Annotated in this window: 83 protein-coding genes and 1 tRNA gene; 35 read left to right on the top strand and 49 right to left on the bottom strand. The window is 62.9% G+C overall.

Translation table 11 applies throughout. From position 1 onward, the window contains the following. Positions 1-399: 399 nt before the first annotated feature. From guaA to guaB, 3 genes are all read right to left on the bottom strand, one after another. Positions 400-1,983, bottom strand: a complete 1,584-nt coding sequence (gene guaA, locus NCT03_RS06450; RefSeq protein ID WP_244827784.1) for a glutamine-hydrolyzing GMP synthase — start codon at positions 1,981-1,983, stop codon at positions 400-402. Between the two features lie 159 nt (positions 1,984-2,142). Then, a complete protein-coding gene (locus tag NCT03_RS06445) occupies positions 2,143-2,931 on the bottom strand; it encodes a hypothetical protein (RefSeq protein ID WP_250492281.1) in 789 nt (262 codons plus the stop codon). A 27-nt stretch (positions 2,932-2,958) separates the two neighbouring features. Continuing rightward, the gene (gene guaB, locus NCT03_RS06440; RefSeq protein WP_244827782.1) at positions 2,959-4,419 is read right to left on the bottom strand and encodes an IMP dehydrogenase; all 1,461 of its coding nucleotides are present in this window, start codon (positions 4,417-4,419) and stop codon (positions 2,959-2,961) included. A gap of 210 nt (positions 4,420-4,629) precedes the next feature. Between guaB and NCT03_RS06435 the strand changes: the two genes are divergently transcribed. Further along, positions 4,630-5,604, top strand: a complete 975-nt coding sequence (locus NCT03_RS06435) for a DMT family transporter (protein WP_250492280.1) — start codon at positions 4,630-4,632, stop codon at positions 5,602-5,604. A 10-nt stretch (positions 5,605-5,614) separates the two neighbouring features. Here the strand turns inward: NCT03_RS06435 and NCT03_RS06430 are convergent, their stop codons facing one another. Both NCT03_RS06430 and NCT03_RS06425 read right to left on the bottom strand, forming a co-directional pair. Next, positions 5,615-5,944 carry an RnfH family protein gene (locus NCT03_RS06430; RefSeq protein WP_250492279.1) on the bottom strand — a complete coding sequence of 110 codons (330 nt, stop codon included), beginning with the start codon at positions 5,942-5,944 and terminating at the stop codon, positions 5,615-5,617. Then, complete coding sequence (locus tag NCT03_RS06425; RefSeq protein WP_250492278.1) at positions 5,941-6,378, bottom strand: type II toxin-antitoxin system RatA family toxin; 438 nt, start codon at positions 6,376-6,378, stop codon at positions 5,941-5,943. The genes NCT03_RS06430 and NCT03_RS06425 overlap by 4 nt, the downstream gene beginning before the upstream one ends. A gap of 115 nt (positions 6,379-6,493) precedes the next feature. Here NCT03_RS06425 and smpB point away from each other — a divergent pair, with 115 nt between their 5' ends. Next, complete coding sequence (gene smpB / locus NCT03_RS06420) at positions 6,494-6,943, top strand: SsrA-binding protein SmpB (protein ID WP_250464509.1); 450 nt, start codon at positions 6,494-6,496, stop codon at positions 6,941-6,943. 42 nt (positions 6,944-6,985) lie between these two features. Here the strand turns inward: smpB and NCT03_RS06415 are convergent, their stop codons facing one another. The 3 genes from NCT03_RS06415 to ppsA all read right to left on the bottom strand — a co-directional run bounded on the left by NCT03_RS06415 (position 6,986) and on the right by ppsA (position 10,906). Continuing rightward, a complete protein-coding gene (locus NCT03_RS06415) occupies positions 6,986-7,915 on the bottom strand; it encodes an SPFH domain-containing protein (protein WP_244827777.1) in 930 nt (309 codons plus the stop codon). 47 nt (positions 7,916-7,962) lie between these two features. Next, positions 7,963-8,394 carry an NfeD family protein gene (locus NCT03_RS06410; protein WP_244827776.1) on the bottom strand — a complete coding sequence of 144 codons (432 nt, stop codon included), beginning with the start codon at positions 8,392-8,394 and terminating at the stop codon, positions 7,963-7,965. A 94-nt stretch (positions 8,395-8,488) separates the two neighbouring features. Then, positions 8,489-10,906 carry a phosphoenolpyruvate synthase gene (gene ppsA / locus NCT03_RS06405; protein ID WP_244827775.1) on the bottom strand — a complete coding sequence of 806 codons (2,418 nt, stop codon included), beginning with the start codon at positions 10,904-10,906 and terminating at the stop codon, positions 8,489-8,491. Between the two features lie 431 nt (positions 10,907-11,337). Between ppsA and ppsR the strand changes: the two genes are divergently transcribed. Continuing rightward, complete coding sequence (ppsR, locus tag NCT03_RS06400) at positions 11,338-12,156, top strand: posphoenolpyruvate synthetase regulatory kinase/phosphorylase PpsR (RefSeq protein WP_244827774.1); 819 nt, start codon at positions 11,338-11,340, stop codon at positions 12,154-12,156. Here the strand turns inward: ppsR and NCT03_RS06395 are convergent, their stop codons facing one another. The 16 genes from NCT03_RS06395 to rpsB all read right to left on the bottom strand — a co-directional run bounded on the left by NCT03_RS06395 (position 12,157) and on the right by rpsB (position 28,342). Further along, positions 12,157-12,936, bottom strand: coding sequence for a TrmH family RNA methyltransferase (locus NCT03_RS06395; protein ID WP_244827773.1), 780 nt, complete (start codon positions 12,934-12,936; stop codon positions 12,157-12,159). Between the two features lie 3 nt (positions 12,937-12,939). Continuing rightward, positions 12,940-13,656 (bottom strand): ribonuclease HII, encoded by a 717-nt coding sequence (rnhB, locus tag NCT03_RS06390; RefSeq protein WP_244827772.1) that lies wholly within the window; start codon positions 13,654-13,656, stop codon positions 12,940-12,942. Continuing rightward, positions 13,656-14,822 (bottom strand): lipid-A-disaccharide synthase, encoded by a 1,167-nt coding sequence (gene lpxB, locus NCT03_RS06385; protein ID WP_250492277.1) that lies wholly within the window; start codon positions 14,820-14,822, stop codon positions 13,656-13,658. Before lpxB ends, rnhB begins: the two co-directional genes overlap by 1 nt. Positions 14,823-14,831: 9 nt before the next feature. Beyond that, positions 14,832-15,620, bottom strand: a complete 789-nt coding sequence (gene lpxA / locus NCT03_RS06380) for an acyl-ACP--UDP-N-acetylglucosamine O-acyltransferase (protein WP_244827770.1) — start codon at positions 15,618-15,620, stop codon at positions 14,832-14,834. Positions 15,621-15,675: 55 nt separating this feature from the next. After that, positions 15,676-16,134, bottom strand: coding sequence for a 3-hydroxyacyl-ACP dehydratase FabZ (gene fabZ, locus NCT03_RS06375; protein WP_244827769.1), 459 nt, complete (start codon positions 16,132-16,134; stop codon positions 15,676-15,678). Positions 16,135-16,518: 384 nt separating this feature from the next. Beyond that, on the bottom strand, positions 16,519-17,610 hold the full coding sequence (gene lpxD, locus NCT03_RS06370) for a UDP-3-O-(3-hydroxymyristoyl)glucosamine N-acyltransferase (RefSeq protein ID WP_244828014.1): 1,092 nt from the start codon (positions 17,608-17,610) through the stop codon (positions 16,519-16,521). A 30-nt stretch (positions 17,611-17,640) separates the two neighbouring features. Beyond that, positions 17,641-18,180 carry an OmpH/Skp family outer membrane protein gene (locus NCT03_RS06365; protein ID WP_244827768.1) on the bottom strand — a complete coding sequence of 180 codons (540 nt, stop codon included), beginning with the start codon at positions 18,178-18,180 and terminating at the stop codon, positions 17,641-17,643. Between the two features lie 84 nt (positions 18,181-18,264). Beyond that, the gene (gene bamA, locus NCT03_RS06360) at positions 18,265-20,577 is read right to left on the bottom strand and encodes an outer membrane protein assembly factor BamA (protein WP_244827767.1); all 2,313 of its coding nucleotides are present in this window, start codon (positions 20,575-20,577) and stop codon (positions 18,265-18,267) included. Between the two features lie 77 nt (positions 20,578-20,654). Then, entirely contained in the window at positions 20,655-22,028 is a 1,374-nt protein-coding gene (rseP, locus tag NCT03_RS06355; RefSeq protein ID WP_250492276.1) for an RIP metalloprotease RseP, read from the bottom strand. Positions 22,029-22,035: 7 nt separating this feature from the next. After that, positions 22,036-23,253 carry a 1-deoxy-D-xylulose-5-phosphate reductoisomerase gene (locus NCT03_RS06350; protein ID WP_250492275.1) on the bottom strand — a complete coding sequence of 406 codons (1,218 nt, stop codon included), beginning with the start codon at positions 23,251-23,253 and terminating at the stop codon, positions 22,036-22,038. 10 nt (positions 23,254-23,263) lie between these two features. After that, the gene (locus NCT03_RS06345) at positions 23,264-24,076 is read right to left on the bottom strand and encodes a phosphatidate cytidylyltransferase (RefSeq protein WP_250492274.1); all 813 of its coding nucleotides are present in this window, start codon (positions 24,074-24,076) and stop codon (positions 23,264-23,266) included. Next, positions 24,070-24,852 (bottom strand): polyprenyl diphosphate synthase, encoded by a 783-nt coding sequence (uppS, locus tag NCT03_RS06340; RefSeq protein WP_244827763.1) that lies wholly within the window; start codon positions 24,850-24,852, stop codon positions 24,070-24,072. Before uppS ends, NCT03_RS06345 begins: the two co-directional genes overlap by 7 nt. A gap of 82 nt (positions 24,853-24,934) precedes the next feature. Then, positions 24,935-25,495, bottom strand: a complete 561-nt coding sequence (frr, locus tag NCT03_RS06335) for a ribosome recycling factor (protein ID WP_244827762.1) — start codon at positions 25,493-25,495, stop codon at positions 24,935-24,937. A 136-nt stretch (positions 25,496-25,631) separates the two neighbouring features. Further along, positions 25,632-26,345, bottom strand: coding sequence for a UMP kinase (gene pyrH, locus NCT03_RS06330; RefSeq protein WP_244827761.1), 714 nt, complete (start codon positions 26,343-26,345; stop codon positions 25,632-25,634). Positions 26,346-26,547: 202 nt separating this feature from the next. Then, entirely contained in the window at positions 26,548-27,429 is an 882-nt protein-coding gene (tsf, locus tag NCT03_RS06325) for a translation elongation factor Ts (RefSeq protein WP_250492283.1), read from the bottom strand. Positions 27,430-27,589: 160 nt separating this feature from the next. Further along, complete coding sequence (gene rpsB / locus NCT03_RS06320; RefSeq protein WP_250492273.1) at positions 27,590-28,342, bottom strand: 30S ribosomal protein S2; 753 nt, start codon at positions 28,340-28,342, stop codon at positions 27,590-27,592. 385 nt (positions 28,343-28,727) lie between these two features. Between rpsB and map the strand changes: the two genes are divergently transcribed. The 4 genes from map (at position 28,728) to NCT03_RS06300 (ending at position 34,889) form a co-directional block, all read left to right on the top strand. After that, a complete protein-coding gene (gene map, locus NCT03_RS06315) occupies positions 28,728-29,540 on the top strand; it encodes a type I methionyl aminopeptidase (protein ID WP_244827759.1) in 813 nt (270 codons plus the stop codon). A 61-nt stretch (positions 29,541-29,601) separates the two neighbouring features. Beyond that, positions 29,602-32,190 (top strand): [protein-PII] uridylyltransferase, encoded by a 2,589-nt coding sequence (locus NCT03_RS06310; protein WP_244827758.1) that lies wholly within the window; start codon positions 29,602-29,604, stop codon positions 32,188-32,190. A gap of 6 nt (positions 32,191-32,196) precedes the next feature. Beyond that, positions 32,197-34,377 (top strand): pseudouridine synthase, encoded by a 2,181-nt coding sequence (locus NCT03_RS06305; RefSeq protein WP_250492272.1) that lies wholly within the window; start codon positions 32,197-32,199, stop codon positions 34,375-34,377. 275 nt (positions 34,378-34,652) lie between these two features. Continuing rightward, positions 34,653-34,889, top strand: a complete 237-nt coding sequence (locus tag NCT03_RS06300; RefSeq protein WP_244827756.1) for a hypothetical protein — start codon at positions 34,653-34,655, stop codon at positions 34,887-34,889. Between the two features lie 73 nt (positions 34,890-34,962). Here NCT03_RS06300 and def read toward each other — a convergent pair whose 3' ends face one another. The 5 genes from def to NCT03_RS06275 form a co-directional block, all read right to left on the bottom strand. Then, positions 34,963-35,496 carry a peptide deformylase gene (gene def / locus NCT03_RS06295; protein ID WP_244827755.1) on the bottom strand — a complete coding sequence of 178 codons (534 nt, stop codon included), beginning with the start codon at positions 35,494-35,496 and terminating at the stop codon, positions 34,963-34,965. Then, positions 35,493-37,571, bottom strand: a complete 2,079-nt coding sequence (gene ligA / locus NCT03_RS06290) for an NAD-dependent DNA ligase LigA (RefSeq protein ID WP_250492271.1) — start codon at positions 37,569-37,571, stop codon at positions 35,493-35,495. Before ligA ends, def begins: the two co-directional genes overlap by 4 nt. A gap of 204 nt (positions 37,572-37,775) precedes the next feature. Continuing rightward, the gene (locus NCT03_RS06285) at positions 37,776-39,020 is read right to left on the bottom strand and encodes a cell division protein ZipA C-terminal FtsZ-binding domain-containing protein (RefSeq protein WP_244827753.1); all 1,245 of its coding nucleotides are present in this window, start codon (positions 39,018-39,020) and stop codon (positions 37,776-37,778) included. A gap of 173 nt (positions 39,021-39,193) precedes the next feature. Next, positions 39,194-42,709 (bottom strand): chromosome segregation protein SMC, encoded by a 3,516-nt coding sequence (smc, locus tag NCT03_RS06280; RefSeq protein ID WP_250492270.1) that lies wholly within the window; start codon positions 42,707-42,709, stop codon positions 39,194-39,196. A 135-nt stretch (positions 42,710-42,844) separates the two neighbouring features. Further along, positions 42,845-43,804, bottom strand: a complete 960-nt coding sequence (locus NCT03_RS06275; RefSeq protein ID WP_250492269.1) for a DMT family transporter — start codon at positions 43,802-43,804, stop codon at positions 42,845-42,847. Between the two features lie 279 nt (positions 43,805-44,083). Here NCT03_RS06275 and dapC point away from each other — a divergent pair, with 279 nt between their 5' ends. The 6 genes from dapC to cls all read left to right on the top strand — a co-directional run bounded on the left by dapC (position 44,084) and on the right by cls (position 50,386). Further along, positions 44,084-45,334 (top strand): succinyldiaminopimelate transaminase, encoded by a 1,251-nt coding sequence (gene dapC / locus NCT03_RS06270; protein ID WP_250492268.1) that lies wholly within the window; start codon positions 44,084-44,086, stop codon positions 45,332-45,334. A 43-nt stretch (positions 45,335-45,377) separates the two neighbouring features. Continuing rightward, on the top strand, positions 45,378-46,205 hold the full coding sequence (gene dapD / locus NCT03_RS06265) for a 2,3,4,5-tetrahydropyridine-2,6-dicarboxylate N-succinyltransferase (protein ID WP_250492267.1): 828 nt from the start codon (positions 45,378-45,380) through the stop codon (positions 46,203-46,205). A 2-nt stretch (positions 46,206-46,207) separates the two neighbouring features. Continuing rightward, positions 46,208-46,567: an ArsC family reductase gene (locus NCT03_RS06260; RefSeq protein WP_404989191.1), complete on the top strand. Its 360-nt coding sequence runs from the start codon at positions 46,208-46,210 to the stop codon at positions 46,565-46,567. 95 nt (positions 46,568-46,662) lie between these two features. Next, complete coding sequence (gene dapE, locus NCT03_RS06255) at positions 46,663-47,802, top strand: succinyl-diaminopimelate desuccinylase (RefSeq protein ID WP_250492266.1); 1,140 nt, start codon at positions 46,663-46,665, stop codon at positions 47,800-47,802. A gap of 31 nt (positions 47,803-47,833) precedes the next feature. Further along, positions 47,834-48,721, top strand: a complete 888-nt coding sequence (gene prmB, locus NCT03_RS06250) for a 50S ribosomal protein L3 N(5)-glutamine methyltransferase (protein WP_250492265.1) — start codon at positions 47,834-47,836, stop codon at positions 48,719-48,721. A gap of 150 nt (positions 48,722-48,871) precedes the next feature. After that, a complete protein-coding gene (gene cls, locus NCT03_RS06245; protein WP_250492264.1) occupies positions 48,872-50,386 on the top strand; it encodes a cardiolipin synthase in 1,515 nt (504 codons plus the stop codon). A gap of 4 nt (positions 50,387-50,390) precedes the next feature. Here the strand turns inward: cls and NCT03_RS06240 are convergent, their stop codons facing one another. Beyond that, positions 50,391-50,882: a glutathione peroxidase gene (locus NCT03_RS06240; RefSeq protein ID WP_244827745.1), complete on the bottom strand. Its 492-nt coding sequence runs from the start codon at positions 50,880-50,882 to the stop codon at positions 50,391-50,393. Positions 50,883-51,026: 144 nt separating this feature from the next. Between NCT03_RS06240 and NCT03_RS06235 the strand changes: the two genes are divergently transcribed. Further along, entirely contained in the window at positions 51,027-52,967 is a 1,941-nt protein-coding gene (locus NCT03_RS06235) for an ATP-binding cassette domain-containing protein (protein ID WP_250492263.1), read from the top strand. Positions 52,968-53,120: 153 nt separating this feature from the next. Here the strand turns inward: NCT03_RS06235 and NCT03_RS06230 are convergent, their stop codons facing one another. From NCT03_RS06230 to alr, 3 genes are all read right to left on the bottom strand, one after another. After that, entirely contained in the window at positions 53,121-53,384 is a 264-nt protein-coding gene (locus NCT03_RS06230; protein WP_244827743.1) for a DUF2866 domain-containing protein, read from the bottom strand. A gap of 170 nt (positions 53,385-53,554) precedes the next feature. Further along, entirely contained in the window at positions 53,555-54,943 is a 1,389-nt protein-coding gene (gene radA / locus NCT03_RS06225) for a DNA repair protein RadA (RefSeq protein WP_244827742.1), read from the bottom strand. 42 nt (positions 54,944-54,985) lie between these two features. After that, positions 54,986-56,056 carry an alanine racemase gene (alr, locus tag NCT03_RS06220; protein WP_250492262.1) on the bottom strand — a complete coding sequence of 357 codons (1,071 nt, stop codon included), beginning with the start codon at positions 56,054-56,056 and terminating at the stop codon, positions 54,986-54,988. Positions 56,057-56,350: 294 nt separating this feature from the next. On the opposite strand from alr, the gene lplT reads away from it, so the two are divergent. Genes lplT through thiD form a run of 4 tightly spaced genes read left to right on the top strand, consistent with a single transcriptional unit; the run spans position 56,351 to position 60,005 of the window. Beyond that, entirely contained in the window at positions 56,351-57,658 is a 1,308-nt protein-coding gene (gene lplT / locus NCT03_RS06215; RefSeq protein ID WP_244827740.1) for a lysophospholipid transporter LplT, read from the top strand. A 49-nt stretch (positions 57,659-57,707) separates the two neighbouring features. Continuing rightward, positions 57,708-58,523: a hydroxyethylthiazole kinase gene (gene thiM / locus NCT03_RS06210; RefSeq protein WP_250492261.1), complete on the top strand. Its 816-nt coding sequence runs from the start codon at positions 57,708-57,710 to the stop codon at positions 58,521-58,523. A gap of 11 nt (positions 58,524-58,534) precedes the next feature. Then, a complete protein-coding gene (thiE, locus tag NCT03_RS06205; protein WP_250492260.1) occupies positions 58,535-59,176 on the top strand; it encodes a thiamine phosphate synthase in 642 nt (213 codons plus the stop codon). A 16-nt stretch (positions 59,177-59,192) separates the two neighbouring features. Next, positions 59,193-60,005, top strand: coding sequence for a bifunctional hydroxymethylpyrimidine kinase/phosphomethylpyrimidine kinase (gene thiD, locus NCT03_RS06200; RefSeq protein WP_250492259.1), 813 nt, complete (start codon positions 59,193-59,195; stop codon positions 60,003-60,005). A gap of 23 nt (positions 60,006-60,028) precedes the next feature. On the opposite strand, the gene NCT03_RS06195 is transcribed toward thiD, so the two are convergent. Genes NCT03_RS06195 through tsaB form a run of 4 tightly spaced genes read right to left on the bottom strand, consistent with a single transcriptional unit; the run spans position 60,029 to position 63,654 of the window. After that, positions 60,029-61,249: a DUF1853 family protein gene (locus NCT03_RS06195; RefSeq protein WP_250492258.1), complete on the bottom strand. Its 1,221-nt coding sequence runs from the start codon at positions 61,247-61,249 to the stop codon at positions 60,029-60,031. Continuing rightward, on the bottom strand, positions 61,249-62,391 hold the full coding sequence (locus NCT03_RS06190) for a uracil-DNA glycosylase (RefSeq protein WP_250492257.1): 1,143 nt from the start codon (positions 62,389-62,391) through the stop codon (positions 61,249-61,251). The genes NCT03_RS06195 and NCT03_RS06190 overlap by 1 nt, the downstream gene beginning before the upstream one ends. Continuing rightward, a complete protein-coding gene (gene rimI / locus NCT03_RS06185; RefSeq protein ID WP_250492256.1) occupies positions 62,378-62,872 on the bottom strand; it encodes a ribosomal protein S18-alanine N-acetyltransferase in 495 nt (164 codons plus the stop codon). The genes NCT03_RS06190 and rimI overlap by 14 nt, the downstream gene beginning before the upstream one ends. Further along, positions 62,869-63,654: a tRNA (adenosine(37)-N6)-threonylcarbamoyltransferase complex dimerization subunit type 1 TsaB gene (gene tsaB / locus NCT03_RS06180; RefSeq protein ID WP_250492255.1), complete on the bottom strand. Its 786-nt coding sequence runs from the start codon at positions 63,652-63,654 to the stop codon at positions 62,869-62,871. The genes rimI and tsaB overlap by 4 nt, the downstream gene beginning before the upstream one ends. Before the next feature lie 175 nt (positions 63,655-63,829). Between tsaB and NCT03_RS06175 the strand changes: the two genes are divergently transcribed. The 3 genes from NCT03_RS06175 to aceA all read left to right on the top strand — a co-directional run bounded on the left by NCT03_RS06175 (position 63,830) and on the right by aceA (position 67,905). Beyond that, positions 63,830-64,099 carry an acyl-CoA-binding protein gene (locus tag NCT03_RS06175; protein WP_250492254.1) on the top strand — a complete coding sequence of 90 codons (270 nt, stop codon included), beginning with the start codon at positions 63,830-63,832 and terminating at the stop codon, positions 64,097-64,099. 467 nt (positions 64,100-64,566) lie between these two features. Continuing rightward, positions 64,567-66,213 (top strand): DEAD/DEAH box helicase, encoded by a 1,647-nt coding sequence (locus tag NCT03_RS06170; protein ID WP_244827731.1) that lies wholly within the window; start codon positions 64,567-64,569, stop codon positions 66,211-66,213. A 384-nt stretch (positions 66,214-66,597) separates the two neighbouring features. Continuing rightward, on the top strand, positions 66,598-67,905 hold the full coding sequence (gene aceA, locus NCT03_RS06165; RefSeq protein WP_244827730.1) for an isocitrate lyase: 1,308 nt from the start codon (positions 66,598-66,600) through the stop codon (positions 67,903-67,905). An 85-nt stretch (positions 67,906-67,990) separates the two neighbouring features. Here aceA and NCT03_RS06160 read toward each other — a convergent pair whose 3' ends face one another. Together NCT03_RS06160 and NCT03_RS06155 are read right to left on the bottom strand one after the other, a co-directional pair. Next, positions 67,991-68,425 carry a universal stress protein gene (locus NCT03_RS06160; RefSeq protein ID WP_244827729.1) on the bottom strand — a complete coding sequence of 145 codons (435 nt, stop codon included), beginning with the start codon at positions 68,423-68,425 and terminating at the stop codon, positions 67,991-67,993. Positions 68,426-68,492: 67 nt separating this feature from the next. After that, positions 68,493-69,395 (bottom strand): LysR family transcriptional regulator, encoded by a 903-nt coding sequence (locus NCT03_RS06155; protein WP_244827728.1) that lies wholly within the window; start codon positions 69,393-69,395, stop codon positions 68,493-68,495. A 138-nt stretch (positions 69,396-69,533) separates the two neighbouring features. Between NCT03_RS06155 and NCT03_RS06150 the strand changes: the two genes are divergently transcribed. From NCT03_RS06150 to NCT03_RS06140, 3 genes are all read left to right on the top strand, one after another. After that, entirely contained in the window at positions 69,534-70,301 is a 768-nt protein-coding gene (locus tag NCT03_RS06150) for a haloacid dehalogenase type II (protein WP_250492253.1), read from the top strand. A 55-nt stretch (positions 70,302-70,356) separates the two neighbouring features. Continuing rightward, positions 70,357-71,973, top strand: a complete 1,617-nt coding sequence (gene aceB / locus NCT03_RS06145; protein ID WP_250464451.1) for a malate synthase A — start codon at positions 70,357-70,359, stop codon at positions 71,971-71,973. 167 nt (positions 71,974-72,140) lie between these two features. Continuing rightward, positions 72,141-72,401 (top strand): DNA-binding protein, encoded by a 261-nt coding sequence (locus tag NCT03_RS06140; protein ID WP_244828011.1) that lies wholly within the window; start codon positions 72,141-72,143, stop codon positions 72,399-72,401. A gap of 39 nt (positions 72,402-72,440) precedes the next feature. On the opposite strand, the gene NCT03_RS06135 is transcribed toward NCT03_RS06140, so the two are convergent. Next, positions 72,441-72,731 (bottom strand): putative quinol monooxygenase, encoded by a 291-nt coding sequence (locus tag NCT03_RS06135; RefSeq protein WP_244827725.1) that lies wholly within the window; start codon positions 72,729-72,731, stop codon positions 72,441-72,443. 457 nt (positions 72,732-73,188) lie between these two features. Beyond that, complete coding sequence (gene bamC, locus NCT03_RS06130; protein ID WP_250492252.1) at positions 73,189-74,382, bottom strand: NlpB/DapX family lipoprotein; 1,194 nt, start codon at positions 74,380-74,382, stop codon at positions 73,189-73,191. A 456-nt stretch (positions 74,383-74,838) separates the two neighbouring features. Here bamC and NCT03_RS06125 point away from each other — a divergent pair, with 456 nt between their 5' ends. Together NCT03_RS06125 and NCT03_RS06120 are read left to right on the top strand one after the other, a co-directional pair. Further along, entirely contained in the window at positions 74,839-75,312 is a 474-nt protein-coding gene (locus NCT03_RS06125) for a DUF2844 domain-containing protein (protein ID WP_250492251.1), read from the top strand. 14 nt (positions 75,313-75,326) lie between these two features. Then, the gene (locus NCT03_RS06120) at positions 75,327-76,628 is read left to right on the top strand and encodes a DUF3443 domain-containing protein (RefSeq protein ID WP_250492250.1); all 1,302 of its coding nucleotides are present in this window, start codon (positions 75,327-75,329) and stop codon (positions 76,626-76,628) included. Positions 76,629-76,692: 64 nt separating this feature from the next. On the opposite strand, the gene pcaC is transcribed toward NCT03_RS06120, so the two are convergent. The 6 genes from pcaC to NCT03_RS06090 are packed head-to-tail and all read right to left on the bottom strand — an operon-like array spanning position 76,693 to position 81,870. Continuing rightward, complete coding sequence (gene pcaC / locus NCT03_RS06115) at positions 76,693-77,079, bottom strand: 4-carboxymuconolactone decarboxylase (protein WP_250492248.1); 387 nt, start codon at positions 77,077-77,079, stop codon at positions 76,693-76,695. After that, a complete protein-coding gene (gene pcaD / locus NCT03_RS06110) occupies positions 77,076-77,870 on the bottom strand; it encodes a 3-oxoadipate enol-lactonase (RefSeq protein WP_250492246.1) in 795 nt (264 codons plus the stop codon). Before pcaD ends, pcaC begins: the two co-directional genes overlap by 4 nt. Before the next feature lie 27 nt (positions 77,871-77,897). Then, a complete protein-coding gene (locus NCT03_RS06105) occupies positions 77,898-79,256 on the bottom strand; it encodes a 3-carboxy-cis,cis-muconate cycloisomerase (protein WP_250492245.1) in 1,359 nt (452 codons plus the stop codon). A 4-nt stretch (positions 79,257-79,260) separates the two neighbouring features. Next, a complete protein-coding gene (gene pcaF / locus NCT03_RS06100) occupies positions 79,261-80,463 on the bottom strand; it encodes a 3-oxoadipyl-CoA thiolase (protein ID WP_250492243.1) in 1,203 nt (400 codons plus the stop codon). A 33-nt stretch (positions 80,464-80,496) separates the two neighbouring features. Further along, positions 80,497-81,153, bottom strand: coding sequence for a 3-oxoacid CoA-transferase subunit B (locus NCT03_RS06095; protein ID WP_250492241.1), 657 nt, complete (start codon positions 81,151-81,153; stop codon positions 80,497-80,499). A gap of 12 nt (positions 81,154-81,165) precedes the next feature. Continuing rightward, a complete protein-coding gene (locus tag NCT03_RS06090; protein WP_244827716.1) occupies positions 81,166-81,870 on the bottom strand; it encodes a 3-oxoacid CoA-transferase subunit A in 705 nt (234 codons plus the stop codon). A 220-nt stretch (positions 81,871-82,090) separates the two neighbouring features. Between NCT03_RS06090 and NCT03_RS06085 the strand changes: the two genes are divergently transcribed. The 5 genes from NCT03_RS06085 (at position 82,091) to NCT03_RS06065 (ending at position 85,690) form a co-directional block, all read left to right on the top strand. Next, on the top strand, positions 82,091-82,903 hold the full coding sequence (locus tag NCT03_RS06085; protein ID WP_250492240.1) for an IclR family transcriptional regulator: 813 nt from the start codon (positions 82,091-82,093) through the stop codon (positions 82,901-82,903). A 75-nt stretch (positions 82,904-82,978) separates the two neighbouring features. Beyond that, positions 82,979-83,902 carry a LysR family transcriptional regulator gene (locus tag NCT03_RS06080; RefSeq protein WP_250492238.1) on the top strand — a complete coding sequence of 308 codons (924 nt, stop codon included), beginning with the start codon at positions 82,979-82,981 and terminating at the stop codon, positions 83,900-83,902. 125 nt (positions 83,903-84,027) lie between these two features. Next, positions 84,028-84,924, top strand: a complete 897-nt coding sequence (locus tag NCT03_RS06075) for a LysR family transcriptional regulator (protein ID WP_250492237.1) — start codon at positions 84,028-84,030, stop codon at positions 84,922-84,924. Between the two features lie 183 nt (positions 84,925-85,107). After that, positions 85,108-85,524: a hypothetical protein gene (locus NCT03_RS06070; protein WP_244827712.1), complete on the top strand. Its 417-nt coding sequence runs from the start codon at positions 85,108-85,110 to the stop codon at positions 85,522-85,524. Between the two features lie 89 nt (positions 85,525-85,613). Next, a tRNA-Pro gene (locus tag NCT03_RS06065) sits at positions 85,614-85,690 on the top strand. Between the two features lie 425 nt (positions 85,691-86,115). Here NCT03_RS06065 and NCT03_RS06060 read toward each other — a convergent pair. Beyond that, on the bottom strand, positions 86,116-86,568 hold the full coding sequence (locus tag NCT03_RS06060) for a winged helix-turn-helix transcriptional regulator (RefSeq protein ID WP_250492236.1): 453 nt from the start codon (positions 86,566-86,568) through the stop codon (positions 86,116-86,118). 124 nt (positions 86,569-86,692) lie between these two features. Between NCT03_RS06060 and NCT03_RS06055 the strand changes: the two genes are divergently transcribed. Together NCT03_RS06055 and NCT03_RS06050 are read left to right on the top strand one after the other, a co-directional pair. Further along, positions 86,693-87,328 (top strand): NADPH-dependent F420 reductase, encoded by a 636-nt coding sequence (locus NCT03_RS06055; RefSeq protein ID WP_250492235.1) that lies wholly within the window; start codon positions 86,693-86,695, stop codon positions 87,326-87,328. Positions 87,329-87,380: 52 nt separating this feature from the next. Continuing rightward, on the top strand, positions 87,381-88,319 hold the full coding sequence (locus NCT03_RS06050) for an SDR family oxidoreductase (protein WP_250492234.1): 939 nt from the start codon (positions 87,381-87,383) through the stop codon (positions 88,317-88,319). Between the two features lie 59 nt (positions 88,320-88,378). Here the strand turns inward: NCT03_RS06050 and NCT03_RS06045 are convergent, their stop codons facing one another. Continuing rightward, positions 88,379-88,747 carry a winged helix-turn-helix transcriptional regulator gene (locus NCT03_RS06045; RefSeq protein ID WP_250464428.1) on the bottom strand — a complete coding sequence of 123 codons (369 nt, stop codon included), beginning with the start codon at positions 88,745-88,747 and terminating at the stop codon, positions 88,379-88,381. Positions 88,748-88,855: 108 nt separating this feature from the next. On the opposite strand from NCT03_RS06045, the gene NCT03_RS06040 reads away from it, so the two are divergent. Both NCT03_RS06040 and NCT03_RS06035 read left to right on the top strand, forming a co-directional pair. After that, positions 88,856-89,590, top strand: a complete 735-nt coding sequence (locus NCT03_RS06040) for an SDR family NAD(P)-dependent oxidoreductase (protein ID WP_250492282.1) — start codon at positions 88,856-88,858, stop codon at positions 89,588-89,590. 199 nt (positions 89,591-89,789) lie between these two features. Then, on the top strand, positions 89,790-90,185 hold the full coding sequence (locus NCT03_RS06035) for a nuclear transport factor 2 family protein (RefSeq protein WP_250492233.1): 396 nt from the start codon (positions 89,790-89,792) through the stop codon (positions 90,183-90,185). The last annotated feature ends 760 nt before the right edge of the window (positions 90,186-90,945 follow it).

Raw genomic sequence — 90,945 nt, 5'->3', positions numbered from 1 at the left:
CTGGCAAAGTCAGTACGCACGGCGTTCGACTGGTCGTCCGCGATGAACCAGTTTGCCATCCTGTTTGGAGAGCGTTTTACCAACGCACGCGGGTGACTCCGCTAACCGCCTCGCACACAAAAATGCGGACAGGTTCACGATGGTAGCTGGCTTGGGGCGGAGACCTTCGTTTCTTTCGACAAAAAAGCGGTATCACTGCTGACGAAGCAAGGGCAAGCTGCACGCCTGCTCTAGCGGTGGCACTCCAGCATAGAGCTCAAGGCAGCGACGGGCTTGTCAACCCGTCCCCTCCCAAAAGCTTTGATCCCGCGCCACCCAAGATTGTTCAGCTGTCAGGGCATCGTCCGCCGGTTCGTAAAGGGTTAATTACCCGGCGATGGCCCATAAAGACACGTCGATTCACTCCCACTCGATCGTCGCTGGCGGCTTCCCCGAGATGTCATAAACCACCCGGTTAATCCCCCGCACTTCATTAATGATCCGATTGGACACATGCCCAAGCAACTCATGCGGCAGATGCGCCCAATGCGCAGTCATGAAGTCCAGCGTCTGCACGGCGCGCAGGGCAACGACATACTCATAAGTCCGCCCGTCGCCCATGACACCAACGCTCTTCACCGGCAAGAACACCGCGAACGCCTGGCTCGTGAGGTCATACCACGACTTGCCCGTTTCCTTGTCGATGGTATTGCGCAACGTTTCGATAAAGATCGCGTCCGCCTGACGCAAAAGGTCAGCGAACTCGCGCTTTACTTCGCCGAGAATACGCACGCCAAGTCCCGGTCCCGGGAACGGATGGCGGTACACCATCGCGTGCGGCAAACCAAGCTTCACGCCCAACTCGCGCACTTCGTCCTTGAACAGCTCGCGCAACGGTTCGAGCAGCTTCAGGTTCAGCGTCTCCGGCAAGCCGCCGACGTTGTGATGGCTCTTGATCGTATGCGCGCCCTTCTTGCCCTTGCCCGCCGATTCGATCACGTCCGGATAAATGGTGCCCTGCGCGAGCCACTTGGCATCCGTGAGCTTCTGGGATTCCGCATCGAACACTTCGACGAACTCGGCGCCGATGATCTTGCGCTTCGCCTCCGGGTCCGTGACGCCCGCGAGCTTCGCGAGAAACTCCGCGCTCGCATCGACGTGGATCACCTTCACCCCTAGGTGATCGGCGAACGTGGACATCACCTGCTCGGCTTCGTTCTGACGCAAGAGGCCGTGATCGACGAACACGCAAGTCAGCTGATCGCCGATCGCGCGATGCAACAGCGCCGCCGCCACCGACGAATCCACGCCGCCCGACAAGCCCAGAATGACATGCTCGCCGCCAACCTGCTCGCGAATCTTCGCGACCGCTTCGTCGATGTAATGGCCCATCTCCCAGTCCGCTTTCGCGCCGCACAGTCCAAGCACGAAGCGATCGAGCATCGCGCGGCCTTGCACGGTGTGCGTGACTTCGGGATGCCATTGCACGCCGTAAAAGCGGCGGTCGTCGTCGGCCATCGCGGCGATCGGACACGCAGGCGTCGAGGCCATGAGTTTGAAGCCGGCCGGCAAGTCGGCGACCTTGTCGCCGTGACTCATCCACACCTTCAGCATCGCCTCGCCCTCGGCGCTCTTGAAGTCTTCGATGCCTTCAAGAAAGCCCGTGTGGTTGAGCGCAGCCACTTCCGCATAGCCGAATTCGCGCACGCTGCCGAGTTCGACCTTGCCGCCAAGCTGATCGGCCATCGTCTGCATGCCGTAGCAGATGCCGAGCACCGGCACGCCGAGATCGAACACAACCTGCGGCGCGCGCGGCGAGCCCGCCTCGGTGACCGAGTTCGGGCCGCCCGACAGGATGATGCCCTTCGGCGCGAACTCGCGGATGAAGGTTTCATCGACGTCGTACGGATGGATTTCCGAGTAGACGTGCGATTCGCGGATGCGCCGCGCGATCAGTTGCGTGACTTGGGAGCCGAAATCGAGGATCAGGATTTTGTCGTGCATGGCTGCGGCCAAAGGCTAAGTGAACGAATGGGTCTTGTGCCGGCTGCGCGCGAATCTCGCGCGAAGTCCGGCTGCCAATAAATCGACGGTCGGCGCAAAGGCCGACCGTGCTTGTCTTACTGCGGTACTGCCCGACGATGATCTGCCGTCTGCACGCCATCAGAGCGGCGTCTGGCGAACATCGGCACCGGTCAGCGGATCGACGCGTCTGCCCGTGACCGGATCGATATCGCCGCTAATTACAGGCTCGATGCGCTTGCCCGTCACCGGATCGATTTCGCGGCCACCGACGGGGTCGAACGTGCGGCCCGTGACCGGATCGACCGCGCCGCCGTCCATACGCGTGCGAGACAGCGGCGTCGCGGTATCAAGCGGACGCCTGGACGAATCGACCGTGCGGCCTGAAACTGGATCGATGGCCGTGGCTTCGGGCGCGCGCGCCAACGGACGTGTCGCGGTGTCCAACGGTATGCCTTGCTCGCGCTTGTCCGCCGCCTTCTGTTCTGCCCGCGTGGCCGAAGCCTTGCCTGCCGCCGCCAGACGCTCACGCCGCCGCACGGCCGACGACAAACGCACGCTGCCAAGACCTAGCACCATGAGCACGATGCCAACGAGCGTTGCGCTCACCTGCCCGAAGCCGGCCACTTCCGGCGTGCGCAACCCAAGCAGCCAGACCAGCACGATCACGCCGGAAAGCCACTCCACATGGCCCGAAACTCTTGCAGCCCGCGCCGTCAACGCGCCGTCGATAGCCGCGTGCAGTGAAAGCCACGCCAGTCCGAGCAACGCCACGCCGAGCAATTGCCCGGCGAAGGCGGGCTGAACGAGGATGGGGTCGAGTTGCAGCGCGGCGTACAGGCCGGTCCACGGCGTCAGCAGGAACAATACGCCGAACGCCAGAAAGATCAGCGCATTGACGATCAGCACGGCCCGCAGCAACGGTTTCATGATCGATCCCCGGGTTAGTCAATATGTTCAGTCGACGTGGTAATTCGGCGCTTCCTTCGTGATCTGCACGTCGTGCACGTGCGACTCGCGCATGCCGGCCGCCGTGATCTGCACGAACTCAGCCTTGTCGTGCAACTCGGCAATGGTGCTGCAGCCGCAATAACCCATGCTCGCGCGCACGCCGCCGATGACCTGGAACAGGATGGCGTTGACCGAGCCCTTGTAGGCCACGCGGCCTTCGATGCCTTCCGGCACGAGCTTGTCGATGTTCGCCGAGTTGTCCTGGAAGTAGCGGTCCGCCGCGCCGTCCTTCATCGCGCCGACCGAACCCATGCCGCGATACGCCTTGTACTGGCGGCCCTGGAACAGGAACACGTCGCCGGGCGACTCTTCCGTGCCCGCGAGCATGCTGCCCATCATGACGACGTTCGCGCCGGCCGCAAGCGCCTTCGCGACATCGCCCGAGAAGCGCGCGCCGCCGTCCGCGATCACCGGCACGCCGCTGCCGCGCAATCCTTCCGAGACGTTCGCGATTGCCGTGATCTGCGGCACGCCCACGCCCGCGACGATCCGCGTCGTGCAGATGGAGCCCGGACCGATACCGACCTTCACCGCGTCCGCGCCGTATTCGACGAGCGCCTTGGCGGCAGCCGCCGTAGCGATGTTGCCGCCGATCACCTGCACCTTCGGGTAGTTCTGTTTCACCCAGCGCACGCGTTCGAGCACGCCCTGGCTGTGGCCGTGCGCGGTATCGACGACGATCACGTCCACGCCTGCCGCCGCGAGCAGCTCGACGCGCTCTTCGTTGTCCGCGCCCACGCCCACTGCCGCGCCCACCCGCAGCTTGCCGTCTTCGTCTTTACACGCGTCCGGATTCTCGGTCTGCTTCGTGATGTCTTTCACGGTCATCAGGCCGCGCAGTTCGAACGCGTCATTGACCACGAGCACGCGTTCCAGGCGATGGCTATGCATCAGCGCCTTGGCTTGCGCGAGCGGCGTGCCTTCCTTGACCGTCACGAGGCGCTCGCGCGGCGTCATGATGTTGCGCACGGGCTCTTCCATGCGCTCTTCGAAGCGCAGGTCGCGGTTGGTGACGATGCCGATGAGCTTCGCGCCTTCCACGACAGGAAAGCCCGAAATGCCATGCTGCTGCGTAAGCGCGATGACGTCGCGTACGCGCATTTCCGGCGGCACGGTGATCGGGTCGCGCACCACACCCGACTCGAAGCGCTTGACCTTGGCGACTTCGCGCGCTTGCTCTTTGGCAGTGAGATTCTTGTGAACGATGCCGATGCCGCCCATCTGCGCCATGGCGATGGCGAGCCGGCCTTCGGTGACCGTGTCCATGGCGGCGGACACGAGGGGCATATTCAGGGAGATGTTGCGAGTCAGCTGGGATTTCAGACTGGTATCGCGCGGAAGTACGCTGGAGAACGCAGGCACGAGGAGCACGTCATCGAACGTGAGTGCTTTCTGGATCAGACGCATGGCAAATCCTATGGGCGCAAAAGCAGATTATACCGATAGTTCCTCGGGTTTTCACTGCTCGAACAGCGGCTTAGCCCAAGCGCACGCAAGTTATGGGCCGGGCGTGCGGGCGTTCTGACCGCTCCTGGCATATGCAGAATTAGACAAGACGTGGCTGGCGCGCGCCTTTACCCTCGCCTACATCGAATGGACGTGGGTCAGGGAGTCGGAATGCAGCGCGGTGTGATGTACGGAATGTCGGCCGGAGCAATCTGGGGTTTCATTTTTCTGGCGCCGCGGCTGTTGCCCGATTTCTCGCCGCTTGCTTTGAGCGTCGGACGGTATCTGATGTATGGCGCCGTGTCGCTCGCGGTGGCGCTGCCTATCGCGCGGCGGTTGATGACCAAGCTCACGCGCGCCGATCTCCTCGCGCTCGTAAAACTGGCGCTCGTCGGCAACCTTCTTTACTACATGCTGCTTGCAAGCGCGGTGCAACTAGTCGGCGTCGCGCCGACATCGCTGATCGTCGGCATCTTGCCCGTCACCGTCACGCTCGCGGGGCGGCGCGATGATGGCGCGGTGGAATTGCGGCGCCTCGCCGGGCCGTTGTCGATGATCCTGGCGGGCATCGCGTGCATCAATCTGGATGTGTTTCGCGACATCTTTTTGCAGCATGGCAGCGTCGAGACGAGCAGCGTGCCGACACGTCTTGCCGGCCTCGCATGCGCGCTCGGGGCGCTCGCCGCGTGGACCTGGTATGCGGTCGTCAACGCGCGCTACGTGCAGGCGAACCATCGTTTCGACGGCAACGAATGGTCGGTGCTGTGGGGAATCGTGACGGGCGTGCTGGGCGCAATCCTCGGCGCGATCATGTGGATGTTGCCCGCAGGCAGCGTGCAGGCCGCCGTGTCGCCCGAACGCTGGCAGTTGTTCTGGCTCGTGAGTTTTGCCCTGGCGGCGGGCGGTTCGTGGGTCGGCAACATCTTGTGGAACGCGGCGTCCAAGCGCTTGCCGCTGACGCTGTCCGGTCAGCTGATTGCGTTCGAAACGCTCTTCGCGCTGCTCTATGCCTTTGTCTACGACGGCCGCTGGCCGCGCGTGCCGGAACTCTGCGCCATCGCTTTGCTGACTGCGGGCGTGAGTTGGTCGGTGCGTCAGCACAGCGTCGTGACGCCTCGCGTCAGCAAGGAAGCGCCTGCGCATTGAAAGGCGCCGGCTAACGCGAATCCTTCGACTGCCACTTGCGGCCTTCGATCGAACCAGCCTTGCGTGTCTTCGCCACCCGGCGCAAACGCGCGGTTTTCGGGTCGACCTTGAGCGGCCGATAAATCTCCACGCGATCGAAGTCCGACAACGCCGTATCGAGCGGCTGGGTTTTGCCGAACACGCCGACCTTTTGTGTCGACAAATCGATTTCCGGATGCTGCTTCAAGACCCCGCTCACTTCAATGGCCTCTCGCACCGTCGCACCTTCGCGCAGATCGAGATGCGCGAGAAAGCTCGCGCCATCGGCAAGACCGTAACAAACGTCGATACGAAGGCTCATTTCTTGCCGTACCGTTGATCCGCGCGCTTCACGAAGGAATCGACGAAGGTGTTGGCAATATGGCTGAACACCGGCCCGATCAGCTTCTCCAGAATGAGGTTCGAGAACTCGTAGTGGAGCGCGAACTCGATCTTGCAGGCGTCCGCGCGCAGGGGCGTGAAGCGCCAATAGCCCGTGAACTTCTTGAAAGGGCCGCTTAAGAACACCATATCGATGCTGGTCGGACGTTTTTGCACGTTGCGCGTGGCAAAGTGCTGCTTGATGCCCTTGAAGCTGATGTCGATCTTCGCTTCCATGCCGTTCTCGTCCTGCCGCCCGATCTCCACGCCGCCGCACCACGGCAGAAACTTGGGGTAGTCGGCGACATCGGTGACGAGGTCGAACATTTCTTCCGCTGAATGGCGGATCAATACTGTTTTTTGGACGTCTGCCATAAAGGGCGCGGCGGGTGGCTTGATTGGGCGGCAACTGCGCTGGACGCATGGGATCGTCCCACAGACGGCGCGCTGCTAAAATTGTGATTTTAAACGAGTTGGGCACTTTCCATTCATGAGCATCATCGACAACAGAAAAGCCTTCTTCGATTACTTCATCGAGGAACGCTTCGAGGCGGGTCTCGTGCTCGAAGGCTGGGAAGTCAAGGCGCTGCGCGCGGGCCGCGGGCAGATCAAGGAAGGCTACGTCGTCATCAAGCAAGGCGAGCTGTACCTGATTGGCACGCATATCAGCCCGCTGCCCGAAGCCTCGACGCATATCAACCCGGACCCGGTGCGCACGCGCAAGCTGCTTTTGCATCGCGATCAGATCGACAAGCTCATCGGCAAGGTCGAGCAGCGTGGGCATACGCTCGTGCCGCTCAACTTCCACTACAAGGAAGGCCGCGTGAAGTGCGAGATCGGGCTTGCCAAGGGCAAGAAGCTGCATGACAAGCGCGAGACGGAGAAGAAGCGCGATTGGGACCGCGAACGCGCGCGTCTCATGCGAACGGCCGCGCGTTGATTCCGCATGCAAAAAGGGGCGCCCGAAAGCGCCCCTTCTGCTTTAGCTCTTCCTGATGATGCCGCCCCCGCCCTCGCCTTTCACGATAGCGAGCGCCGATGCGATCATCGAGCCCATGTCGGACATGTTGCCCGGCACGATGAGCGTGTTGCCCGCCTTCGCGATATTGCCGAACGCGCCGACATACTGCTCGGCGACCTTGAGGTTCACCGCTTCCATGCCGCCCGCCGTCTGAATCGCCGCGCCGATCTTCTCGATGGCTTGCGCGTTCGCCTCGGCCACCGCGAGAATGGCCGCTGCCTCGCCCTGCGCCTGATTGATCGCCGCCTGACGCTCGCCCTCGGACTTCTGAATCGCCGCCTCGCGCGCGCCGGAAGCAATGTTGATCTGCTCCTGCTTGCGCCCTTCGGATGCCGCGATCAACGCCCGCTTCTCGCGCTCGGCGGTGATCTGCGCCTGCATCGCGTGAAGGATGTCCTTCGGCGGCGTCAGATCCTTGATCTCGTAGCGCAGCACCTTCACGCCCCAGTTCGACGCGGCTTCGTCCAGCGAAGCGACGATGTTCTGGTTGATGTAATCGCGCTCCTCGAAGGTCTTGTCCAGTTCCAGCTTGCCGATGACCGAACGCAACGTCGTCTGCGATAGCTGCGTGATGGCAAAAACGAAGTTGCTCGATCCATACGACGCCTTCATGGCATCCGTGACCTGAAAGTACAGCACGCCATCCACCTGCAATTGGGTGTTGTCGCGCGTGATGCAGACCTGGCTCGGCACTTCGAGCGGAATCTCCTTGAGCACGTGCTTGTACGCAATGCGGTCGATGAACGGCAGCACGATGTTCAGGCCCGGCGTCAACGTCGCGTGATAGCGGCCGAGACGTTCCAGCACCCATGCGTGCTGCTGCGGAACGATCTTGACCGTGTTCACCACAATCACGATTGCGATGACGAGCAAGACTAGCGCGAAAATCATTTTCTACTCCTTGGGTTCTTGTTGATCGAGTTTCGACCGGTTTGCGCTCAGGAGCCTTTTGCGGCAACGACGAGCCGGCTGCCGTCGAGCGCGGTGATGCGATACCAGCGCGCCGTTTCCGACTCGCCCGGCGCCAGCACGATGTCCCACTGCGCGCCGCGATACATCGCCCGCGCGCGGCCATCGCGCCATTCGTCGACCTCGAGCGTCGCGCCGATGTCGAGATTCACCGCCGCATCGCGCGTGGCGTCGCGCCGCTTCCAGTTGCCGAAGCGCGAACGCCGCAACACGGCGACCGCGACCAGCGCGACGACCGCCGCCACGCCGAACTGCACGTGCGGCAACGCGCCCATTGCATGCGCAATACCGCCCGCGATCAACCCGAGCGCGATCATCAACAGATAGAACGTGCCGGTAAACAACTCCGTTACGATCAACGCACCGGCTGCGATCCACCAGATCAGTCCATTCGTCGCCATGCTCGTCTCCAAACGAAAACACCCCGGAAAGGTCCGGGGTGTTTTTTATAGCATGATGCGCCTCTCCGTCAGCACACGGAAAGGCACGGCTTACTTATTTTGACAAAGTAGTCGCCAATTGCTGCCAGGTGTCAATGATGGTGTCCGGGTTCAGCGACATGGATTCGATGCCCTGCTTTGCCAGCCATTCAGCGAGGTCCGGGTGATCCGACGGGCCCTGGCCGCAAATGCCAACGTACTTGTTGAGCCGCAGACACGTCTCGATTGCGCGCTTCAGCATGAACTTCACGGCTTCGTCGCGTTCGTCGAAGTCGGCGGCGAGCAGTTCCATGCCGGAGTCGCGGTCGAGGCCGAGCGTAAGCTGCGTCAAGTCGTTCGAACCGATGGAGAAGCCGTCGAAGAACTGCAGGAATTCTTCGGCGAGAATCGCGTTGGACGGCACTTCGCACATCATCACGAGCTTGAGGCCGTTCACGCCGCGCTTGAGCCCGAACTTGTCGAGCAGACCGACCACGCGCTCCGCCTGCTTTAGCGTGCGCACGAACGGCACCATGATCTCGACGTTGTCGAGTCCCATGTCTTCACGCACCTTCTTCAGCGCGATGCATTCCATATGGAACGCTTCGGCGAAGTCGTCCGAGATATAGCGCGATGCGCCGCGGAAACCGAGCATCGGATTTTCTTCGTCCGGCTCGTAGCGCGAACCGCCGATCAGCTTCTTGTACTCGTTCGACTTGAAGTCGGACAGACGCACGATGACGGGCTTCGGATAGAACGCCGCCGCGATCGTGGCGATGCCTTCGGTCAGCTTGTCGACGTAGAACGCACGCGGCGACGCATGACCGCGCGCAACGCTTTCGACGGCCTTCTTCAAATCGGCGTCGATGTTCGGGTACTCGAGAATAGCCCGCGGGTGCACGCCGATATTGTTGTTGATGATGAATTCGAGCCGCGCCAGGCCCACACCCGCGTTCGGCAACTGCGAGAAGTCGAACGCAAGTTGCGGATTGCCGACGTTCATCATGATCTTGACCGGAATCTTCGGCAGTTCACCGCGCTGCACTTCGGTCACTTCGGTTTCGAGCAGGCCGTCGTAGATCTTGCCTTCGTCGCCTTCCGCGCACGATACCGTGACGAGCGCGCCGTCCTTCAGCAAGTCCGTTGCGTCGCCGCAGCCAACCACTGCCGGCACGCCCAATTCACGCGCGATGATCGCCGCGTGGCACGTGCGCCCGCCGCGATTCGTCACGATGGCCGATGCGCGCTTCATCACCGGTTCCCAGTTCGGGTCGGTCATGTCGGCGACGAGCACGTCGCCCGGCTGCACACGTTCCATTTCCGAAGGATCGTGAATCACGCGCACCGGACCCGCGCCGATCTTCTGGCCGATTGCGCGGCCCGTGGTCAGCACGTTCGACTGGCCCTTCAGCTTGAAACGCATCTCGGCCTTGCCCGCGGCCTGGCTCTTCACCGTTTCCGGACGCGCCTGAAGAATGAAAATCTTGCCGTCGCGACCGTCGCGGCCCCACTCGATGTCCATCGGACGCTGATAGTGCTTCTCGATGATCACCGCGTACTTCGCGAGCTCGATCACGTCTTCATCGGAAATGGAGAAGCGGTTGCGCTGCTCGTGCGGCACGTCCACCGTCTTCACGCGGCCCGCTTCGCCGGCCTTCGTGAACTCCATCTTGATGAGCTTCGAGCCGATGGAACGGCGGATGATCGGATACTTGTTCTGCGCGAGCGTGGTCTTGAAGACGTGGAACTCGTCCGGATTCACCGCGCCCTGCACCACCGTTTCGCCGAGACCGTAGCTCGACGTGATGAACACGGTTTCCTTGAAGCCCGATTCCGTGTCGATGGTGAACATGACGCCCGCTGCGCCCACGTCCGAACGGACCATGCGCTGCACGCCCGCCGACAACGCGACTTCGGCGTGGGTGAAGCCCTTGTGGACGCGATAAGAAATGGCGCGGTCGTTGTACAGCGACGCGAACACGTGCTTCATGCGGTCGAGCACGTCTTCGATGCCGACGACGTTCAGATAGCTCTCCTGCTGACCCGCGAACGATGCGTCGGGCAAATCTTCAGCGGTCGCCGAGGAACGCACGGCGAACGAAAGCTCTTCGGGCGAGCTGTTCTGAAGCACGTCGAACCCACGACGGATTTCGTCTTCGAGACGCGGCTGCATGGGCGCGTCGACGATCCACTGGCGGATTTCCTTGCCGGCTTCGGCGAGCGACTTCACGTCGTCGACGTCGAGCGTCTCCAGACGCTTCGCAATGCGCTCGGTCAGATTGTTGTGATGCAGGAAATCGCGAAACGCGAGTGCAGTTGTGGCAAAGCCCGTGGGCACGCGAACGCCGGCTTCGGAAAGCTGGCTGATCATCTCGCCGAGCGACGCATTCTTGCCACCGACGATTTCCACGTCGGTCATTCGCAACTGCTCGAATGGAACTACATACGCCTGATCCTTTGCGACATCGTTCGCAACATTAACTGCGTTAGTCATACAAGCCCCTAAGGTGGATGAAATTCACGATCGCACGAGTGGGCTCATATGCGGCGGCGCTCATTGGAAGCGCGAGACGCATCTCGTACAACCTGTTTGATAAGCCATCGCGGTATGGATAGGGACGTCTGAAACTGCTCGGATTCATGCTTCTTTGAAGCAAAAATAAGCGAAGCAACCTCGTTTTGACGAAAATCCCAATCAATCCATACGCAATTGCTTATCGAACAGGTTGCCGCTATTCTACCGTGCCATTTCTCAATTTTGTCCCGGCATAATCAGCAAATAGACGGCAAAATCGAGGTCTTTGACGCCCGATGGTTCGGCGGCGCACACCCCGAATCCAGTTACCTTAACACAGGCCTTTTCCGCTCCCGTGCTCGCGCGTTACCTTCGAGCACGTGCCTTCCAACTCGTTCCCCATATCGCCGATGCCGCCATCCGTATTCATCGTTTCCGACGGTACAGGAATCACCGCCGAGACGTTCGCGCATTCGATCCTCGCCCAGTTCGACCAGAAATTCCGGCTGGTGCGCGTGCCGTTCGTCGACTCGATCGACAAGGCGCATGCGACCGTCGAGAAGATCAACGAAGTGGTGTCACTGGACGGACGGCGGCCCATCGTCTTCACGACGCTCGTCGACAGCGCGTCGAACGAGATCGTCAAGGGCTGCAATGCGCTCGTGCTCGATATGTTCCAGACCTTCATCGAGCCGCTCGAACACGAACTGGAAATCAAGTCGACGCATGCCATGGGCCGCGTCCACCAGAACGCGGACACCGAGGAATACAAGAACCGCATCGAGGCCATCAACTTCTCGCTCGCGCACGACGACGGTCAATCCAACCGCAATCTCACGGAAGCGGACGTGATTCTCGTGGGCGTCTCGCGCAGCGGCAAGACGCCGACGAGCCTCTATCTGGCAATGCAATACGGGGTGAAGGCGGCGAACTACCCGCTGATTCCGGAAGATTTCGAGCGCGGCAAACTGCCGACGCCCTTGCTGGAACATCGCGAGAAGATGTTCGGTCTTTCCATCGACCCGCAGCGGCTCTCGGAGATTCGCAACGAGCGCCGGCCGGGCAGCAAGTACGCGGCGCTCGAAAACTGCCGTTACGAGATCAACGAAGCCGAATCGATGATGAAGCGCGAAGGCGTGAAATGGCTTTCGTCGACGCACAAGTCGATCGAGGAAATCGCCACCACGATTCTGCAGGAGATCAAGCCGGAGCGGCCGTCGTACTACTGATCAGCGCCGCTGCTGGCGGCATTGTTCGAAAAGACAAATTGCCGCCGCAGCCGCCACGTTCAGCGATTCCATGCCGCCCGGCTGTGGAATCGTCACGCGATGCGTGACTGCATCGCGCCAGACCTGCGACACGCCCGCGCCTTCGTTGCCGAAGACCCATGCGAGCGGGCCCGCGAGATCGCAATCGTAAAGCGCGACCGCGCCATGTGAGTCGGTGATGGTCACGGGCGCATCCAGGCGCGCAATCAGGTTTGCCGGTTCGACATCCTCGAAGATATCGAGCAGAAAGTGTGCGCCCATGCCCGAGCGCAAGACCTTCGACGACCACGCGTAAGCCGTTCCCGGCGCGCAGAAAACGCGCGTGATACCCGCCGCCGCCGCGCTGCGCAAAATGGAACCGACGTTGCCCGCGTCCTGAATGCCGTCGAGAATCACGCAGGTTGCCTCGACGCGGTCGGGCAGCGCGGCATCGATCTTCTCAACGAGCAACAACATGCCAACGCCGTGCACGACGCTCGACAACTGGCCGAAGAGCGCATCCGGCAGCACGATCACACGTTTTTCCTCGATGCGCGCGACGATCTCCCGCGCTTCGGCATGGGAGAGCGCGCCTTCGGTCACGACGCAGGTTTCCGGCTGGCCGGCGGCGTCGAGATAGGCTGAAGCGAGGTGGAGCCCTTCGAGGAGCGCGTGAGCGCTGCGGCGCTGCTGCGCGGTCGAACCGGCGAGCGCCTTTAGACGCTTGTAGAGCGGGTTGTCCCGCGAGGTGATCGATTTCAAGATTCAGAACGCGCGTGCATCGGGGTCGTCGTTGATGGTCGCGGCGGCTTGCAGCACCTCGGGCGCGATGGCCGGCAGCATCGAGCCGAAACGGATATGCGCCTCGCGCACCGGCGCGAACGAACGCCGATGATGCTCGCACGGCCCATGCTCATGAAGCGCTTTCAGATGTTGCGGCGTGCCGTAGCCCGCGTGTGCATTGAATCCGTAGACAGGATGAACGTCGTGCAATTCCAGCAGCATGCGGTCGCGCGTGACCTTGGCCAGAATCGATGCCGCCGAAATCTGCTTGATGAGCGCGTCGCCGCCAATCACGGCTTCCGAGCGGATCGACAGCGTCGGGCAGCGGTTGCCGTCCACTTTCACGAGCGTCGGCGCAACCGCAAGCCCTTCGACCGCGCGCTTCATGGCGAGCATGGAAGCATGCAGGATGTTGATGGTGTCGATTTCCTCGACGCTCGCCGACGCGATGCAAAAAGCAAGCGCGCGATCGACGATCTTCTCGTAAAGCTCCTCGCGGCGTTTCGCGCTCAAGGCCTTCGAATCGTCGAGACCGTTGATGCGCGGCTTCGCGGGATCGAAGATCACCGCGGCGGCCACGACCGGCCCCGCCAGCGGACCGCGCCCTGCTTCATCCACGCCACAGACGATGTCGAACGGCGAACTGAAGTCCAGCCCGCTTTGGAGTGTCGCCCGCACCGCCTTTGTCTCACGCGCCATTATCCGGCTCTCCGCGTTTGCAGCACTCGCGCGACCGCGTCGGCCGCCTTCTGCGACGTGTTCTGACGCAGCGCGATATGCATGTCCGTGAAAATCTCCGTCAGGGTACGGCGGTTCGCTTCGTCGTTCAACTGTTTGAGCGTGGCGTCGGCGAGCGCTTCGGGCGTGGCGAAGTGCTGCAGGATCTCCGGCACCACGAAGCGACCCGCGAGAATGTTCGGCAAGCCGACATAGGGCAGATAGCCCTGACGCTTCATGATCTGGCCCGTGAGCCAGGGCACCTTGTAGGAGATGACCATCGGCTTCTTGAGCAGCGCGGCTTCAAGCGTGACCGTGCCGCTTTTCACGAGGATGGCGTCCGCGGCGGTCATGGCGGTCTGCGCGCGGCCGTCGGTAATCGTCAGCGAGAGATTCGGATGCGCATCGACGAGCGGCTGCAGAAGCTCGCGCAACGCGGGGTTCGCGGCCGGCATCAGAAAGCGCACGCCAGGCTCGCGCAACTGCATGAGTTCCATGGCGTCGAAAAAGGTCGGGCCGATCAGCGCGATCTCCGAGCGGCGGCTGCCCGGCAGCACGGCAATCACCGGACCGCCTTGTGCGATACCGAGTTCGCGTCGCGCGCCAGCGACATCCGGTTCGAGCGGGATTTCATCGGCGAGCGGATGGCCGACATAGCTCGCCGCCACGCCCGCCTTTTCCATCAACGCGATTTCGAACGGAAACACGCACAGCATGTGATCGACCGCTTTCACGATCTTCTTGATGCGGCCACCGCGCCACGCCCAGATCGACGGGCAGACGAAGTGCACCGTCGGAATGCCCGCTGCGCGCAATGGCTCTTCGAGACCGAAATTGAAATCGGGCGCGTCGACGCCGATGAACACCGACGGCGGCTCCGCGAGCAGTTGCCGCTTCAGTTCGTTGCGAATGCCGAGAATTTCGGGAATATGGCGCAGCGCTTCGACATAGCCGCGCACGGACAGCTTGTCCATGGGCCAGTGGGCTTCGAAGCCCGCCGCGGCCATGCGCGGACCGCCGATGCCGCTGTAACGCGTATCGGCAGGCAACCTTTCTTGCAGACCTTGAAGCAGCGACGCCGCGAGCAGGTCGCCGGAAGGCTCGCCCGCGACCATCGCAATGCGTGGCGAGTGGGTGATTGGCGTCATCGGGCGCGCTTAGCGGATGATGCCGCGCTGCGACGTCGCGATGAAATCGGAGAACGCCTTGACCGGAGCATCGCCCTCGCCGCCTGCCTTGCCCAGATCCTTCAGTTGCAATTTCGCTTCTTCGAGTGACAAACCGCTCTTGTAGACGATGCGATACGCCTGGCGCAACGCCGAAATGGCGTCGGGCGTGAAGCCGCGCCGGCGCAACCCTTCGACATTGATACCGTGCGGCTCGGCCTTGTTGCCCGCCGCGATGACGAACGGCGGCACGTCCTGCACGAGCGCGGAAGCCCCGCCCAGCATGGAATGCGCGCCGATACGCACGAACTGATGCACGCCCGACATGCCGCCGACGATAGCGTGATCGCCGACCGTCACATGGCCCGCCAGTTGCGCGTTGCTCGACATGATGATGTTGTTGCCGAGCCGGCAATCATGGCCGACGTGCACGTAAGCCATGATCCAGCAATCGTCGCCGATGGACGTCTCGCCCTGATCCTGCGCCGTGCCGGTATGCAGCGTGGTGAATTCGCGGATGGTGTTGCGGTCGCCGATCACGAGACGCGTGGGCTCGTCGCGGTATTTCATGTCCTGCGGGCGCCCGCCGATCGACGCGTAGTGGCCGATGCGGTTGTCGCGGCCGATGCTCGTGTGCCCTTCGAGCACGCTGTGCGAACCGACCGTCGTGCCCGCGCCGATCACGACGTGGGGGCCGACGATCGCGTACGGTCCGATTTCGACGGTATCGTCGAGTCGAGCGCCCGGCTCGATGATCGCGGTAGGGTGAATCTTGCTCATGCGCTTATCGCCTCAAGCTGTTCGTGCTGCCTGTGTCTTGACGGTGAACGCGGCCTCAGGCGGCCGTGTTCTTCACGGTACACATGAGCTCGGCCTCGGCAGCGGTCACGCCGTCAACTTCGGCGCGCGCCTTGAACTTCCAGATGCCTCGCATGTACCGCTCGAAGTTGACGTTGAGGATCAGTTGATCGCCCGGTTCCACCACGCGCTTGAAGCGCGCGCCGTCGATACCCACGAAGTAATACAGCGTGGTCGACGGATCGTGCGGTTCCTCGGCGAAAGTCAGGAGCGCCGCGGTCTGCGCGAGCGCTTCGAGAATCAGCACGCCGGGCATGACGGGCCGCGTCGGGAAGTGACCCTGAAAATACGGCTCGTTGATCGTCACGTTCTTCAGCGCTTTGATGCTCTTGTGCGGCTCGAGTTCGAGTACGCGATCCACGAGCAGGATCGGATACCGATGCGGCAGCAGCGTGAGGATCTTGTGAATATCGAGGTTGATTTTTTCTGTGCTCATGGTCGTTCTGCTCGCGCGCGTGTTGTGCGCGGAAATTGACTGCGGACGCGTTGAACGAATCTTGCGCCCGCCGGAAATGCCTTTGTGTTTATCTTCGATGCGGCTTGCTGCGTGTTTTGTTGCTGCCTCGATGATGGGATGGACCGTCGACGCTTCTGAAACCGTTGAACCCGGCCCGCTTACTGCGCGTTTCGTTTATGCGCCGGCGATGATACGAACCCTCGACGCTTTTACACTGCTTGACTCGGCCTGCTTACGGCACGTTTCGACGCTGCCTCGGTGAGAATACCAACCCCTTGCGCTACTGAAATTGCTGACGTCGCCGGCTTACTGCCCGTATCAAGATTGACCGCCAGTGCTTTGAACCAGCGGATCTTGGCTTGCTTACTCCGCGCCGCCCGCGTCGCCCTTACCTGCTTTCTCGCCCAACGCCGTTTCGAGCGCCTTGATGCGATCACGCAGCTTGTCCAGATTGCGCACCAGCGCCGCGCTCTTGTTCCAGTCGGCATGATTCACCGCCGGGAAAGCGCTCGTGTACATGCCAGGCTTCGTCAGCGACTTGGAGACGCCCGACTGCGCCGTGACGATCACGTAGTCCGCCAATGTGACGTGGCCTGCGATGCCCACTGCGCCGCCGATCATGCAATGCCGCCCGATATTCGTGCTGCCCGCGATACCCGCACAACCGGCGATAACCGTGTACGCGCCGATGCGGCAGTTGTGCCCGATCTGCACGAGATTGTCGATCTTCACGCTTTCTTCGATGACGGTATCCGCCATGGCGCCGCGATCGATCGTGGTGTTCGCGCCAATTTCCACGTCCTCGCCGATGTCCACCGCGCCCACCTGCGGAATCTTCACCCAGGTGCCCGTGCGAGCATCGCCTTCGCCCACGAAATCCGGCGCGAAGCCGAAGCCATCCGCGCCAATGACCGCGCCGGCGTGCACGATCACGCGCGCGCCCAGTTTGCAGCCGTGATACACGGTGACGTTCGGATACAGATGCACGTCGTCGCCCAACTTCACGCCGCGTCCGATGACCACGCCGGCATCCAGTTTCACGCGCTCACCGACGACCGCGCCCGCTTCCACCGTCACATGAGGCCCGATCACCGCGCTCGCCGCGACGTGCGCAGCCGGATCGACATACGCGCTCGGATGCACGCCGGGCTTCGAGACGGGCGTTGCAAGATCGATAAACGCCTGTGCGACGCGAGCGAAATAAGCGTAAGGGTTCGCCGTGACGATGAAATTCGTGCCCGCGCGATTGCCCACCTTCTCCAGATCGGCGGGCGAGATCAACACCGCGCCGGCGCGCGTCGTCTCGACTTGCGCCAGATACTTCTGGTTGGCGAGAAACGCGAGTTGCGCGGGGCCGGCTTTGTCGAGCGGCGCAAGCGCCTCGACCTTTTGCGTGCCCGCGCCGACTATCTCGCCACCAAAGCGGCTGACCAGTTCGTCGAGCGTGATCGCCATGCCTGATGCCATGCGTTCAGTTACTCCATGTCAGTTCGAGCTTGCGCCACTCGCGCCGCTCGCACCATTTTGCGTGCTCGCAGCCAGCGCCTTCAGCACCTGATCCGTGATATCGATGCGCGGGCTCACATACACCGCTTCCTGCACGATCAGATCGTAATGCTGCTGTTCCGCGATCTGCTTGATGACCTTGTTCGCGCGATCCAGCACCGCCGCGAGTTCTTCGTTACGACGCTGATTCAGGTCTTCGCGAAACTCGCGCTGCTTGCGCTGGAAGTCGGCGTCGAGCTGCGCCAGATCGCGTTGGCGCGCGGCGCGGTCGGTTGGCGCGAGCGAGGCGCCATTCTTGTCCATGTTGTCGGACATGGCCTTCATGCGCTGCGCCATGTCCTGCAGCGCCTTGTCGCGCTTGGAGAACTCCTGCTCGAGTTTCGACTGCGCAGCCTTCGCCGCCGCCGACTCGCGCAGGATGCGGTCGGAGTTGACCGCGGCGATGCGCGCTTCCTGAGCGCTCGCGCTCGCAGCCGCACCCAGGCCGAGAACCATCGACAACGCAAGCGCCAGCGCCATATGTTTCGAAAGCTTACCGGTTCGCAAAGTGTTCCTCACGTTACGTCGAAATGAATGAAGCCTCTGTTCTCGTCGCGACGCAGCTTAGAACGCCGTGCCGATCTGGAACTGGAACTTCTGATACTGGTCGCCTTCATGTTTCTGCAGCGGGAAGCCCAGGCTCAGCTTGAGCGGGCCGATTGGCGAGATCCATGCAAGACCGACACCATAGCCATACCGCAAGCCGTTCGCGCCGGCGCTCGTGCCGCCCTGATTCGGGTCGCCCCAGACGTTGCCGGCGTCGAGGAAGGTGAAGACGCGCAGCGTGCGGTCATAACCCGTTCCCGGCAGCGGGAACGTGAGTTCGATATTACCCACCGCCATGCGCGAACCGCCGATCGGGTCGCCCGTTTTCGCGTCACGCGGACCCAGCGAGCTCGGCGAGTAACCGCGCACCGAGCCGATACCGCCTGCGTAGTAGTTCTTGAAGATCGGGTACGTCTGGCCGTCGAGGCCCTTGCCGTAACCGCCTTGCAGATTGAAGCCGAGCACGAAGCCGCGCGCGAACGAGTAGTAATATTGGAACTGAGCGTCGAACTTGGCGTAGGTCGTGTTGCCGATAGGCGTGCCGTATTCCGCGTTCGATTGCAGGTAGTAACCGCGGCTCGGCACGAGCGCGCTGTCGCGATTGTCGCGCGACCAGCCAACCGTCAGCGGATAGTTGTTCACCACGCGACCGAATTCGTTCACGTAGTTGATGTACGACTGCGGCGTGGCCGAGTCGACGTCCATGGTGTTCTGCTCGGCGCCGACGCCGAAGAAGACCGTGTCCTGCTCGGAGAACGGAATGCCGAACTTGGTGTCCGCGCCCATCGTCACGATCTTGAAGCTCGAATCAGTCGAGTAGTAGAGCGGCTGATACGTGCGGTAGTAGGCGTCCGTGATCCGCTTGATACCGTCGATGGTGAAGTACGGATCGACCTGCGTGACCGTCAAGGTACGGTAGGTCTTTGCGGTGTTCACGTTCACCGAGAGACTCGTGCCGGAGCCGAACACGTTGTCCTGCGAGACGCCCGCCGAGAGCACCACCTTGTCCGTCGACGAGAAACCCGCACCCAGCGTGATGGCGCCGGTCGGCTTTTCCGCGACCTTCACGTCCACGTCTACCTGGTCGTTGGTGCCTTCCACCGGCGTGGTGGTGACATCGACATCCGTGAAGTAACCGAGACGGTTGATGCGGTCTTTCGAGAGCGCGAGGCGGCTCGAATCGAACCACGAGCTTTCCAGTTGACGCATTTCGCGACGCACGACTTCGTCCCGCGTACGCGTGTTGCCGTCGATATTCACGCGGCGCACATACACGCGGCGGCTCGGATCGACTTGCAGCGTGAGCGCCACCGTGTGATGCGCCTGATCGATTTCCGGCTGCGCGTTGACCTGTGCGAACGCGTAGCCGTATTCACCGAGCTTGTCGACGACGGCCTTGGTCGAGGACTGCAGCTTCTCGGCCGAAAAGAGTTCGCCCGGTTTGATCTTGATGAGCTTGCTCAACTCGGCGTCGCGACTCAGCAGATTGCCCGACAGCTTGACGCTGCTGACCTTGTACGGCTCGCCTTCATGCAAGGCGACGGTCAGGTACATGTCCTTCTTGTCCGGCGAGATCGACACCTGCGTGGAGTCGATGCTGAACTCGAGGTAACCGTGATTCAGATAGTACGAGCGGACATTTTCGAGGTCGCCCGTGAGCTTTTCTTTCGCGTAGAGATCGCTCTTCGTGTACCAGGAGAACCAGTTCGGCGTGGAGAGCTGCATTTCGCCGAGCAGCGTGCTCGAACTCACGGCCTTGTTGCCGACGAAGTTGATCTGGCGAATCTTCGCGCTCGGACCTTCGGCCACCGAGAACAGAATGGTGACGCGATTACGGTCGACCGGCGTGACGGTGGTGGTGACTTCGGCCGCGTAGTAGCCGCGCGTCAGGTACTGACGTTTCAGTTCCTGTTCGGCCTTGTCGAGCAGCGCCTTGTCGTAGGAGCGGCCTTGCGACAAGCCGACCGAGCGCAGCGCCTTGGTGATGGTGTCCTTGTCGAACTCGTGCAGACCCGCGAAATCGATGCTCGAAATGGCCGGCCGTTCTTGCACCTGCACGACCACGACATTGCCTTCAGTTGCGATTTGAACGTCGTTGAAGAAGCCCGTTGCATAGAGGGCGCGAATCGCTTCGGAGGCCTTGTCGTCGGTGAACGTGTCGCCTTGCTTGATCGGCAGATAGGCGAACACGGAACCCGGTTCGATGCGCTGAAGACCTTCGATCCGAATATCCTGCACGACGAACGGCGTAACGGCGTGTGCCGTGATACCCGTTGCGGCAAGCGCCGCGGCTACAGCCGTCTTAGGAACAAAGCGATGAGGTTTGAACAACGTGCTTCCCCAGTATTTAAAGCTGCATTCATTCCGGCGGTCGCTCGAACAACGCCGCCAGAGATTGTCAAAGTGGATCAGAAACGGATCAGGCGAGCCAGGTCGTTGAACAACGCGATCATCGACAAAGCGACGATGCACACCAGCCCCGCCCGTTGCAGAACCAGCTGCCAGCGATCGGACACCGCCTTGCCGGTAACGGCTTCAACCAAATAATATAACAGATGCCCACCGTCCAAAACCGGAATCGGTAACAAGTTCAACACACCGAGGCTGATACTCACGAGCGCGAGAAAGGAAACGAAAGCCGCCAGACCCAAACGCGCGCTCTTTCCTGCATAGTCCGCAATGGTGACCGGTCCCGAAAGGTTCTTGAGCGATGCCTCGCCGGTGATCATCCGCCCGAACATGCGCAGCGAATACATGCTGATGTCCCACGTGCGATTCACGCCGAGACGCAGACTTTCCACCGGTCCGTAACGCACGTCGACGCTAGGCAACTGATTGGCGAGCGCAGCACCTATACGGCCGATATCCTTGCCGCTCGACGCATCGTGCTTGACGTCGGGCGTCACCTGCACCGTCTGCTGCTTGCCCGCACGCTCGATCGTGAGCGTGACCGCTTTCGCGCCGTGCGCCTTCACGTAGTCGATGAAGCTCGTCGCGTTATCGACGTTATGGCCGTCTATTGCGCGCAGCTTGTCGCCCGCTTGCAGACCGCTCTTTTGCGCGGCGCTGCCCGCCTCCACACCCGCGACCGTGAGCGTGCCGCCGCCCGGCGTGAAGCCGAGCTTGTCCATGAAGTCCTGCTCGGCGTCCGCATCCGAAATGGTGCCGACACTCAGCGGAAAGTCGTACGTGCCTTCGTGCGTCTTCGCCGAAAGCACGATGCGGCGATGATCGAACGATGCATCGAGAATCTTCCAGCGCAGATCCGACCACGAGCGAATAGCGTGCGTTTCGCCGCCGTTGTCCGCGTCACGCATCGAAACGATCTTTTCGCCGCCTTCGAAACCCGCGCGCGCGGCTGCCGTGTTTGCCAGGGGCGTCGCGACGATTGCTTCGGGCTCCGACACGCCGCCCGCGAATACCGCCGCGAACAGCACGATGGCAAGAATGAAGTTCGCGACAGGCCCCGCCGCGACGATCGCAATGCGCTTCACGACCGGCTGCCGGTTGAAGGCGCGTGGCAGGTCCTCGGGCGCGATGCTCTCTTCGCTTTCGCGCTCGTCGAGCATCTTCACGTAACCGCCGAGCGGCAACGCGGCAATGGTCCACTCGACGCCGGTCTTCTTGCTGACCCAGCTCACGAGCGGCTTGCCGAAGCCCACGGAAAAACGCAGCACCTTGACGCCGCACATGCGCGCGACGCTGTAGTGACCGAATTCGTGGACGACGACAAGTACGCCAATCGCAACGACGAAGGCGACGATTTCGGTCAGAAAGTTCATGACGGCCTCAATGGGCGATGGACTCGGCGCCCGGCGCGCTGGCGGTGAGTTCCGCGACAAACCGATGCGCCAGACGGCGCGCGTTCGCATCGGCGGCGAGGACGTCGTCGAGCGATGCAGCGCTGCCGTTTGGCAAGGAGTTCAGCACGCGATCGACGACATCGCCGATCGCCATGAAACCGATGCGGCGCGCGAGGAACGCTTCCACCGCGATCTCGTTTGCGGCATTCAGCGCCGCGCTTGCCAGACCGCCCGCTTCCAGCGCGCCGATTGCGAGCGCGAGACACGGAAAGCGCGTGAAGTCCGGCTTCTCGAAACTGAGCGTGGCGATCTGTGCGAGATCGAGCGGCGCGACGCCCGAATCGACGCGATCCGGAAACGCCAGCGCATGTGCGATCGGCGTGCGCATGTCCGGGTTGCCGAGTTGCGCGAGCACGGAGCCATCTGCATAGGAGACCATGGAATGGATCACGCTTTGCGGATGAATCAGCACCTCGATGCGCGAACCGGGCAAATTGAAGAGCCAGTGAGCCTCGATGACTTCGAGGCCCTTGTTCATCATGGTCGCGGAATCGACGGAAATCTTGCGGCCCATGGCCCAGTTCGGGTGCTTGCAGGCTTCGTCCGGCGTGACGTCGATGAGCGTTGCCGGCTCGCGCGTGCGAAACGGGCCGCCCGATGCGGTCAGGATGATCTTCGATACGCCGCCGTGCAGCTTTGCCTCGCTGTCCGCGCAGGGCGGCAGGCACTGAAACACGGCGTTATGTTCGCTGTCCACCGGCAGCAGGATGGCGCCGTTGTCACGCACCGCATCCATGAAAATCTGGCCGGACATGACGAGCGCTTCCTTGTTGGCAAGCAGGATGCGCTTGCCCGCGCGCGCCGCCGCGAGCGTAGGCGCAAGGCCCGCCGCGCCGACGATGGCCGCGACCACGGTGTCGCATTGCGACGCCCGCGCCACGTCGACCAGCGCGGCTTCGCCGTGCGTCACCTCGGTTTTGCAGCCCGCGGCGTTCAGGGCGCCCGCCACGTGCGCAGCCGTTTCCGCGTCGCCGACCACGGCTACTTCGGGCGTGAAGCGCAGACACTGTTCGACGAGCTTGTCGCCGTTGCGATGCGCGGTGAGCGCGTAGACCGAGAAACGGTCCGGGTGCCGTGCCACGACGTCGAGCGTGCTATCGCCGATCGAGCCCGTGGAGCCGAGCAATGTAAGACGTTTTTGCATGAATTCTTCTCTAGCCGAGCATCAGCAATGCAATCGGCAGTACGGGCAGCAACGCGTCGATCCGGTCGAGTACGCCGCCGTGACCCGGCAGCAAACCGCTCGAATCCTTGACGCCCGCCTGGCGCTTAAGGAGCGATTCGAACAAGTCGCCGACCACGCTGAACGCAACCAGCACGGTCAGCGCGAGGAGCGCGCGCGCCCAGCCTAGATGTTCGACGAACGCGCTGAATACGGTCGGCGCCTCGAACGCGGTGGCGGCGGCAATCGTGCCGATGACCATCACCGCGACCCAGCCGCCGATCGCGCCTTCCCGGGTCTTGCCCGGACTGATGGACGGGGCCAGCTTGTGGCGGCCAAGGGCTTTGCCGGCGAAGTATGCGCCCACATCGGCCAGCCAGACTACTAGAAGAAGCGATAGCACGAAAGCCACGCCCACGGTGCGGGCCGCGACCACCGCGTGCCAGCAGGCCACGAACACGACGATTCCGGCAAAAAGCAGGAAGCCGCGCCACGCACCCGCCGAAAGCACGGGCTTGCGCAAAAGCGCATATGGCCCGGCCAACACCCAGAAAATAGCGGCCATTTCGAAGAGCGCCTTGGGCGCGACGCCGAGAAACGTGCTGAAAATGAGCGCGAGTCCCGCAATGAGCGCGTAGGCCACCGGACCCGCGCCGTTGAGCTTGAGGAGCCGTCCCCATTCCCATGCGGCGAAGACGACGACAAAACCGATCAACGCGCCGAATACGCCGATTGGCGCGAACAACGTGACCGGCACGAGGACCGCAAGCAGGACGATTGCCGTGATGACACGGGTTCTTAGCATGAAAGGGTGTCGGCCTTCTGCGATTGGTTTTCGACTTGTGCGCTGGTGCGCCCGAAGCGGCGTTCACGCTCGCCATAAGACGCGATGGCGCGATCCAGCGCTTCGGCGTCGAAATCGGGCCAGTAGGTATCGGTGAAATAGAACTCGGTGTAGGCGAGTTGCCACAGCAGAAAATTGCTGATGCGCTGCTCGCCGCCCGTACGGATGAAGAGATCCGGCTCGGGCGCGTAAGCCATGGCGAGATGCTCGGCGAAGGATTCGTCGTCCACGCGCGCCGGCACGCCCTGTTCGAGCGATTGCGCGATGAGCTTCTTCGTCGCCTGCATGATGTCCCAGCGCCCGCCGTAATTGGCGGCGATAGTCAGCGTCAAACGCGTATTGCGCGCCGTCTTGGTCTCGGCACGCTGAATGAGCGCACGGATGCGGTCGTCGAACATGGCGGTGTCGCCGACCACGCGCAGACGAATGCCGTTGGCGTGCAGCTTGCCGATCTCGCGCTCGAGCGCGGTCACGAACAGGCGCATGAGAAACGACACTTCCTCGGTCGGACGGCGCCAGTTTTCGGAACTGAACGCGAACAGCGTGACGAATTCGACGCCGCGTCGCGCGCAGCTTTCGACGGTGGCGCGCACCGCATCGACGCCGCGAGTGTGACCGGCGACGCGCGGCAGGCGCCGCTCGGTCGCCCAACGGCCGTTGCCGTCCATGATGATCGCGACGTGGCGCGGGACAGCCGCGACATCGGGCACGCGAACGGTAGAGCTGGTATAGGTCATGGCCGTTGAATCTTGAAATCGACAGAAGTGAGAGCCAGCCTCAATCTAAATGGTCGAGGCTGGCAAGACCGTATCTACGGCCTCACACCGTCATGATTTCGGCTTCTTTGGTCTGGACGAGCTTGTCGATTTCGGCGACGAACTTGTCGGTGAATTTCTGCACGTCGTCGCTTGCGCGGCGCTCGTCGTCTTCCGAAATCTCTTTGTCCTTCACGAGCTTCTTCAGTTGCTCGTTCGCGTCGCGGCGCAGGTTACGAACGGCGATCTTCGCCGATTCGCCTTCGCTCTTCACGACCTTGGTCAGCTCGCGGCGGCGCTCCTCGGTGAGCGCGGGCATTGGCACGCGGATCAAATCGCCCTGCGTTGCCGGGTTCAGACCGAGGTCCGACTCGCGGATCGCCTTTTCGACGACGCCGACCATCTTCTTTTCCCACGGCTGCACGCCGATCGTGCGGGCGTCGACGAGCGTCATGTTCGCCACTTGGGAGATGGGCACATTCGAGCCGTAGTAGTCGACCTGGATGTGATCGAGCAGACCCGTGTGGGCGCGGCCCGTGCGGATCTTCGCGAGATCGGCCTTGAACGCTTCGATCGACCGCGTCATCTTCTGGTCGACGCCTTTTTTAATGTCAGCCACACTCATTTGAACCTCCGAAACCTTGGGTTACTGGCAATCTAGGCGCCTTCGCGCGATCTTCCGGCGTGCTCCACACCGGCCGCGGCGCGGCGCCCTTTCAACGTCGCTTGAACTTCTCGTTGACCACTCTCAACGCGAGAGTTTACACGTGGACGAGCGTACCTTCGTCGTCGCCTTGCACGATGCGCTTGAGCGCGCCCGGCTTCGTGATCGAGAACACGCGGATCGGCAGCTTCTGGTCGCGGCACAGCGCAAAAGCCGTGGCGTCCATGACTTGCAAATTGCGGCCGATCGCTTCGTCGAAGCTGATCGTGCTGTAGCGCGTGGCGCTCGGATCTTTCTTCGGGTCGGCGGAGTATACGCCATCGACCTTGGTTGCTTTCAACACCACTTCGGCGCCCACTTCCGCGCCACGCAAGGCGGCAGCGGTGTCGGTCGTGAAGAACGGGTTGCCCGTGCCGGCCGCGAAGATCACGACCTTGCCTTCTTCGAGCTGGCGAATCGCGCGGGGGCGGATGTACGGCTCGACCACCTGGTCCATGCGCAGCGCGGACTGAACGCGCGCTTCGATGCCGGCGTGACGCATGGCGTCTTGCAGCGCCAGCGCGTTCATCATGGTCGCGAGCATGCCCATGTAGTCGGCCGTCGCCCGGTCCATGCCGGCCGCGCCGCCCGCCACGCCACGGAAGATGTTGCCGCCGCCAATCACGACGGCCATTTGCGTGCCCATCCGCACTACTTCAGCGACATCCGCCACCATCCTTTCGATTGTTGCGCGATTGATGCCGAAGGCATCGTCGCCCATGAGGGCTTCGCCGGAGAGTTTGAGGAGTACGCGTTTGTAGGCTGTGGGCATATGAGTTTCCGATCGCGCCGAGGAGGGTTGCAACAACGTAGAACTGTAGGGGTGAAACAATATTTACTGCAAGCGGCCGGACCGGGCGACGGGCGCGACGTATACGGGTTTTCCCGAATTCGCCGCGCCCGCGCGATGCTTGCCGCCTTACTGCCTTTCGATGCCCGGCGCCGCCATACCGCCGAGCGCCTTCACTTCAAACTCAGCCTTGCTTGGCGGCAGCAACCTGCGCAGCCACTTCCGCCGCGAAGTCGTCCTGACGCTTCTCGATGCCCTCGCCCACCACGAACAGCGCGAACTTCTGCACCGACGCGTTAGCAGCCTTCAACATCTGTTCGATCGTCTGCTTGTCGTTCTTCACGAACGACTGGTTCAGGAGCGACACTTCCTTCAGGTACTTCTGGACGCTGCCTTCGACCATCTTGGCGACCATTTCAGCCGGCTTGCCCGATTCAGCGGCCTTTTGCTCGGCGATGCTGCGTTCCTTCGCGATCAGGTCGGCCGGCACTTCGTCCGACGACAGCGAGACCGGCTTCATGGCCGCGACGTGCATGGCGACGTCCTTGCCGACTTGCTCGTCCGCGCCCGTGAACTCGACCAGAACGCCGATACGCGCACCGTGCAGATACGAGGCCAGCTTGTTCGCGGATTCAAAGCGCACGAAACGGCGAATCGACAGGTTTTCACCAATCTTGCCGACGAGCGCGAGACGCACGGCGTCGACCGTCGAGCTTTCGAGCGGCAGCGCGGAGAGCGCGGCCACGTCAGCCGGATTGTTCTTGGCCACGAGTTCGGCGATCGTCTTGGCGAAGGCCAGGAAGTCGTCGTTCTTGGCAACGAAGTCGGTCTCGCAGTTCAGTTCGACGAGCGCGCCCACGCCGCCGTCGATATACGACGTGACGATGCCTTCAGCCGTCACGCGCGATGCCGCCTTGCTCGCCTTGTTGCCGAGCTTCACGCGCAGCAGCTCTTCGGCGCGCGCCATGTCGCCGTCGGCTTCCGTCAGCGCCTTCTTGCATTCCATCATCGGCGCGTCGGTCTTCGCGCGCAGTTCTGCCACCATGCTTGCGGTAATTGCCGCCATCATTCGCTCCTTGAGTCTGTTTGATACGTCCCGCCGCTTGAATCCGCCACGGGAAAGGGTACTGGACGTGCGGGAACGCAATGCCGCGCTCCCGAGTGCCGCGGCTTAAAAAAAAGGGGCCTTTCGCAAAGCCCCCTTTTATGTCGGCCGCAGGGCTCGATTACGCCTCTGCGTTGACCTCGACGAACTCGTCGCCGTCGCCTTCACGGACAGCCTGGACCACGTCGTTCACCGCGTTCGCACGGCCTTCGAGGATCGCGTCGGCCACGCCTTCGGCGTACAGCGCGACGGCCTTGCTGGCGTCGTCGTTACCCGGAATGACGTAGTCGATGCCTTCCGGCGAGTGGTTCGTGTCGACCACGGCGATGACCGGAATACCAAGCTTCTTGGCTTCGGTCACGGCAATCTTGTGGTAGCCGACGTCGATCACGAAGATCGCGTCCGGAATGCCGCCCATGTCCTTCACGCCGCCGATCGACTTCTGCAACTTCTGCATTTCGCGTTCGAACAGAAGCGCTTCCTTCTTGCTCATGCGCTCGGTTTCACCCGCTTCGACGGATGCCTCCATGTCCTTCAGGCGCTTGATCGAAACCTTCAAGGTCTTGAAGTTGGTCAGCATGCCGCCGAGCCAGCGGGCGTTGACGAAAGGCATACCCGAGCGGGCGGCTTCCTGAGCGATGGTGTCGCGCGATTGACGCTTCGTGCCCACGAACAGGATCGTGCCGCGGTTCGCTGCCAACTGGCGCACGTACTTCAGCGCGTCGTTGTAGAGCGGCAGCGTCTTTTCGAGGTTGATGATGTGAATCTTGTTGCGATGACCGAAAATGAACGGGGCCATCTTGGGGTTCCAGAAGCGCGTTTGGTGACCGAAGTGGACACCTGCTTCCAGCATTTGACGCATCGTGACTGCCATGAAATTCTCCGCGAGGGTTGGGTCTTAAGCCGGCTGCCGCATCCCGCGCCCGGTGCTTCTAGCTAACCGGACGCCGGACACCCTGGGTGCGCCGGCTTGCGAATCGAACGATTGTCTGTAAGAGAAGCGAGACGTCCCGCCACCCTAACTTTCAACCTCTTTCCAAGCCCTACTACACCTAGATAAAAGTGTGGATAGGACTTAGCCCGTAACTATAGCATGTGAGGATTGACTAGCTCAAGCCGCTTGCAGGTGCCCGAAAGCGCTTGGGGAAGCCCGATCCATGCCCCGCATGCCTTTGATTCGGGCTGCGGCGCCCTCTCTAAGGTGCGATAATGCCGATTTCGCGGCTCACGGCCGCATACTCGCATTTCTGAGCCTAGTCATGTCCATTACGCTGAAAAACGATCACGATATCGCGCAAATGCGCGTCGCCTGCCGGCTCGCCAGCGAAGTGCTCGATTTCATCACGCCGCATATCGTTGCTGGCGTGACCACCGAAGAACTCGACCGCCTTTGCCACGAACTCATGGTGAAGGAACAGGGCACAGTGCCCGCACCGCTCAACTATCAGCCGCCGGGTTATCCGCCTTACCCGAAAGCGACCTGCATTTCCGTCAACGACGTAATCTGCCACGGCATTCCCGGCGAAAAAGTGCTCAAGAACGGCGACGCGCTCAATATTGACGTCACCGTCATTAAGAACGGCTATTTCGGCGACACGAGCCGCATGTTCATCGTCGGCGAAGGGTCCATTCTGGCGAAGCGTCTGGTGCAAACCACCTTCGATTGCATGTGGCTCGGCATCGATCAGGTGCGTCCGGGCGCGCATCTCGGCGACATCGGCGCGGCTATCCAGAAGCATGCCGAGGCGCAAGGTTACAGCGTGGTGCGCGAATATTGCGGTCACGGCATCGGCCAGGTCTTCCATGAAGAGCCGCAGGTGCTGCATTACGGGCGCGCCGGCACGGGTATCGAACTGGAAGCGGGCATGATCTTCACCGTCGAGCCGATGATCAACGCCGGTCGCCGCGAAATCCGCACGATGCCGGATCAATGGACCGTCAAGACGCGTGATCGCAGCCTTTCCGCGCAGTGGGAACATACCGTCCTCGTCACGCCGACCGGTTACGAAGTCCTGACCGTGTCCGCGGGCACGCAGGCGCCCTCGCATTTGATCGCGGCCACGGCTTCCTGAGCTCCGCCGCTCCCCGGCCGCGCTTGCGTGCGCGGCCTTCTTCCTTCCTGAATCCGAGCCCATGAGCGTCACAGTCCCTGTCGCCACGCCGTGTGAAACGCTGCGCGCTGCCTACAAGGCGGCGAAGTCGGCGCTCATCGAACGCTTTCAGACGGCTTCGAACGTCGAACCGTTGATGCACGCGCTCGGGCGCGCCACCGACGACGCGCTCAAGGGCGCCTGGGCCGCTTGCGAGATGCCGGCGGACGCGGCGCTGGTCGCGGTCGGCGGCTATGGGCGCGGCGAGCTCGCGCCGTATTCGGACGTCGATATCCTCGTGCTTCTGCCCGATGCAGGCGGCGATCAGGAAGACGTGGGCCCGCTCAACGCGCGCGTCGAGCGGTTTATCGGCATGGCGTGGGATCTCGGGCTCGATATCGGCAGCAGCGTGCGTTCGGTCGAGCAATGCATCGCGGAAGCGAGCGGCGATGTCACCGTCCTCACGTCGCTGCTGGAGGCGCGGCGCATCTTCGGCAGCGCGGAACTGTTCGAACGCTTTTCCGCGCGCTACAAGGAGACGCTCGATCCGCGCGGCTTCTTCCAGGCGAAGGTGCTGGAAATGCGTCAGCGCCATGCGAAGTTTCAGGACACGCCGTACAGCCTCGAGCCGAACATCAAGGAAAGTCCGGGCGGTCTGCGCGATCTTCAGCTCATTCTCTGGATTTCGCGCGCGGCCGGTTTCGGCAGTAGCTGGCGCGAACTCGACCTGCGCGGTCTCATTACCGACCGCGAAGCGCGCGAACTGCGCCGCAACGAAGCGTTTCTCAAGACTTTGCGTGCGCGGTTGCACGTGATTGCGAAGCGTCGCCAGGACATTCTCGTCTTCGATTTGCAGACGCCGCTCGCCGAGAGTTTCGGCTTCAAACCGACGACCGCCAAGCGCGCGAGCGAGCAGTTGATGCGCCGCTACTACTGGGCGGCAAAGGCCGTCACGCAGCTCGCGACCATTCTGATTCAGAACGTCGAGGCGCAGTTGTTCCCGTCGACGAGCGGTATCACGCGCGTCATTTCGGGGCGCTTCGTCGAGAAGCAGGGCATGCTGGAAATCGCCCGCGACGACGTCTTCGAGCGCGAACCGCACGCCATTCTCGAAGCGTTCCTGCTCTACGAGCAGACCCGCGGCATCAAGGGACTCTCGGCACGCACGCTGCGCGCGATCTACAACGCGCGCGAACTGATGGACCGCGACTGGCGGCGCGACCCGGAGAACCGGCGTCTCTTCATGGAGATTCTCAAGCAGCCCGAGGGCATCACGCACGCGCTGCGTCTCATGAACCAGACGAGCGTGCTCGGGCGTTATCTGCTGAACTTCCGGCGCATCGTCGGACAGATGCAGCATGACCTTTACCATGTCTATACGGTCGATCAGCACATCCTGATGGTGCTGCGCAACCTGCGCCGCTTTGCGATAGCGGAGCATGCGCACGAGTATCCGTTTTGCAGTCAGTTGATGGGAAATTTCGAGCGCCCGTGGGTGCTCTACGTCGCGGCGCTCTTCCACGACATCGCGAAAGGTCGCGGCGGCGATCATTCGACCCTCGGCATGGCCGATGCCCGTCGCTTCTGCCGCGAACACGACATGTGTCAGGAAGACACCGACCTCGTCGTATGGCTCGTGCAGCAGCATCTGACGATGAGCCATGTCGCGCAGAAGCAGGACACGAGCGACCCTGAAGTCATCAAGCAATTTGCCTCCGTGGTAAAGACCGAGCGGCGGCTGACCGCGCTTTATCTTCTGACCGTGGCGGACATTCGCGGCACGTCGCCCAAGGTCTGGAACAACTGGAAGGGCAAGCTTCTCGAAGACCTGTTCCGCGCGACGCTCGCCGTGCTCGGCGGCGCACAGCCGGATGCGCACTCGGAACTCAAGTCGCGTCAGGAGGCGGCGCTCGCGCTCCTGCGTCTCGAAACCGTGCCGGAGAATGCGCAGCGCGAGCTGTGGGACAAACTGGATGTCGGCTATTTCTTGCGTCACGATGCCGCGGATATTGCGTGGCAAACGCGTGTGCTGTACCGGCATGTCGAAAGCGACGCGCCGATCGTGCGCGCGCGCCCGTCGCCCATCGGCGCGGCGCTGCAGGTGCTGGTGTACGTGAAGGACCGGCCGGATCTCTTCGCCGGAATCTGCGCGTACTTCGACCGCAATGGCCTTTCCGTGCTGGATGCCCGCGTGACGACGACGCGACATGGCTACGCGCTCGATAACTTTCTCGTGGCGCATCCCGATCACGACGGGAGTTATCGCGACATCGCGAATCTCGTCGAACAACAATTGAGCACGCTTTTGGCGGACGAGCGCATTTTGCCCGAGCCGTCGAAGGGCCGCGTATCGCGGCTCGTGCGCACCTTTCCTGTCACGCCGCGTGTGGATTTGCGCCCGGACGAGCGTGGCCAGTACTACATCCTTTCCGTGTCGGCCAACGACCGGCAGGGCCTTCTTTATTCGATCGCGCGCGTTCTGGCGCAACACCGGATCGGCGTGCAGGCAGCGCGAATCAACACGCTTGGCGAACGCGTCGAGGACGTGTTTTTGCTCGACGGCAAGAGCTTGTCGAACAATCGCACCCAGATCCAGATCGAGACCGAACTGCTGCGCGCGATCGCAGCCTGAAACTTTATGCGCGTCAAACTGACAGCCAAACATCCGCGTCCGACATCGTCGACGCGGTCGCCGGTTCGCACCGGTAGTTCCACCGCCCGCAAGACCACGCGGCCTGAAACGCCGCACGAGCGGCCGTCGACACCGCGCGGTGCAGGGGGCGATTCGCGCGCGGGATTCGACAAGCGTGGCGCGGGGGATCGGTCGGAGCGTCGGCCCGGTTCTTCGGGCGGCGATGAGCGGCGCGCGTTTAAACCGCGTGGTGATGATTCGCGTCCGAGCTTTGATAAGCGTGGCGCGGGGGATCGGTCGGAACGTCGGCCCGGTTCTTCGGGCGGCGACGAGCGACGCGCGTTTAAACCGCGTGGTGATGATTCGCGTCCGAGCTTCGATAAACGCGGCGCGGGCGATCGGTCGGAGCGCCGGCCGTTTGCGCGCGATGAGCGCACGCCCGGCAGCGATGAACGACGCCCTTTCAAGCCGCGCGATGACGCGCGCCCAAGCTTCGACAAGCGCGGCCCGAGCGATCGGTCGGAGCGTCGGCCGTTTGCGCGCGATGAGCGCACGCCCGGCAGCGATGAACGACGCCCTTTCAAACCGCGCGATGATTCGCGTCCGAGCTTCGATAAGCGTGGCGCGGGCGATCGGTCGGAGCGTCGGCCGTTTGCGCGCGACGACCGTACGCCCGGTGGCGATGAACGACGCCCTTTCAAACCGCGCGATGATTCGCGTCCGAGCTTCGATAAACGCGGCGCGGGCGATCGCTCCGAACGCCGTCCGTTTGCGCGCGACGACCGCACGCCCGGCAGCGATGAACGACGCCCTTTCAAGCCGCGCGATGATTCGCGTCCTAGCTTCGATAAACGCGGCGCGAGCGATCGCTCCGTACGCCGGCCGTTTGCGCGCGACGACCGCACGCCCGGCAGCGATGAACGACGCCCTTTCAAGCCGCGCGACGATTCGCGTCCGAGCTTCGATAAGCGCGGCCCGAGCGACCGTTCCGAACGCCGTCCGTTTGCACGCGACGACCGCACGCCCGGCAGCGATGAACGCCGCCCTTTCAAGCCGCGCGATGACTCGCGTCCGAGCTTTGATAAGCGCGGCCCGAGCGATCGATCGGAGCGCCGGCCGTTTGCGCGCGACGACCGCACGCCCGGCAGCGATGAACGACGCCCTTTCAAACCGCGCGATGATTCGCGTCCGAGCTTCGATAAGCGCGGCCCGAGCGATCGGTCGGAGCGCCGGCCTTTTGCGCGCGACGACCGCACGCCCCGCAGCGATGAACGCCGCACGTTCAAACCGCGTGGCGACGATTCACGCCCAAGCTTCGACAAGCGCGGCGCGGGCGACCGTCGTCCCGCATCACGCGACGACCGCCCACTCCACGCCGAAGCCATCCCGGCATCCACCGAACCCGCCCACAAGCCCCGCGCCCACGACGACGGCCTCGTCCGCCTGTCGAAGGTGATGTCCGAACTCGGCCTCTGCTCGCGCCGCGAAGCAGACGAGTGGATCGAAAAAGGCTGGGTGCTCGTCGATGGCGAAGTCACCGATACGCTCGGCACGCGTATCCGCCCGGATCAGGAAATCGATGTCCTGCCCGCCGCGCGTTCCGCACAGTCGCTGCTCGTCACGATCTTGCTGCACAAGCCGGTCGGCTACGTATCGGGTCAGGCAGAAGACGGCTACGAGCCCGCCGTCACGCTCATCAATCCGGCCAATCACTGGCAAGACGACCGCAGCGGCATTCGTTTCGCACCGGGTCATCTGCGCACGCTCGCGCCGGCCGGCCGACTCGATATCGATTCGACCGGGCTGCTCGTACTCACGCAGGATGGCCGCATCGCGAAGCAATTGATCGGCAACCATTCCGAAGTCGACAAGGAGTACCTCGTGCGCGTGCGCTACGGCGAACACGAAGTCGATGTCGATCAGCACTTCCCGGAAGAACAACTCGCGCTGCTGCGTCACGGCCTGTCGCTCGACGACGTCCCGCTCAAGACCGCACAAGTCAGTTGGCAGAACGGCGAGCAGTTGCGCTTCGTGCTGCACGAAGGCAAAAAACGCCAGATTCGCCGGATGTGCGAACTGGTCGGACTGGAAGTCGTCGGTCTGAAACGCATCCGCATGGGCCGCGTCACGCTGGGCGCGCTGCCGCCGGGTCACTGGCGCTATCTCGGCGCCGACGAGAGCTTCTGATCGCGCGTTTTCGCTCCGGACGATCATCGTTCGGAGCGAACCACGAACGACCGTTCTCGCAATCTTCTCCGCTTCGCGGCTGCGTCGCAAAAAAGCGACGTCTCGACTTGCAACTCCTGATGGCGCCACATCGATCGCGAGTTTTTATTTTTTTGCTGATTACCGCCTAAAGAAAATAAGTCATTATTCCGTTAGGCAAGTGTGACGCAGAGACTTTTTTACCGTCCTGCAGCGCACCAAGGATTCAGCATTTAACTGATCGAAGGAGAATCGCCATGTCAGTCGAGATCATTGTCCGAGAAACGAAAAGCGGCCTCGAAATCGTCAGCGGCCGTCGACGGCTCGACGCCTTGCTCGCCCTGCGAGATGAAGTGGTCGTCATGAGCCCCGGCATCGGCGAAATCGTGGTTGCGCGCCTGCCGGACGGACGTCTGCAAGCGTCCGCGAACCCTGAACATGTCGCGCTGTTCCGCCAGCCTGCCGTTAGCGGAACGCCCAAGTCCTTCGCCTGAACAAAAGCCGCTCGCAAGGAGCGGCTTTTGATGTCTGCAAATGCGGAACGCGCCCTCGCGCGTCCGCACGTTCTCAGTCGTCGCCAACCGGATCGAGCCCAGGAAACAGCACGTCCGTGAAGCCGAACTTCGAGAAGTCGGTAATACGCATCGGATAAAGCTTGCCGATCAGATGGTCGCACTCGTGCTGCACGACGCGCGCGTGAAAACCTTCCGCCAGCCGCTCGATGGCGTTGCCGTACTGATCGAAGCCCTGGTAGCGGATCATCGAAAAGCGCTGTACCGCGCCGCGCAGGCCGGGGACGGACAGGCAGCCTTCCCAGCCCTCCTCCATGTCGTGACCGTTCGGCGTGATGATCGGGTTGATGAGCACCGTCTCCGGCACCGACGGCGCGTCGGGATAGCGCGGATTCTGTCCGAAGCCGAAGATCACCACTTGCAGATCGACGCCGATCTGCGGAGCGGCGAGGCCCGCGCCATTGGCGTCGCGCATCGTATCGAACATGTCCTGCACCAGCGTGTGCAGTTCCGGCGTGTCGAAATGCTCGACCGGCTCGGCGATACGCAACAGCCGCGGATCGCCCATCTTCAGGATTTCTCGGATCATGGGGTGACTCCTTCCAAAAGCTTCTTCATGCCGTCTTCGTCGAGAACGGGAACCCCGAGTTCCTCCGCTTTCGCAAGCTTGCTGCCTGCTTCCGCGCCCGCCACCACGTAGTCGGTCTTTTTCGATACCGAACCGGCCACTTTCGCTCCGGCCGCCTCCAGCATCTCCTTTGCATCTTCGCGCGTGAGCGTGGGCAAGGTGCCCGTCAGCACCACGGTCTTGCCCGCCAGCACGCCCAGCGGCGATTTCGGTGCGGGCGGACCTTCCGGCCACGACACCTTGACGCGCAATTGTTCGATGACGTGCTGGTTGTGCTCTTCGCTGAAGAAATTATGGATGGCTTCGGCGACGACCGGCCCGACATCGTTCACTTCCAGCAATTCCTCGACCGAAGCGGCGATGATTGGGTCGAGCGAGCCGAAATGCTTCGCCAGATCTTTTGCCGTCGACTCGCCCACGTGGCGGATGCCGAGCGCGTAAATGAAACGCGCGAGCGTCGTGTGGCGCGCCTTGTCGAGCGAATCGAGCAGGTTCTGCGCGGATTTGTCGGCGAACCGGTCGAGCGCGGCGAGCGTCGAGAAACCGAGGCTGAAGAGATCGGCGGGTGTGCGCACGAGATTCTCTTCGACCAGTTGATCGATGATCTTCTCGCCCAGGCCGTCGATGTCGAGCGCACGGCGCTGGGCGAAATGCCACAGCGCCTGCTTGCGCTGCGCCGGACAAAAAAGGCCGCCCGTGCAACGCGCAATGGCTTCGTCGGGCAGACGTTCGATCTTCGAGCCGCACACCGGGCACTCGGTCGGCATGACGAACTCGCGCGCGTCGTCCGGACGGCGGTCGAGAATCGCGCCCACCACTTCGGGAATGACGTCGCCCGCACGGCGCACGGTCACTGTGTCGCCGATACGGATGTCCTTGCGGCGCACTTCGTCTTCGTTATGCAGCGTCGCATTCGTGACGGTCGCGCCACCGACGAAGACCGGCGCCAGGCGCGCAACCGGCGTGATGGCGCCCGTGCGGCCCACCTGTACATCGATGGCTAGCAGCTGCGTGAGCGCTTCCTGCGCCGGAAACTTGTGCGCGAGCGCAAAGCGCGGCGCGCGCGAAACGAAGCCGAGCTTGTCCTGTTCGTCGCGCCGGTTGACCTTGTAGACCACGCCGTCGATGTCGTACGGCAGCTGCTCGCGCTTTTCGCCCGTCTTGCGGAAAAAGTCGAGCAGACCCTCCGCGCCGTCGACCACGCCGCGTTCCGCGTTCACCGGCAAGCCCATTTCCTTGTACCAGTCGAGCAGACCGGCGTGTGTATCCGGCATCTCCGCGCCTTCCAGCACGCCGACGCCATACGCGAAAAAGGATAGCGGCCGTTGCGCGGTCATCTTCGGATCGAGTTGACGCAAACTGCCCGCCGCGGCGTTACGCGGATTGGCGAACTCGCGCTGCTCGGCATCGCGCTGACGTGCGTTGAGCCGTTCGAAGTCGCGCTTGAACATCAGTGCTTCGCCGCGCACGTCGAGCCGCTTCGGCACGTGCTTGCCCTTGAGCGTGAGCGGAATGGAGCGAATGGTGCGCACGTTGGCCGTCACATCTTCGCCGGTCGCGCCGTCGCCGCGCGTGGACGCCTGCACGAAGCGGCCGTCCTCGTAACGCAGGGAAATGGCCAGGCCGTCGAATTTCAGTTCGCACGCATATTGCACCGGCGCGTGCGCGAGCGCGTCCGACACACGCTTGTCGAACGCGGCGATGTCTTCGTCGGCGAAACCGTTGTTGAGCGAAAGCATCGGCACGTCGTGCACCACGGGCTCGAAACCTTCCGCCGCCTTGCCGCCCACGCGTTGCGTCGGCGAATCGGGCGTGACGAGATCGGGACGGTCCGTCTCGATTCCCTGCAATTCCTTGAAGAGCGTGTCGTATTCGGCGTCGGGCAGATCCGGCTGGTCGAGCACGTAGTAGGCGTAATTCGCGCGTTCGAGTTCCGAGCGCAACCACGCCGCGCGTTCGGCTGGACGATCGGCACTGGGGACGGCTGCGCCCGACTTTCTGGCAGCGGCGGATTCGGCTTTCGTTTTAGCGGACATGCGACAAATACTTGGGAAAGTGAATTAAGTCTGCCAACGACCGTTCGATTGTCTCAGAAGATCGGTAAATCGTGGCATCGGCCAAACGGCCAGGATGTGACGAAACGTGCGATGCCGCGCGCGCAAAAGAAAGCGCCCCGGTCGGGGGCGCAATTTCGAAGCCCGCTGCACGCTAAAAGACGAGCGCGCCGTGAGACCTCGCGCTTATTGGCTGAAGAGCCGCCGCGTGGCCGGCGAGCCTGCTGGCATGCCCGCCTGCTCAAGCTTGGCGTACAGCGTCATTAACTGCTTTTCGATGTTGAGCAACGCGGATTCCGGCAACGGCCGGCGCTGATCGTCCACGACCCGCGCGCCGATACGCTCGGACAGCGACTTGGCGTAATCGCACATGAGCCTGAACGGCAGGATGTCTTCGTCCGCCACCGGCACGTCGAGCACCAGCGTGATCATCTGGCCGCCCTTGTACGTGAGGTCGTCACGCAGGAAGTTGGTATCGCCGAAAAGGAGCATGAAAACCGGGTTCTGCTTCGCATCCAGTTTCACGAAACGCGTGCCGTCGCGCGAGAGCAAAAGGCCGTCTTGCGAGGCCACCGCCTGCACGTAGTTGGCCGACCACGGCGCGCCGTCGGACAGGATATTGATGGAGAGCTGCGCGTCGCACTGGGCGGCGAAGGCGTCCAGCTCGCGCGCCATACCCACGGTTTCCATCATGTCCGGAAACTCGGGCGAACCGTCGATGGCATCGGCCAGACGCTGCACGCCGGTCACGAATTCGGAAAACTCGAGTTCGTTGAGCGGGCCACTGCGGTTTGCCAGTTGCGCGGCGGCACGCAACTCTTCATAACGCGCGCCGTTGCGCAGCAATTCCCAGGTCGAATCGCCCTCGGGCTTGCCTTCGATCGTCACGGGCTTGGTGCCCGCGCGACGCAGACGCTGCGCCAGCGGCAACACGCGGTCTCCCGCAACGGGTCCACCAAGGCGAATCGGCACGACGCAATCGATGCGGCGATCGACCAGCGCCGGCGGCGCCGACGAAATGGTGTTCGTGGCGGGCAAGGTCGGCTCGTTGCGTCCGTCTTCGTCGATGCTCGCGAGTTCCGCTTCATCGGCGGCGGTGGCTTCAGCCTGCAGATCGACGGCGGTATCAGCCGGAGCGATAGGCGCGGGCGCGACGGGCGCCGGCTCGGCCGCAAGGCTCACGCCGCCAAAACTCGGCTCGACGCGCGCTTCGCTCTCGCTCGAAACCGGCTCGCGACGCGGCTGGCGCACCGGTTCGATAAACGGTTGCTCGTCGTCCGTCTCCTGACGCGCGAGCGCGTCGGCTGCCTCGTCGGGCATCGGACGCGGCATCTTGCGGCGCACCTTGGCGCTCTGCCACGCGTTGTACACCACCACGCCGCCCACCACCACGGCTCCTGCTCCGATCAAACCGAGTGTCAACTCGTCCATGCACGCTCCATCGTTCTTTTGGGTTACGAAGCGCCGCGCGATCTGTCGCACGCATCGGACCGCGTTCCGGCATCACGCCTCGGGTCTTTTGCGCACCACTCCGCGCCTGCGCGCCTGGCCGGATCAACGTCCGGCCTGCCACTCATTCAAATCCTGGTGCTGCGTCGCGCGCTTCAGCCGTTTTGGGCGAAGCCCGCCGCCGACTCCATGTCCACCGCGACGATGCGCGATACGCCCTGCTCCTGCATCGTCACGCCGATCAGTTGCTGCGCCATTTCCATCGCGATCTTGTTGTGCGAGATGAACAGGAACTGCGTCTTGACCGACATCGCGCGCACGAGATTCGCGAAGCGTTCCGTGTTGGCGTCGTCGAGCGGCGCGTCCACTTCGTCGAGCAGACAGAACGGCGCCGGGTTCAACTGGAACATCGCAAACACGAGCGCGGTCGCGGTGAGCGCTTTCTCGCCGCCTGACAGCAAGTGAATGGTCGAATTCTTCTTGCCGGGCGGCTGCGCCATCACCTGTACGCCAGCGTCCAGGATTTCGTCGCCCGTCATGATGAGCTTGGCCTGGCCACCGCCGAACAGCCGCGGGAACAGTTCGCCGAAGTGTCGGTTCACTTCGTCGAACGTGCCTTGCAACAGCGCGCGCGTTTCCTGGTCGATTCGCTGGATTGCATCTTCCAGCGTACCGATGGCGTCGTTCAGATCCGCCGATTGCGCGTCGAGGAACTGCTTGCGCTCGGTGGCCGCGACGAGCTCTTCGAGCGCCGCCATGTTGACCGGCCCAAGCGCTGTGATCGCGTTGTTCAGACGCGTGACTTCGCCTTGCAGATACGACGGCTTCATGTCCGGCGTGAGCTTCGCCTGCAGTTCGGCTTCGTCGACGCCCGCTGCCTGCAACTGTTCGACGAACTGTTCGCCACTGATGCGCGCGGCCTGCTCCTTCAACTGCAATTCGTTGATGCGGTCGCGCAGCGGCTGCAGCGAGCGTTCGGCGAGTAGCCGCTGTTCGTCGGAGGCACGCAGACGCGCCGTCAGATCGTCCAGTTCGACGCGCGCGGCGTGCAGCGCTTCCTCGCGTGCCGCGCGGACTTCGAGCGCGTCCTGCAAGCCCGTCTGCGCCGTCTGTTCGTTGATGGTTTCGAGTTCGGCGCGCGCATCTTCGAGCGATGCCGCCACGCGTTCGCTTTGGTCGTGCGCCGTGTCGATGTTGCGCTTGTATTCCTCGATCTTCGCGGCAAGACCGCGCGCGGCGAAACCCGCGTCGCTCGCGGCGCGTTCCAGTTCGCGCAGTTCCTGACGGGCGGCCGTGAGCGTTTCGTCGAGCGCTTCGAACGCCATCTGGTTGTCTTCGAAGCGCGCCTGCAATTGCGCGAGCTCCGTGTCGTGATGTTCGAACGCCGCCTCGGATTCGGCCCGCAGCGCGCGTTGTTCCTCGATCTGCGCGACGATTTCCTCGAGTTCCTCGCCAATCTGCGTGCTGCGCTGCGTGTAGCGCTCATGCGCCTGCGCGAGCTTCAGCACATCGAGTTGCAGCGCGTGGACGCGTTGCGTCGCGCGTTCGGCGGCGGCGCGGGCATCGGCAAGAGTTTGCGAGCCTTGGGTATGCGCGGCTTCTGCGCGTACCGCGTTGGCCTTTGCTTCGTCGGCGAGCAATGCCTGCGCGCGCACTTGCCGCGTGAGATTTTCGATATCCTGCGAACGCGCGAGCATGCCCGACTGCTCGGAATCGGCGGCGTACAGCTGCACGCCGACACGCGTCACCACATGCCCTGCCTTCACGATGAACGCGCCGCCTTCCGGCAATTGCGTGCGCGCCGCGAGCGCCTGGCCGATGTCGTCGGCGATGAAGGTCGTGGCGAGCCACTCGTTCAGCACCGCGCGCAAGCCCGGGTCGTCGATGCGCACGAGCGACAGCAACGGCCGCAAGCCTTGCGGCGTGTCGAGCGGCTTGCCGGCGACGGGCGGCGAATAGAACGCGAGCTTGGCGGGCGGCGCGTCGGCGGCGAAAGCCTTGATCCAGTCCAGATTCGATACTTCGAGCGCCGCCAGACGCTCACGCAGCACCGATTCGAGCGCCGCTTCCCAGCCCGCTTCGACATGCAGCTTCTTCCAGAGGCGCGGCAGCGCGCCGAGCTCGTGCTTGTCGAGCCACGGCTGGATCTTGCCTTCGGTCTGAACGCTTTCCTGAAGCTGCCGCAAGGCAGCAAGCCGCGCTTCGAGCTGATGATTCTGCGCGCTTTCGGCCTGTACACGCTCCTGCGCCACGCGGCGCTCGGCATCCAGACGCGGCACGGTTTCCTGCGCATCGGCGAGACGCGCCTGCGCTTCGCTCTGTACTTCCTCATGCTCGGCGAGCTGCATGCGCAGTTCTTCGAGTTGCGCTTCGTCGGGTGCGTCGAGTCCTTTCGATTCGGTCCTGAGCCGCTCCTCGCGCTGCTGCAACTGCTGAAGCTGCTGATCCGCGTTGCGCTGATGCGCCGCTTCGAGCTTCAACGCCTGCTCCGCGCGCGCGATGCCAGCGCGTTCTTCGTTCAGATGCGTCTGCGCGTCGCGCCACCGGGCTTCGAGCGCCGGGAGTTCGTCATGCTTTGCGGCAGCGTTTTCCCGCGCGATGACTGCTTTCTCTTCGCCTTCCGCGAGCGCTTCCGATGCCGTCTCGATTTCGTCGCGCGCCTTTTGCGCCTGCATTTGCCATTGCTCACGCTGCGCGTTGAGCGCGGCGATCTGAGCCTGCACGCGATTGCGCGATTCGACGATGAAGCGAATCTCCGCTTCCAGCCGGCTCACTTCGCCGTTGGCTTCATAGAGCGCGCCTTGCGCGCCTTGCATGGCGTCGCTCGCGCTGTAGTGCGCGACACGCAGCGTCTCGAGTTGCGCTTCCACTTCGCGCAGACGCGCGGTCTGCGCTTCGAGTTCGATCTGCGCGTCGCGGATAGCGCGTTGCTGCCGCTCGGCTTCGTTGCCCGCTTCGTTCTTGCGCAAAAGCCACAACAGGCGCTGCTTTTCCTCGCCTTCGGCCTGCAGATCCTTGTACTTCGTCGCGACGACCGCCTGCGCTTCGAGCTTCTCGAGATTCGCGCCAAGTTCGCGGACGATGTCTTCCACGCGCGTCAGATTCTCACGTGTATCGTGCAGACGATTCTCCGTCTCGCGGCGGCGCTCCTTGTACTTCGACACGCCCGCGGCTTCTTCCAGAAACACGCGCAGTTCTTCAGGCTTGGCCTCGATGATGCGCGCGATCATGCCCTGGCCGATGATCGCGTAAGCACGCGGACCTAAGCCCGTGCCGAGGAAGATGTCCTGGATGTCGCGGCGTCGCGCGGGCAGGTTGTTGATGTAGTAGCTGGAGGTGCCGTCGCGCGTGAGCACGCGCTTGACCGCGATCTCGCCGTAAGCGCTCCATTGCCCGGCGGCACGGCCGTCGCCGTTATCGAAGATCAGTTCGACGCTTGCCCGGCTGCCCGGCTTACGCGCCGTGGAGCCGTTGAAGATGACGTCCTGCATCGATTCGCCGCGCAGTTCGGACGCGCGCGATTCGCCGAGCACCCAGCGCACGGCATCGATGATGTTTGACTTGCCGCAGCCATTCGGACCGACCACGCCGACTAACTGGCCGGGGACCTGGAAATGCGTGGGATCGACGAAGGACTTGAAGCCAGCGAGTTTGATCGAGGTCAGACGCACGGCGATTTCGCTGTTTGAGATGAATACGGAGGTGAATAGCAGACAGGCCGCACAGCGGCCCGTCGATCATGCTCGCCTTGAAGGCAGTCGAGGCCCGGGCATGAGCTTAAAGCCCTACCCGGCGAGCGGTCACCATCATACCATCGCCCGTCTCGATTTCTTTTTGCCTGCGCCTTCATCGCGCGATGTATTTTCAGCGGCTTCTTTTCGCTGCCGATGCACCCATGCCGACAGCACGCAAGCCGCCACGATGCACGCGCCGCCGGCCCACTCGCGCGGACCCGGCACTTCATGCGCGAAGAGCCACGACGACAGCGCGGTGACGACGAGTTCGAACAGCATGATGATCGACGCGCGATTGGCGGGCACGCGCGCCAGTCCGATCTGCACGATCATGTTGTTCACCGCGAGCACGACGCCGAGGCCCAGCACGATCGACGCGACCGTGCCCAATTGCGCGGCTGAAGGCGGCGCGGGCATCGGCTCGAACACGGTGACGAGCGAAGCGACGATAGCCGCGCCGCCGAAGATCACCGCCGTGCGCATCTCCGGCTTCATTGCCGGAAGCGTGCGCGTGATGCGCACCACCAGCACGTTGCTGATGGAAAAGCCCATGCCGCCCATGAGCCCCGCCCATTCCGCGAGATTGGCGGGCAACGGCAGGCCGAGTTCGGGCGACCACAGCATGGTGACCGCGCCCGCGAGCGACAGCAACGACAGCGCGGCATCCACGCAAGTCAGGCGTTCCTTCAGGATAAAGTGCGCGAAGATCGCGGTCCAGGCGGGCGTGAGATAGAACAGCAGCAGCACGCGCATCACCTGACCGTGAATAGCGCCCCAGACGAAGCCGATGCTCGTCACGCCCGCCGCGAGTCCAAGCGCGAAGAGCAGCCAATGCCACGAAAGGCTCTTGATCGAGCGATGCCGGAACAGCAGCACGAAGAGACAGGCGACCGCGCTCGTGCTTGCGCTGGCGGCGGTGCCGGAAAGGCCCATGGCGGCGAGCATGCGCATGGGATACCACACGAGGCCCCAGACCGATGCGCCGATCATGATGGCGAGCGTCGGGCCGGCGTCGTGGAAGCGGCTGCTCATCGTGTTACTCCGGCCGGCTGCGCGATTGCGCGCATCTCATCGTGATCAACCGGCTGTACCAGTGCGCCTTTCATGAGGCTCATTATTCGTTTGTCCTTTGCTGCAACGCGTCCGGCATAAGGCCGCGCGCTATAATCTCGTGCTCTTGCGTGTGCATTTCGCGTGTTCGTCGTGTCGCGACGAAGCTCTTCTTCAAGCCCGCTGCACGCATGCGTCGGATGCCGTTCGCTCATACATACGTACAGACGCTTAACCGCATAACCGCAAACCGGTCACGCCGTGAATCCACTACTCCAGAAACTTCAGTCGTATCCGTTCGAAAAGCTGCGTCTGCTTTTTCAGGGCATCGAGCCGCGCGCCGGATTCACGCCGATCAGCTTCGGTATTGGCGAGCCGAAGCATCCCACGCCCGCGCTGATACGCGACGCCGTCATCGATTCGCTCGACGGCATGGCGAGCTATCCAGCAACGCTCGGCAGCGCGCCCTTGCGCGAAGCCATCGCCAAGTGGGTGATGACGCGCTACGGTCTGCCTTCGATCAATCCCGCCACCGAAGTGCTGCCCGTTTCCGGTTCGCGCGAAGCCTTGTTCGCGCTGGCGCAGACCGTTGTCGACAGCCGCGGCGCGAGTCACGCGGCGGCGTCGGGCGAGCCGCCCATCGTACTCTGTCCGAACCCGTTCTATCAAATCTACGAAGGCGCGGCGCTGCTCGCGGGCGCCGAGCCTTACTTCGTCAATAGCGACCCGTCGCGCAACTTCGCGTGCGATTACTCGACGGTGCCCGAAGCAATCTGGGCGCGCACGCAACTGCTCTACGTGTGTTCGCCGGGCAATCCGACAGGCGCCGTGCTCACGCTCGACAACTGGCGCGAACTCTTCGCGCTGTCGGACAAGCACGGCTTCGTGATTGCCTCCGACGAGTGCTATTCGGAAATCTATTTCGACGAAGCCAATCCGCCGCTCGGCGGCCTCGAAGCCGCGCACAAGCTGAATCGCGGTTTCGAGCGTCTCGTCATGCTGTCGAGCTTGTCGAAGCGCTCAAACGTGCCCGGCATGCGCTCGGGCTTCGTCGCCGGCGACGCCGCTATCCTCAAAAGTTTCCTGCTGTATCGCACCTATCATGGCGCGGCGCTTTCGACGGTGTTTCAGAAAGCGAGCGTGGTCGCGTGGCAGGATGAAACGCACGTTCGCGACAATCGCGCGAAGTATCTGCGGAAGTTCGAAACCGTCACGCCCATGCTCGCCGAGGTGCTCGACGTGCGTCTGCCCGACGCCGCGTTCTATTTGTGGGCCAACGTCACCAAGACCGGTCTCACGGATACCGAGTTCGCCGCACGTCTGTACGCCGACTATAATGTGACGGTCCTGCCGGGGTCCTTTCTCGCCCGCACGGCGCACGGCACGAATCCGGGCGAAGGCTTCGTGCGCATCGCGCTCGTCGCCGGCGTCGAGGAATGTGTCGAAGGCGCCCGCCGCATCGTCGAATTCTGCCGCACGCTGTCGCCGGTCACGGCACCCGCCTCGCCGTGATGGGCGCGGCCAGTCCATCTCTCCATCATCCTCGATACCAACTATGTCGCAACAACTTCAGAGCATCATCGATCAAGCCTGGGAAAACCGCGCTGAACTGTCGCCCAAGGCCGCGCCCGCGGAAGTCCGCGAAGCCGTTGCCCATGCCATCGAACAACTGGACAAGGGCGCGTTGCGTGTCGCCGAAAAGCGCGACGGCGACTGGGTCGTGAATCAATGGCTGAAGAAGGCGGTGCTGCTGTCGTTCCGTCTGGAAGACAACGCGCCGATGCCCGCCGGCGGCTACTCGCAGTTCTACGACAAAGTGCCCTCGAAGTTCGCGAACTACACGCTTGAAGACTTCGCGGCAGGCGGTTTCCGCGTGGTGCCGCCGGCCATCGCGCGGCGCGGCTCGTTCATCGCGAAGAACGTAGTGCTGATGCCCTCGTACACCAACATTGGCGCTTATGTCGATGAAGGCACCATGGTCGATACCTGGGCCACCGTCGGTTCGTGCGCGCAGATCGGCAAGAACGTGCATCTGTCGGGCGGCGTGGGCATTGGCGGCGTGCTGGAGCCGTTACAGGCGAATCCGGTCATCATCGAGGACAACTGCTTCATCGGCGCGCGCTCGGAAGTGGTGGAAGGCGTGATCGTCGAGGAAAATTCGGTCATTTCCATGGGCGTGTATCTCGGCCAGAGCACCAAGATCTATGACCGCGAAACCGGTCAGGTGAGCTACGGCCGCATTCCGGCGGGCTCGGTGGTGGTTGCGGGCAACCTGCCTTCGAAGGACGGTTCGCACAGCCTGTATTGCGCGGTCATCGTCAAGAAGGTCGACGCCAAGACGCGCGCCAAGGTTGGCCTGAACGAACTGCTGCGAGGCGACTGATCGTGGCGAAGACAACGGTCGTGTACGGCATTCCCAATTGCGACACGGTGAAGAAAGCACGTGTGTGGCTAGAGGAACATGGCGTGCCGTTCGAGTTTCACGACTTCAAGAAAGCCGGCGTGTCGAACGCGCTGGTGCAGGACTGGCTGAAGGACGTGCCGCTCGACCAGCTCATCAATAAGCGCGGCACGACCTGGCGCGGGCTGTCGGACGTGCACAAGGCCGAAGCGGATACCACCGCGGGCGCCATTGCGCTCATGATCCACAAGCCGTCGATCATCAAGCGGCCGGTCGTCGTCGTGAACGGGCGCGTGAAGACGCTCGGCTTTTCGGCCGAGCAGTACGAGACGATCTTCGCATGATCGCGTGCGGTGACTTCGATCTTCCGAGTCACTGACGCGCCACGAGTGCCGGCCGCCTGCGCCGGCATTTTTTATCGCATCAACGTCAAGACACCATGTCCGGCACCTTATCCCTCACCGAAGCATTGATCGAACGCGCGTCCGTCACGCCCGACGACCAGCATTGTCAGGCGCTGATGATCGAACGCCTCGCCGCGATCGGCTTTCACTGCGAAACCATCGCCTCGGGCGGCGTCACAAACCTGTGGGCGGTCAAGCGCGGCACGGACGGATCGCAAGGCAAGCTGCTTGCCTTCGCCGGCCACACCGATGTCGTGCCCACCGGCCCGCTCGAACAATGGACCTCGCCGCCGTTCGCCCCGGCGCAGCGCGACGGCAAGCTCTACGGGCGCGGCGCGGCGGACATGAAGGCCTCGCTTGCGGCGTTCGTCGTATCGAGCGAAGAGTTCGTCGCGGCCCATCCGCTGCATCGCGGCTCGCTCGCCTTTCTCATCACGAGCGACGAAGAAGGCCCCGCCACCGACGGCACCGTGAAGGTCGTCGAAGCCTTGAAGGCGCGCGGCGAGCGACTCGATTACTGCATCGTCGGCGAGCCGACTTCGAACGCCACGCTCGGCGACATGGTCAAGAACGGCCGGCGCGGCTCGATGACGGGCAAGCTCTTCGTCAAGGGCGTGCAAGGGCATATCGCGTATCCGCATCTCGCGAAAAATCCGGTGCATGCGCTCGCACCGGCGCTTGCCGAACTCGTGGCGGAGCGCTGGGACGACGGCAACGAATACTTTCCGCCGACCACGTGGCAGGTCTCGAACCTGCATTCCGGCACGGGCGCGACCAACATCATTCCCGGCCACGCGGACCTGATGTTCAACTTCCGCTTCTCGACCGCGAGCACGGTCGAAGGTCTGCAAAGCCGCGTGCAAGCCATTCTCGACAAGCACGGCCTCGATTACGACCTGACCTGGACCGTGAGCGGCCTGCCCTTTTTGACGCCGCGCGGCGAACTCTCCGAGGCGCTCGAAAAAGCGATCCGCGACGAAACCGGCGTGGCGACGGAACTGTCGACCACGGGCGGCACGTCGGACGGGCGCTTCATCGCGCGCATCTGCAAACAGGTGATCGAATTCGGTCCGCCGAACGGCACCATCCATAAGATCGACGAACATGTCGAAGTGCGATTCATCGAGCCGCTGAAGAACATCTACCGCCGCGTGCTCGAACAACTCGTCGCTTAAAGCCTCTACCCGTCACACAAGGAGCCATTCGATGGCGCTGCCCTTCACCACCCTGCGCGACTTGCTGCGCTTTGGCGTTACGCGCTTCACAGAGGCCGGACTCTCGTTCGGCCACGGTTCGACCAACGCCTATGACGAAGCCGCGTATCTGATTCTTCATACGCTGCATCTGCCGCTCGACACGCTCGACCCGTTTCTCGACGCGCGCCTGCTCGACACCGAAATCGACGCCGTCATGAAAGTGATCGAGCGCCGCGCGAAGGAACGCGTGCCCGCCGCCTACATCACGCAGGAAGCGTGGATGCACGGACACCGTTTCTACGTCGATGAGCGCGTGATCGTGCCGCGTTCGTTCATCGGCGAATTGCTGCAGGACGGCTTGCAACCTTACGTGGCCGACCCCGACCAGGTCACGCGCGTGCTCGAACTCTGCACCGGTTCGGGCTGCCTCGCGGTGCTCGCGGCGCAGGCGTTCGAAAACGCCGATATCGATGCCGTCGACATCTCCGCCGATGCGCTCGCGGTCGCGCGCCGCAACGTCGACGACTACGAACTCGACGAACGCATCTCGCTTTACGAAGGCAACCTGTACGCGCCGCTGCCGCAAGACGCGCGCTACGAAGTGATCATCACGAACCCGCCATACGTCAACGCCACCGCCATGCAGTCGCTGCCCGAGGAATATCGCCACGAGCCGGCACTCGCGCTCGCGGGCGGCGCGGACGGCATGGACGTGGTGCGGCGTATCGTGCACGAGGCGAGCAAGTGGCTGACCGAAGACGGCGTGCTCGTCGTCGAGATCGGCAACGAACGCGCCAATGTCGAAGCGGCGCTCGGCGGTCTCGATCTGATCTGGCTCTCGACCAGCGCCGGCGACGACAACGTGTTCCTGATCCAGGCCGCCGACCTGCCGGCCTGAGCCTTCAGCGGCGTTGTTTCAACGCAAGCGCGGTCCTTTTCGGGCCGCGACTTGCGCCCAAGGTTCGGTAATATGACGCATCCTCGCGGCAGCGCATTTGCTGTCGCGCCGTGCAGGCTGCACGCGTCGTCATCGGACCAACGGCATTCCATGCAAGCAGCAGACTGGCTACACCTCGGCACGCTCGTGATAGCCGCGCATGTGCTCGGCGTGATCGCGGCGATTCACGCCATCATCAATACGCGCACCTCGCAGGGCGCGGTGGCGTGGGCGGTGTCGCTCGTGGCCATGCCTTACTTCACGCTCATTCCTTATCTGTTTCTCGGCCGTAGCAAGTTCGCGGGTTATATCGACGCGCGTCGGCTCGAAATCGAGATTCTGCGCAGCCGCTCGAAACCCGCCGAATGGGACTCGACGGATCGCAGCGACGCGCCTCAGCCGCTCCCGATTCATCGCGACGAAGCCGGCGCGCTGCTCGACGCGTCGGGCGTGCGCGGCGAGATCGCGCCGGGACCGGCGAGCTATCTCGGCAATCCGACCATTCGCACTTTGCAGCGCCTCTCGGGCATGCCGTTCCTGCGCGGCAACTCGGTGCGCGTGCTCGTCAACGGCGACGCCACGTTCTCCGCGATTCTCTCCGCCATCGAAGCGGCCGAGCACTATGTCGTCGTGCAGTTCTTCATCGTGCGCGCCGATGCGCTCGGCGAGTTGCTCAAGGAAATGCTCATCGCGCGGGCGAAAGCGGGCGTGCGCGTCTATTTTCTCTACGACAGCATCGGCAGCTTCGACTTGCCGCATCGCTACGTGAATGCGCTGCGTGCGAGCGGCGTACAGGCGCATCCGTTCGCGGCCAAGCGCAAGTTCGTGCACCGCTTCCAGATCAACTTCCGCAATCACCGGAAGATCGTGGTGGTCGACGGCAAGCGCGCGTTCGTCGGCGGACACAATGTGGGCGTCGAGTATCTCGGCGGCAATCCACGCCTCACGCCCTGGCGCGATACCCACGTCGAGGTGCGCGGCCCCGCCGTGGCGAGCATCCAGTTCGTTTTCACGGAAGATTGGTACTGGGCCACGCAACGCCTGCCCGAGCTCGGCCCCGCGCCGCATTCGGACGAAAACATGCACTGCATGGTGTTGTCGAGCGGCCCGGCCGACAAACAGGAGACCTGTTCGCTCTTCTTCGTCGAGGCGATCAACGCGGCGCGCCAACGTGTCTGGATCACCTCGCCCTATCTGATTCCCGACGAAGCCGTGTTCTCCGCGCTGCGCCTTGCCGTGATGCGTGGCGTCGATGTACGCATCCTGATTCCGAGCCGGCGCGATCATCGCGTGGTGTTCGCGGCATCGAAGCTGTATGCCTACGATCTGTTGCAGGCGGGCGTGCGCATCTTCCGCTACAAGCCGGGTTTTCTGCATCAAAAGGTCGTGCTCGTCGACGATGTCGGCGCGGCCATCGGCAGCGCCAATCTCGACAACCGCTCCTTTCGCCTCAATTTCGAGGTCATGGTGCTGACCGTCGACAACGCTTTTGCGCGTGAAGTCGAAAGCATGCTGCTCGCCGACTTCGCGCTTTCGTATGAGATCGACCGCGAGGACTATCGCGGCGCGGCGTCCTGGCGACGCATGGCCATGCACGTGGCGCGCCTCTTCTCGCCTATCCTCTAAGGCGCTACAGCAGTTTTTCGATGTCCTCGGCAATCGACTCCGGTTTCGTCAGCGACGCGTAGCGCTTCAGGATGTCGCCGTTGCGGTTCACGAGAAACTTCGTGAAGTTCCACTTGATGACCTCGGTGCCGAGCACGCCCGGTTCCTTCGATGTCAGATACTTGAAGAGCGGATGCGCATGCGGCCCCTTGACGTCGATCTTCGCGAACATCGGGAACGTGACGCCGTAGTTCTTTTCGCAGAAGCTGCCGATCTGCGTGGCATCGCCCGGTTCCTGTGCGCCGAACTGGTTGCAGGGAAAACCGAGCACTTCGAAACCGCGCGCCGCGAAGCGCTCATAGACTTCCTGCAAACCCTTGTATTGCGGCGTGAAGCCGCATTCGCTCGCGGTATTCACGATCAAAAGCACCTTGCCGCGATACTGGTCGATGCCCACCGTCTCGCCGCCCAGCGTCTCGGCCTTGAACGCGTAAATGTCGTCGCTTGCTGCACTCATGAGTTGCTCCCGCTGGAAAGATTCGAAGAAAGGCGATGCTACTACCGCGCGCCACTTACCGCCATTGGCCGAACGGACGACCCCCGGCGCTTCGTGGCCGCAGTCTAAAATAGCGGTTTCCCTCATGCCGCGCCGCCATCTCCCGTGATTCGCTTCAACCAGTTCAGCCTCTCCCGCGGCACCAAGCCGCTTTTCGAAGAGACCAGTTTCACGCTCAATCCGGGCGAGAAAGCCGGTCTCGTCGGCGCGAACGGCGCGGGCAAATCCACGCTCTTTTCCGTGTTGCGCGGCGAGTTGCACGCGGACGGCGGCGATTTCGCGCTGCCGCCTTCGTGGCGCATTGCGCATGTCGCACAGGAAACGCCCGCCGTGGAGCGCACGGCGCTCGACTACACGCTCGACGGCGACACGCGACTGCGGGCTATCGAGGCACGCATCGCGGCGGCTTCGGCGGCGCATGACGGCGCGGCCGAAGCCGAAGCCCACGCCGCTTTCGCCGATGCCGACGGCTACACCGCGCCCGCGCGCGCCGAAACGCTGTTGCTCGGCCTGGGCTTCACGCTCGCGCAGACACGCGAACCGGTGACGAGCTTCTCGGGCGGTTGGCGCATGCGCCTGAATCTGGCGCAGGCGCTGATGTGTCCGTCCGACCTCTTGCTGCTCGACGAACCCACGAATCACCTGGACCTCGATGCAATCATCTGGCTCGAAGACTGGCTCGGCCGTTATCCCGGCACGCTCGTCGTGATTTCGCACGACCGCGAATTTCTCGACGCGGTCTGCAATGTCACGCTGCATCTTGAGAATCGTCAGATCAAGCGCTACGGCGGCAACTACAGCCAGTTCGAAGTGCTGCGCGCGCAGCAGCTCGCCTTGCAGCAGAACGCCTACGAAAAGCAGCAGAGAACGGTGGCGCATCTGCAGGGTTTCATCGACCGCTTCAAGGCCAAGGCGACCAAGGCGAAGCAGGCGCAAAGCCGCGTCAAGGCGCTGGAGAAGATGGAGCTGATCGCGCCCGCGCATGCGAGCTCGCCGTTCACGTTCGAGTTCCGCGCACCCGACGCCGCGCCCAATCCGATGATGGTCATGGAAGACGTGCGCTGCGGCTATCGCACCGAGGGCATCGAGATTCCTATTGTCGAAGGCGTGACGCTGTCGATTCAAAACGGTCAGCGCATCGGCTTGCTCGGCGCGAACGGGCAGGGTAAATCGACGCTCATCAAGACGCTCGCCGGCACGCTTGCCGCGCTGTCGGGCAGCGTGCGGCAAGGCAAGGGCTTGCAGATTGGCTACTTCGCGCAGCATCAGCTCGAAACGCTGCGTCCCGACGACTCCGCCATTCAGCATCTCGCGCGGCTTGCGCCCGACACGCGCGAGCAGGAACTGCGCGACTTTCTCGGCAGCTTCAACTTTTCGGGCGAAATGGCGACCGCGAAAATCGCGCCGTTTTCCGGTGGCGAAAAGGCGCGGCTCGCGCTGGCGCTCATCATTTGGCAGAAGCCGAATCTGCTGCTGCTGGACGAGCCGACCAATCACCTCGACCTCGAAACCCGCCACGCGCTCACCATGGCGCTCGCGCAGTTCGAAGGCACGCTGATCCTCGTGTCGCACGACCGGCACTTGCTGCGCGCGACGACCGACACCTTCATGCTGGTGGCGAAGCATCGTCTAAGTCCGTTCGACGGCGATCTCGACGATTATCGCGACTGGCTGCTGCAACATGCCGCCGAAACGCGCGCGGCGGCAAAGGACGCGAATGGCGCGTCGTCCACGAACGCAGACACGCAGGACAGCGCGCAGAACCGCAAGGAACAGCGCCGTCTGGAGGCGCAGGAGCGGCAGAAGCTCGCGCATCTGAAGAAGCCGCTGCAGTCGCGCATTGCGAAGATAGAAAAGGAAATGGATGCGCTGAATGCGGAAAAAGCCACGCTCGATACGTTCGTCGCCGATCCCGCGAGTTACGAGGCCGCGATGAAAACGAAGCTAACCGACACCATTCGCCGGCAAGGCGAAGTCGGCGCGCGGCTGGAGGCGCTCGAAATGGACTGGCTGGAAGCGCATGAAGAGCTTGAGCAGATCGGGTGATGACTTTGCGGCGCGCTCATCCAGCGGCCGGACTCACGTAGCTTCGCGTGCCTGGCGCGCCGCAAGCCTTCGAACGCCACCGTGCTTCGTAGGAAGCGCGAACCCTTCACTGATCGACACGCAACACGTTCACCCACGCCGCCGCCACGAATTTCACCTTCGCGGCAAGGTCTGCCTTGGTTGCCGTTCGTCATCGACGAGCACGTGCTTGCGCCCCGTCACATGGCGGCGGATAGTCGCGACGACTTCGTCCTCGGTGGCATCGGCCGCGACGACGCGGCGCGAAATCTGCCCTTCACCGTCGATCCATTCGACGATCCGGCATCCGCCACCGAAAGGCTGCTGCAGCGGCGCGGAGACACGGCACCCGCGCAGATGAAACGCGGGCTTGGGCCGCGTTGACTTGATGTGGTTCAAAGCGTGGTCCTCTCGATCCTTGCAATCACTTCGCCTGTGTCGAGACAGCAGACGAAGCCGGCCGGTTCCGTAGCCCTGTAAGGATAAGAAGATCGCGCGCGAATCAGGTTACATATCGACGCGACATTTTTACGCCGCATTACGAAACTCTGACCAAGCGCGCCAGGAGCTCACTCCAGGTCGCGCACGCGGTCGATCGCTTCCTCGATCCGATCCACCGCGATCACGTTCAGCCCGTCGATAGGCTGCTTCGGCGCGTTGGCCTTCGGAATCAGCGCGGCCGAAAAGCCCAGCTTGGCCGCTTCCTTGAGCCGGTCTTGTCCGCGCGGCGAAGGCCGGATCTCGCCGGCGAGTCCCACTTCGCCGAACGTGATGAGGCCCTTCGGCAGCGGCTTGTTGCGCATCGACGAATGGATGGCGAGCAGCACGGCGAGGTCGGCCGCGGGTTCGGTGATCTTCACGCCGCCGACGGCGTTCAGAAACACGTCCTGATCGAAACACGCGATGCCCGCGTGCCGATGCAGCACCGCAAGCAAGAGCGCGAGCCGGTTCTGTTCGAGCCCGACCGCGAGGCGTCGCGGATTGGGCACGTGCGCGGTGTCGACGAGCGCCTGTACCTCGACGAGCAAGGGCCGCGAGCCTTCCTGCGTCACCAGGACGCACGACCCCGGCACGCTCTGCTCGTGCTGCGACAAAAAGAGCGCCGAGGGATTCGCCACGCCGCGCAAGCCGCGCTCGGTCATGGCGAACACGCCGAGTTCGTTGACCGCGCCGAAGCGGTTCTTGAAGGCGCGCACGAGCCTGAACGACGAGTGCGTATCGCCTTCGAAGTACAGCACCGTATCGACGATATGTTCCAGCACGCGCGGCCCCGCGAGGCTGCCTTCCTTGGTCACGTGGCCGACCATGATGATCGCGGTGCCGGTCTGCTTGGCGATGCGCGTCAACTGCGCTGCGCACTCGCGAACCTGCGCGACCGAGCCGGGCGCGGAGGTGAGCGCTTCGGAATAGATGGTCTGAATCGAATCGATGACCGCGACTTCCGGCCGTTGCTCGTCGATGGTCGCCTGGATTTTTTCGAGCTGGATTTCCGCGAGCAAGCCGAGGTCGCCGACGGCGCTGTCCCGCGCGCCCGTCAGGCCGAGCCGCGCCGCGCGCAACGCAATCTGCGCGCCGGATTCCTCGCCGCTCACGTAGAGCGCGCGCCGCTCGCGGGCGATTTCCGCAAGCGACTGCAAAAGCAACGTCGATTTGCCGATGCCCGGATCGCCGCCGATTAACACCACGCCGCCCGGCACGAGACCGCCGCCGAGCACCCGGTCGAACTCGCCGACGCCCGTGGTGAAACGCGGCACGTCGGAGGCCTCGATGTCGGCGAGCCGCTGCACCGGCGAACTCTTCGCGAGCGCCTGGAAGCGATGCGCCGAAGCGCCCTGCTCCACCGACTCCACGAGCGTATTCCACGCCCCGCACGCGGCACACTGGCCGGTCCATTTCGGCGCTTGTCCGCCGCATTCGCTACAGATATAGAGCGTCTTTGCTTTCGCTGCTTTTGCCACGCGCTGCCTTGCTATAAGTCCGGTTGAAGTTCGATGCCTGGGTCATTCCGCGCGCACCGGCACGCGTTGCGCGATCGCGCACATCAATTCATAGCCGATGGTGCCGCACGAAGAGGCGACATCGTCGATAGGCAGATTCGGGCCCCACAGTTCGACGCGCGAGCCGATGCCCGCATGCGGAACCGGCGTGAGATCGACCGTGAGCATGTCCATGGACACGCGGCCGACGAGTTTCGTCCTCACGCCATCGACGATAACGGGCGTGCCTTCCGGCGCCACGCGCGGATAACCGTCCGCATAACCGCACGCCACCACGCCGATGCGAATGGCCTGTCCCGCCGTGTAAGTGGAACCGTAACCGATGCTGCTGCCCGCCTCGACCGTCTGCACGGCGATCAGCTCGGACGAAAGCGTCATGGCCGGACGCAGCCCGAGATTCGCGACATCGGCCGTCACGCCCGACGGCGACGCGCCATACAAAATGATGCCGGGCCGCACCCAGTCGAAGTGCGCGGCCGGATGCCACAGGACCGCCGCCGAGTTCGACAGGCTGCGCGCCCCCGCAATGCCTTCCGCGCCGCGTTCGAACGCCGCCAGCTGATGCGCGACGCCGCGTTCGCTGTCGGCATCGGAAAAATGGGTCATGAGCGTGATCTGTCCGATGCCCTGCACCGCCCGCGCCCGCTCCCACGCGGCGCGGAACCGCTCGGGCACGTAGCCGAGCCGGTTCATGCCGCTATTCATCTTCAACTGGATATTGATCGGCTTGGACAGCCGCGCCATTTCCAGCATGCGCAATTGCTCGTCGCAATGCACGGCCGTGGTCAGGCTGTAGCGGTCGATCACGTCGATATCGGTCGGCCGGAAGAAGCCTTCGAGCAGAAGAATCGGCCCGGCCCAACCCAATTCACGCAACTTTACGGCTTCTTCGAGGTCCAGAAGCCCGAAGCCGTCCGTTGCCCGAAGTCCGGGGAACGCTCGCGCAAGTCCGTGGCCATAAGCATTGGCCTTGACGACAGCCCACATTTTGGATTTCGGCGCGTGCTTTCGTGCGACGGAGAGATTGTTGGCCAGTGCGGCGGTGTGAATGGTGGCGGAAAGGGGGCGCGGCATGAGCGTGTGTGGAATTGCGGTTCGGGCAGTCGGAAGGGCGAGCATACGCCAGCGTGGCATTGCGTGCTGCGGGTCTCAAAGACGCCTTGTGAATCAGTATCTTAAGAACAAACTCGCGGACGATCGTCTGTTTTTCGAGCGTCATCGAGATTACTGCTAGTCAGAATGCGCCTATTTTCGTGTTATAAAGCCGTGCGCACAACCCATTTCGAAAGGCATAAGCCCGATCGCAAGACAAGCGGCATGTCCGGCGGGCGGGGCGGATCACCCGCAGTGAGGAAAGCTTCGGATCAGATGAAAAAAGGTTTTTACACCATCATGGCCGCGCAGTTTTTCTCATCGCTGGCTGACAACGCTCTCCTGATTGCTGCCATTGCACTGCTGAAAGACCTTCACGCCCCGAACTGGATGACGCCGCTCCTGAAGCTGTTCTTCGTGCTCTCCTACGTGGTACTCGCGGCTTTCGTCGGCGCTTTCGCGGACTCGCGGCCCAAGGGCCGGGTGATGTTCGTCACCAATTCCATCAAGGTCGTCGGCTGCATCACCATGCTGGTGGGCGCGCATCCGCTACTGGCCTACGGCATCGTGGGCTTCGGCGCGGCGGCCTACTCGCCCGCGAAGTACGGAATTCTCACCGAACTGCTGCCCGCCGACCGGCTCGTTGCCGCCAATGGCTGGATAGAAGGCACCACGGTCGGGTCGATCATCCTGGGCACGGTCATGGGCGGCGCGCTCATCAGTCCGCATATCGCCGGGCATCTGCTCAGTCTGCACATTCCGAAAGTCAATACGCCCGCCGAAGCCGCCATGCTCGTGATCGTGCTGATGTATGTGATCGCCGCGATCTTCAACCTGCGCATTCCCGACACCGGCGCGCGTTATCCGAAGCAGGAAACGCGGCCGATCAAGCTCATCACCGATTTCGCCGGTTGCTTCGTGACGCTCTGGCACGACAAGCTCGGACAAATCTCGCTCGCGGTCACCACGCTCTTCTGGGGCGCGGGCGCGACCTTGCAGTTCATCGTGCTGAAATGGGCCGAAGTGTCGCTCGGCATGACGCTCTCGCAGGCCGCCATCTTGCAGGCGGTGATCGCGGTGGGCGTCGCGGTCGGCGCGGTGCTCGCGGCGGCGCGCGTGCCGCTCAAGCGCTCGCTGTCGGTGTTGCCGGTGGGCATCATGATGGGCATCGCCGTCATGCTGATGGCGTTCTACACGCGCCACCTCTTTCCCGCGCACTGGGGCATCTACTTCGGCAAGATGCACTTTCCGGGGTATCTGCTCGTCGCCTATTTGTTCCTGATGATCGTCGGCGGCTTGTCGGGCTTCTTCGTCGTGCCGATGAACGCGCTGCTCCAGCATCGCGGGCACGTGCTCTTGTCGGCGGGCCATTCGATCGCCGTGCAGAACTTCAACGAGAATCTCTCCGTGCTCGTCATGCTGTGCCTCTACGCGGTGCTGGTGTGGCTCGACGTGCCGATCCAGTTCGTGATCGTGCTGTTCGGCACCTTCGTGTGCCTGATGATGTACTTCGTCATGCGGCGGCATCAGGCGAATCAGCGCGCGTTCGATTCCGTCGCGCTGATCGGCGAAGCGCGGCATTGAAGTCGCGCGGCACGCTTTGCTCGTAAGCATCGGCTAATCTTCTTCCATCATGCTTTCCGCCGATCTCTATTCCTTCGTCACGCGCGTGCGCGGTCATGCGCCGCTCGTGCATTGCCTGACGAATCTCGTCGTCACCAACTTCACGGCCAACGTGCTGCTTGCCATCGGCGCCGCGCCGGCCATGGTCGTCGCGCGCGAGGAAGTCGGTGAATTCGCGCCGATCGCGGGCGCGCTCTCCGTCAATCTCGGCACGCTCGACGTCCCGCAGTCCCGCGCGATTCGTGCCGCCGTCGATGCCGCCAACGGCGCCGGCAAGCCGTGGGTGCTAGACCCGGTCGCGGTCGGCCCGCTCACGTTCCGCACGGAATTCGCGCTCGAACTGCTCGATCTCACGCCAGCGGTCATACGCGGCAACGCATCCGAGATCATCAGTCTCTCGGGCGGCGCTGCAAGCGGACGCGGCGTGGACAGCACCGCCGCCACCGACGCCGCGCTCGACGCCGCCCAGATCCTCGCGCTCAGGACGCAGGCAGTCGTCGCGGTGACGGGCGCCACCGACTACATCACCGATGGCCGGCAGGTCGTCGCGCTTTCGAACGGCTCGCCGCTGATGACGCGCGTAACCGGCGTGGGCTGCGCGCTCTCGGCGACGGTCGCGGCGTTCATCGCCACCGCGACATCGCGCGATGAACACTTCGCGGCGACGGTCGCGGCCATCGCCCATACGACGATTGCGGGCGAACTCGCCGCGCGCGATGCCGCCCTGCCCGGCAGTTTCGCGGTCGCGTATCTCGACCGGCTGGCCTCACTCGACGAGAACGCGTTCGGGCAGACGCTCGTCATGCGCGACGTCGCGCTTTCCTGATCGCTCGGCAAATGCGGCCTTCCTTCGATCTTTCGCTTTATCTCGTGCTCGATCCCGTGCAGTGCGGCGGACACGCCGCGGCGCTTGCCGTGGCGCGCGCGGCGCTCGAAGGCGGCGCGACCATCTTGCAATTACGCGCGCCCGAGTGGCACAAGCGCGCGTGGTACGAGCTCGCGCGCGATCTGCTGCCGCTCACGCGTGCGCATGGCGTGCCGCTCATCATCAACGATCAGGTGGATGTCGCGCTCGCAGTCGGCGCCGATGGCGTGCATGTCGGGCAGCGCGATCTGCCGGCCGACGCCGTGCGACGCTTGCTGGGCGCGGATGCGATCATCGGTTTGTCGGTGGCCGATCGCGCCGAACTCGACGCGGCGAACGCGCTACGAGGAACCGTCGATTACCTCGGCGCGGGACCGGTGTACGCCACGCCGACGAAGACCGATGCATCGGCGCCATGCGGTATCGATGGCCTGGCTGCGCTCGTCGCCGATGCGTGTTTGCCCACGGTGGCGATCGGCGGCATTCAGACGCACAATGCCGCGGATGTCATGCGCGCGAAACCCGCGGGTCTTGCCGTCGTCTCCGCAATCTGCAAGGCGGCCGATCCCCGCGACGCGTCGCGCGTCTTGCGCGAGATCATCGAACGCGCCTGAACCTCACCGTCACCTTATGGCCGATACGAAAACCATCTCCAACGTGCTCACCATCGCCGGTTCCGACTCGGGCGGCGGCGCGGGCATCCAGGCCGATCTGAAAGCGTTCTCCGCGCTCGGCGCGTACGGCGCAAGCGTCATCACGGCGCTCACGGCGCAGAACACGTGCGGCGTCACGGCCGTGCATGCGCCGGAAGCGGCGTTCATCACCGCGCAACTCGATGCCGTGTTCGACGACATTCGCATCGACGCGGTGAAGATCGGCATGCTGGCGAACGCGGATATCGTGCGCGCCGTCGCCGATGCGCTCAGGCGGCATAAGCCGACGCATGTCGTGCTGGATACCGTGATGATTTCCAAGAGCAATCACGCGCTCCTCGCGCCGGAAGCGGTGGCGGCGTTGCGCGACGAACTGCTTCCGCTTGCCACGCTGGTGACGCCGAATCTGCCGGAGGCGGCGGCGCTGCTCGGCTCGACGCCGGCCGTCGACGAAGACGAAATGGTCCGTCAGGGCGAAGCGTTGCGCTCGCTCGGCGCGCGCGCGGTGCTGATGAAAGGCGGCCATCTTGTTTCGGCCGATAGTCCCGACTGGCTCGTCGAGGCAAGCGGTTCGATGCGGCTTAACGGTGTGCGCGTGCCGCTCAAGAATACACACGGGACGGGATGCACGTTGTCGTCGGCGATTGCGGCGCTGATTCCACAAACGGACGATCTCGCGAGCGCAGCGGCTGAAGCGAAGCGCTATCTCACGGGCGCGATCGAAGCGAGCGCGAGGCTCGATGTCGGGCACGGCGTCGGGCCGGTGCATCATTTTTATCGCTGGTGGTAGCGGTCGGCGCGCGCCGGAACGCTCTATAACCGCGCCGCCGCGAAAATTCGCGCGCGCTCCGGCCAGTCGTCCGGCACGATAAAGCCGCGCGATTCCTCGCTCCAGTTGCCCGCTTCATCGCGTCGATAAGCCGCGATCATCGTCGGCATGGCAATCTCTTGCAGACGCGCATGAATCACCGATGCCTCGGCCAACAACGCGTCAGCATCGTCTGCGCGGAGCCGCCGCGAAGCCAGCCACGCGAGTCGTGGCTGCACGATCCACGCGCGCTCATCGCAGGCATTGCTTGCCGTGCCACGCTTCTCGCGCCAGTCGGATGCCGTCATCCACCAGCCGCGCAAATGCTGCTCGCCGATTTCAGGCGCGCTCGCGACGCCTTCATCGCGATAAAAGAGACGCCCCTTGATGAACAAGCGCGGCTCCCACGGTCCTTCGTAACCCAGCGCGATGAACTCAGGGCGCGCCGTCAGCGTGGACTGATGCGTCAGCAAGCGCGCATGTTTCAGATCGAAGCGATCCTGCAAGTTCGGTCCCACGTAGTCGGAAAGTCGTGAACTTGGCGACGCGGCGTCAGCGCCGACGTTTTGCGCGGCGCGTTCACCGACGATGCGATCCGGCAGACGCGCGCCTGACGACGCGTCGATATCGACACTGCCTTGCGCGGCGCGTTCACCGACGAAGCGATCCGGCAGACGCGCACCGGACGGCGCGTCGATATCGCCACCGCCTTGCGCGGCGCGTTCACCGACGAAGCGTTCCGGCAGACGCGCACCGGACGGCGCGTCGATCTCGCCACCGCCTTGCGCGACAGGTTTGCCGATATGCAGATAAAACTTCACCGCGAGTTCCCAATGCAGCCGCGCGCCGTCCGCCGTTTCGAGCAGAAAATCGCATTCGCCGATGGTGCGACGCTGGCGCCGTATCTGCACGTTCGCGGCGATCAGGCGCGCCGCCGGCCCGTGCGCCAGGAAGAATTCCAGCAGGCTTTCCGCATAGATGCCGAGCCGCGTGCTCTTTGGGTTGCGCGTGTGGGCGTGGAGCGCGTCGGGCGCGGCATCGAGTTCGGCGAGCCACGCGAGCGTCGTTCGCCGCATTGCTTCCGAGTCGAAGGGATGAGCGAGCCGCGCGCCCGCATGATGCTCGTCGAGCAGGTCCGGCGAGAGTAGCAGCCACGCCAGATCCCGCACCGTCGTGTCGCCGAAACCATCGACGATGCGCGCGAAATCCGGCGATGGCGCCGACATCAGCGGCCGCCCTTTCGTCCTTCCTGCGCGCCCGCCTCGACGCCGAGCGCGGCGAGCGCATCCCGGTACGTGCCGCGCGCGAGGCACAGATCCGCCCAGGCCTTGGCCTTGTCGGGCAGGCTGCGCAGCAGATACGCGGGGTGATACGTGACCACCACCGGCACGCCGCGATATTCATGCACGCGGCCGCGCATCGACGCGATGCTTTCGTCTGTCTTGAGAAGACTCTGCGCCGCGAAGCGCCCGAGCGCGACGATGATTTTCGGCTTCACGAGCTCGACCTGACGTTGCAGATAAGGCTCGCAGCGCGCGACTTCCTCGGGTTCCGGATTGCGATTGCCGGGCGGACGGCACTTCAACACGTTGGTGATGAAGACGTTCGACTCGCGCGACAGTTCGAGCGCGCGCAGCATGTTGTCGAGCAGCTTGCCGGCCTGGCCGACGAACGGTTCGCCTTCCTTGTCCTCGTTCTCGCCGGGCGCCTCGCCGATGAGCAGCCAATCCGCTTCGCGGTCGCCAACGCCGAACACCGTGTTGGTGCGGCGCTCGCACAGGCGGCAACGTTCGCAACCGGCAACGCGCGCGGCGAGCGTGTCCCAATCGAGCGTATGGATGTCGCTCGGGGCGTCGGCTGCGGCGGGCGACGGTGCGTAAAACGGCGCATCGTCGGTCCACGGGAGATCGTCGTAGGCTTCGAAAGGGGCTTCGTGGTCTTGAGGCGGCCTTGGTTCGCGATCGGCGCGAGTGACGGCTTCGGCTTCGGATTCGCGTGTGCGCGGTTGGTGGGCCGAAGCCTCAGGCGATGCGTCTTGCGCAAGACCTTCAGGCGCTTGGTTCGGCAGCGAATCGCGCGAGGTTGGGCTCGCCACATCTCCCCGACGCGTCGCTGATGCATCGTGTGGATTGGCCGCCGGAAGAGGCGTCAACCGCGCCTCCGATGTTTTCGAAGCCAACGATGCCGCCTTATCCGCATCCGGACTTGCCACTTCGCCACGCGACGAACGCGAAAGCCGCGCCTCGACTGCAACTTCCGATGGCAACGTCAAGGAAGCCGAAGACGCGCCACCCGCGTCGCTCACCCGCCGCCGCACCCACACCGGCCCGAAGCCGAGTTCTTCCACAAGCAGATCATCGAGCGCCATGCGCACTCTCCTTCGGAAACGACAGACGCATGACGATTGCGTCCTCGCGCGAACGGTGCCGCGCGGGATAATAATTTTTCCGGCGCCCGATGGCCACGAAGCCAAAGCGCTCGTAAAGCTGAATGGCACGCGGGTTCGACGGCCGCACTTCGAGCAACACGCCTTCGAGCTTTTCCGTGCGCGTGATGCGCACCGCCTCGCGCAACAGCGTGAGCCCCGCTCCAGCGCGCTGCGCACTCGGCGCGACGCACAGGTTGAGCAGATGCATTTCATCGACGACCGGCATCAGCACGCAATAGCCGATGAGCGAGCCCGTCACATGCCGCAAGCACACGCCGTAATAACCATTGCGCAACGAGTCCTGAAAATTGCCGCGGCTCCACGGAAACTCGTACGCCATCTTTTCGACGGCGGCGACTTCGTCGAGATCGGCCTCGGTCATCGGCGTCAGATACCGGTCCGCCAGCAGCACGCCGCTCACCGCAGCGCCCCCTCGTCCGATGCGGCGCGCGCCTGCATGCGCTCCGCCGTCGTCTGCGCCACCTTGTCGCGGATATAGTCGGGGGCGGCGAGTTCAGGTGCAATCGCCCGTCCCGCGCGCCATTCGCGAAGCGCGATCAGCGCGACGGGAAGCGCGTGCGGCAAGGCATGACGATCGACGACCGTCGCGGCTGAAAGCGCGGGAAAACGTTCGCCAAAAGCCGTTGCGGCGTTGCCCGCGAGCGCAAAGGGGACATCGGGAAGCGGTACGGCCGCCGGTGCATCGAGCGATGCGGGATGCAGCGTGCGCCATGCGCCCGTTGCATCGTCGAACTCGAAGTCGGCCCAGTAGACTTCGTCCATGCGTGCATCGAGTGCGACGAGCACGCGCGCTGGCAGCGCTGCGTCGTGCAGGCGCGCCGCTTGTGCGCATGCGAAGAGCGTGCTCACGGGCACGACCGGCACGTTCAAGCCGAACGCCAAACCCTGCGCGACGCCTGTCGCGGTGCGCAATCCCGTGAAGGAGCCCGGACCCGCGCCGAACGCGATCGCCGAACATTCGGCAAGCGTGACGCCAGCGTCCTCGCACAACTCGCGCACCGCGGGCAGCAGCCGCGTGCTGGATACCGCGCCCGTCGCCTCGTGGCGATACCAGACGCGTAGGTCGTCGTGTACGTATTGCGGGGCGACGGTATCGGAAGGAGACGAGGAATTGGCGAGCAAGAGCGCAACGGAGCAGAACTCCGTCGAGGTATCGAGGGCGAGCAGAACGGTGCGTGTCATAGCCGGTATTGTAATGCGGGACCCGCGACGCTTTCGCGCCATCTGAATCGGCGCGACGCGTTTTCGACGATGCGTGGTCTCTGGAGGCTTCGCTCGGTTCGAAGAAAACCTCGACCCATTCGGGAGAATGCGCTTGCTAAGATCGGCAGCCCAAAGACTCGCAGGAGAACCGCGCATGACCGAGATCGATCAGCAATTCGCCCAGGCGCAGAATGATGTCACGCAGTTGACCGAGCGCCCCGGCAATCTCACGCTGCTGCGCCTGTATGCGCTATTCAAGCAAGGCAGTCTCGGCGACGTTCAAGGCGACAAGCCAGGCTTCACCGATATCGCCGGCAAGTACAAGTACGAAGCCTGGGCCGCGCTCAAAGGCACACCCGCCGACGACGCCAAGCGGCGTTACGTGGAATTGGTCTATTCGCTCAGACGCGGCGACGCTGACTAATTCACGAACCAAGTATGCCGGCGCGCTTTAATGCCCGAAATTGGCGCGCAGGTGCTTCATCATGTGGCGCGGTGCAACAAACTACGATATACTAGCGGTCAGCGCTTGACTGTAAGTTGCATCACCCGAGAAAGACCCAAGCAAGATCGGTGATCCTCCGAGCAACAAAGCGTTTCGTAGCGTTTTGCCCCAATCCAGTTTAGAAACTGTCCCCTCCCTGCCAGGCCGTCTGCGTGTTGTATTAGCGCGTTGTGTTGTTCGCATCTATCGGCCCGTCATGCATCAGGCTGACGTCAGCGCCCCTCGGGTCTGCCGTATCCTATACAGCTTCTAAAAAGATTCTCGCCGCGTATGCGTGCGAGTGGCCCCCGTTTTTCGATTTGCTCGCTGTTTCTTCGCTCGCTGAATCCAACGACCTGGGTATGCCGATTGGCGCCGACGCCTCATTTCCCGTTTCAAGGATCGACATGACTTCGAGCATTACCCCCAGCCCGTTGGACAACATCGCAGCACAAGCACTAGACCTCCCCGCAGCACCCGCAGTACAAGCCGTGGCACAACCCGAAGGCCCGACGTTCGAGTCGCTTGGCCTGTCCGCCGACATCGTCTCCGCGCTGACCGCCGCAGGCTATCAGTCGCCGACGCCGGTTCAGCAGCGCGCGATTCCCGCAGCGCTCGCCGGCCGCGATCTGCTCGTCTCCAGCCCGACCGGTTCGGGCAAGACGGCCGCGTTCATGCTGCCCGCCATCGAAAAATTCGCGCAAATGGAGAAGCTCCAGGCGCAGCAACCGCGCGCCCCGCGTGACCCGAATGCCAAGCCGGTGCGCCGTCAGCAACCCGTCGCGCGCCCGCGTCTGCTCGTGCTCACGCCGACCCGCGAACTCGCCATGCAGGTTTCCGCTGCCGCGACGACCTATGGTCGTCATCTGAAGCGTCTGCGCACGGTCAGCATTCTCGGCGGCGTGGCTTACGGCCAGCAATTGATGCTGCTTGCGAAGAACCCTGAGATTCTCGTCGCCACACCGGGTCGTTTGATCGATCACCTTGAACGTGGCCGTATCGACCTGTCGACTCTCGACATGCTCGTGCTCGACGAAGCCGACCGCATGCTGGACATGGGCTTCATCGACGACATCGAAACGATCGTTGCCGCCACGCCGGCTTCGCGTCAGACGCTGCTGTTCTCGGCCACCATCGACGGCAAGATCGCTTCGCTCACCGGCCGTCTGTTGAAGGACCCTGAGCGCATCGAGATCGTTCAGAAGCTCGAAGCGCGCGACAACATCGCGCAACACGTGCATTACGTCGATGACCGCGATCACAAGGATCGTCTGCTCGACCATCTGCTGCGCGACGAAGGCCTCGATCAGGCAATCGTCTTCACGGCAACCAAGAGCGACGCGGACCTGATCGCCAACCGTCTGTCGGACGCTGGCTTCGATTCCGCCGCATTGCACGGCGACCTGCCGCAAGGCGCACGCAATCGCACGATCCGCGCGCTGCGCGAAAAGCGCGTTCGCGTGTTGGTCGCGACCGACGTGGCTGCACGCGGTATCGACATTCCCGGCATTACGCACGTGTTCAACTACGATCTGCCGAAGTTCGCGGAAGACTACGTGCACCGTATCGGCCGCACGGGTCGCGCAGGCCGCAGCGGCATCGCGGTGAGCCTCGTGCATTACGCTGAAATCGGCGCGCTGAAGCGTATCGAGCGCTTCGTGCGTTCGCCGCTGCCGGTGAACGTCGTGGTCGGCTTCGAGCCGCGCAAGTCGCCGCCTAAGGGTGGTTTCGGTGGCGGCGCTGGCGGCCGTGGTCGTCCGGGTGGCGGCAATGGCGGCGGTCGTCGCTTCGGCAGCGGCGGTGGCAATGGCGGCAGCGGTAACGGCGGTGGCCGTGGCTACGGCGCATCCAACGCCAGCGGCTACGGTAACAAGCCGAGCACCGGTTCGCGCGAAGGCGGTTATCGCGGTGAAGGCGGCGGCTATCGCGGCGCCAACGCCGGCGGCAGCGAAGGCGGTTATCGTGGTGGTTCGCGCGATGGCGGTTTCGGTGGCCAGCGCGACGGTTTCGCCCGTCGCAGCGATGGTCCGCGCGCCCCGCGCCGCGGCAGCTAAGCCCCGATCGCTTAAAGGGCAGAGCGGCTATAAAAGCCCTTTGCCCGATTGCACAAAAAAAACCGATGCCTCGCGCGTCGGTTTTTTTTGTCCGCTCGCCATATTTCACGATGTGCAATGATCTTTTGCGTCGCAAAAGATGTGCTGCGCGGCACAACGTCGGGCGTTGCAAGATGGAAAATCGTATTCCGCATCGTGGAAATATTGCTCCATCTCATTGTATTATAACGAAAATTATTATCCGAAAATCTCTCTGCAGGGACTGTGTTGCGTGCGGCAATTTGCCTAGACTCTTATATAAGAGTTGAGCAAACGAAACCGCCGACGTCGGCGCACGAAGCTCAAACCGCCAAGGAACTCAGTTCAATCTCAAGGAGAAACGCCATGACCTCACGTCAACAGCAAGCCCAACAACTCCATCAGGAATGGGAAACGGATTCGCGCTGGAAAGGTGTCAAGCGCAGCTATTCAGCGGAGGACGTGGTGCGTCTGCGCGGCTCCGTGCCGGTCGAGCACACGCTCGCGCGGCGTGGCGCTGAAAAGCTGTGGGCGTCGATTCATGAAGAGCCGTTCGTCAACGCGCTTGGCGCATTGACTGGCAATCAGGCGATGCAGCAGGTGAAAGCCGGCCTCAAGGCCATCTACCTGTCCGGCTGGCAAGTCGCGGGCGATGCCAATGTCGCGGGCGAGATGTATCCGGATCAGTCGTTGTATCCGGCGAACTCGGTGCCCCTCGTCGTGAAGCGCATCAACAACACGCTTACGCGCGCCGATCAGATTCAATGGTCCGAAGGCAAGAATCCGGGCGATGCCGGCTACGTCGATTACTTCGCGCCGATCGTCGCGGATGCCGAAGCCGGTTTCGGCGGCGTGCTCAACGCCTTCGAACTGATGAAGGCGATGATCGAAGCCGGCGCCGCGGGCGTGCACTTCGAGGACCAGTTGGCGTCGGTGAAAAAGTGCGGCCACATGGGCGGCAAGGTGTTGGTGCCCACGCGTGAGAACGTCGCGAAGCTGACGGCCGCGCGTCTCGCCGCCGACGTCTGCGGCACGCCGACGCTCGTCATTGCGCGCACGGATGCCGAAGCCGCCGATCTCGTCACGTCCGACATCGACGACAACGACAAGCCGTTCCTGACCGGCGAGCGCACCGTGGAGGGCTTCTATCGCACGCGTCCGGGGCTGGATCAGGCAGTGTCGCGCGGCCTTGCCTACGCCCCGTATGCGGACCTCGTATGGTGCGAAACCGGCAAGCCGGACCTGGAATACGCGAAGAAATTCGCCGAAGCCATCCACAAGCAGTTCCCGGGCAAGATGCTCTCGTACAACTGCTCGCCGTCGTTCAACTGGAAGAAGAATCTGGACGACGCGACCATCGCCAAGTTCCAGCGCGAACTCGGCGCAATGGGCTATAAGTTCCAGTTCATCACGCTCGCGGGTTTCCACGCGCTGAACTACTCGATGTTCAACCTCGCGCACGGCTACGCCCGCTCGCAGATGAGCGCCTTCGTCGAACTGCAGCAGGCCGAATTCGCTGCCGCCGACAAGGGTTTCACGGCGGTCAAGCATCAACGCGAAGTGGGCACTGGCTATTTCGATGCCGTCACGCAAACGGTCGAACGCGACGCATCGACGACCGCGCTGCATGGATCGACGGAAGACGAGCAGTTCTTCGACAAAAAGGTCGCGTAAAAGCGGCAGGCTGAATCAGGGAGCGCAGTGAAACCGACGGCGGCCGTGGCGACATGGCCGCCGTTTTTCATTTCACCGTGACCTGTCACCGATAGACGATGACCGGAATCTTGGTATGCGTAAGCACGCGCTGTGTCTCGCTGCCGATCAGGAGACTGCCGAGCCCGCGTCTGCCGTGCGAGGCCATCAGGATCACGTCGCAGCCGTTGCCCTCCGCCGCCTCGATGATGCCGATATACGGCGCCGCGTCGATGCTCGTCACGCTGTCGCACGCCACGCCTGCCGCGATCGCCGCGCGTTCGACGGCGCGCAGATGATCGCGGGCTTCGCGTTCGGCGCGCGTGTGGAAGTCGTCGGGTGGTTCGACGGCGACATCGGCGAAAGGCGAATAAGGGTATTGCGGCAGGCACGCGTAAGCCGTGATGCGTGCGCCAACGGATTGCGCGAGGTCGATCGCGCCGTCGATGGCCTTTTGCGACAGTTCGGAACCGTCCGTCGGCACAAGGATGTGTTTGAACATGGCGTCCTCCTTCGGGCGTCGGTGCGTGTTTTCATTCTAGTGCCGCAAACGCGCGATCAAGGGCGGTTCATCCCCAGTATCCCGAAGCGTTATACGTATGCTTGAGCAGATCGAGAAAAAGACGCACGCGCAACGGCAAGTGCCGGCGTTGCGGAAAAACGGCGTGGATGCCGATAGGCGGCGCGGCGAACGCATCGAGCACGCTCTCGAGGCGTCCCGCGCCGATATCGTCGCCCACCTCCCACCACGACCGCCACGCGAGCCCGCGCCCTTCCATGCACCACTCGTGCAGCACGGCGCCGTCCGAGCACTCCATCGTGCCGGAGACTTTGATCGTCACTACCTTGCCATCTTGCTGAAACACCCAGCCGCGCTGCTGATTCGCCGATGCCCCAAGCGCGAGACAGTTGTGATGCGCAAGCGCCGCGAGGTCCGCGGGTTCGCCGAATTTCGCGAGATAGTCGGGCGACGCCACGCACACGCGCCGGTTCTCGCCAAGTTTGAGCGACACGAGCGACGAATCCGGCAACTCGCCGAGACGCACGGCGCAATCGAAGCCTTCGTTGACGAGATCGACCATGCGGTCGGTGAGATCGAGGCTCACGGAAACGTCCGGATGCAGCGTCGTAAATTTCGGCACGAGCGGCGCGACGTGACGCCGCCCGAAGCCCGCCGGCGCCGACACGCGCAGATGCCCGCTCGCCTTCACGCCGCCCGCCGACACGCTCGATTCCGCGTTCTGCATGTCGTTGATGATGCGCTGGCAGTCTTCGAGGAACGCCGAGCCTTCGAACGTCAGCGTGATCTTGCGCGTCGTGCGCACGAGCAGCTTGACGCCGAGCCGTTCTTCCAGCGCGTCGAGCCGCCTGCCGATCACCGCGGGCGCGATGCCTTCCGCCTGCGCCGCCGCCGACAAGCTGCCTTTTGCCGCGACGGCCGCGAACGTCTCAATCTGCTTGAATCGATCCATGCGTTTTTTTCGTCAAATGCGGGACTCGCGCTCAGATTAGGTATTAAAAAGTAAAAGATCAAGTGATCCGGCGATGCTTTTTCCTTCACTACGATCACCAATACAATCCAACCCGACCTCTACATGGAGCGCACGGCTATGTCGGCCATAACGACACACCCATCTCCTCGCGCAGTGATTTTCGACGCCTACGGCACGCTCTTCGACGTTCACTCGGTCGTCTCGGTGGCCGAGCAACTGTTTCCCGGCAAGGGCGAGCCGCTCTCGCAGCTCTGGCGGCAAAAGCAGATCGAATACACGCAGTTGCGCACGCTCGCCGATCCGTCGGGTAGCCATTACGCGCCGTTCTGGGACATCACGATCGATGCCCTGCGCCACGCCGCCGCCCGCCTCGGTCTTGCCGATGCGCTCACCAGCGCCGCCGAGAAGCGTCTGATGGACGAATACGCCTGCCTGTCCGCGTTCCCCGATACCGTGACCGCGCTCAAACAATGGCGCGAGCGCGCAGGCATTCCCCTCGCGATCCTGTCCAACGGCAATCCGCCGATGCTCGATATCGCCATCAAAAGCGCGGGCATGACGGGACTCTTCGACCACGTGCTTTCCGTCGATGCGGTGCGCGCCTACAAGCCCGCCGCCGCCGCGTACGAACTCGGCACGCGCGCTTTCGGCGTGGCGGCGCGCGAGATCGTGTTCGTGTCGTCGAACGGCTGGGATATCGCGGGCGCGACCTGGTTCGGCTACACGACGTTCTGGATCAATCGCGCCGGCTTGCCGGTGGAAGAACTCGGGCTCGCGCCACGTGCAACGGGACGCGGCATGGCCGAACTGATCGAATTCATCGAAGGTGGATGCAAGCCACAGGACATTCCCTTACGTGGTGCGCGCCGGGCGCCGCGCAACTGATTTACCGCTTTACCGCTACAAGCAAAACCGTCTGACCGACCAAGGAGATTTGAACATGACGCAGACATCGCAATCGCATCCGCTCTCGTTGCCCGAAGGCATGCGCATCGCGGCCGAGATCAAGCCGGGCTTCGAAACCGTCCTCACGCCCGAGGCGCTCGCGCTCGTTGCATCGCTGCATCGCCGTTTCGAGCCGCGTCGCCGCGAACTGCTCGCCGCGCGGATCGACCGTACCCGGCGGCTCGATGCAGGCGAGCGTCCCGACTTCCTCGCATCGACCGAATCGATTCGCGCAGGCGACTGGAAAGTGGCGCCGTTGCCGAAGGACCTGCAATGCCGTCGTGTGGAGATCACCGGTCCGGTCGAGCGCAAGATGATCATCAACGCGCTCAACTCCGGCGCGGATTCGTACATGACCGACTTCGAGGATTCAAACGCGCCGAGTTGGGACAACCAGATCACCGGCCAGCTCAATCTGATGGAGGCCGTGCGCCGCACCATCTCGCTCGAACAGAACGGCAAGTCATACAAGCTCAACGACCAGGTCGCCACGTTGATCGTGCGTCCGCGCGGCTGGCATCTGGATGAGAAACACGTGACGGTCGATGGCGAGCGCGTCTCGGGCGGCATCTTCGACTTCGCGCTGTTCCTGTATCACAACGCGAAGGAACTGATCGCGCGCGGCAGCGGCCCCTACTTCTATCTGCCGAAGATGGAGAGCCATCTCGAAGCGCGTCTGTGGAACGACATCTTCATCGCGGCGCAGGAAAGCGTGGGCATTGCGCGCGGGACGATTCGCGCGACCGTGCTGGTCGAAACCATTCTCGCGGCCTTTGAAATGGACGAGATTCTGTACGAACTGCGCGAACATAGCTCCGGCCTGAACGCAGGCCGCTGGGATTACATCTTTTCCGCGATCAAGAAGTTCAAGAACGATCCAAACTTCTGCCTCGCCGATCGCGCCAAGATCACGATGACCGTGCCCTTCATGCGCGCGTATGCGCTCGAATTGCTGAAGACGTGCCACAAGCGCAATGCGCCGGCTATCGGCGGCATGGCGGCGCTGATTCCGATCAAGAACGATCCTGCCGCGAACGAAAAAGCGATGGGCGGCGTACGTTCCGACAAGGCGCGCGATGCCACCGACGGTTACGACGGCGGCTGGGTCGCGCATCCGGGACTCGTGCCCATTGCGATGGAAGAATTCGTGAAAGTGCTCGGCGACAAGCCGAATCAGATCGCGAAGCAACGTGACGACGTACAGGTGAGCTCACACGATCTGCTCGATTTCCGTCCCGAAGAGCCAATCACCGAAGCCGGTTTGCGCAATAACGTGAACGTGGGCATTCACTATCTCGGTTCGTGGCTCGCGGGCAATGGCTGCGTGCCGATCCATAATCTGATGGAAGATGCCGCGACCGCCGAGATTTCGCGTTCGCAAGTGTGGCAGTGGATTCGTTCGCCGAAGGGCAAGCTCGACGATGGCCGCAAGGTCACGGCAGCGATGGTGCGGGAGATCACCATCGACGAACTCGAGAAGGTCAAGCAGTTGGTCGGCGGCGCGGGCAGCGATACCAAGCCTTACGAACGCGCGGCCAAGATCTTCGAAGAGATGTCGACTTCGGCGCAGTTCACCGAATTTTTGACCCTGCCGCTTTACGAGGCGATCTGACCCGCGAAGGTTGAGTCGTTCATCGCGAACGTGCATTGCGAACAAACGGCCTGCGGGCCGTTTGTTCATTGAGACGTGGCGAACGAATCGCGCATGGCGTGTGCTACATTGCGCATCGTCTTTTTAACGATTCAACCGTGGAGCGCACTGACCGTGCGAACGACAGCATGAGCAATATCCAGCTCGATATCGAATGGACCGAGGCGGCATCGCGCAAAATCGAGAAACTGATGCCGCGCAACGCCAGCAAGGACGCCTATCTGGCACTGCCGCCGGTCGAATGTCTGCCGATGGAAGGCGATGTGCTTTTCCTCGGGCCGTCAGGCAAACAGCAACCGTTTATCGTGGCCGAGCGTCAATATCATCACGACGGCGATGCGGACTGGACCATCATTCTGATCCTCGACGTCCCGCACGAAACGCACTAACGACCCAACGGCATCCGCGCCGTTCATTCACGCCGCAGTTCAGAGAATCTTGCCTGCGACGTGAACCTCGCCGTGCTCGGCCAGTTCCGGCGACTTGGCGCGAAACGCCTGGATATGCGCGGACTTGCCGTGCTCGGCGAGTGCCTCTTCGCTTTCCCAACGCTCGACGAAGATGAAGCGGCGCGGTTCCTTCACATCGCGATGCAAGTCGTATTGCAACGCGCCGCGTTCCTTGCGAGTCGGCTCGACATTCGCTTCGAGCACTTTCCTGAGTTCCTCTTCCTTGCCTGGCTTCGCGACAAAAATAGCGACGACTGCGACTTCCGACATAAGTGTTCTCCTCGTTTCAATGTTGGGATGGAACGCGAAGCATAACCGCGCGCGGCGCACTCTGCCGTTTTCGATCCACAAAGAAAAAACCCGCGTTCCGAATGAAACGCGGGTAAAAACCGTCGCCCTACGAGGATAGGCGACGGGGCCATCGGGGTTCGCGAGAACGCGAACCATTATTCGTTTGTCCTGTACCGGCGCTTCGCGGTGCCGTGTTCGCCGATGACGTAATGTACTGTCCACTCGGTCGTTTTCTATAAGCTTTTGCGCACATAGCGCGATAGAAAGAATCCTCTGCGCAATAAGCGCGGAACGCTCGCATATGCGTTCAATCGCACGACCGATTTTTTCGCTATCGGCTTAACTTGTCGCGCCGAGAAAGGTTGACGAAAAAAAACCGCCTCGATGACGAGGCGGTTTGCACACGATGAGAGCCCGAAGGCTGCGAACGCGATGTTCAGCCGATCTGACCGGCCAACAAGGCCATGATCTGACGCGCTTGCGGCGACGAATCGAGCTGACCTTTGTCGTCGACGATTGCGACGCGTGTTTGCTGTTCGGTGACCGCGCGCACGTTGACCTGATATTGCTTCGCGACCATTTCCTTGCGGCCGTGGAACACTTGGCTCCAAAAGCCCTGCTCGGCCGATGTCTTGTCGTTCGGATCGACGTAACGCACATAGTAGACGCCACGGCCACGGTCGCGATCGTCCACGGTGAAGTTCGCCCGATCCAGCGCGATGCCCACGCGCAGCCACGCGCGGTCGTAGGCTTCGGGCAGGGTCAGCTCCGATGTCGTGGCTTCGGGTACGGCTTCGTTGCGAATGGGGCTGTTGCCTGCGTTGGCCGCGTTCTGCGCGGCAACCGATGCAGCCTTCTTGTCGCCAGTCTTGGCGCTCGCCGCCGCGGCGGTCGCGCCCGGCAAAGACGTGCCGCCCGCTTGACGCGTGTCCGCGTTGGTAAGCGAAGTCATCAAACGGCGCAGGTATTCGTTTTCAAGCGCGGGGTCGTTCGGACGCGCCTGCCACTGGCTCGTGTCGTTGTTTACGCCGGTCAACGCTTCACGCATGCCCTTCTGGCTGATGAACACGTACGTGCCGCCGTTGGGCGCCGCTTCGAGACGCGTGCGGTATTTGTTGCGCTCGGCCGTGACATAGGAATTGCCCGTGGCCTTGGAGAGCGTGTCGCGAATCAGGCCATCTGAAATTTGCGGATGCGTTTCGTTCCAGTCGGTTTCCATCACGCCTTTATCGCGTTGATCGACGACGAGCAAGAAGCCCTGCTCTTGCCAGAACCGGCGGATCTGCGGCCAGACCTGATCGGGCGCGCGGTCGTCGACGACGAGCCAGCGCTCGGCGCCATCGCGCTGAATGCGCATGCCCGTGATTGGCGGCACCACCGTGGGCGCGGTGGGTGCGACCTTCTGGACTTGCTGCAGATCGGAAAGGGATGTCTGCCCGCCCTGTGGCGGCAGCGAACGTTGATCGACGGCTTCGTCGAGCAGGTTCGGCGGATTCGCGAGGGTTTCCTGCTTGGAGCGCTGATCGCTCTTGTAGTTAATCGCGTTAGGTGAAGACGTGCCGCAACCCGCCACGATTCCTGCCACTGCGACGACCGCAGCAACCCGCCTGGTTACACGAAAATCTGTCATGTCTGGAAAGTCCTTCCGCAACGCCACGGGTTCTTCCGTGGATCAACCCAGCATTTTACCGGTCTGGCGGTGTCTCTGGCAAAAAGAGGCCGGTTTCGTTTTCCGCGACGCTCGTCGCGATATTGATCCACGGAAACTGGATGCTTTTTGTCGCCGAGATTTGTTGGCAATTCGCCATCGGCAGCGAATGCGCTTTTGTTGCGGTCAAAAGGCATGGATGCACCCATGCCATTAGATCGTCTTCGCCTCGAAATGACAATTTATGACAGTCTCAAAAATAGGCAATCTGGCTTTTCGAGCTTCGTAACGTACTGATTTTCAAAGCACCACACCCTTCTTTCCAAGGCTTTTCGCGGTTTTCGAATGCCTCGGGCCACGGTATCGCCCATCCCCTTCTTCCCTCTAGAATCGCTCTCAAAATTAAGAATTATCTGAGTGAAACTGAGAGAGGAACACGTGACTACGCCAAGACATACGCTAAGAAATCCTCATTACCTCGCGGCGGCTTGCATCGCGCTCGGCGGATCGATGGCCGCGCCTGCACAAGCGCAACTCGGCGCGATAGCGCGCAGCGCCGTATTTTCGTCAGGTATCGTCGCGCATCGATCGACGCACGGCCTGCTCGATTACGTCGAAACGACGGACGCGAACGGCATCGTCGTGCGCGAATACGTCGCGGCCAGCGGCGCCGTGTACGCAATCTCCTGGCGCGGACCGGCCATGCCCGACACAGAAGCGCTGCTCGGCGCGTACTTTCAGCGCTTCAAGGACGGCGCGAACGCTTCGTCGGGCGATGCCGGTCTGCACGCGACGCGCATCGCGAATGGCGATCTCGTCGTCGAAAATCACGTGCGGCTGCGTGAGTTCAGTGGCCGCGCATGGCTCGTGAGCGCGCTGCCAGCTGGCGTATCCACCGCCGATATTCAATGACGATGGAGGCACGCATGCCTATTCGCACGCATCTCACGCTTCTTCTCGTCACCGCACTGGCCTTGACCGCATGCGGCGGTGGCGGCGGTTCCGACAGCGCCACGCCGGCACCCGCGGCACCTGCACAAGCCAGCGCGCCCGCGACGGCCAGCGCGCCGGGCACGGCAAGCGCCGCCAGCAGCGCCAGCGCGGCATCCGCACCGAGCGCCGACTCCACCACCGTCGTGCAATCGACCACGCCGAACGTGCAGACCATCACCGTCACCAGCACGCCAACTCGCACGCGCAACATGCTGCAGACGAGCGTCACTATCTGCGTGCCGGGCACGAATACTTGCCAGACCATCGACAACATCCAGGTCGATACCGGCTCGCACGGGCTGCGCGTGCTGGCGTCGGCGCTGAACTCGCAAATCGCGCTGCCGCTCGTCGCGGCAAGCGGTTCGAACGGGATCGTCGCCGAATGCTCGGTGTTTGGCACCGGCTACACATGGGGCGCCGTGCGCACCGCCGATGTGCGGCTCGCTGGCCAAGTCGCGGGGGCAACCTCCGTGCAGTTGATCGCCGATGCATCGACGCCCACGGCGCCCGCCGATTGCGCACAGTCCGGCCTGCCGATGCTCGACGCATCGAAGCTGCGCGGCAACGGCATTCTCGGCGTCGGTCCGTTCACCGCCGATTGCGGCGCGGGCTGCGCCGCCTCCGCCATGCCGCGCTGGTACTACACCTGCAACACGGGCGGCGGTTGCACGGCGAGCAGCTTGCCGGTTGCGCAGCAGGTGACCAATCCGGTCGCCAACTTCGCCGCCGACAACAACGGCGTGCTGATCGAACTCCCCGCCATTCCAGCCGCAGGCGCATCCGCGGTCACGGGGACGATGACCTTCGGCATCGGTTCGCAGGCGAACAATCTACTCGGCTCGGCGACAGTGTTGAAATCGAGTTCGTCTTCCGGCTATGTGTCGACGAGCTTCGGCGGCAGTCAGTATGGGACGAGCTTCATCGACAGCGGATCGAATGGGTTGTTCTTCCCTTCGACGAGCATCACGACATGCGGCGCGTGGTATTGCCCGGCGGCGACGCAAGCCTTGAGCGCGACCGTGCGTTCGACGAGCGGCATCACGACCGACGTCTCGTTCAGCGTCGCGCAATCGACCACGTTGATCGCAAGCGGCAATTTTGCGTTCAGCAATCTCGCCGGACCGTCGAGCGGATACTTTGACTGGGGCTTGCCATTCTTCTTTGGTAGACGCGTGTTCACGGCGCTCGAAGGACGCGCGACGCCCGCAGGAAACGGGCCGTATTACGCGTTCTAAAAAGCGAGGGCCGTTCGCGATGAACGGCCCTCGGCTTGACATGCCGCAACAGGCGGAAAGCTCCTTACTTCTTCTGCGCCTCTTCCTCGAAGATCTTCTGCGCCAGATGGAACGCCGAGTTCGCGGCCGGCACGCCGCAATACACGGCCGTCTGCAGCAGCACTTCCTTGATCTCGTCCTGCGTCACGCCATTGTGCTTCGCGGCGCGCAGATGCAACGCGAGTTCCTCGCCGCGATTGAGCGCGACCATCATCGCGATGGTGAGAAGGCTGCGCGTATGACGCGGCAAGCCATCGCGCGTCCAGATTTCGCCCCACGCATAGCGCGTGATGAAGTTCTGGAAATCCGTGGTGAGATCGGTGCGGTTGGCAAGCGAGCGGTCCACGTGCGCATCGGACAGCACCGCGCGGCGCACCTTCATGCCGGCTTCGTAACGTTCGTCATCAGTCATGGTTGTTCTCCGAGAAAGTCGAGCACGGCGCGCGTGTAATCGTCGCGCTTCTCGATGTTCGACAAATGCGCCGCGTCCAGTTCGACGTAGCGCGCGCCTTCGATATAACCCGCCAGTTCGCGGCCCTGCTCGGCTGTCGTCGACAGATCGTGCGTTCCTGCGATCACGAGCACCGGCAGCGCGATGGTCTTCGCTTCGGCGCGCAGATCGGCGTCGCGGATCGCTTCGCAATTCGACGCGTAGCCTTCGCCCTCCGTATGCCGGAAGACATCGCGGATGTTGGCGAGCACGAGCTGTTCGCGCTCGATGAACAGCGCGGTGAACCAGCGCGCGATCACGGCGTCTGTCAGCGACGACATGCCGCCTGCTTCACGCGCTTTCGCGGCGCGCGGCGTCCACACCGCATCCGAGCCGATGAGCGCCGCCGTGTTCGACAGCACCACGCGCGAGAAACGTTCGGGATGACGCGCGGCGAGCCCGATGCCCGTGAGCCCGCCCATCGACAGACCGCAGTAATGCGCGCGTTCGATGCCGAGATGATCGAGCAGCCCGACGACATCGCCGATCAACTGATCGATGGTGTACGGCCCCGCTGGCGCGTCCGAATGGCCGTGGCCGCGCGTGTCGTAACGCACCACGCGGTAGTGCTCGGCGAACGCTTCGACTTGCGGCGTCCACATGGAGACATCGGCGCCGAGCGAATTCGACAGCACGAGCCACGGGGCGTCATTGCCCGCGCGGGCATCGACTCGATAGTGAATCCGGGTACCGTTGATAGCGGCAAGGGGCATGCTGTATCGCTCCTGAATCTTGTGCGCTCACGCGTTCGCGCGATGTAGCTCGAGCGCGGCGTCGACGAAGGCCTGTGCCTGACCGGCGTAATTCGCCGGATCGAGCAAGGATTTCAACTGTTGTTGCGAAAGATGCTGCGTGACGGTTTCGTTCGCGGCGAGCACTTCGAAGAGAGACTGGCCGCTTGCCACCGCCGCCTTCGACGACTGCTCGACGAGCTTGTGCGCATCCAGCCGGCCGATGGCGTCGCCGAGCGCGAGCATGACCGCTTCGCCGAGCACGAGACCGTTGGTCGCGTCGAGATTCCGCGCGAGCCGCGCGACGTTCACTTCGAGACCCGGCACGATGCCCTTGATATTCGACAACGCGCCCGCCGTAAGCCGCGCGAGATCGGGCAGCGCTTCCCATTCCGCCTGCCAGCCGCCGAGCGCGCGTTCGTGTTCCTGCACCATGCCCGCGAAAACCGTCGCGACGAGATTGGGCGCGCGCGTCGCGGCAGTCAGCACCGCCGCGCAACCCACGGGATTGCGCTTGTGCGGCATGGTGGACGACCCGCCCTTGCCTGCCGCGGCCGGCTCGGCGAGTTCGCCGAGTTCGGTCTGCATCATGAGCGAGATGTCGCGCGCGATCTTGCCAAGCGTGCCCGTGAGCATGCCGAGAAACGCCGCCGCCTCCGCGATGCGATCGCGTTGCGTATGCCAAGGCAGCGCGGGCAGGGCGAGCTGAAGTTCATCGGCGAGTGACTGCGCCACCGGCAAGGCCTTGTCGCGCAGACTCGCCAGCGTGCCCGCCGCGCCGCCGAATTGCAGCACGAACACGCGCGATTTCAGTTCGTACAGACGCCCGCGATGACGCGTCACCGCATCCAGCCACTGCGCGAACTTGAGACCGAGCGTGATTGGCAGCGCCTGTTGCAACCATGTGCGGCCGATCATCGGCGTCGCGTGATGCTTCTGCGCTTGCTGCGCGAGCGATGCGGCGAGTTCGCGCAGATCGGCATCGATCAGTTCGAATGCGGCGCGCAGTTGCAGCATGACGCCCGTGTCGATGATGTCCTGACTCGTCGCGCCCCAATGCACGTACTTGGCGGCCTCGGCGTCGCCGGCCTTCACCACGGCGGTCAATTGCTTGACGAGCGGAATCGCGAGATTGCCGCCGGCGGCCGCGCCGGTCATCAACGCGCCGGCGTCGATGTTGTCGGCATTGCACGCGGCGACGATCGCATCGACCGCGCTCGCCGGAATCACGCCATGCTCCGCCGATGCACGCGCGAGCGCCGCTTCGACATCGAGCATGGCCTGCACCGTCGCGCGCGCCGACCATAGCGCGTTGGCGGCCTCGTTGCCGCAGATGAGATCCGTGAGACGACCGGTCGAGGCGAACATGTCCTTAGACACGCTCGATGACCATCGCAATGCCCTGGCCCACGCCGATGCACATGGTGCAGAGCGCGAAGCGCCCGCCCGTGCGCTGCAACTGATAGCTCGCGGTCGTCACGAGCCGCGCGCCGGACGCGCCGAGCGGATGTCCGAGCGCGATCGCACCGCCGTTCGGGTTGACGCGAGGATCGTCGTCGGCAATGCCGAGCATGCGCAGCACGGCGAGCCCTTGCGAGGCGAAGGCTTCGTTCAGCTCGATCACATCGAACTGGTCGATCGTCATGCCAAGGCGCGCCAACAGCTTCTGCGATGCGGGCGCCGGTCCGATACCCATCACGCGCGGTTCGACACCCGCGGTCGCGATGCCGAGAATGCGCGCGCGCGGCGTGAGGCCATGACGCTTCGCGCTTTCTTCGTCGGCGATCAGCATGGCGACGGCGCCATCGTTCACGCCCGAAGCGTTGCCCGCCGTCACCGAGCCGTCCGGACGCACCACGCCCTTCAGCTTCGCGAGCGTTTCGAGACTCGTCTCACGCGGATGCTCGTCCTGCGACACGACGAGCGCGTCGCCCTTCTTCTGCGCGATGCTGACCGGCGTGATTTCCTGCGCAAGCGTGCCGTCCTTCTGCGCGCGCGATGCCCTCTGCTGACTGCGCAGCGCGAACGCGTCCTGATCGGCGCGGCTCACCTTGTAGTCGTCGGCGACGTTCTCGGCGGTTTCGGGCATCGAGTCGACGCCGTAGAGCTTCTTCATCAGCGGATTGACGAAGCGCCAGCCGATGGTCGTGTCGTGAATCTCGGCCTGACGCGAGAACGCGCTCGTCGCCTTGCCCATCACGAACGGCGCACGGCTCATGCTCTCGACGCCGCCCGCGATCAAAAGGCTCGCCTCGCCCGACTTGATGGCGCGCGCCGCGATGCCGACCGCATCCATGCCCGAACCGCACAGGCGGTTGACCGTCGAACCGGGCGTGCCCACGGGCAAGCCGGCAAGCAACGCCGACATGCGCGCGACGTTGCGATTGTCTTCGCCCGCCTGATTCGCGCAGCCGTAGATCACTTCCTCGACGGCTTCCCAGTCCACTTCCTTGTTGCGTTCGACGAGCGCGCGCAGCGGCACGGCGCCCAGGTCGTCGGCACGCACGGAAGACAGCGAACCGCCGTAACGGCCGATCGGCGTGCGGATGGCATCACATACGAAAGCTTCTTTCATCGGTCAACTCCAGTTATCTCTCAGGCGAAGCGTTTATGCAGCCTCGGACAGCGGCACGTATTGCAGCGGCACCTGGGCCAGCTTTTTCAGTTCGTCGAACGACAGACCTTCCACCATCTCGCGCACGACGAAGCCTTCCGGCGTCACGTCGAACACGGCGAGGTCCGTATATACGCGATCCACGCACTGTACGCCCGTCACCGGATAAGAACACTCGGCCACGAGCTTGCTCTCGCCTTGCTTCGTGAGCAGTTCCATCATCACGTACACCTGCTTGGCGCCGATGGCCAGGTCCATTGCGCCGCCGACGGCGGGAATCGCATCGGGTGCGCCGGTGTGCCAGTTGGCGAGGTCGCCCGTCGCCGAGACCTGGAACGCGCCGAGCACGCAGAAGTCGAGATGGCCGCCGCGCATCATCGCGAAGGAATCGGCGTGATGGAAGAACGCGCCGCCCGTCAAGAGCGTGACGTGCTGCTTGCCGGCGTTGATGAGTTCGTCGTCCTCTTCGCCCCTCGCGGGCGCGGGACCCATGCCGAGCAGGCCGTTTTCGCTATGGAGGAAGATTTCGCGATCCGCCGCGAGATGATTGGCGACGAGCGTCGGCACGCCGATACCGAGGTTCACATACGCGCCTTCGGGAATGTCCGCGGCCACGCGGCGGGCCATTTCGTCACGGGAAAGTTTCTTCATGGCTTCGATCCTTCAGGATGCAAGTTCAGCTTCGAGTTCGGCGGCATGCACCGCCTGCGGCACTTCGACCACACGTTGCACGAAGATGCCCGGCGTCACGATGTTTTCGGGGTCAAGCTCGCCGAGCGGCACGACCTTCGACACCTGCACGATGGCGGTCTTCGCGGCGCTCGCCATGATCGGCCCGAAGTTGCGCGCCGTCTTACGATAGACCAGATTGCCCCAGCGGTCGCCCTTATAGGCCTTCACGAGCGCGAAGTCGGCGTGTAGCGGCGCTTCGAGCACGTAGTGCTTGCCGTCGATCACGCGGGTTTCCTTGCCTTCTGCGAGCTTCGTGCCGTAGCCGGTCGGCGTGAAGAATCCGCCGATGCCCGCGCCCGCCGCTCGAATGCGCTCCGCGAGATTACCCTGCGGCACGAGTTCGAGTTCGATTTCGCCCGCGCGGTAGAGCGCGTCGAAGACGTGCGAGTCGGTCTGACGCGGAAACGAACAGATGATCTTGCTGACGCGCTTCGCCTTCAGCAAGGCGGCGAGACCCGTGTCGCCATTGCCCGCGTTGTTGTTGACGATGGTGAGATTGCGCGCGCCCTGTTCGATGAGCGCGTCGATCAGTTCCGAGGGCATGCCCGCCGTGCCGAAACCGCCGATCATGATGGTCGCGCCGTCTTGCACATCCGCCACCGCCGACGCGAGCGAGTCGAAAATCTTGTTGATCATTGCCGTACTTTCTCCTGTGTCGAACCGACTTGCGTGTCAGCGGCTGCTTGAAGCAAACGCATCTCGGGGTTTACCTGTGCGCCGACAAGCTTGCTTCGAAATGTTCGATATGCGAACATGGATTCGTTAAGCGAACATCGGCATGTTAGTCCCCGGTTCTTTGTCGTGTCAACGAAGCATGCGCGAAGTGCGGGTTTGTACGGGTCTTCACGCTTTCAATATGTCCACTCCAACGAATGCCGACGCGGATTCATCCGATAACCCCGCGCGTCCCGGCGACGCCTACGTGCAATCGTTCGCGCGCGGGCTTTCGGTCATCCGCTCGTTCGACGCGAACCGCCCGGCGCAAACGCTCACCGATGTCGCCGCCGCGACCGGCTTAACGCGCGCGGGCGCAAGGCGCATTCTCCTTACGTTGCAGGCGCTTGGTTATGTCGAAGCCGATGGCCGCCTCTTCCAGCTCACACCGAAGATACTCGACCTGGGCTTCGCCTATCTCACGTCGATGCCGTTCTGGAATCTCGCCGAGCCGGTCATGGAAGAACTCGTCGCGCAAGTTCACGAAAGCTGCTCGGCGGCGGTGTTGAACGGCGCGGAGATCGTCTACGTGCTGCGCGTGCCGACCCACAAGATCATCACGCAAAATCTGTCGATCGGCAGCCGTCTGCCCGCGTTCTGCACGTCGATGGGCCGCGTGCTTTTCGCCGCGCTCGACGACGCACAACTCGACGAAGCACTCGATGCCAGCGAACTCGTCGCGCGCACGCCGCACACCATCGTCGACAAGACTGCGCTCAGGGAATCGATCGCGCTCGTGCGGCGCCAGGGCTGGGCTATCGTCGATCAGGAACTGGAAGAAGGATTGATCTCGCTATCGGCGCCCATTCGCGACCGGCAAGGCCGCGTGATCGCCGCGCTGAACCTCTCCGGCAACGCGCAGCGCAAGAGCGCGAAGCAAATGGTGAAGTCGTTCCTGACGCCGCTGCAGGAAGCGGCGCAGCGCGTGTCGGACATGGTTGCGCGGCGTGGATGATCCGCGAGACACTCCACTATCCGCGAGGCGAATGCCGCATGACGCACTATTTCGCCGGACGATAACGACGGCCGCATGACCGACCTCGACCTGAATCTGATCCCGTTCCTCGTCGCGATAGAGGAGACGCGCAACGTGAGCCGCGCCGCCGAGCGGCTCGGCGTGAGTCAGCCGCGCGTGTCGACGGCGCTCGGACGGTTGCGCGAATATTTCAACGACCCGCTGTTCGTGCGGACCTCGCGCGGCATGGAGCCGACGCCGCGCGCCCTGGCGCTCGTGCCGGCGGCGCGCGAGGCGCTCGGGCGGATCGAACGCGGTTTGCTCGATACGCAGCACTTCGATCCCTCATCGAGCACCGACACGTTCTCGATAGCGCTGTCGGATGTCGGCGAGATCGTGTTTCTGCCGCGCTTGTTGCAGGCGTTCGCAACCGAGGCGCCGCAAGCGAATCTGCGGTCTGTGTCGGCTTCGCACGGCGATGTCGAGCGCGGACTCGAAGCCGGTTCGATCGATCTGGCGGTCGGCTATTTTCCCGATCTTCGCGGCAACAACTTCTTCCAGCAGCGGCTCTTTTCGCACCGGTTCATCTGTCTCATGCGGCGCGATCATCCCTTCGCGCGCGAGCCTCTCACGCTCGAACGCTTCTGCGCATGCGGCCACGCGGTCGTGCGCGCCGAGGGACGCAGTCAGGAGATCCTCGAAAATCATCTCGACAAGGAACGCGTGCGGCGCCGCGCCGTGCTGGAAACGCCGCACTTCATGAGCTTGCCGTTCATTTTGTCGCGTACGGATCTCATCGCGACGGTGCCGCATGCGATCGGCTTCGCTTATGTGGCCGAACACGCGTCGATCACGCTCGCCGAGCCGCCGCTCGCGCTGCCGAGGTTCGATCTGCGGCAGCATTGGCATCGCAAGTTTCAAAACGATCCACGCACGAGTTGGCTGCGCGGCGTCGTTGCCTCGCTCTTCAACGACGCACTCGACGAATGGCCGAAGTGACGGGCAGCTTTCCCCCGACGTGCGCCGATGTCTAAGACGCCCGCTCCGGCTTGCGTCCAAGCGGCTCTCATCCGCAGATAAATCCGGCTAACATTGGCGTTTTGTTTCCTCGGAGGAAATGATCGATGGATGCGCTCACCAGTCTTCGCGTATTCCGCGAGGTCGTCGAAGCCGGGAGTTTCGTGAAGGCGGCCGAACGGCTAGACATCTCGACCGCGATGACGAGCAAACACGTCGCCAACCTCGAACGCCATTTGAACGTGCGGTTGCTGAATCGAACGACGCGGCATCTCAGCCTGACCGAAGCCGGCAACGTTTATTACGAACAGTGCAGCGAGGCGCTCGATATCCTGCGCGCGGCAGAAGCCGCGGTCGGCACGCAGACGGCGCAGCCGCATGGCGTGCTCAAGGTGACCGCGCCGGGCTGGTTCGCCAATCGTAAGTTCGCGGATTTGCTGGTGGCTTATCAGGCGCGTTATCCGGATGTGCTCGTCGATCTGCGCCTCGAGAACCGCTTCGTCGATCTGGTCGAGGAAGGCTACGACATGGCCTTGCGCGCGACGTCCGAGCCGTCGCCCTCGCTCATCGTACGGCCGTTGTGCCGGATGCCGTTCGTGCTGGCGGCATCGCCTGCGTATATCGAACGGCATGGGCCGGTGCGGCATCCGGACGACATGGCGCGGCATCGCGTCGTGCTGCCGACTTACACCAATATCGAGACGGTTACGCTGACGGGCGCGGACGGCGCGTTCACGGTCAGGAATCAGCCGGTGCTGAAGACCAACGATACGTCGATGGCGCTCCAGCTCGCGCGCGCCGGGATGGGCCTGGCGTATCTGCCGGCGTGGATCGTCGATCCCGAACTGGGCGCGGGCAACTTGCTGCGCGTGCTGCCGGGCTACGAAGCGTTCGCGCCGTCGGTGTATGCGGTGTACACGAGCCGCAAGTACATGACGCCGAAGGTCAGAACCTTCATCGATTTCTTGTCGGACTCGCTGAACGATCAAGAACCAAGGAACTGACCGAATCACGACAGAATTCGGATTAGTCGTAGATTAAGAATACTCGTATTCAAGCGCTGCTTGCCGTGTGTGAATATCGCGCCCAATTCCCGGTTTGGCCTTCCACGATCTGGTTATCACGGATTGTGACGATCGCCGCTGGGGAGGCTGGCTCTTTCACGCATCATCATTGGCATAGCGCACATGGACTTCTTTCCCTGGCTCCCCTTGTTGTTCAACCTCTTGCTTCTGTGCGCGGTGATGTTCGTCTGCCGCACGATCAACGCAAGTCACGGCAAGCTGCTGTGGAATGGCGCACTCGTGTTCTTTATCTTCTGCTTTCTGGCAATGGCTCTCGACTTCGTACTGACGATGGTCTTTGCGTCCGCGAGTTTTCATGATCACACGCAGTATGAAAGCATCGCGACGCGGAGCAAGTGGAGCGAGCGCGTGCTGAGTTACCTGATTCCTTGTGTCGTGTCGGCGTTGTTGGCACAGCGCTTTCGCAAGCGTCAGCGCGCAGCGCTTGCGCGCAAGCGGCGCGTGCCGACGCTTCGTAACAATGACGCGCCTGTTTCGATCAAGACTTCCCCTTACACGCAGTCTGAACTCAGGCTGTGAGCATTTTCGAGTAGATTCGACGAGTCCGAACACGAATTTCGTCGAAGCAGTTCTACTATTCGTTTCGCTCTGATATACTTTCGCTCTTTCGGGGCGTAGCGCAGCCTGGTAGCGTACCTGCATGGGGTGCAGGTGGTCGGAGGTTCAAATCCTCTCGCCCCGACCAAATTAAGCCCGCGTAATCTTTTGATTACGCGGGCTTTCTCATTTGTATGTCCATGGCGAAAGAAGCGATTCTGACGGCTTCCAAAAGAACGCCGCCGAAGCGCATTGCGTACAGTCAAGATGGGCGTCCTGCGCGGCTGAATCTTCATCTCCGTCCTGCGCGCGCGTGGCGTGTGCTACGGCGGGCTGAAGAGAGTCGATGTAGTGGTCGCGCTTTCTTTTCATCCGTTATCGCTTTCGCCCTAATGTCTTAGATCGCGTACGGAATGGAGCTGAAGCCGGCGCGATTTTTCGCCCGCTCAGGCCGCTGAACCTCAGTCACGGTCTCCAGAACCGTTCTCGACATCGGGCCGCTATTCGCCGCACCTCTCGGCTAGCCATGCGCGCATCGTTTATCGACGTAGCACGGCATTCCTGCCGTCCTGTCTATTCCTTGCTCTCCGGAAACATACATCCGCCATTCCGAACCAGCGTCTTCACCTCTTCGCTCACCAGTAGGGGACTTTGCCTTAATCGGGCAATGAAAGCCTTACTTCGCCGTACGTACGACTTCGAATCGTACTTCGCGCTCCATAGGACGATGTTCAGCACGACAGGGATGAGGTCCAAGCCCTTCTCGGTCAGCGTGTAGAAGTCACGGCGCCCATCGTCGGGGCTGGGCGCCCTCGAGAGAATTCCTTGCTCCTCAAGAAACGCAAGGCGGGACGCAAGGACATTGGTCGCGATCCCCTCTTCCGATTTCAGAAACTCGCCATACGTCTTCTTGCCAACAAAGACGATGTCGCGAATGATCAAGAGCGACCACCGGTCGCCAAAGATCTCCACGCCGTAGTTCACCGCGCAATGGGATCGAAGGTCTTCTTTGGATGTCGTCTTCATGGCCAAATATTAACATCGCTTGCATGAAGCAAGTAAATTTCCTTGTTTACTTGTTTTTTGCAAGTTATTTGAATAGGATGGTTGCTAGTGGTTACGAGCACCACCCAACTCACCAGGAGACTGCATGAGCACGATCAGCATCATTGGCACAGGCGGCATGGCCGCAGCGATCGGCCGCCTTGCCGCCAAGGCGGGACACACAGTCGAGGTAATGAGTCGCGACGCTGCCAAGGCGCGGGCGCTTGCCGAAGAGTTTGGAGCCAACGCGACGACAGGAACGTTCGGCGTCGCCCCGGCCGGGGACATGGTCATCCTGGCGCTTCCCTACCCAGCCGTTCTCGACGTGGTGAAGCAATACGGGAACGAGCTTGCAGGCAAGGTTCTCGTGGACATCACCAATCCCATTGCCTCCGATCACGTGAGCTTCGTGACTCCGGGCGACAGCTTCGGCGCGCGGGAGATCGCCAAGGCCGTGCCTACCGACGCGAAAATCGTCAAGGCGTTCAACACCCTGTTTTCTCACGTCCTGGCTGCCGATCCAGTAGAGGGCCGCCTGTTGGACGTGTTCATCGCCGGGGACGATGCACAGGCGAAAGCACGCGTCTCGGCATTCGTCGCGAGCCTCGGACTGCGCCCGATGGATACCGGGCCGCTGCTCATGGCGAAGACGCTGGAGCACGTCAGCCTGCTGTCGCTGGGACTTCTCACTCACTCCGTCAAGCACGCCAACTTCTCAATCGGCGTCAGCCTGCTCGGCTGATTGCATCGGCGCCACGACATCTCGCATCACATCTTCTGGAGGCAGCAATAACATGCACGTTTTCGTCACGGGCGGGACCGGCCATATCGGTTCGTACATCATTCCCGAGCTCATCGCCGCCGGCCACGAGGTAACCGGCCTCGCCAGGTCGGACAAATCCGCGGCGGCGGTGTCCGCGCTCGGCGCAAAGGTGCGTCGCGGCGATATCTCCGATCTCGATGAACTCAAGGCCGCGGCGTCGGAGTCAGACGGTGTCATCCATGTCGCGCATAGACAAGACCTGCTTCCCTCTGGCGGGCTCGATGCCGTGGCCGCCGCGGAACTCCGGATCATGCTTGCGTATGGCGACGCACTGGCCGGAACCGGCAAGCCGCTGGTCGTGTCGGCGAGCATCGGCTCACCCGGATGGGAAAGCCTCGGCCGGCCCGTCAGCGAGGATGACCCTGCCCTTCCGGCCGGCGATGCATACAAAGGAACCCTGCGAGTTCGTAACGTCGTGGAGCTCGCCGTCATCGCACTCGCGCAGCGGGGCGTGCGGTCTTCGGTCGTGCGGATTCCTCCCATCGCGCACAGCACAAGCGATGCAGGCTTCCTCCCGTTGCTGATTGCGCTCGCAAAGGACAAGCGCGTCATCGGTTATCCGGGAGACGGCGCAAACTTGTGGCCGGCCGTGCATGGCCGCGACCTCGCCACCTTGTTCCGTCTCGCGCTGGAGAAAGGTCCGGCTGGCAAAAGTTGGCACGGCATCGAGGGCGAGGGCATCGCTTTGCGCGAGATCGCCGAGGCCATCGGCAGCCGCCTGGGCCTGCCGGCCGTGAGCATTCCCATCGACGTGCTGATGCTGCCGGGATACTTTGGCTTCCTGACAAACCTGGTCACGCTGGACCTTCCGGCGTCCAATCTCATCACGCGTCAGGCTCTCGGCTGGAAGCCTGCCCAGCCCAGCCTGATCGAGGACCTCGACAATGGCCACTACTTCCCTGCTCTTTGAGTAGCGAAAACGGCCTGGCACGTTTTGATGGCGCGTTAAACGTGGATGTCGGCTGTCTTTTATCTCAACCTGTCGCGCTCAGCGAGCATGTTCACCATTTCGGCCATATTCTCGGTTCCCCAAGTGCACAGCGGGACGATCTTGTCGGCCAGGCTTCGACCGAGCGGCGTCAGCGTGTAGTCCACGCGCGGTGGCACCTCCTGATAGTCGGTCCGCGCGAGGACGCGATCGGCTTCGAGTTCCTTCAATTGCTGGATCAGCACCTTGGCGCTGACGCCGTGGACATTGCGCTTGAGTTCGCCGTAGCGCTTCGGGCCGTCGAGCAGGAAGTACAAGATCAGTGGCTTCCATTTGCCCGCGATGATGCTGAGGGTCGCGGCTAGCCCGTAAGAGTAGCGGCCACCGCAGGTCGGAGAACAGTCGGTCATATTGTGGTTACCAAAAGGTGCATACTTGTTCTTAGGTTAGTCCAACCGCATACTTGTTTCAAGCAAGCAATTCCTGCTTCCGTACAACTTGAAAGAAGGATGCACGACATGACCAGACTCAACGGAAAGACGGCTGTCATCACCGGCGGCGCCACGGGCATTGGCCGCGCGGCAGCGAAGCGCTTCATCGAGGAAGGCGCTTTCGTCTTCATCTTCGGCCGTCGGCAAGACGCACTCGACGATGCCGTGGCCGACCTCGGGCCCAATGCCCGCGCGGTAAAGGGCTCGGTCTCGGATGAGGCCGACCTCGACCGACTTTATGCTGCGGTGAAGGACGAGCGCGGGACCCTCGATATCGTCTTTGCGAATGCCGGCGCGGGAAGCCAGCTAGCGCTCGGCAAGATTACCGCCGAGCACATCGACGAAGCCTTCGACACCAATGTGAAGGGTTCGATCTTCACGGTCCAGAAGGCGTTGCCGCTGATGCGCGATGGCGGTTCTATCATCCTGACCGGATCGAGCGCCGGCACTACGGGCGCTCCTGGAATGAGCGCCTACAGCGCGAGCAAGGCGGCCGTGCGCAACCTCGCGCGAACGTGGGCGGAGGACCTGAAAGGCACCGGCATCCGTGTGAACGTGTTGTCACCCGGGGCGACGGCAACCGAACTCGCAAAGGAAGCGCTGGGCGAGGAAGGCCAGAAGATTTTCGCCTCGATGACTCCGCTTCAGCGCATGGCCGATCCGGCCGAGATCGGAGCGGTGGCTGCCTTTCTCGCGTCGTCGGACAGCAGCTTCATGACCGCCAGCGAGGTGGCCGTCGACGGTGGCTTGGCGCAACTTTGATGTGCCGTGGCGGTTCGGGCTAAAGTCGTTCGCAGTGCCCCTTCAGTGGGCTTGTTGGTCGACGGCGGAAAGCGTGGGTCCTAAGTGCCGCGTGTTGGACTGCAAACCGCGCGGCACATCGATGGAGCAGCGGCCGTCCGACGTAAGAGCGCGACCTGTTCCAGTTGCGGGCCTGTGTCACGAACATGGAGCGATACCGATGAACGCACAAGCGAACGTCCAGGTCGTGAAGGATTTCTTTGCCGCGCTGGGCAGCGGCGATAAGCAAGCTTTGCTGGCCATTTCCGCAGAAGACATCGAGTGGATCGTTCCGGGCGAGTGGGCGCTGGCCGGCACCCACCGTGGACACGCGGACTTGGCGAACCTGTTGCAGAAGGCTTCCGAGATGGTGGATACGTCCTACCCCGCCCCGCCCGAATTCGTTGCTCAGGGTGACCGGGTTCTGGTCGTCGGCTTCGCGACGGGCAGAATCAAAGCCACGAACAAGACCTTCGAAGACCACTGGATCTTTGCCATCACCGTTCGCAATGGCAAGGTCGCGAGCATCCGCGAGTACATCGACACGCTTGCACTGGCCCGGACCTCCGAACTTTAAGGCTAGTCATTGTGTTGGGCGATCGAGGATCAGGAAGTCGCTGCGTTCGTAGTCTCCGCCCGAGCTGGCTGATAGCCATCAACCTCGAAGAACTCATATTGGATAACTAGCAGCGGAATGAGCGGTTTCATAGTCGGATGCCTGCGCACGTCCGCGTCCAGCCAGGCGTGAGACGCCTCTTTACCTTCCGCCGCGCCGCTTCCGCGGCATCGTTTTTTGCGCTACCGACTGTCAGATACTTTCGCCCGCAATCGCGAGGAAGCGTTCACGCTTCGCAGCGGGCTTCGTCATGGCGAGAGGAAGATCGGCTTTGTCTCGCACATCAACGAATTCAAAGTCATTTCGGCCCGCTTGCTATCATGCCTACCTGCGTGACGGCGGCTCGTAGTAGCGCCACAAGCCAAGCTCAAGTGTCTTCTAGCACGGGCCAACAGTGTGGATACGAAGGATTCGTGTGCACAGCGCCGTCCGGCTAATCGGCTTGACAACGACGACTTTCACAACGGCCCCAGCGCGCGAGACAGGTGATGAAGCATGAAGCCGCTATCTAGATTTTTTTCGAGAAAGGCTCCGCAACCAGCAGTCGAGGTTCCGTTACCGCCACCGGAAGTGACTGACGGACAGTTCTTTTTCCCAGTTCTGGAAGAGGTGGCTTCGAGAATTCGGACAGTTCATTGAGTGGGAAAGCTGGGGCGTGAGTCGGCCATAATGGCCGGCAACAAGGAACCAGAAGATGACGAAACGAAACCGACGGACCCAC

It is taken from the genome of Caballeronia sp. GAWG1-1 (genome assembly GCF_023631465.1).
GTDB lineage: Bacteria > Pseudomonadota > Gammaproteobacteria > Burkholderiales > Burkholderiaceae > Caballeronia.
Note: the sequence above shows the minus strand (reverse complement) of the source record. Positions and strands in the feature narration are given on the sequence as shown.

Bases quoted from the DNA above. Each gene is read 5' to 3' on its own strand.
- NCT03_RS06095 (WP_250492241.1), bottom strand. From the start codon at position 81,153: ATGAAGAAACTTTCCCGTGACGAAATGGCCCGCCGCGTGGCCGCGGAC.
- NCT03_RS06105 (WP_250492245.1), bottom strand. From the start codon at position 79,256: ATGTTCGCCTCGACCGGTCGTCTCACGGATCTCATCTGCGGCAACGAG.
- NCT03_RS06135 (WP_244827725.1), bottom strand. From the start codon at position 72,731: ATGTCGGAAGTCGCAGTCGTCGCTATTTTTGTCGCGAAGCCAGGCAAG.
- NCT03_RS06285 (WP_244827753.1), bottom strand. From the start codon at position 39,020: ATGGACGAGTTGACACTCGGTTTGATCGGAGCAGGAGCCGTGGTGGTG.
- pyrH (WP_244827761.1), bottom strand. From the start codon at position 26,345: ATGCCCACAGCCTACAAACGCGTACTCCTCAAACTCTCCGGCGAAGCC.
- NCT03_RS06075 (WP_250492237.1), top strand. From the start codon at position 84,028: ATGGATGCGCTCACCAGTCTTCGCGTATTCCGCGAGGTCGTCGAAGCC.
- bamC (WP_250492252.1), bottom strand. From the start codon at position 74,382: ATGACAGATTTTCGTGTAACCAGGCGGGTTGCTGCGGTCGTCGCAGTG.
- rnhB (WP_244827772.1), bottom strand. From the start codon at position 13,656: ATGGCGCGTGAGACAAAGGCGGTGCGGGCGACACTCCAAAGCGGGCTG.
- def (WP_244827755.1), bottom strand. From the start codon at position 35,496: ATGATCCGAGAAATCCTGAAGATGGGCGATCCGCGGCTGTTGCGTATC.
- NCT03_RS06120 (WP_250492250.1), top strand. From the start codon at position 75,327: ATGCCTATTCGCACGCATCTCACGCTTCTTCTCGTCACCGCACTGGCC.
- NCT03_RS06410 (WP_244827776.1), bottom strand. From the start codon at position 8,394: ATGGCGACGAATGGACTGATCTGGTGGATCGCAGCCGGTGCGTTGATC.
- NCT03_RS06345 (WP_250492274.1), bottom strand. From the start codon at position 24,076: ATGCTAAGAACCCGTGTCATCACGGCAATCGTCCTGCTTGCGGTCCTC.
- tsaB (WP_250492255.1), bottom strand. From the start codon at position 63,654: ATGACACGCACCGTTCTGCTCGCCCTCGATACCTCGACGGAGTTCTGC.
- NCT03_RS06155 (WP_244827728.1), bottom strand. From the start codon at position 69,395: ATGGATCGATTCAAGCAGATTGAGACGTTCGCGGCCGTCGCGGCAAAA.
- NCT03_RS06060 (WP_250492236.1), bottom strand. From the start codon at position 86,568: ATGAAGACGACATCCAAAGAAGACCTTCGATCCCATTGCGCGGTGAAC.
- lpxD (WP_244828014.1), bottom strand. From the start codon at position 17,610: ATGGCGATCACGCTCGACGAACTGGTCAGCCGCTTTGGTGGCGAGATA.
- fabZ (WP_244827769.1), bottom strand. From the start codon at position 16,134: ATGAGCACAGAAAAAATCAACCTCGATATTCACAAGATCCTCACGCTG.
- NCT03_RS06430 (WP_250492279.1), bottom strand. From the start codon at position 5,944: ATGAGCCTTCGTATCGACGTTTGTTACGGTCTTGCCGATGGCGCGAGC.
- NCT03_RS06040 (WP_250492282.1), top strand. From the start codon at position 88,856: ATGACCAGACTCAACGGAAAGACGGCTGTCATCACCGGCGGCGCCACG.
- NCT03_RS06425 (WP_250492278.1), bottom strand. From the start codon at position 6,378: ATGGCAGACGTCCAAAAAACAGTATTGATCCGCCATTCAGCGGAAGAA.
- pcaF (WP_250492243.1), bottom strand. From the start codon at position 80,463: ATGAAAGAAGCTTTCGTATGTGATGCCATCCGCACGCCGATCGGCCGT.
- thiE (WP_250492260.1), top strand. From the start codon at position 58,535: ATGCGGCCTTCCTTCGATCTTTCGCTTTATCTCGTGCTCGATCCCGTG.
- NCT03_RS06160 (WP_244827729.1), bottom strand. From the start codon at position 68,425: ATGTTCAAACACATCCTTGTGCCGACGGACGGTTCCGAACTGTCGCAA.
- NCT03_RS06085 (WP_250492240.1), top strand. From the start codon at position 82,091: ATGTCCACTCCAACGAATGCCGACGCGGATTCATCCGATAACCCCGCG.
- NCT03_RS06445 (WP_250492281.1), bottom strand. From the start codon at position 2,931: ATGAAACCGTTGCTGCGGGCCGTGCTGATCGTCAATGCGCTGATCTTT.
- thiM (WP_250492261.1), top strand. From the start codon at position 57,708: ATGCTTTCCGCCGATCTCTATTCCTTCGTCACGCGCGTGCGCGGTCAT.
- NCT03_RS06310 (WP_244827758.1), top strand. From the start codon at position 29,602: ATGAGCGTCACAGTCCCTGTCGCCACGCCGTGTGAAACGCTGCGCGCT.
- tsf (WP_250492283.1), bottom strand. From the start codon at position 27,429: ATGGCGGCAATTACCGCAAGCATGGTGGCAGAACTGCGCGCGAAGACC.
- NCT03_RS06045 (WP_250464428.1), bottom strand. From the start codon at position 88,747: ATGACCGACTGTTCTCCGACCTGCGGTGGCCGCTACTCTTACGGGCTA.
- NCT03_RS06365 (WP_244827768.1), bottom strand. From the start codon at position 18,180: ATGGCGCTGGCGCTTGCGTTGTCGATGGTTCTCGGCCTGGGTGCGGCT.
- smpB (WP_250464509.1), top strand. From the start codon at position 6,494: ATGAGCATCATCGACAACAGAAAAGCCTTCTTCGATTACTTCATCGAG.
- NCT03_RS06275 (WP_250492269.1), bottom strand. From the start codon at position 43,804: ATGAGCAGCCGCTTCCACGACGCCGGCCCGACGCTCGCCATCATGATC.
- cls (WP_250492264.1), top strand. From the start codon at position 48,872: ATGCAAGCAGCAGACTGGCTACACCTCGGCACGCTCGTGATAGCCGCG.
- NCT03_RS06415 (WP_244827777.1), bottom strand. From the start codon at position 7,915: ATGATTTTCGCGCTAGTCTTGCTCGTCATCGCAATCGTGATTGTGGTG.
- uppS (WP_244827763.1), bottom strand. From the start codon at position 24,852: ATGACCTATACCAGCTCTACCGTTCGCGTGCCCGATGTCGCGGCTGTC.
- ppsA (WP_244827775.1), bottom strand. From the start codon at position 10,906: ATGACTAACGCAGTTAATGTTGCGAACGATGTCGCAAAGGATCAGGCG.
- NCT03_RS06300 (WP_244827756.1), top strand. From the start codon at position 34,653: ATGTCAGTCGAGATCATTGTCCGAGAAACGAAAAGCGGCCTCGAAATC.
- NCT03_RS06305 (WP_250492272.1), top strand. From the start codon at position 32,197: ATGCGCGTCAAACTGACAGCCAAACATCCGCGTCCGACATCGTCGACG.
- dapE (WP_250492266.1), top strand. From the start codon at position 46,663: ATGTCCGGCACCTTATCCCTCACCGAAGCATTGATCGAACGCGCGTCC.
- NCT03_RS06090 (WP_244827716.1), bottom strand. From the start codon at position 81,870: ATGATCAACAAGATTTTCGACTCGCTCGCGTCGGCGGTGGCGGATGTG.
- ppsR (WP_244827774.1), top strand. From the start codon at position 11,338: ATGCCGCCATCCGTATTCATCGTTTCCGACGGTACAGGAATCACCGCC.
- guaB (WP_244827782.1), bottom strand. From the start codon at position 4,419: ATGCGTCTGATCCAGAAAGCACTCACGTTCGATGACGTGCTCCTCGTG.
- pcaC (WP_250492248.1), bottom strand. From the start codon at position 77,079: ATGACTGATGACGAACGTTACGAAGCCGGCATGAAGGTGCGCCGCGCG.
- map (WP_244827759.1), top strand. From the start codon at position 28,728: ATGTCCATTACGCTGAAAAACGATCACGATATCGCGCAAATGCGCGTC.
- lplT (WP_244827740.1), top strand. From the start codon at position 56,351: ATGAAAAAAGGTTTTTACACCATCATGGCCGCGCAGTTTTTCTCATCG.
- prmB (WP_250492265.1), top strand. From the start codon at position 47,834: ATGGCGCTGCCCTTCACCACCCTGCGCGACTTGCTGCGCTTTGGCGTT.
- dapD (WP_250492267.1), top strand. From the start codon at position 45,378: ATGTCGCAACAACTTCAGAGCATCATCGATCAAGCCTGGGAAAACCGC.
- NCT03_RS06070 (WP_244827712.1), top strand. From the start codon at position 85,108: ATGGACTTCTTTCCCTGGCTCCCCTTGTTGTTCAACCTCTTGCTTCTG.
- pcaD (WP_250492246.1), bottom strand. From the start codon at position 77,870: ATGCCCCTTGCCGCTATCAACGGTACCCGGATTCACTATCGAGTCGAT.
- frr (WP_244827762.1), bottom strand. From the start codon at position 25,495: ATGAGTGTGGCTGACATTAAAAAAGGCGTCGACCAGAAGATGACGCGG.
- NCT03_RS06190 (WP_250492257.1), bottom strand. From the start codon at position 62,391: ATGGCGCTCGATGATCTGCTTGTGGAAGAACTCGGCTTCGGGCCGGTG.
- NCT03_RS06240 (WP_244827745.1), bottom strand. From the start codon at position 50,882: ATGAGTGCAGCAAGCGACGACATTTACGCGTTCAAGGCCGAGACGCTG.
- NCT03_RS06195 (WP_250492258.1), bottom strand. From the start codon at position 61,249: ATGTCGGCGCCATCGCCGGATTTCGCGCGCATCGTCGATGGTTTCGGC.
- NCT03_RS06055 (WP_250492235.1), top strand. From the start codon at position 86,693: ATGAGCACGATCAGCATCATTGGCACAGGCGGCATGGCCGCAGCGATC.
- aceB (WP_250464451.1), top strand. From the start codon at position 70,357: ATGACGCAGACATCGCAATCGCATCCGCTCTCGTTGCCCGAAGGCATG.
- rpsB (WP_250492273.1), bottom strand. From the start codon at position 28,342: ATGGCAGTCACGATGCGTCAAATGCTGGAAGCAGGTGTCCACTTCGGT.
- NCT03_RS06170 (WP_244827731.1), top strand. From the start codon at position 64,567: ATGACTTCGAGCATTACCCCCAGCCCGTTGGACAACATCGCAGCACAA.
- NCT03_RS06150 (WP_250492253.1), top strand. From the start codon at position 69,534: ATGTCGGCCATAACGACACACCCATCTCCTCGCGCAGTGATTTTCGAC.
- ligA (WP_250492271.1), bottom strand. From the start codon at position 37,571: ATGTCCGCTAAAACGAAAGCCGAATCCGCCGCTGCCAGAAAGTCGGGC.
- aceA (WP_244827730.1), top strand. From the start codon at position 66,598: ATGACCTCACGTCAACAGCAAGCCCAACAACTCCATCAGGAATGGGAA.
- thiD (WP_250492259.1), top strand. From the start codon at position 59,193: ATGGCCGATACGAAAACCATCTCCAACGTGCTCACCATCGCCGGTTCC.
- lpxB (WP_250492277.1), bottom strand. From the start codon at position 14,822: ATGACGCCAATCACCCACTCGCCACGCATTGCGATGGTCGCGGGCGAG.
- NCT03_RS06050 (WP_250492234.1), top strand. From the start codon at position 87,381: ATGCACGTTTTCGTCACGGGCGGGACCGGCCATATCGGTTCGTACATC.
- NCT03_RS06175 (WP_250492254.1), top strand. From the start codon at position 63,830: ATGACCGAGATCGATCAGCAATTCGCCCAGGCGCAGAATGATGTCACG.
- NCT03_RS06035 (WP_250492233.1), top strand. From the start codon at position 89,790: ATGAACGCACAAGCGAACGTCCAGGTCGTGAAGGATTTCTTTGCCGCG.
- NCT03_RS06080 (WP_250492238.1), top strand. From the start codon at position 82,979: ATGACCGACCTCGACCTGAATCTGATCCCGTTCCTCGTCGCGATAGAG.
- lpxA (WP_244827770.1), bottom strand. From the start codon at position 15,620: ATGAGCAAGATTCACCCTACCGCGATCATCGAGCCGGGCGCTCGACTC.
- NCT03_RS06435 (WP_250492280.1), top strand. From the start codon at position 4,630: ATGCAGCGCGGTGTGATGTACGGAATGTCGGCCGGAGCAATCTGGGGT.
- NCT03_RS06350 (WP_250492275.1), bottom strand. From the start codon at position 23,253: ATGCAAAAACGTCTTACATTGCTCGGCTCCACGGGCTCGATCGGCGAT.
- rseP (WP_250492276.1), bottom strand. From the start codon at position 22,028: ATGAACTTTCTGACCGAAATCGTCGCCTTCGTCGTTGCGATTGGCGTA.
- NCT03_RS06140 (WP_244828011.1), top strand. From the start codon at position 72,141: ATGAGCAATATCCAGCTCGATATCGAATGGACCGAGGCGGCATCGCGC.
- alr (WP_250492262.1), bottom strand. From the start codon at position 56,056: ATGCCGCGCCCCCTTTCCGCCACCATTCACACCGCCGCACTGGCCAAC.
- guaA (WP_244827784.1), bottom strand. From the start codon at position 1,983: ATGCACGACAAAATCCTGATCCTCGATTTCGGCTCCCAAGTCACGCAA.